Genomic DNA, 115044 nt, shown 5'->3' with positions numbered 1-115044 from the left:
GATACTCTTTGGCTGCCGGAGACTACGTCGTGAGCGTGGATGATGACGGCCAGTGTCCAATCGAGTACCTCTGGGAACTCATTGCGCCTCTCGAACGTGGCCATGATATGGCGATGGCAGATTATGGCGTTAAGCAACAGACCCCATTGAAGCGCTTCGGCAGTGCGATGAACCATCAGATGTCACACCTGCTGCTTGGAAAGCCGAAGAATGTCGTGTTTTCGAATTTCATTGCACGCACCAAGGTGGTCTGCAAGTCGATGGCGACGTATAAGAATGCGTTCCCATATCTGGAAGGCCTTTCTCTAAGGATAACGACGGATATCGTGATGGTTCCCATGGAGGAGCGGCCGCGCCGTGTGGGGCAGTCGAACTTCACTTTTTCCAAATCGCTTGCTCTTTGGGTGAATGGCTTCACGGCGTTTTCTGCGAAGCCCCTTCGGGTCGGCGCCTTACTGGGAGGGGTGCTCTCGCTTCTCGCCGTCGCCATGGGATTGTTTTCGATAGTCTGCAAGCTAATAAATCCAGGCGTTTCCAGCGGCTACCGTTCCCTCACCATCGTGATATTGCTCTGTGCGGGCTTGATAATGCTGCAGCTCGGTTTGCTGGGTGAATATATAGGAAGAATATTTATCTCAGTGAACCAATATCCTCAGTATGTAATAAAAGAAAAATAAATTTCTGATATTTGTCATACTTTGTGGGAGGCAACGATGGAGAAGGTATTCGTCCTACTCTCAACCTACAACGGAGAAAAATTCCTTTCTCGCCAACTCGATAGCATACTAGGGCAGTCGGGGGTGGACGTCCGCTTGATGGTGAGGGATGACGGATCAACGGACAATACCGTCGCCTTGCTCAAACGGTACGCTCGTGAAAACAGCAACATGAGCGTTTTCCTTGGAGAGAATGTGGGGTATATCAAATCTTTTATGTGGCTTGTGAACAATTGCCCTTGCGTCTCGAAGGCATATTACGCATTCTCTGATCAAGATGACTTCTGGCTGCCCGAGAAGCTTCTGTCTGCAGTTGAGATGCTTCAGCAGACCGACTCCTCGTTGCCTGCATGCTACTACTCGGATCTTGACGTCGTCGATGCGGAAGAGAACTTCATCAGGAAGGCGAACGCTTGGGAGGGAAAGATAGACAAGTACATGCTCTCTGTCTTCATTGGGATACGCGGATGCACGATGGTCTACAACGATGCACTACAAAGGTTGTTGGCGCCCATTCAGGTCGGGGAGATTTCAGGGCATGACACCTACGTCGCCCTTGTCGCTTTTTGGCTTGGGACCGTCGTGTATGACAATAGGTCCTACATTCTATACCGCCAGACAGGGTCGAACCTCTCCATTACGTCGACCAATCCGCTTGATCACCTTCTAAAGAATTTTGACTACCTCTCCCGCCGCCTTGGCCCCCGGAGCAACATTCATGAGAAGAACGCGCGCGAGGTTCTGCGCAATTATGAGGCCGTCTACCCTGACAAGCTCGCTGAGCTAAGGGCAGTCGCCCTGTACCGTGAGAGTCTCGGCAAGAGATTTCACCTAATCTTTGACTCAAAGTTCAAATCTTTCTCGCCTATCATTAGGTTATTCAACGATGTTCTCATATTGCTCGGAAAGCTCTGATTTTTTGACGGCACTTCTAAGGGAGATACATAGGGGGTTGTGATGTCCGTTCGGCGCAGAATAATGGTTGTCGGTGCTGGTAGAGGACAAATGGGTCTGTATGCCGCCGCGCATCGGATGGGACTTGTTACCATAGCCGCTGGGCTCGATGGTGATTATCCTGGACTGGCGGTTGCTGACGAAAAATGCTTCGTTAACATAACGCGCCCTGCGGAAGTGGTTGCTGCAGCCAAGAGCCTTAACATCGATGCTGTAGTGACAAGCTGCATGGACACAGGGGTCGAGGCGCTTGGGGCGGTGAATGACGCACTTGGGTTCAGAGGGATTTCGCAGGAGGTGGCTCGCTCCTCATTCGACAAGGTGCTCCAGAAGCGTGCCCTTTTGGATGCCGGGGTCCCTGTGGCTGACTGCGTGATTTCCAAGGGAGAGCCTCGCGATCTTGATGAGGCAGAAGTCAGGCTTGGCTATCCATTGGTGCTCAAGAAGCGTCACTCACAAAGCAGCAACGGCGTCTTTGTTGTGAATGACAGGCTTCAGGCCGAATCCGTCCTCGAGCGAGAGTTCCGTGACGAGGACGAGTTCCTCATAGAGGAATATCTTCAGGGAGACGAGTTTGGCGCCCAGGCATGCGTGGTCGATGGTGACATCCGTTTCGTGATGTTGCATGGGGACCTTCTGTTCCAGTCGCATGCCCCCATTCCTGTTGGACACTTCTGCCCGGTGAACCTAACCGAAGACCGTGCCGAAATCGCCCGAGATGCTGCAATCAAGGCAATACGGGCTAGTGACTTCGATAACTGCGCAGTCAACATGGACTTTAAAATGAGCGGCAATGAGGTCCGCGTCATGGAACTCACGGGCAGGGCCGGTGCCAACGGCCTGCCAGAGCTCGTAGGCATGAACTATGGCATCGACTATTACGAGTCCATCATTAGGGTTGCCCTTGGACTTCCCGTCACGTTCTCCGACTCGGATGCCCCAAACGCCACGCTTGCAAAGATGATTCTCCCCGACAGGGACGGTACGTTGAGCGCCGTCAGCCTCAAGCCAATCGACCCGCAGGTCTTTGAGGTCCAGGCATTTCGCAGCGCCGGCTCACACGTCAACAGATACGAGAGCGCCAATGACTGCATAGGACAGGTGTCTGTCATGGGAGAGAGCGTCGAGTTTTGCGAGGCGCTCGCCGATCGACAGGCAGCGTCCTCATTCCTCATACAGTAAGTTTCTGCAGTCATCTTTTGCCAGAAGCTATAGGAGAGTCGTATGCAGAGGGATTCGGACGCCAGCTTATATAGTGGTAAGAAACTGGCAATTATAGGAGCTTCCTATCTTCAGCTCCCGCTCATCAGGCGTGCTAGGGAACTTGGCTTAGAGACGCATGTCTTTGCTTGGCAAGTGGGGGACGTGGGCGAGTCTGAGGCGGACTTCTTTTATCCGATCAGCATTACGGAATACGAGAAAATTGAAGCGGTCTGTCGAGCAATTGGGATAGATGGCATTTGTAGCATTGCGTCAGACCTTGCCGCCATCACCGTTAACTACGTTGCGGGTTGCCTGGGGCTCATTGGCAATACCTGGTCTGACACGAAAAAGATGACCAACAAGTTTGCCATGCGGCGTGCTTTTGCCGCCGGGGGCGACCCGTCTCCCAAGAGCTATCTGGTAGATGAGGGCGCGGATATTGATTCGTTTGACCTCGCTCTGCCCGCTATCGTCAAGCCGACCGATCGTTCAGGGAGCAGGGGCGTTACATACATAAGCTCGCGCTCGGAGATAGGACCCGCCATCCAAGATGCCCTTTCCCAAAGCTTCGAGCGAAAGGCCGTTCTCGAGGAGTATGTGATTGGCACCGAATACAGCGCGGAATGCATTTGCTTCGCTGGCCGCCGACAGGTGCTGGCAGTGACGAGAAAGTTTACGACAGGGATACCCAATTTTATCGAAACGGCACATCTTGAACCAAGCTGCCTCCTGCCACAGAATGAGGCCCTGCTGCGTAAGACGGTGTTGCACGCCCTTGCGACGCTTGGCATTGACAATGGGGCGGCCCATGCTGAAGTAATTATGGACGCGAACAACTGTCCCCATATCGTGGAGATAGGGGGGCGTATGGGTGGGGATTGTATCGGGAGCCACCTTGTTCAGCTGACCACGGGCATTGACTACGTACGAGCGGTCATAGACGTTTCTTTGGGGATTGACCCGGCGGTCGACTCTACTTGTACGGGTAATGCGGCCGCTGTCCGCTTCTTCTTTGGCGAGGATGATCTTCGTGCCTTTTATGAAGTGCAGAATGACGAGAGGGTCGATATAGTCGAGTTCGAACTTCCAAGTGACAGTCTGTTTTCCAAGGCATCTGTCCATGACAGCTCGGAGCGTGCAGGCTATTTCGTGATGACGGCTGCCAGGCCGGAAGATCTCGAAGCTTACCTGCCTTGCTAGACTTTCGGTTCCCTTTACCCTCTATGATCATGGAATGGAGGAACGTGAGTGATTGACTTTAATGTTCCGCCCTATCTTGGCACGGAACTCTCGTACGTGAGAGAGGCTGCGGAGCTCAATCATAAGATTTGTGGAGACGGCCCATTTACGAAACTCTGCAACGAGTGGATTGAGGAACGTTTTAGGGCACAGAAGGCCCTGCTGACGACGAGTGGAACGAGCGCTCTCGAGATGGCAGCAATCCTGTGCGACTTGCATGCTGGAGACGAGGTAATCCTGCCTAGCTTCACCTTCTCGTCTACCGCCACTGCCTTTCAGATGGTTGGGGCACATCTAGTCTTTGTTGACATACGACCCGACACGATGAACATTGACGAGAAGCTCATCGAGGATGCGATTACTGACAGGACTCGCGCTATCGTTGTGGTGCATTATGCGGGTGTGTCCTGTGATATGGACGAGATACTGCGCATTGCTCACAAGCATGGCTTGCTCGTTGTCGAAGATGCCGCACAGGGCGTCATGAGCAGCTACAAAGGAAGGGCATTGGGCACGATTGGCGACTTCGGGTGCTTTTCGTTCCACGAAACGAAGAACTATTCGATGGGGGAGGGCGGTGCCCTTCTCATCAAAGATGCCAAGTATAACGATTTGGCTGAAATAATTAGAGAAAAGGGAACCAACAGACAGCGCTTCTTTAGGGGTCAGGTCGACAAATATACGTGGGTTGACCGAGGGAGCAGCTACCTTTCTAGCGACATGAACGCGGCATACCTCTGGGCTCAGCTCGAGCGTGCAGACGACATCAACGAGAATCGCCTGGCGACCTGGAATCACTACTGGAACGGCCTATCCGGACTGGCAGATGAGGGGATAATTGAGCTTGCTAGCATCCCCCAGGATTGTGTGCATAACGCGCATATGTTCTATATCAAGTGTGCAGACCTATCGGAGAGGAGCAGGTTTCTCGAGACCGCGCGAGAGCGTTCTATAGGCTGCGTCTTTCATTACATACCACTTCATTCCTCACCCGCAGGCCGTCGCTTCGGGGAGTTCCGTGGGCTTGATCGATATACGACTGCGGAAAGCGAGCGTCTCGTGAGACTCCCCATGTACTACTCGCTCAGCGAATCGGATTGCCAGAGCGTGATTGACTTCGTGAACGAATTCTATGGATGCTAGACCGAGGGAGGACCGCCAGGGGACGAGTCGATCGACGTACCTTTGGAATACCGCAAGCAGCATGCTCATGGCCTTTCAGTCCGTCATCATGCTGGTGGTGGTCACCCATGTTTGCGATGTCAGCACGGCTGGTGTGTTGACCCTTGCATATGCCCATGCCAACCTCTTTCTCAACTTGGGCAAGTATGGCGTAAGGAACTACCAGGTCTCGGACGTGGAGAGGCGTCACAGCTTTATCGCATACGCGAAGCTGAGGGTGCTGACGAGCACCCTGATGTTGGTCTTCGGCTCGGCGTTTCTACTTTCTCCTTTTGGCGATATGGGATACTCTGCTTCGAAGTCGGCAACCATCTTTGTGATGCTCCTGTTCAAGTGCATTGATGCGTTGGAGGATGCCGTCCATGGAAACTACCAGCAAAACGGGCACCTTGATGTTGGCGCCAAGGTTCTCTGTTTCCGGTTGTCTACCACGATCGCCATTTTTGCGCTGCTCGTCTGCCTGACACGTGATCTCCTCCTGAGCCTCAGCATCGCGACGGCGTACACCGCGCTGTACTTTCTTGCCGAGACGGCTTGGGTGTGGAGACGGTATGGGCTTCCATCATTCGATGCGGGTGGCAGCTCGAAAGCCCTGCCTCTCCTCAAAGCCTGCTTTCCCCTTTTTCTCTCGCTCTTTCTTCTGTTTTATATAGGAAATATTCCAAAATATACCATCGACACTCTTATGGACGACGCAGCGCAGGCGATCTATGGCTTCATTGCCATGCCCGTCTTTGTGGTCGGCCTGTTGTCTAACTTCATTTTCAATCCAATTGTCGCATCCCTTGCCCTCCAATGGTCCAAGGGTAAAGTGGACGCGTTCTCAAAAAGATTTTTGTGGCAGTCCATAGTCATCCTTCTTATCACAGTCGGCTGCATCGTGGGTGCATGGACGATAGGCGCCCCCGTTCTCGGGGCTCTGTATAATACAAATCTGTATCCGTACAGGATTGATTTGATTGTGCTCCTTATGGGCGGTGGTCTGCTCGCTCTGGCAACACTCTTCACTACGGGCATCACCATCATGCGAAACCAAAGGATGTTGACCTTCGGATATCTCCTGGTCTCCCTTATCGCTCGCATTCTCTGCCCGGTGATGGTAAGGGCTGAAGGAATCGATGGCGCGTCATGGTCATACCTTTGGGTTATGCTGTGTCTGACACTCTGGTGTCTCGGCGGCTTTCTGATGGGTCTCCGCTCGAATAAGGGAAGCACAAGCGACTGACCGCCTGAAATGCATCAGGGAGGAATGTGGTGCCCCTGCGCGGATTGCGAGAAGGCATATGAGAGACCTGTGCGTGTCAGTTGCAGCGCATAAACGCTATTGGATGCCCAAGGATGAGGCCTATCTTCCCGTTTGGGCCGGCAGTGCCCTCAAGGCTCCAGCCGATTTGCCCCAGGGGTGGCGTCGGGATGATGAGGGGGAGGGAATAAGCGAAAAGAACAGAGGCTACTGCGAACTGACAGTAATGTACTGGATGTGGAAGAACGTGACCGCGAAGCATCTCGGGCTTGTTCATTATCGCAGGCATTTTTCTCGTTCCCCCTTGGGAGGGAAGACTTCGCGGATTGCCTCTAGCGACGATTTTCTATATAGGCTCGAACGCCATCCCGTCATCCTCCCGAAGGAACGAAACTATCTCATCGAGACGAGTTACAGCCAGTACGTGCACGCACATCACTCGGTGGACCTAGACTGCACGAGGGAAATCATCAAGGGCAAGTATCCGGCCATGCTAAGTTCCTATGACGAGTGCATGTCTCTGACGCACGGCCATCGCTTCAACATGCTCGTCATGCGAAATGACTTGTTCGACGAGTATTGCTCATGGCTGTTTGGCATTCTTTCAGAACTCGAGGACGAGCTCGACACCTCTGGATACAGCACAAACGATCAGAGAGTATTCGGGTTTGTCGCGGAGAGGTTATTGGATCCCTGGATTCTTGCGCATGGCGTGGATTATTCCGAGATGGGTGTCATCAACATGGAGAGTCAGCATTGGATAAAGAAGGGAACGAGCTTTCTCAAGCGAAAAGTGGCGAGTGGGACTATCCGTGACTAAAGTCATAACATACGGTACCTTTGACTTGCTGCATCATGGCCACGTGAGGTTATTGGAACGTGCCCGCTCTCTGGGTGACTACCTTGTGGTTGCCGTTACGACGGATGACTTTGATGTCGCACGGGGAAAGATCAATGTCCAGCAGTCACTGGCTGAACGCATGGAGTCCGTGCGTGAGACGGGCCTGGCCGACGAGATAATCGTCGAGGAATATGAGGGCCAGAAGATTGATGACATCCAGCGGCTGTGCATTGATGTGTTCGCCGTCGGTTCAGATTGGGTTGGGCAGTTTGACTACCTGAAGGAGTACTGCGATGTGGTCTACCTGGACCGCACGGAAGGGATTTCGAGCACTCAGATACGCTCCGAAAAAAAGAGGATGCGCTTGGGCCTCGTGGGCGACGTTTCCTTTCTTACCAAGTACCTGTCCGAAAGTGAGTATGTGAACGGACTCGACGTGAGTGGAATCTGCGCTCGTCATCCCGAACGCCTTCAGGGCCCACTTCGTGATTTAGGGGTTGTCACTGGCTCTCTTGACGAGTTGCTTGCCTCTGTCGATGCGATTTACATCGCCTCTACTCCTTCGGAGCACTTTGAGCAGATAAAACAAGCCCTGGAGCGTGGTATCCATGTGCTTTGCGAATCGCCCATCGCCCTTGACCTAAACGATTTCGAAGAGCTTGAGGCGATTGCGCATAAGGCGGACGTTCGTCTTGTCGAGGCGATTCGTCCCGCCTACAGCACTGCATTCAAGAGGCTGTGTCTTCTTGTGAAGAGTGGAGTGATAGGTAAGGTGACGTCGGTCGATGCCACGTGCACGAGCCTGATCGAGGGAATAGGGTCATCTCCTGAGATTCCTGCTGGCGTCTGGGGCAGCATGGGAGAGTGGGGCCCGATTGCCATGCTGCCGGTTTTTCAGATGCTCGGAACGGATTTCTCTGATTTGCACATGGTCTCCCGTCGTTTCGAAACGAGTAGGAAGCTCGACGCCTTTACCAAGGCTGATTTTGTGTTTCCTGATGCGGTCGCGTCAATTATCGTGGGGAAGGGCGTGAAGTCGGAGGGAGACCTCGTTGTTTCGGGAACGCGCGGGTATGCCTATGTCCCTGCTCCTTGGTGGAGAACAGACTACTTTGAGCTCAGATTCGAGAACCCTGCGAACAACAGACGTTATTTCTACCAGCTTGACGGTGCTGGAATTCGTAATCAGCTTGCGTCGTTTGTGCGAATGGCCGAGAGTGGTACGAGGACACGCTATATCGATCCAGAGACCTCGCGTGCCATCGTGAGAGTCATGTCTGACTTCGTTGACGGGAGGAACGTGACGCAAATCGCCTAGCGTTGCACCTACATCTATGAATCAAACTCAGATGGACATGGTCGCTACTGGTGACCTTCGTCGCATGCAGCTCGAGGAACTCGACATCCTCAAAGAGTTCGTCGCCCTTTGCAAGAAGCACGACCTCAGGTACTTTTTGTTGGGAGGGACGCTTCTCGGGGCTGTTCGACACCATGGCTTCATCCCTTGGGATGACGACGTTGACATTGCGATGCCGCGGGGGGATTACGAGCGCTTCATCACGCTTCCAGATGATGAGTTCCGTGAACCTTTTGCACTATGCACCTTTGAAGACGACGACACATACCGGTACCCATGGGCTCGCATGGTCAGCCATAACATGCGAGAGATAAATCGCATGGCGAACATACCGCGCATCGAGTACGCATGGATTGATCTCATTCCCCTTGATGGCATTCCTGATTCCGCAGCCTTACGAACGCTGCATAAAATACGTCTGAGCTTCTGGTGGAATCTCAACCAGATAGTCCAGTTCGACGAGCTGGTGGACCAACGTCGCAGACGAAGTCCTCTGGGGGCACTATCTGTCAAGCTTGCCTCTTGTTTCAAGTGGCTTGGACGCATCATTCCCTATAAGAGCTGCCTGAGGTCGCTTAACAGGGTGCTCATGTCCTGCCCTTATGATTCAGATACCCATGATGTCCTGAATTTCCTTGCGGCCTTTGGGTTTGACGAGATCTTTCCCCGTAGTTCTTTCGCGACGGGTACCACCTATTCGTTCGAAGGCGAGCGACTCGTCGGACCATGCGATTACAAGACGGTGTGTAAGACGATTTACGGTCCAAAGTACATGGAGTTTCCTCCTGAGAGCGATAGGAACAAGCACAGTGCGGAAATTATCAATGACTAGCGCGGACGTTACCGTGATGCCACGGCAGCGTCCCTTGACCATCGACGAGATTCATTCGGTGGGGCGCACGCTTCTCGCGGAGTTCGATTCCCTGTGTCGCAGCCATGACCTTCGCTATGACATCGTGGGAGGGACCTTGCTTGGTGCGGTAAGACATCACGGCTTCATACCTTGGGACGATGACGTAGACGTCTCGATGCCTCGTCCGGACTATGAGCGCCTACTCGTCCTGTGTCTGGAGGGAAAAGCCAGTCTTCCTGCCAAACGTAGTGTGGTCTCTTTGAGGGACGAGACCTTTCCGCGGCACTATGCCAGGTACGTTAGCCACGCCGTCTTAAGAGATGCGCGCTATGCGTCCGATGACGACTGCCCCTACTTCGGCCTGGACATCTTTCCGCATGATGGGGTGCCAGCCGATGACATCGCCTTTTATCATCAGGTTAAGCACATCGAGCGTTTGCGACGGATTCTTCTGCTGAGCACGTCACGCAAAGGAATGAGCAACCGTGGCAAGAAGGTCGCCCTGGCAAAGGACATGGTCCGTCCTTTTCTCAAGCTCTACGGCAGCTATCGCATCGCGAAGAGGCTTGATGCGGTCTGTTCCCAGCTGCCCTTCGAAACTGCCGAATTCGTCGGTGGGATTACTGGTATGTACGGCTTGAAGGAGCGTTGGGCCAAAGCGGACATGCTTCCTCAAACGAGCTTCGAGTTCGAGGGCCTTGAGCTTCTCGGATACAGGAATTACGATAAATATCTATCAAATATCTATGGCGACTACATGCAGCTCCCGCCTGAAGAGGAGCGACTTCCGCACCCCGATGATTTCTATTGGGACAGATCCGTGTGTGACTAACCCACAAAGGTATAGTGTTCCTCAAGGTGGCCATGTGGGAGTGTCCCTTAATTAAGTGGCTCACATCTGCCTTTTGCGCTCTTGTGGCGATGTTGCCGCCTCCTTGTGCAGTGGCTGTCCAACGTCTCGTCGCTCTGAAGGGAACCATATGAACATTGCGGTGATATTCGCAGGTGGCGTTGGCAGTCGCATGCGCTCGAAAGAGCTCCCCAAACAGTTCCTGGTCATACACGGCAAGCCAATCATCGTTCGTACGGCGGAACTGTTCCAGGCCCATGCGAAAATCGATGCAATCGTGATTTCGTGTGTCTCGGAGTGGATTGCGTACTGCAAAGAACTCATGGTCGAACATGGCCTCTCGAAGGTTGAGAGGGTCGTGCACGGAGGTTCCACGGGCCAAGAGTCCATCTATAATGCGCTCTGTGCTGCCGAGGAGCTTGCTGCAGGTGAAAGAAGCATTGCGCTCGTGCATGATGGCGTTAGACCCCTTATCTGTGAGAAGACAATCGATGACAGCATCTCATCGGTGCGCTCCTTCGGCTCTGCCATTACTTGCGTATCAGCCAAGGAGACAGTCGTGGAGATTGATGGGGATGGGGCCGTCAGGGACATCCCTGCACGCAGTAGCATCCGTCTTGCAAGGGCACCCCAGAGCTTCTGGCTTGATGAGATTCTGCGTGCGCATCGTAGGGCGATTGCAGAGGGTCGGCAGGATTTTGTCGACTCAGCGTCCATGATGCGGGAGTATGGCCATTCCCTGCATCTGATTGATGGGCCTGAGGAGAACATCAAGATCACGACCCCTGGTGACTTCTTTGCCATGAGGGCAATACTTGATGCGCGCGAGAACGAGCAGATCTATGTCAGCTAGGCATTGTTCGAATTCGGACCGGAGGAAGCCGATGGTGCCTGTCGTTTGGTCCCGTGTGCTCGACGAGGATTTTTCCCGCATTCCCAGGGACGAGTTCGAGCCGTTCCATGGGAAGACCGTCCTCGTAACGGGCGCTACAGGACTCGTCGGCTCGCTTATAGTGAAGGGCTTCGTCTATGCCCGCGAGACATATGGGATAGACACAAGGGTCATGGCCGTCGTGCGCGATGGGTCGAAGGCGCGGAGGACCTTCGTGCCCCACTGTGGCCAGCTTGATCTGGTGGTCTGCGATCTTATGCACGACGTGCCCAAGATAGACGGGGAAGTTGACTATATCGTCCATTGTGCCGCGATCACACAGTCGAAGCTCATGGTAGAACGTCCCGTCGATGTCATCGACCTGTCCGTCTGTGGGACTAGGTCGGTCCTAGGAATGGCTGTCCAAAAGCGTGCACGCATGGCATACCTCTCATCGATGGAGGTGTACGGGACGATTCCGGGGAAAGACAGGGTGGGAGAAGACCAGCTCGGCTTCATCGATCTGGGGTCAGTGCGCTCCTGTTACCCGGAAAGTAAGAGACTGTGCGAGAACCTCTGCGTCGCTTTTGCGGTGCAGCACGGCCTCGACGTGTCAATCCTCAGGCTGGCTCAAACCTTTGGCGCCGGTGTAGGCCGCACGGAAAGTCGAGCCGTCGTCCAGTTCGCTCGCAAGGCGGCAGCGGGAGACGATATCGTTCTCAAGACGAGGGGTCTTTCGGAGGGAAACTACGTCTATGCTTCCGATGCGGTGAGGGCCATCCTTCTAGTACTCCTGAAGGGTGAGGCCCGAGAGGCATACAACGTCTCCAACGAGTCAACCCACATGACTATCCGTGAGCTTGCGCACTTTGCCACTAGGGTCTTTCCCACAAGGGGGAGTCGGGTTGTCATAGATGTCGACGAGCAAAATTCCAGTGGTTATGCGGCGGACGTCAGGCTGTTCCTCGATTCTTCTAAGCTTCGACGTCTTGGCTGGGAGCCGCAGGTCGACCTTGGCGAGGCCATGCTTCGTACCATCGCGTATCTGGAAGAGCAGGACGAACCCCGGGAGGACTAGAACCTTGACCCCGTCTGCCCCTGACATGGCCGTCGGCGTGCGCGTGAGCGTAATCGTGCCGGTATACAACTCGGATGAGTTCGTACGCCATACCGTAGAAACACTGCTGCAGCAGGACTTCGAGGACTTTGAGGTTCTGCTGATGGACGATGGATCGTCCGACAGCAGTGGATCGATTTGTGACGACATGGCAGCTCACGATAAAAGGGTACGCGTTTTCCATCTCGAAAACGGTGGCATGTGCCGGGCCAGGAACCTGGGAATCGAATACGCAAGGGGAGAGTACGTCTCCTTCTGCGACAACGACGACGAGTGCCTTCCGGGCTTTCTGTCTGCCAACTTTAATCTGGCATACAGGTATGGTGTCGACTGCGTCCGCTTCGGTCGCAGGCACGACCTCATCATGGGCGGGCGGGTGTGCCGGACGGACGTGCTGTGCCCCTCCAAGGAGGAGGTGCTGTGGGGTGATGACGTCGTCGAGCACTACGATACGGTCATGACAGCAGGCTCGGGAGTCTGGACTGGCATGTACCGACGGTCGACCATCCTTGAGAATGGCATCAAGTTCGATGAGAGGCTGAGGAGCGGCTACGAAGACCACATCTTCAACGCACGGTTTATGGAAGTGGCCAACGGCGTAGCCCTTAACCCCTCTGTTCTCTACGTCTGGTCTCAGCGCGCGTCGCACAGTGCGTCAATGAAAATTCGGGATGACTACTTCCTTGGCCTTCGCTTGGCGGCCTTGGCAGAAACGAGGTTGCTTGACAGAAATGGATTCTCTGGCAGGAGGCCAGACATATACGCGAAGTGCATGTGCTTCTATCTGCATAACGGTCTCAGCATCTCGAGCAAAAGTGGGGCGAGTGTCAGCCTGGAGGCGAATCGTCCCTTTTACGAGTCCTTACGTCAGACGTTTTGCGAAAGTGGCGTCCACCGTTTGGACGAAAAGTGCCTAAGGCCGCGTGACCGCCTGGCCTATCACCTGTTGTGGTCCGGACGCTACCGCGTCCTCCATCTTGCCTGCATGGTTGTATATGGAGCTAAATATCGTCTAAGGCATCCTCACGTCTAAGTGCTCCGCGCATATGCCGACGGAGTTGCAAGATATACGTACCTAGGCTTCCGGTAAGCCAGAGCGTTACGATGACGGCGAGCACCACGATTACCAGCACGCTCGTGTTCAGCATTCTGCTGAACACGTACTCCTCACGCTCGAGATCGAATAGGTTGCTCCCTACGTACAAGAAGGGCACGACGACTGCGGGGATGGTGTGCCTTCGGGCGTACTCGTACATCGCCTCGAAGATACCTCCTGCTGCAGTGCCCAGGACGATGATGCCCGCTATGCCGAAGTCGGCGAAGTATCTGAAGAACATCGTGTAGATATTGCTGTCATGGTTGCCTATGCGGACGAAGTCGGATGCGTAGGGCTGAAGGCTATGGATGATTCCGAACTTGTAGGCAAAGACGTACAGGTTGTAAAAGCTGCGCATGCCTGGGTATGGGGATGCCGCAATGCCTCTGTCGAGAGCGAGCTGAAACGAGGGAAGCCCCCCGCTCACATAGAACGATATGTAGCTGTCGAGCGAGCTTGATGCCATTCTCCCCACAAGCGCGGACGAGAAGTAGAACAACGGGATGCCAAGCAAGACAGCGATGCCACCGATGGTGATCATCTTCTTGGTAATCAGTCTCGCACTGCGTCCGTCTCGGAGTTGCAGGAGGAAGAAAGCCAGGGCACTTGCGAAGGCGTAGTTCGCAATGGGGCCTCGGCTGCCCATGAGAATGGTGTATCCGCACGTTGCCAGAAGGCAGGACAGGGGAGGAACGATTCCTTTCCAGCCACGAGCATCTGCGATGCTCCGTACTGAGAAGAAGACGGAGCAGTATGCGATGACAGTTACGAGCTTATCGGCCTGCCGAGATACCAGGCTGAACCCTTCTCCCATGCGGATATTAGAGGTTGAGAACGAGCTGCTGGTGACTTGTCGAGCCCACTTCGCAAGGTCGACGTAGCTCTCGAAGCGCTTGCCTGCCCCAGCTGCCATCTCGGTCATGTCGTGGATGCGGATGGCTGCGGCGGCGATGACCACGACGAAGAGGACGAGGTACTTCCATGAGGCCACCTCAAAAGAGTGGGTGTGGTGGCTGTCTAGACTACCTGGCCTGGCATAGTGTCGACCTCGGGGGTTTCTGGTTTGCCAAAACGCTCGCACGAGAAGTGCCCCTAGAGCGAAGCACGTGCAGCCAAGCAACAGAAAGGAGAAACCGTCCACCTTGAGAGGCACTTCGTTCCAGGTACGCATTCCCAGGATGGAGAGCGCGGCGGCGAGACAGAAGACAAGGGTGTTGAGGGGTGCGGGTGACAGGAGCTCGAAGTCCGATTTCGTCAAGCAGAGCCAGAACTCGATGAGCAAGACGATTGCAAGAAGCAGGTTGAATAGCATCACGTTGTCCCCATGGTAGTCGTTGGCGCATGTGGCCTTGCGCATACCGTATCATTGTGGGCTTTCGTTCGGGACCCATGTGCGCAGTGAGACCGACCGCGCTGGCACCCTATGTTCTGAGGGCTTTGTAGGTTGATTGGACGCGGTTCCCGTTGGCGACGAGGAATGCCACATAGAACAACAGGTACGCTGTGGTTGCTACGAGGGGAGGCAGGAGAATCGTCATGGTGACGAAGGCTCCCGTCAATACAAGCTCCCATATTCCGATGCTGGTGGGTGGGACGCCGATGGCACGGTTGAGGTAGCTCTCTGAGTAGAGGCTCCTGATTATGATTGCCAAGACGACGGAACCGATGACCATGTAGATCGAGTGGAAGACGTTGGTTCCTAGGAAGGTGCCGAGGGCGCTGAGCAACGCAATGCACGCATTGATTCTGAATAGCACCGCCTCCTCGCGGCGCACCTTAAAGAACGTGGTGCATGTAATGTTCATCTTGCTGTCAAAGACGCAGAGGGGCATCAGATAGATGAAGAAAACGAAACTATGCGCGTACTGGGGCAGCCACAGTCCGAGGAGCCAGGTCATCGGTTGGTACAGCAAGTAGACCGCAGGGAAGGCGAGTCCCATCGCATCGCGGGCCACGGTGTAGAAGTGCTTGGCGGACTGGGCGCTGCTCTGCCTGAGGGCAGGGAAGAGCACCATGCTTGCCTGTGAGACGAACGCTAGGAAGAAGTTGACCATGGAGAGAGCGAGCGAGAGCTCTCCGAATGTCTTGATGCCCCACGTCGCATCGATGGCGAAGCGCGCGATGCCGAGAACCAGCTGGCTGGCGATGTTTGCAAGCATGAGCTTGATGCCCACGCGGATGCTCTGGATACCCTCCCGGGCGGCTTGGCTCGGTGCTAGGATGCCAGATTTTGTAAAGTCCCGTAGTAGGTACAGGCAGAAGCCAAGCTGCACGACACTTGAAAAGATGTAGGAGATGACGTATGGCTCGAACGCATGGATCCGCCCCGTTAGGAGTAATAGGAGTGGGACGAGAAAAGACAGGCGCTCGACAATGGACGAGTAGGAGGAGAGCCTGGTCTCGTTCATTGCCTGCAGTAGGAAGGTCAAGTATGTCGCCGCGTTCTGTATGACGAGGAAGATGCCCGTGCAGACAATAACGAACTCCCGCTCGGGGCCAAAGCCTCCAAGGACGGCTATCGCGACGATGACGATGGCCATGACCAGTTGGAACGATAGAGCGAAGACGAACTGTGAGTTGACCGACCGTCTGTCAATCTGGTCGCGTGACTGCCCTCCCTTGATGAGGTAGACACCGTCATTGAGCCCTAGGTGAAAGAAGCCGACATAGCCTATGTAGAAGATGAAGAGCTGCCAATAGCCGTACTGTTCGGTGCCGAGGAGCTTCGGGACAATCAGCGATTGGACGATGCTCAGCAGCATGCTCACCCCCTGGGCGAGGAAGGCTACCGAAACATTCTTGATAAGGGTTCTTTTGTCCATGGGAGAAGTATAGGGAAGGCGCGATGCGTCTGTCTCTTGGTACCGGCGGGCGCATGGAAAGAAAGGATATTAGGCGAGATAGGTGCAGGTTCTTTTGATACGTCATGGAAAGATGAGTCAGTATTCTGCGCGTTGAATGCGCCAATTTTCTCGCGTGTTGATAAAACGAACGGAATGACCATGCCTCCTAAAACTATCCAGAAAGGAGTCTGTGGTCTTTTCCGAGATGCGCTCAAAAGGGCGTACATGTCATGAGAGTTGATTTTCGCATCGTCACATCGAGGGCCTACTTGGGTAGTGCAGACTGAGGTGTGTTTAGCGGTATGCTTCGTCTGAAGATACGTGACTAACGAGGAGATTTTACTTGGGTGAGTCCAGGCCATGGCTAAGGGCAGTCTCGGGAATGAAGTCCATGGCGCTTCTTCTCATTTTGGTTTGGCATTGTGGAGTGTTGAAAGCGCCCGATTTGGGTGCTAGGTGCTGCGAGATATTTTTCGTTTCCTCTGGCTTCCTTGAGGCGTACCGACATGGCTTCTCTTGGGAGTTCACATTGGAGGAGTGCTTTCTCTCCGTGCGTAAGAAGTTGCGCGTCATTTATCCGATGTATCTCGCATCCCTCCTGTCGGCTGTCGCCCTGTCTTTCCTGACTGGAAAAATCACCCTCGAGTTGAGGTTCGTGGGAACAATGCTGCCTTACCTCTTGTTGATGCAATCTTGGTTTCCCAAGATTGCATTGCTTCCGGAATACAATGGTGCAAGCTGGTTCCTATCTGCGCTGTTGCTTTGCTATGCAGCGACCCCATTCGTTGCATACGTCGTGAAAAGAGTGATGGGTGCGACCGCTCTCGGCTCAAAGGTCTTAAAGATGTCTTTGCTCATGGCGACGATCTTCTTGGTGCGGACGGTTGCCGAATTACTTGCCGTGACATTTCCAGATATCTATTCCTACAGCGTCCACAGCAATCCTCTCGTCCGTCTCTTGGAATTTTCGCTTGCCTATTGCGTTGGCATCGTCTTTACGGATTTTTTGTCCACGAGAGGTATCAGTCCTTGGAAGAAGGCGACTCTCGAGTTGTCGATAGTTGCCGTCTATGTAACCGCTGTCTGGTACGGTAATGCGCTGCTTCCGCGCTCTGCTTTTGTTTTCCTTGCATGCCCACTGGTGGTGGTCTTTGCTAGGGGAGAAGGGCCTATCTCTCGCTTTTTGTCCCTGGCGCCTCTCCAGAGCTTTTACGCAATTGAGATGTCCTTCTATCTTTTTCATCAAACCGCCTGTCGCATTGCGGCGATTGATGTTTTCAAGACTCTCTATAGTGGCATTCGCGGCGGCAGAATAATTCACGTGACAATTGCGTTGGCTCTGGCTTTGTTGTTTGTCATGGCCTGGAGACTGTTGTCTACGGCTTTCAACTCTCGTTTCCACCGCTTGAACGTCGGGTAGCCGGCCCTCTCCTTGGTGTAAGGTTTCGGACGTGGCCGCGGCGGGGGAGGGCCCTCCTCGCGACCGGTGCCTCGTCTGGTTGCCCTTTGACCCAAAGGAGCTCACATGACCCAGATTGCCACGCGTTGCGTCCAGGCTGGCTATGCGCCCGGGAACGGGGAGCCGCGCCAGATTCCCATCGTGCAGTCCACGACCTTCAAGTACGACACTTCCGAGCGCATGGGGCAGCTCTTCGACCTCGAGGCGGAGGGCTACTTCTACACCCGCCTGCAGAACCCCACGAACGACGCCGTCGCCGCGAAGATTTGCGCCCTCGAGGGCGGCAGCGCGGCCATGCTCACCAGTTCGGGCCAGGCGGCCAACTTCTTTTCCGTGTTCAACATCGCACAGTCAGGCGACCACGTCGTCGCCTGCTCCACCATCTATGGCGGGAGCTACAACCTTCTCGCCCACACCATGGCAAAGATGGGGCTCGAGACCACCTTCGTCTCTCCCACCTGCTCGGACGAGGAGCTCGAGGCGGCCTTCCGCCCCAACACCAAGGCCGTCTTCGGCGAGACCATCGCAAACCCCGCCCTCGCGGTCCTGGACATCGAGCGCTTCGCCGCCGCCGCGCACGCCCACGGCGTGCCACTGATCGTCGACAACACCTTCCCCACGCCTGTCAACTGCCGGCCCATCGAGTGGGGCGCCGACATCGTGACCCACTCCACCACCAAGTACATGGACGGCCACGGTTGTGGCGTGGGCGGTGCCATCGTGGACTCTGGCAACTTCGACTGGATGGCCAACGCCGAGCGCTTCCCCGGCCTCACCACGCCCGACGAGTCCTACCATGGCATCGTCTATGCCGAGCGCTTTGGCCGGGCAGGCGCCTTCATCACCAAGGCGACCTCCCAGCTCATGCGCGACTTCGGCTCCATACAGTCGCCCCAGAACGCCTTCTACCTCAACCTGGGGCTCGAGAGCCTGCACGTCCGCATGCCGCAGCACTGCGCCAACGGCCAGGCGGTGGCGGAGTTCCTGCAGTCCAACCCCAAGGTCGCCTCGGTGCGCTACCCCGGGCTCCACGATGACGAGTTCCACTCCCTCGCTCAGAAGTACCTGCCCAACGGCAGCTGCGGCGTGGTGAGCTTCGAGGTGGCGGGGGGCCGCGCAGAGGCGGAGAGGTTCATGGCGGCGCTGCGCCTCTTTGCCATCGAGACGCACGTGGCGGACGCGCGCAGCTGCTGCCTGCACCCCGCCAGCTCCACCCATCGCCAGATGAGCGACGAGGAGCTCGTGGCGGCGGGCATATCCCCCAGCATGGTCAGGCTCTCCTGTGGTCTGGAGGCGGGGGAGGACCTGGTGGACGACCTGGACCAGGCGCTCGCGTCCGTCTAGGGCCAGCGCGAGGGAGGGAGCATGGAGAGGGACGCCTTGGTGAGGGTCGCCGCGACGGGCGGCTACGGCACGGTCTACTCCGTCGAGGAGGGCGTGTGCGAGGTCGCCTTGATCGACCCCCAGGCCGAGGAGGACTTCCTGTCCGTCCCGCAGGCCATGGTCGAGCCGCTCGAGCGGGCGTATCCGGAGTCCATGGGCGAGCTTGTGGGACGGCTCGCCCTCCTTCACCTGCGCGTGAGCTGCAGTGAGGCTGCGGGAGGCGGCTTCGAGGCCTTCGTCGGCCGAACCGAGGACGACGCGCTCGAGCTCTGGTGGGCCGAGGGCAACCATCGCGCGAGGCGGGTGTCCCACCTGGAGGGGGGGCAGGCCAGCGCCCTGGCGTCAGCGCTCAGAGGGCTGGACCTGGAGCCCTGGGAGCACGGCGGGGGCGCGCCGGCACGCCCGGGCGGATGGCACTGGTCCCTGGAGTGCGCCGGCGCGGGCATGGGGGCGAGCGGCTTTGGCCACGACGGCGCTCCCGAGGGGCTGCGCGACGTGGTCGAGGCCCTTGCGGGAATGGGACTTCCCCTTATCTGGGACGACGAGGGCCCGCACCTTGCCTGAGGCTGAGCCGTCCGCCGGGCAAAAGCGAGGACCCGTCTCGGGCGAATCGGCCCCAAAGCCAAGGACCTACTACGTCTACGTGCTGGAATGCGAGGATGGCTCGCTCTACTCCGGCATCACCACGGACGTGGTGCGGCGCCTGCGCGAGCACCTTTCCCAGAGGCCTCCCGGGGCCCGCTACACGCAGCGGCATCGGCCCGTCGGACTGCGGGGGCTCTGGGCCTGCGAGGGCCGCTCGCCGGCCTGCAGGTTGGAGTGGCGCCTGCACCATGCGAGCCGCTCCCAGAAGCTGGAGCTGCTTGCTGCCCCGGAGCTTGCGGGAGGGGGTGGGAGCCCGTTGGCGAGGAGGAACGGCTTGTCCTGTGGGAGGAGGCTGTGGTCCCGACAGGCGCCTAGCCCCGCGGCCTAGTTGGCCGTGCCTGCCTTGGGCTGTGCCTCGTGGATGGTGACCGTGCTGCCCACGGCTACGACGCTGTCCGTGGAGGGCTCGACGGCGGCGACGGTGCCGTTGACGAAGTCGTCGGTGAGGATCGCCTCGCCCCTGGCCACCTCGAGGCCCATACCGCGAAGGAGCACGGTGGCCTTTGCCACGGTCATGCCCCTGAGGTCCGGGATCGAGACGCTGCTCTGCTCGTTGTCGTCTGCGAAGTCGCTGGTGTCGCCCGCGTCGGGGTTGGGGCCGTCCGACACGACGAGGTCCACCTTGGTGCCCATGACCTCCATGGCCCCTGCCTCGGGCCCCTGGCTGATCACCTTTCCCGCGGCGACGGTGTCCGAGTAGGCGAAGGTGACGTCGTCCTTCACGAAGAACTTGGTCTGCGCGAGCGCCGTGACGGCGTCGTCCAGCGAGAGCCCGACCAGGTCGGGAACGGCCTGTGTCACCTCGGGGGACTTGCCCACCTTGAGCGTCACGTCCCCGCCGCTGGGAAGCGCGCTGCCGGCCGTGGGTTCCGTTGCCAGCACGCGGCCCGCGTCCTCCGAGCTCTGGGTGACCTGCTCGCTCACCTCGACGTCGTAGCCCTGCGACTCGAGCTCCGCCTGGGCAGACGCGGCATCAAGGCCCACGATGTTGGGTACCTCGGGGTCGGAAAAGAGCCCGAAGCAGCTGGTGAGGATGAGGCTGGACCCCAGGATGGCGACCAGGACCGCGATGATGCCGGCGACGAGCAGGTGGGGGAACCCTCGGCCTCCCGGCAGCGTCCCCGTGCCCTTGTCGACGGACCAGCCCTGCTCGATCTTGGGGGCTCTCACGTCCGCGGCCTTCACTGCTCCGGTCGCGTCTGGCCCCAGGGCGTTGCCGTCGTCGACGGCGTCGTCGCCGTCCTCTTTGGGGGTGGGCGCGGCCTCGATGGTGGGGAGCTGCTCGTCCAGCGCCTGGGAGGGCGCCGCGTCCCCTGGCGCCACGGCGGAGGTGGCGCCAGGCTCCAGGCCCTCGTCCTCGGAGGGTGTGCCGACGCCATCGGGCGACGCCGCACTCGCGGGCTCCAGCGCCGCATCGACGTGCTCGACGCGCGCGTGCTCGGCTGCCGAGTGCTCGGGGAGCACGACCTCTTCTTGCCCGTTGGACCAGGGGCAGCTCGTCGCCATATGGCGCGGGACGTTGCCCTCGCCCGTCGGGCTGGGCTCGTCCTCGACCCTTGGCATGCGGTCGCTGTCGTCGGTCACGCTGGTTCCTCTCGCCTTCCTGCAGTGCCGTGGGACAGGTTGTCCCAAAAAGCGTTGGACTATCTTACGCCAGTGACCTGTGACTTGTCACTTTTCGCTGCCGTGGAAGGTGGTTATGGGGGGCTTGGGGGCAATTCAGCTTGTGAATAAGGTCGTCTTGGGACATTGCCGCGCCGGGCAACTCGAGCATCAGCGCGAGGGCCAGGACGAGCCCGTCCTCCAGGCTCCCGGGGTCCACCCACTCGTCCCTGGTGTGGAGGAGGCCGCCATGCACCGTCCCCACCGTGAGGGCGGGGATCCCTAGGCTGAGGGGGATGTTGGCGTCCGTGGAGGCGGGGGAGAGGTCGGGCTCCTTCCCCGTGACGGAGCGGATCGCCTCGCAGGCGAGTCTTGTGACGCGCTCCTGCGCCTCGGGGCGGATGCCTGCGTTCCCGGGCCTCATGCCTATGCGCTCGAGCGAGGTGCGGACGCCCCTCTCGCCCGCGTTGGCGACGACCTCTTGCAGCCGGGTGCGCATCGCCGCGAGGTTTGCCGCGGACTCGCTGCGGTATTCGAAGAGGCAGCTCGCCTGGGACGCGATGGCGTTGACCGTGCTCCCGCCCTCGATGCGTCCCACGTTGATGGTGGTCCGGGTGCCCGTGGTCGGGTCCTGCGGCAGCGTGCTGGCATAGAGCTCGCCGACGACGCGGCAGAGGTGCGTGATGGCGTTGGGGCGGCCGAAGTCGTGGTAGGAGTGCCCGCCTTGGGTCCTGACCTCGATCCTCCAGCGCTCGGAGCCCACGGCCACGCCTATGCATTGGGGCAGGTACAGGTCGAGCGAGACGAACGCTCGCACGGTAGTGCCGCAGGCCTCCAGCCAGCGGAAGACGGCCTTGGTCCCGTCGAGGTTGCCCAAGCCCTCCTCGCAGCTGTTGGCCACGACGAGGAGGTCTGCCCGTGCGGTGGCCGCAGCGAGCTCTTGTGGGTGTTCCAACAGGCAGCTCGTCGCCATGAGCAGCGCCACGAGGTTCGCCGTGTCGTCGCCTATGCCCGGCGCGAGCAGCCGCCCTCCCTCCTCGCGCACCTCGAAGGGCTCGACGTCGTCGAAGACGACGTCGGTGTGGGCACAGAAGAGGACGAGGTCACGGCAGGGGGACGGCGTTCCGGGGTTGGCCTGGGGCCTGGACGGCGCGGCGTGGTCGCTCTCGCCCGAGGGACGTCTGAGGAGGCAGAGGACGTTCTTCTGCCCGTCCACCCAGACCTCGTTTGCGCCCTGCCGTCTGAGCCACTCCGCCACGAAGGCCGCCCGGCGCTCCTCGTGGCGGGTCGGGGCGGGGATGCCGGCGAGCGTGCGGAGCAGCTCGAGCTCCTGGTCGTGGTGGTCCCGCGCGTAGGCCCGGAGCCTTTGCAGCAGTGCTTCGTCCATCCTGGCCTCCCTGGTCCGTGGCTGGTTCCATGATGTCACAGGGGGGATCGCGGGCGCGCGAGGCGTGGGGGGTAGGTGCGTGGGGCGCGGGGGCAGGCGCGCGGGGTTCGGTTGCGCGAGTCAATGGGCGTTTTGGAGTGCGTCGTGGGGTTCTTGGCGCGCAGACGAGGAATGGCCTGCGCACGAAATCGCACTGACCTGGCCTTTTGTCGGCACGGCGCGCAGACCGGGAGTGACCTGCGCACGATTTTGGAGCGTTTCTCTCCTTCTCTCCTATTGTACGTTGACAAGACCTCAAAGTGATATCACTATGACCTCAGCCTCTCCGTGCGGGGAGGGACACGAGGGCAGCGCCTCCATGGGGGAGGTCGGCCCCTCGCGCAGAAGGGAACGAGACATGAGCGTAGAGAAGAAGGCCCACGCGGCGTCCGGTTGGGCGATGCTCCTGGTGGTCGTCGTCCTGTACCTGGCGAGCGTCTACATGGTCGTGCGAGGCATCATGAACGTCAGCCTCTACGACGACCTGGGGCTCGTCGCCCCTGTGGCCGCCTGGGTGGCCATTCCGCTGGGCTTCGTCATGCTGGCGGTGGCAATAATCCTGAGCTGCGGCTTCTTCACCCTGCAGCCGGGACAGGCACGCATCTGCGTCCTCTTTGGCAAGTACGTGGGCACGGTGCGTGACGAGGGGCTGCGTTGGGCCAACCCCTTCTACTCCCGCAACCTGGGCAGCTCCAACGCCTCGCCCTCGGTGGACATCGCAGCCTCCATCACGGGCATCTCGAGCGCCAGCGCGGGCTCTCCGTCCCACGTGCACGGTGCCAAGATCTCCACTCGCGCGCGCACGCTCAACGGTGACCGCCTCAAGGTCAACGACAAGATGGGCAACCCCATAGAGATTGCGACCGTGGTGGTGTGGCGCGTGGCCGACACGGCGAAGGCTGTCTTCGACGTGGATGACTACGAGAGCTTCGTCTGCATGCAGACCGAGACCGCGCTGCGCCACGTTGCCAGCATCTATGCCTATGACCACATGGAGGACGAGGACGAGAGCGCGAGCTCCATCACCCTGCGCTCCAACATCGAGGAGGTCTCGGAGAGCCTCAAGGCGGAGCTCGAGCGCAAGCTGGCCGTCGCGGGCGTCGCCGTGGACGACGCGCGCCTGACGCACCTGGCCTACGCGCCCGAGATCGCCCAGGCGATGCTCCGCCGCCAGCAGGCCGACGCCGTCATCGCCGCACGCAAGAAGATCGTCGAGGGTGCCGTGAGCATGGTGGACATGGCGCTCGCGCAGCTCTCGGACGGCGGGATCGTGGAGTTCGACGACGACCGCAAGGCCGTCATGGCATCCAACCTCATGGTGGTGCTCTGCGGCGAGTCCGAGGCGCAGCCCGTGCTCAACACCGGCAGCCTGTACCAGTAGGGCGGTGTGTCGCGTTGGCGAGGAAGCAGTACCCCCTGCGCATCGACCCCGAGCTCTGGTCCGCCGTCCAGAGGTGGGCGGCGGACGAGATGCGCAGCTCTAACGCGCAGGTCGAGTGGATCGTGCGGGACGCGCTGCGCCGGGCGGGGAGGCTGCCCGGGAGGGGCGGAGGGGACGTGGCTCCCCCTTCCGGGGGAGAGGAACAGCTCCCTAGGTCGCGGGACTAGGCGGCGAAGCTTGGCGTCGTCGTGCAGAACTCGCCCGAGATGGCACCAATCTGTCAACTCGGGCGAGTTCTGCACGACGGACGTCCGTGCCGCCCCTACGTGATTCCGCCCCCCGCTCGCGGTCCGAGGCGCTAGCCGCCGCCATAGAGGGCGCGCTCCATCAGGGCGAAAAGGGTCTGGCAGTCCGAGCGCCGCCTGAGGGCGTCGAACATCGCGTCGAGGGTAAGCCTGCAGATGCGTTCGGGCTCCAGCTGGCCCCGGAGTACCTCTCGCCTGACGGAGGGGTCCGACTCCAGGACGTGCGCCAGGCCCTCCAGCATGTGCGAGAGGAGGGCGTCCATGCGCTCCCGTCCCGCCTCGCGCCCCCCGGGGCCCAGGGCGTGGAGCTGGGCGAGCCAGTTGGAGCCCAGGGGAGAGAGGCGCTCGTCCAGGCCCGCAAAGAGCCGGCGGCAGTAGTCGAGGTAGGGCTCCTGGCTTCGGGCCTGGCAGAAGTCCGCGAAGAAGGCGTCCCTGAAGAGCGCCTCCGCCGTGGCCGCGACCAGCTCGTCGCGCGAGGGGTAGTAGTTGTAGACCGAACCGACGGAGATCTGGCAGTCACGCGCCACACCGCGGATGCTGATCGCGTCGAGGCCGTGGTTCCGCGCCAGGCCGCAGGCCGCGTCGAGTATCTGCTCCTGGCTCGTGCGTCTCCTGGGCATCCTTGCCTCCTGGTCCTGTCGGGGTGTCTATGCCTGGCGTCGCGTGCCGTCGGCGTCCTCGTGCGTTGTGGGTTCCTGACGCAGGCGCAGCACGAGGGCGATCGCGGCGACGATGGCGACGGAGGCGACGCCGGCCCTCGTGCCCGTCATGCCCAGTGCGGGGATGCCCATGAGCAGCCCCACAAGGTAGGGGACGAGCCACGCGAGCCAGATGGCGACGGAGTAGCGGCTGAAGCCCTGGCGGGCCCGCTCGCTCCCGCGCCAGACGACGAGGCTGGCCCAGACGGCATGGGCGAGCATGAGCGCGATGGCGACGGCGCCCGTCACGGCATGGACGCCCAGGCCCGAGATGCCGTTGGTGCGGGCGTAGCTGCCCATGAGGGCGGTTCCCGTGCTGTCGCAGGCAAGTTCCGCCCAGAAGAGCGCGAGCTGCGCCTTGCCCAGGTAGTGGTGCCTGCGCTCCCCAAAGACGCCTGCCGTGTAGAGGACGAGCGCCGCCGTGATGGCGACGGACGCGAATGCGATGGTGCTGCCCATGTCTGCTCCCCGAGCCGTGGGCGCGGTTCCCCAAGGGCCGCGCGCCGCCGTGTGTGAACACCGCTCACTATAGGCAGCCGGTGGTGAACCGAGCCGTGCGTTGTTCACTGTGGAGAGGGGATGGTCCACGCCGCTGCCGGTGCCTCACATGGCCCGGCCCACGGCCCGTGCCCAGCCCGCGAGCAGCCGCTCTGCCTCGGGACGCCCCATCCGGGGCTCGAAGCAGTCATCGTCGCCGCGCAGGCCGCGCAGCTCGTCCGTGCCCGACCAGAAGCCGCTCGTGAGGCCGGCGAGGTAGGCGGCCCCCAGCGAGGTGGTCTCTATGTTCTGGGGCCTCCTCACGCGCATGCCCAGGACGTCCGCCTGGAACTGCGCCAGGAAGTCGTTCCTGGAGGCACCGCCGTCCACGTTGAGCGCGCAGAGGACGCGTCCGGCGTCCGCCTCCATGGCCCTCACCAGGTCGGTCGTCTGGTAGGCCAGGGCCTCGAGGGCGGCACGGGCGATGTGGGCGGGCGTCGTCCCGCGGGTGAGGCCGCAGATGAGGCCGCGCACCTCGGGTCTCCAGTAGGGGGCGCCAAGCCCCGTGAAGGCGGGCACGATGTAGACCCCGCCGTTGTCCGGGACGCTGCGGGCCAGGTACTCGGTCTCCTCCGCGCTGCGGATGAGCCCCAGCTCGTCCCTGAGCCACTGGATGAGCGCCCCTGCGACGAAGACGCTGCCCTCGAGCGCGTACTGCGTGCGCTCGGTGCCGGGGGCTGCCGCGGCGATGGTCGTGACCAGGTTGTTCTTGGACCGAGCCGCGACGTCGCCGGTGTTCATGAGCAGGAAGCAGCCAGTGCCGTAGGTGTTCTTCGCCTCTCCCGCCTCGAAGCAGCACTGGCCGAAGAGGGCGCTCTGCTGGTCTCCCGCCACGCCGCAGATGGGGATGCCCGCGGGCACGCCGGGGTAGCTCGTCTCGCCGAAGAGGCTGGCCGAGCGCCTGACCTCGGGGAGCATGCAGGCGGGGACGTCGAAGAGGGCGAGCAGCCCCTCGTCCCAGCGGCCCTCGTGGATGTCGTAGAGCAGGGTGCGGCTGGCGTTGGTCTCGTCCGTGGCGTGCACCATGCCGCCGGTGAGCACCCACACGAGCCAGCTGTCTATCGTGCCGAAGAGGAGCTCGCCCGCCTCGGCGCGCTCGCGGGCGCCGGGCACGTTGTCGAGCAGCCAGCGTAGCTTGCTGGCGGAGAAGTAGGCGTCGGGCAGGAGGCCCGTCTTGCCCTGCACCATCCGGCGGACCTCGTCCGTGCCGCAGAGCTCCTGCACCATGTCCGCCGTGCGGCGGCACTGCCACACGATGGCATTGGCTATGGGCTCTCCGGTGCTGGGGTCCCAGACCATGGTGGTCTCGCGCTGGTTGTCTATGCCGATGGCCGCCACGTTGCGCTCGCTCAGCCCGTGGCGGCTCACCAGCTCGGTGAGCGATCCCAGCTGCGAGAGGAGTATCTCTTGCGGGTTGTGCTCGACCCAGCCGGGCTGGGGATATATCTGCTGGTAGCTGCGCTGCACGCAGTCGACCATGCGACCCTCGCGGTCGACGAGCACGGCGCGCGACGAGGTGGTGCCCTGGTCCAGGGCTATGACGTAGTCCTTGCTCATCTCTCTTCTCCCAAGTGTTCGTCGAACCAGCGGGTAACGTCGTCGAAGACGAGCTGGCGCGCGTCTTCCTTCAAGATCTCGTGGCGCATGTTGGCATAGAGGTGGTACGCGACGTCGGTCGAGCCGGCGTCGCGGGCGAGGTCTGCGGACCGGATGACCCCGCGGCCGAAGTCGCCCACCGGGTCCTCCGCCCCCGCGATGAAGAGGAGCGGCAGGTCGTTGGGGACGCGCCGCGCGCACTCGGGCGAGCAGGCCTCGCGCGTGAGCTCGGTGAGGGTGGCGTAGCCCCCGGCCGAGAAGAGGAAGCCGCAGGACTTGTCTGCGATGTACTCGTCGACGTTGCGCTGGTTGTGCGAGAGCCAGTCGAACTCGGTGCGCGCGTGGGGCACTGCCTTGGCGTATGCGCCGTCGGCCATGGAGTGGAGGAGCTCGCTCTTGTGGGCGTCGCCGCGCAGGCAGGCGATGAGGCGTGCCAGGGCGTGACCGGCGGCGGACGTGGCGGGGGGCACGAAGCCCGTGCCGCAGATGACGGCGCTGGCAAGGCCGTCCGCATGCTCGGAGACGTAGGCCCGCGCGACGAAGCTGCCCATGGAGTGGCCGAAGACGAAGTGGGGGAGTCCCTCTCCCAAGATGGGCGAGACGAGCCGCCTCAGGCGATGGACGTCCTCGACGAGGATGTCGCGGCCGCCGCGCGAGGGCAGGACGCCCCACTTGGTTGCGGGAGCACTGAGGCCGTGGCCGATTTGGTCGTGCCCGCAGACGGCGTAGCCCCGCCGCACGAGGTGGCCGGCGAACTCGTCGTAGCGCCCGACGTGCTCCGCCATGCCGTGGATCAGCTGGACTACGGCGCGGGGCTCCTCTCCCACGCCCCTCCAGACGTAGCCGTGGATGCGGGAGACCTCGTCCGCGGAGTCGAACCCGACCTCTTGGCGCTCGACGCGCAGTGACGGCGACGCCTCTTGCTCCATGGGTCCCTCCCTTCCGTCACAGACGTCCTGTGCGTCAGATTGTATGCAGGTCAGAAGGGGGTCTGCGGGGCGCTTCCGCGAGAAGCTCCTACGCTTCGATGGGCGCGGGATGATTGGATAATATATGCGTTCAGGGGCGTTTTTGCGCCGTTCGCGGGAGGGGGCCGGGTGGGTGCGGCCGGGGCGGACCGCCATCGTGCGGGGGCGCGTGGCCGAGGCTGGCGTGCGGCGGCGAGCGCGCGGCTGGGTTGTCGCGTAGGGGCGAGCGCGAGGACGGGGCCTGCGCTACAGGCCGAGCGCGCTTGCGTCGAGGGCTCCGTCGAGCTCGGGCGCGGCGTCTGTTGCCACCACGACGTTGTTGTCGGGCAGGTCGGCCTCGTCGGCGCCGCAGGGCAGGACGAGTACCGTCTTGAAGCGCTCACCGAAGAGGGGAAGGAGTCCCGCCAGGGGAGCCGAGTCCGGCCCTTTGAGTGCGCTCACGACGTTGATGAGGTAGAGACCGTGCGGCAGGAGGCGCGCGCGGACGAGGTCGAGGGCCTCGGGCGCGGAGAGGCTTGCGAGGGGTTCTTCCGCCTGGAAGCAGTCGTTGAGTATCGCGTCGTAGCGCTGGTCCGTCGTGCGGAGGAAGTCCAGGGCGTCGGCCTGGTGCAGCCGCAGGCGACCCTTCGCCTGGGCATGGTAGCGCTCCTCGAGGCGGTCGAGGAAGAAGTGGCGCCATGCGAGCTCGAGCATGAGGGGGTCGACCTCGACGACGTCGACCGTCGCCTCGGGATGGTGGGCGATGGCGTACTTGGGGTAGGCGCAGGCACCTCCGCCCAGCATGAGGACGTTGCCGGTGGCATGGGCGGCCACGAGTACGTCGTCGTAGAGGCGATGGTAGGGGAAGGCCAGCTCGCACCAGCCGTCGTCCAGGTAGGTGGCGCTCTGCCAGCTGCCGTCGACCTCGAGGATCCGCACGGGCAGGCCGTCCACGTCATGCGTGTCCAGGACGCGGACGGGACCAAACATGCCGTGGGGGTAGCGTGCCACGACGCGCATGGGCGCGACGCGTCCGAGCAGGCCGTCTATGAGGTGGGACAGTGACATGCGGCTCCCTTCGGGGCCATTCTGATACGTCGGGGGCATGGGGTGTCGTTGTGGCGGGGTGTCGCGACGGTTGTCGTGGCGGGCGGCGGCGGGGCCATACGGCGGCTGCCACCCGGCTGAGCTCGTCGAGAAAACGCTCGTAGAGCTTGATTGGCTCATCGAAAAAGTGAGCGCCGTAGACGAGTGGGCTCTCTGTACGGAGGGAACCGAAGCCGAGGTTTGGTCTTCGACCGAGGGTGGTTCCTATACTTGGATGCACTCGTTCAACCAGCGCATCGGCATGCACGGAAACAAGTTTTTTCGACGGGCCCAGCCCCTATGTCGAGACGCCTCACCTTTGTCAGGAGCCAATTGGGGAGTCTGGCGCGCATGGAGCGCAGTGCATGAGAATCGTATGTCTCGACCAAGAGGCGGAGACCGTCGCTTTTGATTCGCTGGGACTGCAGGATGAGGCGAAGGTCGCGCGAGAGTTCTATGTGACTTCCAATAAGGCACCTTTTCTCTCCGAGGGTGAGTATTGGACTGCCGAAAGCATTCACAGATTACTGATCGCCTCGATAGAGACTGGCAACCCCATCAGACGGGAGTGACCATGGAAGCCCTGAGACTTGACGTTTATGGCGATGCGGTTCCTGATCTTGTTGAAATATCGAAGGCTGTATAAAACCATTTATAGGGTGGTACTTCTGTTAAAATTTGTAAGAGTACTACCCTAAAACGCCTTTGGAGACATGTATGGAGCCTATCTATCGGCGCGAGCTTTACCTCTCGAGGATCCGTCCCTTCGTGAAGCACGCTGACCTTATCAAGGTAATCACGGGGGTGCGTCGCTGCGGGAAGTCCACCGTCATGCGGATGGTGGCCGACGAGCTGGCGGAGCAGGGCGTGCCGGAGCGCAACCTCGTGTTCCTCGACCTCGACTCGCGCGGCTACCGCAAGGTGAGGACTGCGGACGCGCTCGACGAGCTCATCGAGCGCGTCTCGGCCCCGGAGGGCATGACCTACCTCTTCATTGACGAGGTGCAGAACGTTGAGGGCTTCGAGGAGGTGCTCAACGCTTGGCGTGGGGAGGGGACACACTCCATCTTCATCACAGGCTCGAACTCCTACCTGCTTTCCGGCGAGCTCGCCACCAAGCTCACCGGTCGCTACTTGGAGTTCGAGGTCTTTACGCTCACTTTTGCTGAGTACGAGGGGATGAAACGCCTCTACGGGAAGGAGATAAGCCCCAATGTCGCCGAGGAGTTCGACCACTTCATCCTCGAGGGCGGCTTTCCCCGCGCGGTCGACCTCGCCACGTTGGCGGAGAAGCGGACCTACGTCGAAGGTGTCGTGCGTGAGATCTTCGAGAAGGACGTCAAACGCCGTGTTCAGGTGCGTAATGTGTCGGTCTTCGAGCGCGTCCGAGACTACATGATCAACAACTTTGGGTCGACGACGAGCATCAGGAACATCGCTGCATACTTCCGTGATGTCGAGGGGGTACCCATCAAGGAGGAGACGGTGCACCGCTACGTCACCGTTCTTGAAGAGGCCAAGATTCTCTACCGCTGTCCGCGCTTCGACATGAAGTCGAGGCGCTCTCTTGCCCGCGAGCAGAAGTACTACCTTGCCGATCTCGGGTTCTACTTTGCCCTCAACACCGACAATCGCATCAACTACGGTCCCGTGCTCGAGAACGTGGTGTACGAGTACGCCCGCGCGCAAGGCTACTCCGCAAGTGTCGGTAGGATTGGGAAGCTCGAGTGCGACTTCATCCTGCGCGATGGTGCGCAGGACTATTCGTACGTGCAGGTCTCCTATACCATCGCCGAGCGCTCCACCGAGGACCGCGAATACGCATCACTCGAGAAGGCCCGCGACGGCTATCCCAAATACCTCCTCACCTGCGATCATCTGCTGCAGAAGCGTAGTGGCGTCATCCACGAGAACCTCATCCGCTTTGTGTCGGAGGAAAGGCGGTTCGGATTCGGGCGGTGACAAATCCAACTGCGGACCATCCCACCCCGGCACCCCGTCAGGGGTCGTGTGATGTGCCACATCCAAAGCACTATAATGCTTGTCGAAAAAAGGGGAGCTGGCGCACGCCGGCTGAGACTGGGGCCATGGCGCCCCTGACCCTAGGGCGGCCGCCGACGGCTGCCGCCCGTACCTGATCTGGGTAATGCCAGCGTAGGGACCAAGGCACACGCTTTGCGCGGGTCCCGGTCTAGGCGGGCCGCCGCGAGGCACCCGCAGAGGGGAGTGCCTATGAACTGTTCCGTTGCCCTCCAGTACCTGCCCATGAACGCGGGCTCCGACGACGAGGTCTGCCGCATCGTGGACGAGGTCATCGCCGCAATCGACGCCTCGGGCCTCGACTATTACGTCGGGCCCTTCGAGACCGCGATAGAAGGCGACTTCGACGCCTGCATGGAGCTCGTGAAGCGTTGCATCGAGGCAGGTGCCAAGGCCGGCTGCGCCGAGAGCGCCAGCTATGTGAAGATCTCGTACCGTCCTGGCGGCGACGTCATGTCCACCGAGCACAAAATCGGCAAGTACCACCAGACAGACTCCGAGTTCGCCCCCAAGGCAGAGGGCGCGGTGGCCTAGGTGACCACGCCCTCGCGCACGCGCAAGGTCCTGGTCCCGCTCCTCGCCGTCGCGGCGCTCCTTGCCCTGTGGCAGCTCGTCGTGGCGGTGGGGCTCGTTCCCAACTTCCTGCTGCCCACGCCCGTCCAGGTGGTTGCCGCCCTTGCGGGCGACCTGCCACTCCTTGCCGCGCATGCCGCGACGACCCTGGTCGAGGCCGCCCTGGGACTCGCCATCGGCTGCGCCGTGGGCTTCGCCTTCGCCGTGCTCATGGACCGCTTCGATATCGTCTACCTGGCCTTCGAGCCCCTCGTCACCCTGTCGCAGACCATCCCGACCGTCGCCGTGGCGCCGCTTCTGGTGCTGTGGTTCGGCTACGGCCTGGCACCCAAGGTGGTTCTCATCGTGCTCACCACCTTCTTCCCGGTGACGGTCTCGCTCGTGGGGGGCTTCCGCTCGGTCGACCCTGACCTCATAGACCTCATGCGCACCATGAACGCCACCCGCTGGCAGGTCTTCTGGGAGGTCAAGCTCCCCGCTGCGGCCGAGCAGTTCTTCAGCGGCCTGCGCATCAGCGCCACCTACGCCATCGTGGGCGCGGTGATTGCCGAGTGGCTGGGCGGCTTCTCTGGCCTGGGCGTCTACATGACCCGCGTGCGCAAGTCCTTCTCGTACGACCGCATGTTCGCCGTGATCGTGCTGATCTCGGCGCTCTCGCTGGCGCTCATGGCCGGCGTCGACCTTCTGCAACGCATCTGCATGCCCTGGAAGAGGGCAGAGAGGAAATAGAGATGAACAGCTTCGTCACCACTGCCAACCTCAGTCGCCGTAGCCTCATCGCCGCATCGACCGCCGCCGCGAGCTCGCTTGTGCTCGCCGGCTGCGGCGCCGGCACCGCCGCGCCCGCCGCCGACACCAAGGAGAAGACGAAGGTCACCTTCTGTCTGGACTACACGCCCAACACGAACCACACGGGCATCTACGTGGCGCAGCACGAGGGCTACTTCGACGAGGAGGGCCTGGAGGTCAGCATCGTCCAACCCGCCGAGGACACGGCCGAGACCATGATCGGCTCGGGCCAGGCCCAGCTCGGCGTGAGCTACCAGGACTACATCGCCAACGTGCTCAGCAACTCGCCCGACCTCCCCGTCACGGCGGTCGCTGCCATCCTGCAGCACAACACCTCCGGCATCATGAGCCGCAAGGAGGATGCGATAACCTCCGCCAAGGGCATGGAGGACCACGTCTACGCCACCTGGGACATGCCCATCGAGCAGGCGACCATCAAGGACGTGGTCGAGGCCGACGGCGGAGACTACTCGAAGGTGAGGATGGTCCCCTACGCCGTGGACGACGAGATCGCGGGCCTGCGCGCCAACATGTTCGACACCGTGTGGGTCTACGAGGGCTGGGCGGTGCAGAACGCCGCCGTCCAGGGCTACGACGTCAACTACTTCAGCTTCATCGACATGGACGAGGTGTTCGACTTCTATACGCCGGTGATCGCGGCCAACCCCGAGTTCGCGTCGAAGAACCCCGACGTGGTGAAGGCCTTCCTGCGCGCGGTCCGACGCGGCTACGAGTACGCCGTGAAGGACCCCGACTCCGCGGCGGACCTGCTCTGTGCCGAGGTGCCCGAGCTCGACGCGGCCCTGGTGAGGCAGAGCCAGTCCTACCTCAAGAATCAGTACGTGGCCGACGCCGCGAGCTGGGGTGTCATCGACAAGGCCCGCTGGGCGCGCTACTTCCAGTGGCTCAACGACAACGGTCTGGTCGCCAACAAGATCGACGTGGACGCTGGCTGGACCGCAGACTACCTGGAGGCATAGGAGGTGCCGGGGGAGCGGGCGACGGACGCGGAGTCTGCGGACGTGGCGACGGCGGCCGTGGCGATGGCGGTCACCGAGGCGACGGCGCCCACGTCCCGCTCGCGACCGGGCGGGGGAGAGGGGCTCGCCCTCGAGGCGCGGGGGCTGACCCTCTCCTGGGACGGGGGCGCGCACGTCGTGGCGGAGGACGTGAGCCTCGCGCTGCGGCCTGGCGAGGTGGCCTGCCTGGTGGGCAAGTCCGGCTGCGGCAAGACCACCATCTTGCATGCGCTCTCGGGCCTCGCCCGCCCGCTCGCGGGGAAGGTGCTCCTGCACGGCGAGGACGTGACCGGCGTCCCCGGGCGTGTGAGCTACATGCTGCAGAAGGACCTCCTCCTGCCCAATCGCAGGATCCTGGACAACGTCTGCCTGCCCCTGACCATCGCGGGCACGCCCCGCGCCGAGGCGCGCGAGAGGGCGCTGCCGCTCTTCGAACGCTTCGGCCTCGCCGGCACGGAGGGCCTTTGGCCCTCGGAGCTCTCGGGCGGGATGCGGCAGCGCGCCGCCTTCCTGAGGACCTACCTCATGGGAAACGACGTCGCCCTCCTGGACGAGCCCTTCTCCGCCCTGGACGCCCTCACGAGGGTCGACCTGCGCAGCTGGTACTGCGACATGGCTACGGAGCTGGGAATCGCCTCGCTGGTGATCACCCACGACGTGGACGAGGCCGTGACCATGGCAAGCAGGGTGTACGTGCTTCGCGGCGACCCGAGGTCCGGCGTGCCCAGCCGCGTCGTGGCGGAGCTGGCCGTGCCGCGACCGGCGTCGGGCACGAGCGCGGCGGAGTTCGCGCTCACGCGGGACTTCCTCGACTGCAAGAGGGAGCTCCTCTCGCTTATCTAGGCCGCGGGCTACGATGTGGGTCGCCAGTAGAGGGAAGGGCGGTTTGGCGCGCATTCCATCCGTGGGGTGCGCGCCGTTTTCTTGTGAGCTGGGCAAACGTCGGGCTGAGCGCAGGCAGTCTGTGGTTTGCGCGCGTACGTCCCACAAACTTATTGACTGCTCAACATACAAGCCTAGAATGTTGACCAATCAACAAATGGGGCCGCCGTAAGCGGATCGCTACGAGCTGGTCACCACCAACGGGGCCGCATCGGCCGGCCTGGGAGAAGGGGGGAAGCGTGGACTCGCGTTTCGAGGACTTCGTCGGGCTGGTCTCTGCGGTGGGCAAGGAGGTCAACCGCATCAAGGCGCAGGAGATGCGGCGCTTCGGGCTCAAGGGCACCGACGTGATGTGCCTCTACTACCTGGAGCGGGAGCCCGCGGGCTACACCGCCTCCGAGCTCGCGCGGCTGATCGGCAACGACCGGGCCGCGGTCTCGCGCACGGTGGCGGCGCTCGAGCGCGGCGGTTTCGTGGGGATCGACGTGCCCGAGGGGGGCACGCGCTACAAGTCCCCCATCCGTCTGACCGAGAGGGGCCTTCGCACCATGCGCGAGGTCAACCAGATCATCGAGGACGTCGTGGCCCGAGCGGCCCATGGCGTCGACGAGCCCGACCGCGCGGCGATGTACCGCGCCCTCGGCTCCATAAGGGACAACCTGTCCAAGATCGGCGAGAGGTAGAGACATGGCAGTGCGCATCATCACCGACTCCGCGTCGGACATAGACGACATCGACGATCCCCGGCTGAGGGTGGTGCCCCTCTCCATCAGCTTCGGGGACCAGACCTTCAAGGATGGCGTGGACCTGGACCACGCCCGCTTCTACGAGCTTCTCGTCGAGCGAGAGGAGCTTCCCACTACGGGTCAGGTCACGCCCTTCGAGTGGCAGCAGGCCTTCGAGGCGGCGCTCGAGGGGCCGGAGGACGAGCTGGTATGCGTCACCATCTCGAGCAAGCTGAGCGGCACGAACCAGAGCGCCGTCGTGGCGGCGGAGGGCTTCGGTGGTCGCGTGCACGTGGTCGACTCCCTCAACGCCTGCCTGGGCCAGCGCATCCTGGTCGAGCTCGCGCTGAGGCTCGCGGCCGAGGGGAGGGACGCCGACCAGATCGCCTCGGAGCTCATGCGCAAGAGGGGCGACGTCAGGCTCGTGGCCCTGCTCGACACCCTCGAGTACCTGCGCCGCGGCGGGCGCATCGACGCCGTGAGCGCGGGCATCGGGACCATGCTGCAGGTGAAGCCCGTCGTTGCCATCCGCGATGGCGCCGTGGTCACGCTGGGCAAGGCGCGTGGGTCGAAGAACGGCCGCAACCTCCTCAGCGAGGAGGTGGAGCGCTCCGGCGGCATCGACATCGGCCTACCCCTCGCCATCGGCTACTCGGGCCCCTCCGACCACCTGCTCAGGAAGTACGTGGAGGACTCGCGCTGGCTCTGGGAGGGGAGGCTCGACGAGATCCCCGTGCACACCGTGGGGAGCACCGTGGGCACCCACGTGGGTCCCGGGGGCATCGCCCTGGCGTACTTCTCGCAGGCTTAGATTCTCGCGGGCTGGCCTTGTCGGCCGGCCCGCGTGCCATTGGTGGCCGGCATGCATGCTATTGGTCACCCCTTGCATACCGTTTGGCGATATCTGCCTGCTTGGCACCACATCTTGCGCCGCTTGGGTGCCATGGTAGGCGGAGTGGGCCAGCCGGCCCCGAGCAAACATCAGCCCAAACCATTTATGGAGGGACGACATGGCACACATCACCCGTAGGAACTTCCTCGCCGGCTCTGCGGCTCTTGCAGTGACGGCCGGTCTCGCCGGCTGTGGCGGCGGGTCCAACGGCGCCGCCACCGACGCCGCCAAGGACTCCGGCAAGGACCTGAGCCGCATCGCCTCGCAGGAGATGATCGACGCGGCAAAGAAGGAAGGCACCCTCGTGGTGTACGGCTCCTGCGAGGAGGCCCACGTCGCGGCCTGCTGCCAGCACTTCCAGGACCTCTTTGGCATCGAGACCCAGTACCAGCGCCTCTCCACCGGCGAGGTCGAGTCCAAGGTCGAGGAGGAGAAGGGCAACCCCTCCGCCGACGTCTGGTTCGGCGGCACCACCGACCCCTACAACGTCGCCGTCACCAAGGGCATTCTCGAGCCCTACCAGGCCAACAACGCCAGCCACCTCATCAGTGACGTCTACCGCGACCCCGACGGCAACTGGTACGGCATCTACAAGGGCATCCTGGGCTTCTTCTTCAACAAGGACGAGCTCGAGCGCAAGTCCCTCGAGGCTCCCACCGACTGGCCCGACCTCCTGAGCGACAAGTACAAGGACCTCATCTGGATGTCCAACTACAACACGGCCGGCACCGCCAAGCTGATCCTCAACACCGTCATCCAGAAGTACGGCCACGACGAGGGCATCAAGTACCTGGTAGACCTCGACAAGAACGTCCAGGTCTACACCAAGTCCGGCTCTGGCCCCTCCAAGAACGTCGGCACCGGCGAGTGCACCATCGGCCTGGGCTTCCTGCACGACGCCGTCTTCCAGATGGTCGACAACGGCTATGGCAACATCGGCATGTCCATCCCCTCGTCCGGCGCGTCCTACGAGGTCGGCGCCACGGCCATCTTCAAGGGCTGCAAGCACCCCAACGCCGCCAAGCTCTGGATCGAGTACGCCCTCTCGCCCGAGTGCGTCGAGCGCGCACAGGAGGTCGGCGCCTACCAGTTCCTGGTCATCGACGACGCCAAGCAGCCCGAGGTCGTCAGCCAGTTCGGCCTCGACCCCGACAACGTCATGAACTACGACTTCGCGGACGCCAAGGCCAACACCGAGCAGTACGTCGACGACATCATGAAGGCGCTCGCAAGCTCCGGCGCCGACACCGGCGACACCAAGCGCTTCCAGACCGAGTAGCGGAGAAGCCCCAACCGCGCCCTGACGCGGCAGCGAGCCGGGTGGGTGGAGATTCCATCCGCCCGGCTCTTCTGCATCGGGGTGCGCGCCGTATTGGCCCACGACCTAGGGAGGGGAGCAATGGCGAAGAATCAGAGCGCCCAGCTTGACCGCAAGAAGCTGATGGCCGACCCGATCATGGTCACCACCATTGCCGTGCTCATAGCGTTCCTGACGCTGTTCATTCTGTATCCGCTGGCCATCCTGATGGTGGACAGCATCGTGGGGGAGAATGGCCCCACGCTCGACGTCTTCAAGCGCGTGCTCTCGATGCCGTCCTTCGACACGGCCATCACCAACACGCTGAGGGTGGGCTTCCTCGTCGGCATCCTGGCGGCCCTCATCGGCCTTCTCTTTGCCTACGTCGAGGAGTACGTGCAGCTCAAGACCAAGTTCGTGAGCGGCCTGTTCAAGGTCGTCTCGATGCTGCCCGTCGTCTCGCCGCCGTTCGTGCTCTCGCTCTCGGTCATCATGCTCTTCGGCAAGGCGGGCATCATCACCCGCTATCTGCTGGGCATCTATGACAACAACGTGTACGGCTTCTGGGGCATCGCCCTGGTGCAGACCCTGACCTTCTTCCCGGTCTGCTACATGATGTTCCGCGGCCTGCTCAAGAACATCGACCCGTCGCTCGAGGAGGCCGCCCGCGACATGGGCGCCTCCCGCTGGAAGGTCTTCACCTCCGTCACGCTGCCCCTGATCCTCCCGGGCCTGGGCAACGCCTTCCTGGTGACCTTCATCGAGTCCATCGCCGACTTTGCCAACCCCATGCTCATCGGCGGCTCCTACGATACGCTGGCGACCTCGATCTACCTGCAGATCACCGGTGCCTACGACAAGCAGGGCGCCGCGGCGATGGCGGTTGTCCTCCTCTTCATCACCCTGGCCATGTTCGTGGTCCAGAAGTACGTGCTCGAGGCCAAGTCCACGGCCACCCTCACGGGCAAGGCGAGCCGCGCGCGCATGCTCATCACCGACAACTCCGTGCGCCTGCCCCTCTCGGCCCTCTGTGGCGCCATCGCGATCTTCGTCATCATGATGTACGTCTGTGTGCCCTTCGGCGCCCTCTTCAAGACCTGGGGCTACGATTTCAGCCTGACTACCAAGTGGTTCCAGCAGGTCTTTACCATGCACCACGGCTTCCAGGCCTTCCGCGACTCCTTCCTGCTGTCGCTGATCGCGAGCCCGATCACCGCGCTCCTCTCCATGATCATCTCGTACCTGGTGGTCAAGAGGAACTTCCGCACCAAGGGCTTCATCGAGGCCGTGTCCATGCTGGCCATGGCCGTCCCGGGCACCGTCCTGGGCGTCGGCTACATCCGCGGCTTCTCGGGCGGCATCTTCCACACCGGCCTCATGCAGGGGCTCTATGGAACGGGCGCCATCCTGATCATCGTCTTCATCGTGCGCTCGCTGCCCACCGGCACGCGCTCGGGCATCTCGGCCCTGAGGCAGATCGACAAGTCGATCGAGGAGTCCGCCTACGACATGGGCGCCAACTCGCTGCAGGTCTTCATGACCGTCACGCTGCCCCTGATCAAGGACTCGTTCCTCTCGGGCCTCGTGACCGCCTTCGTGCGCTCGATCACTGCCATCTCGGCCATCATCCTGCTCGTGACGCCGCAGTTCCTGCTCATCACGGTGCAGATCAACGAGTACGCCGAGAAGGGCGCCTACGGCGTCGCCTGCGCGTTCGCCACGATCCTCATTGCCATCACCTACGGTGCCGTGCTCCTGATGAACGTCGCCATCAAGCACTTCGGCACCAGCGCCAAGATCAAGACCACCGAGGAGGACTAAGCCATGGCCAAGGAGAAGAAGGGCGTGCGCCTGGAGCACATCTCCAAGATCTACCAGGATCCCAAGACCGGCAAGGACTTCTATGCCGTCCATGACGCCAACATCAACATCGAGCCCGGCGAGTTCGTGACGCTGCTGGGACCCTCCGGCTGCGGCAAGACCACCATCCTGCGCATGATCGCCGGATTCGAGAGCCCCAACGAGGGAGAGATCTACCTGGGAGAGGAAGCCATCAACGAGCTCACGCCCAACAAGCGCGACACGGCCATGGTCTTCCAGAGCTACGCGCTGCTCCCGCACTACAACATCTTCGACAACGTGGCCTACGGCCTCAAGCTGCGCAAGATGGACAAGGACACCATCCGCGAGAAGGTCACCAACATCCTGGGGCTCGTGGGCCTCGAGGGCATGGAAGACCGCATGACCAACCAGCTCTCGGGCGGCCAGCAGCAGCGCGTCGCCCTGGCCCGCGCGCTGGTCATCGAGCCGGGCGTGCTGCTCTTCGACGAGCCGCTCTCGAACCTCGACGCCAAGCTCCGCGTGGACATGCGCACCGAGATCCGCCGCATCCAGCAGGAGGCGGGCATCACGGCCGTCTACGTCACGCACGACCAGTCCGAGGCCATGGCCCTCTCGGACAAGATCATCGTCATGAAGAAGGGCGTCGTCGACCAGATCGGCGACCCGCACACCGTGTACTACCGCCCGGTGGACGAGTTCGTGGCCGACTTCATCGGCGAGTCCAACTTCCTGCGCGGCAAGCTGGCGTCCATCGACGGCGAGTCCGGCCAGGTCATGGTCGAGGGCCGTGCCATCGAGGTCGCCGAGCGCAACGGCAAGGCCGTGGGTGACGACGTGACGCTGGTGCTGAGGCCGGAGTCCGCCCACGTGGCCGACGAGGGCGCGCTGCCCTGCGAGGTCGTGCTCTCGCGCTTCATGGGGCACTACCAGAACTACCACGTGCGCTGCGGCGAGCACCTGGTCAAGATCACCGAGTTCAACCCCAAGAACAAGAGGATCTACGAGGTGGGCGAGAAGGCCTTCCTCGACTTCCACGCGAGTGACGTCCACGTGCTGTAAGGTTTACTGGTCGCGTAGACAGGCGACTCGGGCGGGTGGCTCGGGTCGCGGGGAGGTTTGGGTTCCGCGCAGGTCATTTCTGGCTTGCGCGGGATTTTTCGTTTGAGCAGGTCACGAGAATCTTGCGCGCAGTCCACGGGCAGTTTGCGCGCGGCGGGGGTGATGCGGCGCGCAGTCCACGGGCAGTTTGCGCGCCTTTGGTCGTTTTCGCAGGTCATTTGAGAGACGCGCGCAAATTGTGCGCCGTTTGCGCAGCTCATCTGCGAAACGCGTGCTAACTACGTGTTAGCTGCGCGCGGAGACCTGGAATACCAGAGCTGCAGCTCCTTGAGGACCCTGGCACGAGCCGCTTGGAGCGTCGGGTCCTCCAGCATTGCGCGGGCCCACCCGTCTCGCCTCCCCGTCCCTCGTTCGGCGCAGGAGACGAGCTGGCATAGGAGGAGCTCAAGGCCGGCGGGCCCCCTCAGGTCCTCGGCGGTCACGGGGAGGATGGCGAGGCCCTGGCTCGTGAGGTCCCGGTCCCGGCGACGGTCGTCGACGTACCTCTCGCGTATCTGGGCCCGCAGCCGTTGGACCACGTGCTGACGTTCGGCGCTGCCTGGGTCGCATGCCGCAGCCATCGCGGCGGACTCGAGGGACGCGAGCGCGAGGTGGTCGTGGCCGTCGTAGTTGAGGCCCACGCCCGTGCCCTCGAGCAGGATGTCCGGGACGCGTGAGGGCCTGGTCATAGGCGCGCCAGCCTGGAAGACGCGAACGTTGAGCGTGAGCGGTGCCAGGGGAAACCCGCCCTCTTGTGCGGGCGGCAGGAGGAGCGCGGCCAGCATCGCCTCGCGGGGAGACCAGGCGTTGGGGGCGACGAGCGCCGCCACTCTCCTGGCGCGCTCTCTGCCGCGGAGCCCCCTTGCGTGCGAGAGGAACCAGAGCATCCTGCCCTGGCTCGTCAGGGGTGGCAGGCCGTAACGGGCGGGGTCGTGCGCCGGGCCGAGCGGGTCGCAGGCGAAGCTGCCGCAGAGCTCCATTCCCAGGGCGAGGAGCTGCGCGTCCGTCAGGGTCTCTGCCATCTGCGCGAAGGCGAGCTCGGGCGACGAGATGGCAATGCCGGGAGCGAGCCGGAGGAACGAGTCGGGCGGCAGCGTCGCTCCGCTTAGGTGGCCCCTCAATAGGGGAGAATGGCTTCTCTCCCCCGCAGACCTGACAAGGTGTTCCAAGGGTGTCGCTTCCGTGGCAAGTTCGGAGGCGACGTTGCCCAGGGGCTCCAGGAACGCCTCGAGAAGTTCTGCTTTGTCGTGTCGTCCAAGGCGTATCCGCGTGGTCGGGCAATCCATGCGCCGGGCGTCCTTTGTGCATAGTTCTCCCCGCCGTTGCGCCCTGAGAAGCGCCAGTGCCGTGGTATGCGAGAACGTAATCTCCATGCATCAACGCTAGCCCGCTCCGGGACAGTTTTTGGCGAGAAGATAAATCCAGCTTGCACGCAGCTGGCACATAGCTAACGGGCAGCTGCTCGTAACCCTGCTCTGAGCTGGTCATTTACGACTACGCGAGGGGCGGCGTCAGGTGTGGGGATAGGAGTTCTCGCGCGCAAACTGCCGCCAACTTGCGCGTGGTTTTGCGTTTTGCTTGGTGAGCAAGAACTCGTGTGCAAACCGCGCCTGCGCTGCGCGTGAAGACGTTCGACTCGCGCGCAAACTGCCGCCAACTTGCGCGGCTAATCGCAGCGCCGCAGGTCAGAAGAATGTCCCGCGCACGCCAGGAATGGTTTGCGCGGGAAGCATAAGGCACCGAGAATCGCCCTCGGTCGACGCCCCTGGGGGAGCGTACTACCCCCAGGACCCTAGCGGTGATAGAAGGTGCCTCGCTCGAACTTGGGCTCGCAGCAGACGTTGATGCCCAGCTTGCGGTAGACGCGCTCGTCGGTGGAGCTGATGATCACCGAGAAGTACGCCGTGCAGCCGTGCAGCTGGTTGCTGGCCTCGATCACGCGCTTGGCCTCGGGGTTCGACGCGCTGCTTATGGAGAGGGCGATCAGGGTCTCGTCCGAGTGCAGGCGCGGGTTCTTGCTCTTGAGGTGCGTGGTCTTGAGCCGGCTGATGGGCGCGAGCGCCTCGTCCGAGACCACCCAGTGGTCCTTCTCCACCCCGGCCACGCGCTTGAGGGCGTTGAGCAGGAGCGACGAGGCGGCGCCCAGGAGCTCGGAGGTCTTGCCCGTCACCACGCTGCCGTCGGGCAGCACCATGGCGCCGGCGGGCTTGCCGGTGACCTCCTCCTTGAGCAGCGCGGCGGCGTGGGCGGGGTTGAGGTTCTTGTCCACGCCCACCTCCTTCATGAGGAGGCCGATCTTCCTCAGCTCGGACTCGCCGATGCCGGTGCGGGCGATCTTCTCCGCGCACCAGTAGTGGCGCCGGACGATCTCGTGCAGGGCGGCCTTGCGGCAGGCGTCGTCGTCGCTGATGCAGTAGCCCACCATGTTGACGCCCATGTCGGTGGGGGACTGGTAGGGGCTGTGGCCCGCGATCTTCTCCATCATGGCGCGGAGCACGGGGAAGGTCTCGACGTCGCGGTTGTAGTTGACCGTGACCTCTCCGTGGGCCTCAAGGTGGTAGGGGTCGATGATGTTGTTGTCGTCGAGGTCGGCGGTCGCGGCCTCGTAGGCGACGTTCACGGGATGCTTGAGGGGCAGGTTCCAGACGGGGAAGGTCTCGAACTTGGCGTAGCCGGCCTCGATGCCGCGCACATGCTCGTTGTAGAGCTGCGAGAGGCAGACGGCCAGCTTGCCCGAGCCGGGGCCCGGTGCCGTGACGACGACGAGCGGCTTGGTGGTCTTGACGTACTCGTTTTTGCCGAAGCCCTCGTCGGACACGATGAGGTCGATGTTGGAGGGGTAGTCGGCGATGGGATAGTGGCGGTAGACCTCGATGCCCATCTGCTCGAGGCGCGCCTGGTAGGCCTCGGCCTTGGGCTGGCCCGAGAAGCGGGTGATCACCACGCCGCCGATGGAGAGCCCCATGCCGCGGAAGACGTCCATCAGGCGCAGGACGTCCTCGTCGTAGGTGATGCCCAGGTCTCCACGGCGCTTGCCCTGCTCGATGTCGATGGCGCTGACGGCGAAGACGACCTCGGCGTCGTCCGCGAGCTGGCGGAGCATGCGCGCCTTGGAGTCGGGCTCGAATCCGGGCAGGACGCGGCTTGCGTGGTAGTCGTCGAAGAGCTTGCCGCCAAACTCGAGGTAGAGCTTGCCGCCAAACTGGTCGATACGCTCGCGGATCCGCGCCGCCTGCATCTCGATGTACTTGTCGTTGTCAAAGCCTGCGTGCATCCTGGGTCGCTCCGTTCCTCCTGGTACCCCTCTGGGGCAGTGGCCGACAAGATGGTACGCCAGCATCCGTCGTGCTGTCCCGCCAAGCCCATCAGGCGAGAAATTACACGCAACGATGCTGGGGCGGCCCCTGCCCGCTGCCCTACACTGGGGGACGTGGCCCGTGGCACATGCCCGGCCGCACGCATACGGCGAAAGGGGAAGCACCATGGCACGCATCTTCATCTCTCCGTCCAAGTACGTCCAGGGGCCCGGCGAGCTGTCCCGCCTGGGCGGCTACGTCTCGGCCTTTGGCAAGAAGGCGCTCGTCGTCATCTCTGCCGGTGGCATCAGGCGCTTCGGCGACCTCGTCTCGAAGAGCTTCGCCGACGCCGGCGTCGAGCTCGCGTATGACAGCTTCAACGGCGAGTGCTCCCAGGACGAGATCGACCGCCTGGTCGCCGCGTACCGCGAGACTCAGGCCGACGTCGTGGTGGGCGTGGGCGGAGGCAAGATCTTCGACACCGCCAAGGCCGTGGCCTCGGGGGTAGACGCGCCCGTGGTCATCGTCCCCACCATCGCCGCGACCGACGCCCCCTGCTCGGCGCTCTCGGTCATCTACACCCCCGAGGGGCAGTTCAAGGAGTACCAGTTCTTCAAGGCCAACCCCAACCTGGTGCTCATGGACACCGACGTCATCTCGAAGAGCCCCGTGCGCCTCACGGTGAGCGGCATGGGCGACGCGCTCGCGACCTTCTTCGAGGCCCGCGCCTGCAGGCGCTCCGACGCCACCACCTGCGCCGGCGACAAGGTGACCGCCGCCGCCATGGCGCTCGCCAAGCTCTGCTACGACACCCTGATGACGGATGGCATGAAGGCCAAGCTCGCCCTCGAGGCAGGCGCCTGCACCCAGAGCGTGGAGAACGTGATCGAGGCCAACACCCTGCTCTCGGGCCTGGGCTTCGAGTCCGCTGGCCTGGCGGGTGCGCACGCCATCCACAACGGCCTCACCGCGATGCCCGAGACCCACTCCTGCTACCACGGCGAGAAGGTGGCCTTCGGCACCCTGACCCAGCTCGTGCTCGAGGACGCCGACGAGCTCTACGACGTGCTCGACTTCTGCGTCGAGGTCGGCCTGCCCGTGACCTTCGCGCAGCTGGGCGTGGAGGACGCGAGCTGGGAGCGCGTGCTCGAGGTGGCGAAGCTCGCCTGCGCGGAGAACGACACCCTCCACAACATGCCCTTCGAGGTCACGCCCCAGAAGGTCGCGAACGCCATGCTCGCGGCCGACGCCTACGGTAGGGCGGCCCTGGAGGACTAGCCACGGCCAGGCGAGAGTGGCCGAGGGCCTCGGCTGCCGCCGGCACCTTGGGCGCGGGCGGCGGCCGACCCGTGACGCGGGCCCGTGGCGCACGCTATGACTGTCGGTCGCCACACCTGCGCCCCGCCCCGCCCGCCGGGCGTCGTGGCGTCCGGACGAGCCCCTGCCTCGCGCTCCGCTCGCCGCGCATGCCGCAGGCAGCCCCTCTCGCTTTGTCTCATAATCAGGGTCCAGAGAAGCAATTCGAAAGAGAAACCAGCGCATGACCCCAGCACCAGGCTCCGACCAGCCGCAGATCAGCTACCGCCCCTTCCGCGAGGACGACTTCGACGACGTGACCGACATCTGCTCGCGCATCTGGTGCTCGAGCGTCGAGGGCGTCTATGACCGCATAGTGTTCGGCCGCGTGATGACGCTCGGCGCCCTCCAGCGCTCCCAGCACGCGCACGTCGCCGTGCGCGGCCAGCGCGTCGTGGGGGCCTGCTTCGGCGGCCTCTCACGGGGCGGCCTGGCCCAGGTCGACCCCGACTGGGGCCAGCGCTTCGCCGACGTCATGGTCAAGGCCCGCAAGCGCGCCAAGCTCGGCGGCATCGAGGTCGAGGACAAGCTCTTCGGCCGCCTGCGTCGCTACACCATGGCGGACGTCTTCATCTCGCGCGAGTACGCGAGCTCCGACGCCGAGGTCAACCTCCTCGTCGTGCGCCCTGACGCCCAGGGCAGGGGCATAGGGAGCCGCCTTCTGGGCGACATGGTGGCACGCTTCGACGAGGGTGGGCAGCGTGGCTGCTTCCTGGTGATGGGCGACGACTGTGACGTCGACTTCATGGAGTCGCGCGGCTTCTCGCTCGTCCAGGAGCGCAGGCGGGCCGCAGACGGTGGCGAGGAATCCGTCTACCTCTACGGCCTGCGCCTGGGGTCGTAGCCCCACCTCGCCTGGGGCCATAGCCCCAGGCGGGCCGTTTGGCGCCGACGGCCGCCGCCAGGCCCGTCCCATCCCCGCAATCGGGTATCGTCGGACCTGTCTGAGCGGCAGCCACCTCCCGCGCGAAAGGAAACGCAATGGGACTCATCGACACCATCAAGCGAAGCCTCTTCTCCTCCGGGGGCGAGGCGGGCGCGCCCAAGCCCGCCGTCTTCCACGTGGACGACGACATGGTCTATGCCCCGGTCACGGGCGCCGTCGTGAGCCTGGGCGAGGTCCACGACGAGGCGATCTCGTCGGGCTTCTTCGGCGAGGGCTGCGGCATCCTGCCCTCCGTGGGCATCGTCTACGCTCCGGTCACCGGCCGCATCAGCGTGACGGCCGTCACCAACCACGTCATCGGCATGACCCTGCCCGGCGGCGTCGAGGTCCTCATCCACGTGGGCATCGACACGGTGAGGATGGAGGGCAAGGGCTTCACGCGCTTCGTCGAGGCCAACGACGAGGTGGCTGCGGGCACCCCGCTGATCGTCTTCGACCGCGACAGGATTGCCGCCGCGGGGTACGAGGACGTCGTCACGGTCGCCATCACCAACAGCGACAGCCTGAGGTCGGTCAAGAACGTGTCGAGCAGCGGCACGCTCATCGGGGGCCGTCCCCTCGTGAAGGTCGGAGACCCCCTGCTCCAGGTGGAGCGCTAGGGGCGAGGCAGTCCGCCCCTCTCGCCACGAAAGGGGAGAGGGGCCACCTTGCTTGTCGATGCCTGCCTGGGCTTCGGCTGGGCTATCCTAGGTGCCCGCGGCCGACCCCGGCCGCCCGCGAACGACAAGCAGGGAGAGACCATGCTCAGAGTGACCCACGCCATACTGCACGCCTTCGAGTTCGAGACCGGGAGCAGCTACCTCTCGGAGCGCGAGCTGGACCTCTCGCAGCGCCCGGTGAGGTCCTACGTGCAGCGGCGGCTCAGGAGCGTGTCGTCGAGCCCCGACAACCGGCATGGCAGCTTCAGCGAGCAGAGCGCCTTCGCGCAGACCCTCGACGAGTACCGACGGGGGCAGGTGGGCTTCGTCGAGATATCCGACCAGCTGGGACGGTACCTCTGGGAGGAGCTGAGGCGCTGCGAGGAGCTCGAGGAGTGTGACCTCCTGGTGGCCGACTTCAGCGAGACGCAGGATATGGGCTCCAAGGCGGCGGAGAAGACCCAGGTGGCGCAGGCGTTCGAGGACGCGGCCACCAGCCTGGACGAGGACGAGGCGCCGGACCTGAGCCGGCGCTGCTTCGCCGCGGTGCTCCTTCCCCGCAAGCAGGCCTTCGTGCACGACCTGGGCAACGACGCGTCCGGCATGGCCGCCAACGAGATACTGCGCCAGGACTCCACCCTGCCCAACCCCACCGCCAAGGTGGACTCCTACCTCCTGGTGGACCTCCAGGACCTGAGCATCGACTTCAGGGACAAGCCGCGCACCCAGGGTAGCCAGGAGCGCCTGATCATTCCCGACGGCCTCCTGCAGTGCAGCGCCGAGGCCTCGAGCCGCGAGGCGATGGAGGCCGTCGAGCGCATCGTGGAGGACGTGGCGGAGGAGTGCGGCATTAGCCCCGTCGAGGCCGTGGCCCAGGCCAAGGCCTACGTGGCGAGCAGCGCCGAGCGCGAGGAGGCGTTCTCTCCCGAGGAGGTGGGCCGCGAGGTCTTCGAGGGCAGGCCCGACGTCCAGGAGCGCTACGAGCAGGCGGCCCGCGAGGAGCGCCTGCCCGAGGAGGTCAGCGTGCGCTGCGGCGTGGCCAACCGCATGGCGAAGAGCCACAAGATACGCACCGACACGGGAATCGAGATCAGCTTCCCCTCCGAGTACGCCTCGAACGACGACTACATCGAGTTCTCGCGCGACGCCGAGGGGCGCGTGTCCATCCTCATCAAGAACGTGGGGAGCATCCAGAACAAGTAGGGAGGCGGCACCCGCACCCGCCTCGGCCCTCGTCCGGGACGAGGCGAGGGGCACCGCGCCCTCGGAGGCTCCCGGCCTCCCGCGCCGGCCCTAGCGCCGCACGAAGACGAGCGTCCCCTCGTCGCAGAGAGCCCCGTCGAGCCGGTAGCCGCGCTCGCGGAAGCCGCGCAGGCCATCCACGTCCTCGACGCCGCGCTCCGCGGCCCAGCGCACGAGGCTGCCACGCGCCGCCTTGGCCTCGGTCGCCTGCTGGACCAGCTTACCGTCCCGCCCGCGCGGCACGAGGAAGGAACAGGTCAGCTGCCTGGGGCCTCTTGGCCGGAGCCAGGGGAGCACGGCACGGGCGTACTCCTGCGACGCGAGGTTGACCACCACGTCCGCTCCCGGGCCTTCCGCGAGCGCGTCTGCGATGCGCGAGCCCCAGAAGCCATAGAGGTCGTCCGCGCCGTCGACGGCGAGCCGCGCCTGCATCTCGAGCCGGTGGGGGCAGATGCCGTCGAAGGGCCTGAGCAGCCCGTACAGCCCCGACACGATGCGCAGGTGGCGGGCCAGCCACTCCAGCTCGCGCGCCTCCATGACCTGCGGGGACAGGTGCTGGTACTGGATTCCCACGTAGGACATGACAGCGGGGGAGAGGGACGTCGTGGGGGCCAGCAGGTCCTCCGGGAGGGTGCGGAGCTGCTCCCAACAGGAGGCGGCGAGCCCCTCCGAGCAGCGCCATACCTCGCGCGCGCCCTCGGGCCCGAGGGCGCGCAGGGCGTGTGCGAGCTCGTGGGCGTCGTCCAAGAAGCGCGGTGTCGCGTCGGCGGGGGGCTCGCCCTCCTGGCGGACCATCCTCTTGGCGGGCGAGACGATCATGAGCATGGGAACGTGGCCTTCCTGCGTGCTGGCATCGGGGAGTGCCCTGACCGGGCAAACTCAGCTGACATTCTAGGCAAGGACGAGGGAGTGGCGGCCCGGTGATGGGACAATGGCGGCGTCGCGAGCCACACGCAAGATACGGTTTGGAGGAGACATGCCACCCCTGCCTGCCCTCGCTGGCCTCGCGCTCGTCCTCGTCGTGGCCTCGGTCGTCGACCTCAGGGAGCGCAGGATCCCCAACGGGTGCGTCGTCGCCGTCCTTGTGCTGGGGATGGCGCGCGTCGTCTGGGCGCACGACCCCTCCCGCGGGCCGGTCGCGCTCGCGCTCGAGCTCGCGGGCGCCCTCGTGCCGGGCCTTGCCGTGGGCGCCTTTCTCCTCGCCTTCTCCCTCGCGACCGCGCGGTTGCTGCATGCGCCCGGCATGGGCGGGGGAGACCTGAAGCTCCTCGCCGCCCTCTCCTGCCACCTGGGGCTCGAGGGGGGCCTCGTCCTGGTCGCCCTCTCCTGCTTCCTGGCCCTGCCTCCCGCGCTCGTCTCGCACCTCGTGCGCGCGGGTCGCGGTGGACCTGGCAGCTCCCTCCTCCGGCAGGACTTCGCCTGGGCGCCGGTCATCTCCGTGGCCGCCCTCCTGCTGGTCGCCCTTCGCTAGGGGGCGCCAAAAGGGGCTGCCTGACACGGCAGGGGCCCGCGACGCTCGCCCCATTGCCTCTGCGAGGCACCCAGATGATCCGCGCTCATGCGCCCATTAGGAAGCGTCATGCCCTCCTCGCGCGCTCCTGCCGTTCGCGCCGCCAGAGCATCCGCCCGCATTTCGGGCGGGGTCGGCCCCGGACCCCACTTACTAACTTTTCCTATGTGAGAAGGCTATGTGAGAAGGCGCACCCCGTCGGGGGATGCGAACCGATTCCGACGCGGGCACGCCCCGCGCAAGAGGGGGAGGGACGCATGTCTGACAAGGCTGGGCAGCCCGTCGCCTCCGGTGGCATGAAGAAGGAGCTCACGCTCTTCAACTTCTTCACCATCGGCTTCGGAGCGATCATCGGCACGGGCTGGGTTCTGCTGGTGGGCGACTGGATGGTCCTGGGCGGAGGCCCCGTGCCCGCCATGATCGCCTTCGCCCTGGGCGCCGTCTTCCTCGTTCCCATAGGCATGTGCTTCGGCGAGCTCACCGCCGCCATCCCCATCTCGGGCGGGATCATCGAGTACGTCGACCGCACCTTCGGGCGCAAGCTCGGCTTCCTCACCGGCTGGATGCTGCTCCTGGGCAACGCCCCGCTCTGTCCCTGGGAGGCCATCGCCATCTCGACCTTGCTCACCGACCGCTTCGCCGAGTTTCCCACCCTCGCATGGCTGCGCTCCGTGCGCCTCTACACCATCCTCGGCGCCGACGTCTACCTCTGGCCCACGGTCATCGCCCTGTGCTTCGCCGTCCTGGTGATCTACCTCAACTTCAAGGGTGCCGGCGCCGCGGCCAAGCTCTCGTCCTTCCTCACCAAGGCGCTCCTCGCCGGCATGGTCCTCGCCATGGCCATCTCCATCGCCACGGGATCCCCCTCCAACGCGCTGCCCGTCTTCTCCCAGGTGAGCGAGGCGGCGGGCGGTAGGTCGACCGGTGCCACGAGCCTTCTGGGCGGCGTGGTCGCGGTCCTGGTCATGACCCCCTTCTTCTATGCCGGCTTCGACACCATCCCGCAGCAGGCCGAGGAGGCCTCCGCCAACCTCGACTGGAAGAAGTTCGGCCTGGTCCCGGCCATCGCCCTTTTGGCCTCCGGGGTCTTCTACCTGGTCTGCATCTACTCCTTCGGCTCCATCATCGACTGGCATGAGTTCGTGCGCGCCTCCGTGCCCGCCCTGGCAGTGCTCGAGCGCATCAACCTCTTCTTCTATGTCGCGATGCTGGTCATCGCGACCCTAGGCCCCCTGGGTCCCATGAACTCCTTCTTCGGCGCCTCGACCCGCCTCATGCTCGCCATGGGACGCAAGGAGATGCTCCCCGCGTCCTTCGCCCAGATCGACCCTGCGTCCGGCGCTCCCAAGAAGGCCAACGTCGTGCTGGCCGTCCTGACGCTCGTCGGGCCCTTCCTGGGCCGCAACATGCTCGTCCCCCTCACCAACGTGGCCTCCCTGGGCTTCATCTTCGCCTGCACCATGGCCGGCTTCGCCTGCCTGCGCCTGCGCAGGACCGAGCCCGAGCTCAAGCGTCCCTACAAGGTGAACGGCGGCAGGTTTGGCATCTGCTGCGCCATAGTGGCCGGGCTCCTGATCATCGCCCTCATGGTGGTCCCCGCGAGCCCCGCCGCCCTCAACGGCGTGGAGTGGGCCATCACCATCGCCTGGGTGGTCCTAGGCTTCGCCCTGCTCCTGGCCTTCGGCAGAAGGGGAGAGGGGCGTGCGTCCGCGGGCGTGGCCCAAGGGCGCCAGTAAGGCAACCATCGCCCGGGATTCGCCGCGCGCATGCCGGGCGGTCTCACGCAAGGCAGGAAGTCAAGCTAGGAAAGTGGAGGCAGGATCATGGGCAAGTACGCATTCGTGGGCGGCAAGCTCGTAGACGGAACCGGCGCGGCCGCAGTCGGGGACAGCCTCGTCCTGGTGGACGGCAAGACCATCGCCTATGCCGGCACGGCGACCGAGGTGCCCGAGGGATACAAGGTCATCGACGCGGCCGGTCACACCCTCATGCCGGGCATCGTGGACACGCACATCCACTTCTCGGGCAACCTGACCGACAACGACAACGACTGGGTCATCGAGACCGTGGCGCAGAAGCAGGCCTGCGCCGTCAAGCAGGCCTACGACGCCGTGACCCACGGCCTCACCACCTGCTGCGAGATCGGTCGCAACGGCATAGCCATCCGCGACCTGGTCAACATGGGCGTCATGAAGGGGCCGCGCATCTTCGCCACCGGCCTGGGCTTCTGCCGCACCGCGGGCCACGGCGATTCCCACCACCTGCCCTTCGAGATGTCCAAGAACGGGCACCCCTGGGGCGATCAGGTGGACGGTCCCTGGGAGCTGCGTCACGCCATCCGCATGCGCCTGCGCGAGAACCCCGACGCCATCAAGATCTGGGCGACCGGCGGCGGCATCTGGCGCTGGGACTCCGGCCGTGCCCAGCTCATGAGCACGGAAGAGATCAAGGCCGTCTGCGACGAGGCCGCGATGGTGGGCATCCCCGTCTGGTCGCACTCCTACAACAGCATCTCGGCCGCGTACGACTCCGTCCGCTTCGGCTGCGAGCAGCTGATCCATGGCTTCGAACTGGATGACGTGACCATGAGCCTCATGGCCGAGCAGGGCACCTTCTTCACGCCCACCGTGGGCTTCCTGCCCAGCTGGTACGGCACCTACCCGCCCGAGTGGACGCCCGAGCTGGACAAGTTCCCCGGCAAGGACAACGCCGAGAAGGGCATCGCGCGCACCTGGGCCAACCTCAAGCGCGCCTACGAGCTGGGCGTCACCCTCACCGTGGGCTCCGACTCCTTCAGCTTCAGCACGCCCTACGGCTACACCACCATCGACGAGATGTACGCCTGGGTCGACCACTGCGAGATTCCGGCCATGGACACCATCACGGCCGCCACGCTCAACGGCGCCAAGATGGTCCACAAGGAGGACGAGTTCGGTTCCATCGAGAAGGGCAAGCTCGCCGACCTCCTCATGGTCAGGGGTGACGTCCTGGCCGACATCCACGACCTCACGCCCGACAACATGGACGTGATCATGAAGGAGGGCGACATCATCATCAAGGACGCCCTGTAGCCCTGCCACCGACCCCCCGAGGCGCCCCGCTCCCACTCCCTGGGCGGGGCGCCCACCCCCCGCCCTCTCTCGGCCCGTCCTGCGCTGCGGGCCGCGGGGGTCCCTTGCCCGGGAGGCGGTCCCAGCCCGTGCCGGGACCGCCTCCCCCGCCCTCGTCCCCGTCCGGTGGATGGGGGCTTCTCTTCGCCGCGTCCGCGTCCTAGACTCGGGGCGTTCTGGGGAGGGGACATGAGCGCCAACATCAACAAGTACCGCGCCTTCCTCGAGGCGGCGCGCAGGGGGAGCTTCACCAAGGCGGCGGGCGCCCTCGGCTACTCGCAGTCGGGCGTGAGCCACATGATCTCTGACCTCGAGCGGCTCTGGGGCGTGAGGCTCTTCGGGCGTGGTGGCGGCCCCGTGGTGCTCACGCGCAGGGGAGAGGAGCTCCTCCCCCTGGTCGAGGAGCTCTGCCGCAGCTACGACCGCCTCCAGCTGAAGCTCGACGAGGCGGACGAGGACCTGCCCTCCGTGAGGGTCGCCGCGACCTCGAGCATCGCCGCCTACCGGCTGCCCCGCCCGCTCGGGCTCTTCGTGGCCGAGAACCCGCGAATCCGGGTGGACCTCCTTTTGGGAACCTACGCCGAGGTCGAGCGGCTCATCCTGGAGGACGAGGTCGACCTGGGTTTCCTTCCCAACGTGGCGGGAAGGGAGGACCTGCTGGCACGGCCCTTCGACAGGGACGAGATCGTGGCCGTGCTCCCCGAACGCCACCGTCTTGCGTCGCGGGCGCGCGTGGACATCGAGGAGCTAGCGGACGAGGAGTTCGTGGCGGACGCCGAGACGGCGCCCCTGCTCCAGGCCGACCTGCGCCACCTCAGGGTGCGCTTCGAGACGGCGGACGTCACGGCCATCATCTCTATGGTCGAGAGCGGGCTGGGCGTGTCGCTCCTGCCCTCGCTCGCGCTCGAGCGCTGCCCCTTCGACGTGATCGTGCGGCACCTCGACAATCCCGCCTTCCGCACGACCTACGTCGCCTGCAGGCGTGACGCGCCGCTCTCTCCCCCTGCCGCCGCGCTCTTTGCCCTGCTCGACTCGAGTGCCTGTTAGGAGGCCTGCCGCGCCTAGGCCAGCACGATGCCCATCAGCCAGCCCCAGCGCGGGGTGACGGTGCCTCCGTAGTAGCTGATCCATTCGCTGAGGCTGCCCGTGCGCACGTAGCCCACGTTGTCCATGATGGTGCCATTGCCCACGTAGATGCCGATGTGGCCGTAGATGCGTCCCGCGCTCGTGTGCGGGTGGCTCGACACGGCGACTATCATGCCGGGCTTGAGTTGGCCCAGGTTGGAGCTCGTGCACCAGGCGTTGTACATGTCGTTGGCGTTGCCGCCGGCATAGGCGTAGCCGGCGTTGCTGAAGACCTGGCTGACCCACATGGCGCAGAGGCCGGCACCCGGCGAGGGGGTCGACTGGCAGGCGGCGAGGACGCGGGCCTGCGAGCCGGTGGTCGCGCCGTCCGCCCCCAGGCTCCCGGAGACGTTGGACGAGGCGCCCCCGCCCGCGGAGGACGAGGCCGCAGCGGCAGCCGCCTTGCGGGCCGCCTCGGCGGCGGCCTCCTGGCGTGCCTTCTCCTCGGCCATCTCCTGGATCTCGGCGTCGCGCTTGGCGATGAGGTCCTTCACGTCCTGGTCGAGCCCCGCGAGGACGCCCTGGACCTCCTCCTGCTTGGACTGCATCTGCGCGAGCTGCTGCCTCTGGGTCTCGTTCAGGGCCTCGAGCTCGGCCCTCTGGCCCTCGAGCTCGGCCTTCTGCTGGTCGAGGGCTGCCTTGGCGTCCTTGACCTCCTGGATCATGCGCTCGTCGGCCTCGGTGATCTTGCCCATGTAGTAGAGGTTCGAGGTGAGCTCGCCGAAGGAGGCGGAGTTCATGATGATGCTCAGGAAGTCGGTGTTGCCCGACTTGTAGGCGCTGTTGATTCTCTCGCCCAGGCGCTCCTTCTTCTTGTCTAGGTCGGCCTGGGTCTTGTCGATCTGCTCCTGGGTCTTGTCGATCTGGTCGTTGACGCCCTCGATCTGGTCGAGGGTCTTGGACTGCTCGCGCGAGAGTGCCTCGTACTCGGAGGCGATCTGGTCGAGCTGCGCCTGCACCTGGTCGTACCTCTCCTGCGCGGCGCTGAGGTCCTGCTTGGTCTGCTCGAGGTCGCTCGCCGTGTCGGCGAAGGCGCTCGTCACGTTGAGGAGGCCGGCCACGGTGGCGCTCGCTCCCGCGCCGAGGAGGAGCTTGAGGGCGCTCCGGCGCGTCATGTCGTTGAGTCCCACGTTGTCCCCTTGTTCGTTTGGGCTGCGTTTGGCAGATCGGCGTGTGCTGACATGAAAGGATACTACCCAGACGCAGGCGAGCGCCCTCATCTGCGTAAGCTCCACATGCCTTGGGGCGGGGGCGGCTCCCGTGTCCTCGCGCCCTGGGGGCAGGGGGACGCGGAGACTGGGCTAACATGGAAGGCACCATATCGGCAGAGGGAGGCAAGGCATGGGGAACGCGTTGGACATCGACCGCAAGACGACGGCACTGCTCGTGATCGACGTGCTCGAGGCGGTGGGCGAGGACGCGGTGTACGCGCCCTCGCCGGAGGAGGGGGCCATGGTCGCCAACTGCGCGCGCGTGGTGGACGCGGCGCGCGCGGCGGGGCTCCCCGTCGTGTTCTGCGACGACGAGCACCTCGAGGGCGTGGACCGCGAGCTCGAGCTCTGGGGGCCGCACGGCATCAAGGGGAGGACGGCGCCCGCGGCGGCGCTCGGGGCGGGCTCGGGGGAGCGTGACTTCATGGTGCCCAAGCGCCGCTACAGCGGCTTCTTCCAGACCGACCTCGACCTGCTCCTAAGGGAGCTTGGGGTGAGGACGGTCGTGGCCGTGGGCTGCGACACCAACGTCTGCGTGCTCCACACCCTCGCGGACGCCTACTTCAGGGGCTACGACAGCGTGCTGGTCGAGGATGCCACGAGGACCTTCCTCTGCGGCAGCCAGGAGGGCGCCGTCGAGCACTGCCGGAAGTGCTTCGGCTCCGTGGTCGCGAGCACCGACGAGTTGGTGGCGGCGCTGGCCTAGCGGGTCCGCGTCGCTCTCGTTGCCGTCCGGCTATACGCCAGGCGAGAGGTGACGCCGCCGTACCGTGAGTCCGCCCGGAGCGGCGGCGTCACTCGCCGTGGCGCTAGGCCAGGAGCAGTGCCGCGAGGAGGGCGGCCTGTCCCAGGGAGTTGGTCGCCTGCTCGACCTAGTTGGAGCGGGCGTCCAGCTGGTCGCGGTGCCGCGCGAAGCGGACCATGGCCAGCATGCAGGCGAGCTAGAGGGCGAGGAGCGGGCAGGAGGGGAGGCTCAGGAGCCTGCCTGCGACCAGGGCGAGCACGGCCGTCTTGGTCGCGATCCCCGCCGCCATGAGGGCGAAGCCCAGGGGCATGAGGTAGCGGAGCTGTCGGCTGAGGAGGGGATGGTCGCCCCTGCCCAGGGCGAGGAGGAGCTTCCAGCACACCTTGCCGAGGCCCGCCGCGAAGGCCAGGACGGCTCCTGCCACGAAGGCCGGGCTCCCCAGCCTGCCGCCCAGGACGAGGGTGGAGAGGCAGAAGAGCGCCACCGGCACGCCGTCGAAGAGGGCGAGCCCCAAGGTGAAGCCCTCGGGCGGAATGGGGCCCTGACCCTCGGCGTCCCCGGACCGTTCCCTCGTGTTCGTCGCCCCCGCATGCATGTCAGCCCACGCCCCTCTCGCCTCGCGGCCCGTGTCCTCTAGCGGTCGCTCCGGGCGAAGCCGTTCCTCATGTCGAGGGAGGCTTGGAGGAGGACCTTGGAGAGGAGCTCGCCGGTCTTGTCGCGGAGCATCCTCGCGATGCGCCCGTTGGCCTCCTCCAGCTCGTCGCAGGCATCCTCGCGGCTCGAGCCCTGCGCGAGGAGAGACGCGTCCGTGCGGGCCAGCTCCTCGTGGCCGCGCGCCGCCACCGCCTCCTGGTAGCTCTCGACGGCCGCCGCCGTCGCGTTGAAGTGGGCGTCCGCCAGTGCCGCCACCAGGCGGTTCGACCAGTAGAAGCTCTGGGTCGTGACCTCGTCGGTGGTGTTGGAGAGGTACTCGGGCATGGAGCGCACGTTCGCGTAGAGCGGCACGAGCGCGTTGAAGGCGTTGCAGCCGAAGGCCGTCCACTGGACGGCGCGGCAGCCCTCGGGCGCGTAGGGCCTGAGCTGCAGTGCCGCAAGCTCGCCGTTGCGGTTGATGCCGACGGGGCGGTACCTGCCGCGCTGGACGTCGTCGCCGCGTCCGTAGGGGTCGAAGGGCGTCCCCTGGTAGTGGAGCGAGAGCGCGTCCTTCACGTCCTCGACGGTGAGCCTGCGCTCGGGCACGCGACTCCAGGGGAGGGAGTCCGACTCGGGGGAGAGGTCGCCCGAGCCGTCGTCCCAGTTGCCGGTGTGGGGGTTGAGCAGGCGCTGCATGGACCAGGCCCGCGGCGTGTTGTAGACGTGGTCGGCGTCGGAGTGGCTGCCGAAGGCCTCGCGGGGGTTGAATGCGTCGCCGGGCTCCAGGCTCAGGTCGAGGTGGTTCTTGGCCATGAACTCGCGCAGGTCGGCCGAGCAGAGGTGCTCCCTCTGCGCCCCGAAGGCGTCGGAGAGGTCGAAGGAGTCGATGCCCAGCTGGTTGGGCATGGTCACGTAGCAGTCGTCAGGGACGCGGCGGGCGATCCAGTGGTGGCCGCCCACGGTCTCGAGCCACCAGACCTCGTCCAGGTCCGAGAAGGCGACGCCGTTGGGCTCGTAGGTGCCAAACTCCTCGAGCAGGGAGCCCAGGCGCAGCACGCCCTCGCGGGCGGTCCTCACGTAGGGCAGGACGATGGTGACCATGTCCTCCTCGCCGATACCCCCGGGGACCTCGGGCACGTAGCCCTCCTCGCCGGGCGTGCCCTTGGCGGGGACGAGCTCCACGTAGGGGTCCGCGCCCAGCACGCGGGGATTGGTGGTGAGGGTCTCGGTCGCGCTCATGGCGACGTCGGACTCGTTGACGCCGGCCTCCGCCCAGATGCCGTCCCTGTTGACGGCGTCGGGCACGGAGCTGTAGCGCTGGGGGTCGTCGGGGAGCTCGATCTGGACGTGGCTCACGACCGAGCGGTAGTGGCGGGGCTGGTCCTGGGGGAGGACGACCTCCATGCGCTTGGGAGTGAAGACGCCAGAGGGGGAGTCCTCGTTGCGCGCGATGATGGTGGAGCCGTCGTAGCTGGCCTTCTTGCCGACCAGTAGGGTGGTGCAGGGCATGGGTACCTCCGCTTCTCGTCTCGTGTGCCCTCTCATGATAGGTCCGTGGGAAGTCGTCGCGCGGCAGGGAGCCGCATCGGGTCCGCCGGGGCTTCTGCTAGTCTGTCTTGGCGAATCCCGTGGAGAGAGGGCCCCATGAAGACGCTTCGCGACATCCTGCGACTCCTGTGCGCCAACTGGCGCACCTTGGCCCTCTTCGAGCTCTTGTTCAGGGCCGGCACGGCGCTGGGGCTGGCGCCGCTCCTCCGCCTGCTGCTCGACGCCGCCATGGCCGCCCAGGGCTATGCGTACCTGACCTGGGAGAACGTGGGATCCTTCCTGCTGCGTCCGCTCAGCGTGGCCCTGGTCGTCGTCGTGGGGGCGCTGCTCATGCTCCTCTCGGTGTTCGAGCTCGCAGGTGTCCTCGTCACCCTCGAGCGTGGGAGCAGGGGAGAGGCGATGGGCCTCCGGGAGCTGCTGCCCCTGGCCGCGCGGCATTCCCTGCGGGCCCTCGCCCCGCGCAACCTCGGCCTCGCCGCCTACGTCCTGGTGCTCGTCCCCCTCGTGAACCTGGGGGTCTCGACCGGCGTGGTGCGCTCGCTCGCCGTGCCTGAGTTCGTGGAGGAGTTCATCTACCAGAGCGGCGCGCTCACGGTCGCCCACGCGCTCGCGCTCGTCCTCGTCGTGGTCCTGCTCGTGCGCTGGTCCTACGCGCTCAACGCCTTCGTGTGGGAGGGGCTCGACTTTCGCCAGAGCCTCGCCCGCTCGGTCGAGCTGGGCCGGCGTCGGCGCCTGCGCGACCTCCTCTGGCTCGTGGGCATCCAGGCGCTGGCCGCGCTTGTCGCCGGTCTCGTGCTGCTCGCAGGTGGTGGCGCGGCGGGCGTCCTGGCACAGGCGCTCTCCGAGCGGCCCGTCGCCGCGGCCGTCGCCTCGTCCCTCGTGCTGGCGCCTCTCGCCTTCTTCGCGGTGGTGTGCCTGGCGCTCTCTCCCGCCCTGGGATACGCGAGCGTGAGCGCGCTCTACCTGGCGCGAGAGGGGCGCCATGCCGTGGCGCGGACGCAACGTGCGTGGGACAGGGAAAGGGTCGCCCTGGTGGCGGGGCTGGCAGGCCTGGGCGTCTGTGCGTGCGCGGCCCTGCTCCTCGCCTTCGGACCGGCGCTGCTCGAGCCCTTCGGCCAGGGGGGAGCCGCCGTGCAGCTGACCGCCCACCGCGGTGCGTGCCTGGAGGCCCCCGAGAACACCATGGCCGCCTTCCGCCAGGCCCAGGAGCAAGGCGCGGACTGGGTCGAGCTCGACCTGCAGCAGAGCGCGGACGGGGGCATCTTCGTGAGCCATGACGCGCGGCTCAAGCGCGTCTCGGGCGTGGACAAGGCCGCCTGGGAGCTCACGCTGGAAGAGGTTCGCGCGCTCGACGCGGGCTCGCACTTCTCGCCCGAGTTCGCCGAGGAGCGCTACCCCACCCTGGGGGAGGTCCTCGCCTGGGCCAAGGAGACCGGCATGAGGCTGAACATCGAGCTCAAGCCCACAGGCCACGAGCGCGACCTCGAGGGTGAGGTCGCGCGCCAGGTGAGGGAGGCGGGCATGGGCTCCCAGTGCGTCTTCACCTCGATGAGCTACGACTGCCTGCTGCGCCTGCGCGAGGCGGCGCCCGAGGTCAGGCGCGCCTACGTGATGACCCTGGCGTACGGCGACCTCTGCCAGCTGGACGCGGCGGACCTGTTCTCGGTGGAGGAGACGAGCTGCACGGCGCAGCTCGTGGGCTACCTGCACGCGCAGGGTCGCGAGGTCCTGGCCTGGACGGTCAACGACGAGCCCAACGTGCTGCGCGTCGTGGAGAATGGCGTGGACGGCGTGATAACCGACGACGTGCCGCGAGTTCGGGAGGCGCTCCAGGACCGAGACGGGCGGACACCGGTGGGAATCGCCCTGGACTGGCTGGCGGGACTCCTGGCCTAGTCGTGCGGGCCGCCTCGGCCGGGCGTGAGGCAGGCGTATGTGTCGCGTGCGAGAACGCCGTCGTGCCGCCCGCGCATGTGACGTCGGGCATGCCATAATTCCCAGAGCCCGAGGCGCCAGCCTGCGGGCCCACGGCCGAGCCCGAGCCGCCCGGCCATGGTTGCGAGACTAACGTCCGGAGGTCCCCCAGCATGCCCATGAACTTCAAGCGTCGCCTTCCCATACCCAGGGAGATCCGCGACGAGATGCCCCTCAGCGCCGAGGAGGTCGCGCGCAAGCGGGCCTTCGATGCCGAGGTCGCCGACGTCATCTGCGGCAGGAGTCCGCGGCGCCTCCTCATCATGGGCCCCTGCTCGGCTGATCGCGAGGACTCCGTGCTCGAGTACATGGGCCGCCTCTCTCGCCTTGCCGAGGAGGTCAGGGACAAGGTCCTGGTGATACCCCGGGTCTACACCAACAAGCCGCGCACCAGGGGCACGGGCTACAAGGGGCTGCTGCACAACCCCGACCCCGAAGGGGGCTCCGACCTCCTTGGGGGCATCCGCGCCATCCGCCGCATGCACCTGCGCGTGGTGCGCGAGTGCGGCATGTTCACTGCCGACGAGATGTTGTACCCGGACAACTACCAGTACCTCGTGGACCTGCTGAGCTACGTCGCGGTGGGGGCCCGCTCGGTCGAGAACCAGGAGCACCGGCTGGTCGCGGGTGGCATCGCCGCTCCCGTGGGCATGAAGAACCCCACGGGCGGCTCCACAGACGTGATGCTCAACTCCATCTATGCCGCCCAGGCACCGCAGACCTTCATCTACCGCAACTGGGAGGTCCAGACCACGGGCAACCCCCTGGCGCACGCGCTGCTTCGCGGCTACCAGGGCCTCGACGGCATCAATTATCCCAACTACCACTACGAGTACCTCGAGCGGCTGGCCCAGAAGTACCAGGGCGAGAGGTACCAGAACCCTGCCGTGGTCATCGACTGCAACCACGACAACTCGGGCAAGCGGCCCCTCGAGCAGGCGCGCATCGTGGACGAGGTGCTGGACAGCGTGAGCCGGAGCGCCGACGTCGCGGGGCTCTTCCGGGGCTTCATGGTGGAGTCCTACCTGGTGGACGGCAGCCAGCCTGTGGGCGGGGGAGTGTTCGGCCAGTCCATCACGGACGCCTGCCTGGGGTGGGACGCGAGCGAGCGCCTGGTGCGCGACATGGCGGAGCGCCTCTAGGGGCGGACGTCCGGGGGAGAGGGACGAGCGCCCCCGCGGCCCGAGGACCGCGGGGGCGCCGTTGTGCGCTGGGGGCGTTGAGCCTCGCTCGTAGCTAGCCTACGATGCGATAGCCCACCGTGCCGACGCCGTCGAAGCCCAGGGCGTGGGCGACGGCGGGCTGGAGGTCGATCTCTCGCCCGGCGACGAAGGGGCCGCGGTCGTTGACCACGGCGGTGACGGTGTTGCCGCCGTAGCTGATCTCCACCACGGTGCCCAGGGGCACGCTCTTCATGGCGACGCCCATGGAGGTGGGGGTCACGACGTCACCGGAGGCCGTGGCGCTGTACATGAGCCCGTCGCCCTCGCCGTAGGTGGAGGCTCCCACGTAGTTGTAGCTGGGCTTGGCGGGCTGGGCTGGCGTCGCCTCCCGCTGGGGCTTCTCGGCCTTGGCGGTGGGGGTCGTCTCGTCCTGGCCCTGCCCGCCCTTGGGGGCGGAGGCATCGGCCGCGTCGGCACCCTGCTTGGCCGTGGCAGCCTCGATGGCCTGGTTGGTCGACTGGTCCGGCGTGCCTGCGGCGAGCTGCTGCTCGTAGGCCGCCTGCTGGGCGGCAGCGTTGGCGGTGGCGGCCTGGATGGCGGCCTGCTTCGCCGCCTCCGCCTGCTCGTAGGCGCCCTGGGCCTCGCTCGCCTGGACCTCTGCCGCCGCCTTGGCGGATTCCAGCGCCTGGCTGGTCCGGTCCAGGTCCTGCTCCATCTGGGTGAGCTGGACCATCTCGTTGAGCTTGCTGGTGGTGATGGCGGTCAGGTACTGCGCCTGGGAGAGGAACTGGTTGAAGTCCTCGGCCGAGAGCAGCATCGAGACCAGGTTGGCCTGGTCCTGCTGGAGCCTGTAATGCGCCCTGATGGCCGACGCGGCACGCTCGCGCTGGGCGGGGAGCTCGGCCTCGAGCTCTGCCTTGTGGGCAGCGTTGTCCTCGATCTGCCCCTGGATCTGGCTGACCTTCTCCGTCGCGGCCTGGTAGCTGTCGGCTGCCTGGATGGCGGCCTGCTCGAGGGACTCGAGGCTCTGGTCGGCCAGTGCGACGTGGGGGCTCGCGAGGCAGAGGAGACCGGCGACGGCGGCGGCTCCGGCCACGCGCGCGACCCTGCTGCTGATGGGCTTTAGGTCAAACATGGTCCTCCTCGGGCGAGGGCGGCGCGCTGGGGCCGGGTTGGCCGCAGCTTGGAAGCTTGCCCGACCCTCGTTGGCGAATGGGCATCTTTGACATGATATGACCCCACGGGACCCCTGGCAGAAAAAACATGAATCTGTACTTGAGGGTTTGCGGCCGTGGGCGTGTTGCCGCCTGGCGCGCGCGTGCCGCCTCCCATGATGACGAGGCCCCCTCCTGGAGCAGCCTTCCCATGATGACGAGGCCCCCTCCTGGAGCAGCCTTCCCATGATGACGAGGCCCCCTCCTGGAGCAGCCTTCCCATGATGACGAAGCGCTCCCCCTGGAGCCGCCTTCCCAGAGTTATCTGTGGATTCCGCATACAATTCCGAAATGACGTACCACATCTACCTGCGGAAACGCAAACAGCTGAAAGAATAAATCAAAGTTCTAAGCGAAAAACAGCATACAACTAAATCGTGCGCGATAGGTCTAGATGCGTGGGAGAAGGGCGATGGGCCTGGCCGGCGGAAGAAGCACGGTGGATTTGCTGCGCGAGAGAAGCGCGATGGGCCGGCCGCGTGCGGGAAGCGCCCCTAGTCGACCATCGAAATCCGCGTGATGCGGGGTTGGTCCGCTGCGGCGACGCTGCCGTTGGAGTCCTGGACGGGCGTCTTCTGGGCGATGGCGTCCACCACGTCCATGCCGTCCGTCACCTTGCCAAAGGCGGCGTACTGGCCGTCGAGCGAGCCCGCGTCCTCGTGCACGATGAAGAACTGGGAGCTGGCGGAGTCGTAGTCGCTGCTGCGCGCCATGCTGATGACGCCCCGCTTGTGCATGATGGGGTTCACCACCCCGTTGGCGCTGAACTCCCCCTTGATGCGGCGGTCGGAGCCGCCGGTGCCGTCTCCCTTAGGGTCTCCGCCCTGGATCATGAAGCCGCTGATCACGCGGTGGAAGGTCAGCCCGTCATAGAAGCCCGAGCCCGCAAGGTCCGCGAAGTTGCTCACGGTGACGGGGGCGGCGTTGGCGTTGAGCTCGAGTTCGATGCTGCCGAAGCCCTCGACCTCGATCTTTGCGTGGTGGGTGCCACTTCCGTAGCCGTTGTCCAGCGGCTCCGTGAGGACGCTGGATCCGCTGGCGGCCCCGTCGCCGGGGGAGCCAGCGCCGGAGTCCCCTGCGCCACTCTCGCCTGACCCCGTGGCCGCACCCGAGGCCCCGCCGCAGGCAGAGAGCGCGAGTATCCCGCCCATGCCCAGGGCAAGCGAGAGGAGCGTGCGGCGGCTCATGGGAAGGAGCTCCCCACCCTGGTTGGAAATCCGGTCCTGGCTCCGCATGTCTCTCTCCCTTGGCTCGTGTCGTGGCGACCATGGTAGCGCGAGCGGGACGAAAGCGCCAAACGGTGGGGAGCGCGCCAAACGGCGGGGAGGCTCGCAGGCGATGCTGCCGCACCAAACGACGACGGGCCCGCACGAATCTCTCCGCACGGGCCCGCGAGGCGCGCCTCGTCCCTGCCGCGACGTCGAGACGGCGCGGCGCCAGCCTGCCTACTCGAGCTCAAAGGCCCCGGTGTAGAGCTGGTAGTAGGTGCCCTTCTGGGCGATCAGCTCGTCGTGGGTGCCGCGCTCGATGATGTGGCCGTGGTCCAGGACGATGATCACGTCCGAGTTGCGCACGGTCGAGAGTCGGTGGGCGATGACGAAGGTGGTGCGGCCGTACATCAGGGCGTCCATGCCCTTCTGGACGATCTGCTCGGTGCGCGTGTCGATGGAGGAGGTGGCCTCGTCCAGGATCATGACGGGCGGGTCGGCCACGGCGGCTCGGGCGATGGAGAGGAGCTGCCGCTGCCCCTGCGAGAGCGAGGCGGCGTTGTCGGTGAGCATGGTGTCGTAGCCCTGGGGCAGGCGCTCGATGAAGCTGTGCGCGCCCGCGAGCTTGGCGGCGCCGATGCACTCCTCGTCGGTGGCGTCGAGCCTGCCGTAGCGGATGTTGTCCATGACGGTGCCGGTGAAGAGGTTCACGTCCTGCAGGACGATGCCCAGGGAGCGGCGCAGGTCGCCCTTGCGGATCTTGTTGATGTTGATGCCGTCGTAGCGGATCTTGCCGTCGGCGATGTCGTAGAAGCGGTTGATCAGGTTGGTGATCGTGGTCTTGCCCGCGCCCGTGGCGCCGACGAAGGCGACCTTCTGGCCGGGCTTGGCGAAGAGGGTCACGTCGTGCAGGACGGTGTGGTCGGGCGTGTAGCCGAAGTCGACGTGGGAGAGGCGCACGTCGCCCGCCAGGGGCACGTACTCCACGCTGCCGTCCCCGTGGGGGTGCTTCCAGGCCCAGGTCTCGCTGCGCCGGTCGCACTCGACGAGCTCTCCGGAGGCGTCACGCTCGGTGTTGACCAGGGTCACGTAGCCCTCGTCCACCTCGGCCTCGCGGTCGAGCAGGCCGAAGATGCGCTCCGCGCCGGCAAGTCCCATGACCACGAAGTTGATCTGCTGCGACACCTGGCCGATGGAGCCGGCGAAGCGCTTGGTCAGGTTGAGGAAGGGCACCACGATGTCGATGGTGAGCGCCAGTCCCGAGATAGAGGGGTTGGGCACGTTGAGCGCCAGGAATACGCCGCCCATGAGGGCGACCGCGACGTAGGCGAGGTTGCCGAGGTTCATGAGGATGGGCATCATCGTGTTGCCGTAGATGTTGGCGCTCTTGGAAGCCTCGAAGAGCTCGTCGTTGACGACGTCGAAGTCCCGTACCATCTGGCGCTCGTGGGTGAAGACCTTGACGACCTTCTCGCCCGTCATCGCCTCCTCGGCAAAGCCCTCCGCCTTGGCGAGGGAGCGCTGCTGGGCCAGGAAGAAGTGGGCGCTCCTGCCGCCCAGCACCTTCACGGACTGCGCCATGACGGCGACCATGACCAGCACGACCACGGTCATGGGCAGGGAGTACCACAGCATGATGGCGAGCACCGACGCCATGGCCATGAGGGTCGAGAGGATGTTGGGCAGCGCCTGGCTGATGAGCTGCCTGAGCACGTCGACGTCGTTGGTGTAGTGGCTCATGATGTCGCCGTGCTGCGTGCTGTCGAAGTAGCGGATGGGCAGGTCCTCCATGTGGTCGAACATGGTGTTGCGGACCTTCATGAGGGTGCCCTGGGTCACGACGGCGGCGAGCTGCGCCTGCGCGGTGACGAAGGCGAGCCCGGTGAGGTAGAGCACGACGAGCGACGCCACGATCTGCAGGATCGGGCCGGACGCGCCCGCCCAGTCGCCGCTCTGCCAGTACTCGGTCACGACCTGCAGCGCCTGCTGCAGGAAGATGGAGGGGAGGGACGCGATGACCGCTGCCGCGACGATGCACACGACCATGGCGACGGTCTGCACGGGATAGAAGCCAAAGACGAGCCTCAGCGTGCGTCCCAGCACCTTCATGGGGTTGGCGGGACCGTGCCCGCGGCCGCCCTCGGGCTGCGTGGCCTCGTCCGCCTTGGACGTTGCTTCTCCGGCCGCGCCTGCCTTTGCCTGTAGGTCCTTGGTGTCCTTGCTACTCATGGGACTTCGCCCCCCTTCCCTCAGCCGAGCCGTCCGAGGCGAGGGCGCCCATCTTCTGGTCGTGCGACTGCTTGTTCTGGCTGGTGTAGGTCTCGCGGTAGATGGCGTTGGTGCGCAGCAGCTCCTCGTGGGTGCCGACGGCCGAGATGCGGCCCCTGTCCAGGACCACGATGCGGTCGGCGTCTTCCACGGAGGAGGTTCGCTGGGCGATGATGATCTTGGTGGTGGAGGGGATAAAGCTCTTGAACCCGGCGCGGATGAGCTTGTCGGTCTTGGTGTCGACGGCGCTGGTGGAGTCGTCCAGGATCAGGACCTTGGGCCTCTTGAGCAGTGCGCGGGCGATGCAGAGGCGCTGCTTCTGGCCACCCGAGACGTTGGTGCCGCCCTGCTCGATGTAGGTGTCGTACTTGTCGGGCATGAGCTGGATGAACTCGTCTGCCTGCGCGAGCCTGCACGCCTCGACGAGCTCCTCGTCGGTGGCGTCGGCGTTGCCCCAGCGCAAGTTGTCCTTGATGGTGCCCGAGAAGAGCACGTTGCGCTGCAGCACCACGGCGACCTGGTCGCGCAGGGTGTCAAGGTCGTACTCGCGCACGTCGTGGCCACCCACGCGCACGCTGCCGTTGGTGACGTCGTAGAGGCGGCTGATGAGCTGGATCAGCGTGGACTTGGACGAGCCCGTGCCGCCGATGACGCCGATCACCTCCCCGCTCTTGATGTGGAGGTCGATGTCGGAGAGGGCCATGCGCTCGGCCTTCCGGGAGTACTCGAAGTCCACGTGGTCGAAGTCGACGGAGCCGTCGGGCACCTCGGTGAGGCCGCCCTCGGGGCTGGTGAGGTCGCTCTTCTCGAGCAGGACCTCGCAGATGCGCCGCGCGCTCTCCTCGGACATGGTGATCATCACGAAGACCATCGAGAACATTATGAGGCTCATGAGCATCGAGAAGCCGTAGGTGATGAGGGCCGAGAGCTGCCCCACGTTCATGAGGGCGCCCTGGCTCTGGATGATGGCGCGCGAGCCGAAGAAGATGACCACGGTGTAGATGACGTCGATGGCCAGGGTCATGATGGGGGCATTGAAGGCCAGCAGGCGTTCGACGTGCACGAAGTCGTGGTAGAGGTTGCCGGAGGCCTGCTCGAACTTCTGCTTCTCGAACTCCTCGCGGACGAAGGACTTGACCACGCGGATGCCCGAGACGTTCTCCTCGACGGAGTCGTTGAGGCGGTCGTACTCACGGAAGATGCGCCTGAACATGGGCATGACCTTGGCTGCGATCCCAAAGAGGAAGAAGCCGAGGACGATGGCCACGACGACGTAGATGACGGCCATGCTGCCGCCCGTGACGAAGGCCATCACGATGGCGAAGGTCAGCATCAGCGGGCTGCGGATAGCCGTGCGGATGAGCATCATGTAGGCCTGCTGCACGTTGGTCGTGTCGGTGGTGAGGCGCGTCACGAGCGAGCTCGTGGAGAAGCGGTCGATGTTCGAGAACGCGAAGTCCTGGATGCTCTGGAACATGTCGTGGCGGAGGTTGCGCGCGAAGCCGGTCGCCGCGACGGAGCAGGTGTAGCCCGCACCCGCGCCGAAGGCGAGGGACGCCAGGGCGAGCCCCACCAGGATGAGCGCGTAGCGGACGATGACGTCCATGCCCGCGCCGAGGTTGAGCTGGTCGATGAGCTGGGCGGTCATGAAGGGGATGATGCACTCGATGACCACCTCGCCCACGACGAGTATGGGCGTCCACACAGAGGTGGACTTGAACTCCCTGACGCTGCCGCCCAGGGTAGAGAGGATCTGGCCGTAGCTCAGGCCCGGCATCGCCTTCTCCTCGTTACTCATTTCCTGCCTCCCTCTCCTTCTGCTCGATGAGCTTCCAGTGCTCCATGAGCCGGTCGAGGTCGTCCGCGAGCTCGAGGCGCCGCGCCTGGTCGAGCGGCTCGAAGGCCTCGCGCTCGAAGTCGATCTTCTTGCGCGCGACCTCGCAGGCGAGCTCGCGGCCCGCCTCGGTGAGGGCTATGTCGAGCTGGCGCTTGTCCTGCTCCGAGCGGGTGCGGACGACCAGTCCCTCTCCCTCGAGCTTCGCGAGCACCTCCGAGAGGGCGGCGGAGCTTATGCCCACGCTCTCCTGCAGCTCGCGCTGGGTGAGCTGGCCCCCGCAGTGCAGCAGGCGCACGAGGACGAACTGCTTGCCGCCCCGCCCTCCCGCGTGCACGTGCAGGAAGTGGCCGAAGTAGCCGAGGCGGCGCAGGATGCGTCGCTCGACGGACTTCGATGCCTCCTCCAGCTCCCTGTTCATCTCGTCTTCCGTGGTCACCAGATTCCTTCCTCGCGTTGTTTGACCTGAGGGATGGTAGGTACCTAGCAAATCGATGTCAAGGTACCTAGGAATCATTTGAGAGGTACCTTGCAATCTTCACATTGCAGCCTCGGCGCCACGGCGTCGTCTTCGTGGCGCCGGCGTCGTGGCACCCGTCCGCTCCCGCCATTGACCTCCCCCTGCGTTCTCTATGCCATTCTCTGAAATCGATCGTGTAAAACCCCAGTTGGGAGAGATCAAGGTTCAGGAATTTGCATAGAGAAGGAGCCGAGGTTCAGAAAGTGGCATAGAGAACGGGCTGAGGTTCAGGAAGTGGCATAGAGAACGGCGGCTCTGCGCACACGTCGTGCCCGATGGCGTCCAACACGCGCGAATCCCATCCGAAAGCGTCAAACGCGTCTGGGGCGCTCGCAACGTCCCAGGTCGCTGGAACCGCTCAGACGCGTTGGACGCTGCGGGGAAATTGCGACCAATCGACGCCCTGCTCGGCCTCGGCAATCGTCACCAGGAGCTCGCGCAGGACAGCCTCGGGGGCGACCTTGGGAAGGGTGTGGTCGGCGTCCGCGACGAAGGCCAGACGCGAGCCGGGTATCGAGCGCGCGATGAGGCGGGTCTCGTCCGCGGGAATCTGGTCGAGCTCACCTGCCATCACGCAGCAGGGGCAGGAGATCCGTCCCAGGCTCTCTGCCTCGATGTGCGGCTCGACCAGCATGAGCCGGAGGAGTTCCGCCATCTGGGCCGCCTGCCTGCGGCTGGGGGCGGGCGTTCCGTCCTCGTAGAGGGCGGACTCGTCACCCGCCGTCGCCCAGGCCTCCCACTCGCCCGCGGCCGCCGCCAGCTCGTCGTTGCCGGGGATTCCCTCGGGAGAGAGGTTGGCGCCCACCGACATGAGGGACGCGATGCGCTCCGCGTGGTCGCGCGCGAGCAGCAGCCCCTCGATCGCGCCGTCCGAGAAGCCCAGCACGTGGACGCGCGCGAGTCCGGCGGTATCGAGGACGGCGAGCGCGTCGTCCGCCATGAGCTCGTAGGTGAGCCGCGCCGTCCCGCGCGTGCTCGTGCCCTGGGCGCGCGAGTCGACGGCGACCACGGGGCGTCCGCAGGCCACGAGGGCGTCGACGAGGACGCCGAAGATGCCGTGCTCCTCTCCGTTGCCATGGAGCATGAGGACCGGCAAGACACCCGGCGTGGCGGAATTCGCGGTGACGGCGGCGTCGGCGGCCGGCGCGTAGCAGAAGGCGGATATCCGCGCGCCGTCGAGGGTCTTGACCTGCAGACGTCTATCCAGAGGCGCCGTGGGGCGCGCGTAGGGGCGGGGGACGTGACGTTCGGGCAGGGCGGGTGCGTCGTTGCTCATGGAAGCTCCTCCTGGCTGCGTGGCTGCCCAGATTCTAGGTGAGAGGAGCGCAACCGCCGCCTTCCGCAAGGTGACGGTCGCGCTCCGAAGCGCCCCGTGCAGGGGGTGACGGCTTTCGGTGGCCTTCCGCTCGGCGTGGCCTACCTGCCCTGGCTCTCGTGCCTCTCGAAGAAGTCGAAGCGGGGAGGCAGCGGCACGAGCTCGTGCTCGGAGGGCCTCTCGCCCAGTGCCTCGGCGAGCTGGGCCGGCGTCAGGAAGGCGTTCTCCCAGCTGAAGAAGTCCGCCGCGGCGAAGCCCAGGCGCTTGCAGATGCGCTCGCAGCCGAAGGGCGCCGCGGGGTGCATGAGCAGGGTCGTCGTGCGCAGCGCCGCGAAGGCGTTGGCGAGCGCGTGCTCGTAGGCGGCGTCGTCACCCTTGGCGGCCTTGGACTCGTCACCCCAGCGCTTGTTGGCCGTGCGGGCGAACTCCTCGGCCACGCCCAGCGCCCCGTGGGCATCGAAGCCGTGGGCGCAGCGCTCGAAGGTCAGCGTCGCCTCGCGACAGGCGGCCACGACCTCGGCGTCCGCCTCGACGGAGGGCAGCCTACCGCCGCAGACGTTCTGCGCGCCGTAGAGGCAGCTGCGCGCCAGGCGGTTGAAGATGTTGGCGAGGAAGGCGCTCTCCTTGAGGGCGGGGTCCACCACGCGCGGGTCGTCCTTGACCAGGACGTCTTCGCCGGTCCTCTTGTCCTTGTGGCTCACGCTGGTGTCATAGGGCTTGGGAGAGAAGCTCACGGCCTTCTGGTCCAGGCCCAGGCTCAGCCAGTGGCACCTCAGCTGCTCGGGGGTGTAGTTGTCGAGCAGCTCGGCGGCCATGGGCGGCTTGACCTTGCCCGAGCTGGAGGCCTTCTTGTTCATGAACAGGATGTGGTAGTTGGCCACGGGCGTGTCCTGGAAGAGCCCCCAGTCGAGCGCCTTCCAGAGCGCCGGCTGTGCCACGCAGTAGAAGTAGATGTTGTCCTGGCCGATGAACTGGTAGACGCGGGCGTCGTCGTCGCACCACCAGTCGCGCCAGTCGCGGCTGGAGTAGCGGCCCTCGTCGCTCGTGGCCAGGGCGGCCTGGGTGAAGCTGATGGGGGCCCAGAGGCTCTCGGGCCAGCACCAGACGGTGAGGCCGCCCACGCCCTCGAGCTCCGGCGCGGGCACGCCCCACTCGATGTTGCCGGTGATGCGGAAGGGCAGCAGGCACTTGCCCGTGCGGAAGCGCACGCCGGCGGCCTCCAGGATGCCGCGCGCCTCGTCGCGGTCCTGCCAGCGCGAGAACTCGACGGAGAAGGACTGCTGGCCCTTCTCGGCCTCGCGCAGGGTGTGGTCGGGGAGCTGGTCGCGCACGGCGTCGAAGGCGGCGCGGAACTTGTCCTGCACGTAGATCACGGGGGCCACGAGCGACTCGCGCACGGTCTTGGTGACGATGGGCCTGACCTGCTCGTCGAGGTCCCACTCGTCCATGAGGGCCTTGAGCTCGCCCTCGAAGGCGGGCAGGTCGAAGTACCAGTTGTCGACGGGGCGCAGCTCGGGCGTGGTGCCGGTGAGCTGGGACACGGGGCTGATGAGCTCCTCGGGGTCGAACTGGTGGCCCAGGTCGCACTCGTCGGCGTAGGCCTTCTCGCTCTTGCAGCCACGGACGGGGCAGCGGCCCTGGACCTGGCGGCCGTTGAGGAACTGCCCGGCCTCCACGTCATAGAACTGGCGGGTGCTCATCTTGTGCAGGTAGCCGCGGTCGTGCAGGCGGCGGATCAGCTCGGCGGTGAGGCGCTCGTGGAACTCGCGGGCGGGCTCGAGGCCAGAGCCGGCAAAGAGGTCGAGGCTGATGCCGTAGGCGTCGAGCGCGGACTTCTGCGCGTCGTGGTTCTCTCCCACGTAGTCCACGATCGTCCCCTGGTAGCCCTCGGCCACGCGCTTGCGGTAGCCCTCCATGATGGGGGAGCCATAGCAGTCGGTGCCCGAGACGAAGAGCACGTTCTGGGCGCCGATGCGGTCGCGCAGGAAGCGGGCGAAGAAGTCCGCGGGCACGAAGACGCCGCCGATGTGGCCGAAGTGCAGGTTCTTGTTGCCGTAGGGCATGCCGCCGGTGATGACCGCGCGACGGGGGAAGGTGGGACGGGCGGCCTCGAGGGCCTCGCGCTCTGCTGCCATGTGGGAGTTCCTTTTCTTGTGGCTGCTGTGTAACCCCTGCAGTATCCCACAACGCGCCGGGGCGGCGGCGCGGTCGCGGGTGGGCACCGGGGTGCCAGGGCGTACCGGGGTGCCAGGGCGTACCGGGGTGCCAGGGCGCATCGGGGTGCCAGGGCGCATCGGTCGTCGGAGCACGCGTCCATGCGCGCCGCTGGCGTCGAGCACGCCGTTGCGCACACCCACCGGCAACGAGCACGCTTTTGCGCACGTCGCCTGCTGCGTTTGCCCAGTTGCTGGAGGACGGCATTGTGCGTTCGAGCGTGAAGGATTTTTGGCGCGTGCGTAGCCGCGTGCACGACGGCGACAGACGTGCGTAGCCGCGTGCACGACGGCGACAGACGTGCGTAGCCGCGTGCACGACGGCACGGAAGGGGCGGCTTCTCTCGCCTGCATATAGAATCAAGGCGAGAATGGCACGTCAGGGGATGGTGACAACAGGGACGGCGCAAGGCGAGAGGGGGCTCCGTCCGCATCAGGGAGGTGACGACATGCGTAGGCACGGACGCGGGCGGATGGTCGTCACCGCGGCGGCCGTGGCAACTCTCGCCTGCGCCCTGTTCCTTGCCTGGCAGCTCAACTATGTCCCGCACCCCAGCCACTCCAGCGAGGAGCTGGGCATCGAGCGCTACCAAAGCCCCCGCGACACGGACGCGGACGGCGTGGACGACCAGACCGACATCCTCGAGTCCGCGCGCGCATACGTGGCGACGCGGCCGCGCTACCAGAGCCGCTACTACGCGGGAGGTTGGCCGGACGACGGCTGTGGCGTCTGCACCGACGTGGTTGCGCGGGCGCTCCTCGGGGCGGGCATCGACCTGCGCGCTCTCGTGGCGGCGGACGTCGGCGCGCATCCCGAGGCATACGGCATCGCCGCGTCCGACCCCGACATCGACTTCCGCCGCACGCAGGTGCTCACCCTCTACTTCGAGCGGAACGCGCAGGTCCTCACGACGGACCTCTCCGACGTGGCCGTCTGGCAGGGTGGGGACATCGTGATGTGGGAGGGGCATGTGGGCGTGGTCTCTGACCGGCGGCGCTCGGACGGCATGCCCTTCGTCATTCACCACTGGGGTCCCCTGCAACTTCGCTACGAGGAGGACCGGCTGGACGACTGGGGGCGCATCGTCGGCCACTACCGCTTGGGATAGCCACTGCCGCTTGGGATAGCCGCTGCCGCTTGGGATAGACTGGAGGAGCGGCCGCAGGGCCGACCCCGCGACGACCGAGAGGACGGCCATGTCCAAGCTGCGCGCGAACTTCCACACCCACACCACCTTCTGCGACGGCAGCGCCTCGGCCGAGCAGGTGGTCGAGGCGGCCCTGGGCAAGGGCTTCGAGCAACTGGGGTTCTCGGGCCACATGGACCCAGAGATCCACATGGACTGGCCCGCCTACACGGCCGAGGTCAGGCGTCTGCAGCGGAAGTACGCAGGGCGCATCGACATCCTGATGGGCGTCGAGTTGGACAACCTCTACGATCCCGCCTGCTGCCCGGGCGCCGAGTACGTCATCGGCTCCACCCACTTCCTGGATGTGCAGACGCCCTTCCCCATGAGCGTGGACAGCAGCGAGGAGCAGCTGCGCGAGCTCTGCGAGGGCTGTTTCGACGGGGACTGGCTCGCGCTTTGCCGTGCCTACTACGAGCTCGAGGCGCAGGTGCACGACCGCACCAACTGCGACTTCGTGGGACACTTCGACCTGGTGACGCGCTTCAACGACTCCATGCGCTATGTGGACGAGACGAGCCCCGCCTACCTCGGCCCCGCGCTCGAGGCCATGGAGTGCCTGGTGGGGCAGGGCGTCCCCTTCGAGATCAACTGCGGTGCCGTCAACCGCGGGCGCAAGGCGGAGCTCTATCCGAGACACGAGCTTCTGAGGGCCCTGCACGACTTCGGCGGGAAGATTTTGATCAGCGCGGACGCCCACCAGCCCGAGCTCCTGGACGGCGGCTTCGACGTGGCGGTGGCCTCGGCGATCGACTGCGGCTTCACGCACGTGAACGTCCTGGCGCACGATGCCATGGGCGGCGTGGAGTGGCGCCAGCTCGCCCTCGACACGCTGGCGGGGTAGGGGGGCGATGGCAACGGACGGCAGAGGCGTACCGCTCCTCCTGCACGCGTGCTGTGGGCCCTGCTCGCTGGAGCCGCTGCGGCTCCTGCGCGAGGATGGCTTCGAGCCCACGATCTGCTGGTCCAACCCCAACATCCAGCCGGTGGCGGAGCACGACCGCAGGCTGAGGACGCTTCTCGACTGGGCGCGTGACGTCGCCCACGTGGAAGTCGTCGTCGCTGGTGACGACCGAGGGGCATGGGAGAGGGGCGTCGCTCCCGCGGGCTTCGACCGCGAGCGCCGCTGCAGGTCCTGCTATGCCCTGCGCCTGGCGGAGTCCTGTCGTGTCGCCCGAGAGCGCGGCTTCGAGTACGTCTCGACCACGCTGGCGGTCTCTCCCTACCAGCTCTTCGACGCCTGCGAGGACGTGCTGCTCGGCCTTGCCCGGGCCAACGGGCTCACGGCCGTCTGGCGAGACTTCCGCCCGCACTACGCCGAGGCGACGATCGAGTCCCGTGAGCTGGGGATGTACCGCCAGAACTACTGTGGCTGCCGCTTCTCCTCGGCCGAGGCTGCCATGGAGCGGCAGCGCGCCCGCGACGCCCGGAAGGCCGCCCGCGCTGCCCGGCGCGAGGGCAGGCTGGTGGTCGCGCCCCCGGAGTACTTCCCGGGCTAGGCCGGGGACATTCTCGCCTGGGGCTTTGCCTTTGCGCGACGCGTGGGGGCTTGGCGCCTGCCGCGGGAGACGCGAACCCGCCGCGGGAGACGCGAGCCCGCCGCGGGAGGCGCGAGCCCGCCACGGGAGGCGAGAAGTGGGTTGCTGCGATGCTGCGGGACTTGCGAAGTGGGTGGTTTTCGGGGTGGCCTGCCATGCGGAACCACCCACATCGAGCCGCTCGCGCGAGAGGCGAGAAGTGTGTGGCCACGGTGTCATGGGAACAGCGAAGTGGGTAGCCATGCGCTGCGGGAGTGCCGAAGTGGGCGGAACTCCGGTTCGCATGTAGGCGAGAACCACCCACATCGGCCACCGCGCGCGGCAAGCAGGATGTGAGTAACGCGCTATGTGCGAAATGGGCGCCCGCACCTCCGCAGCCCGCGCCTCCGCAGTCCGCGCTGCAGCGCAGTCGCCGCAGCCCGCGCCGCAGCAGCCCCGGCACGCCGCTCCCTCCGACACACAACGCACGCGCCGGCACCCTATAATCTCCCCGCCACGACCCACACGGCTCGCCGGCCCTCCGCCGGCGCCGTCGCCAACAGCAAGGAACCAGCATGCCCATGCGCACCGACGACTTCGACTACCCCCTTCCCGACGAGCTCATCGCCCAGGCCCCCGCGGAGCCCCGCGACTCCTGCCGCCTCCTCGTCCTCGACCGCGAGGACGGTTCCGTCGGGCACCGCCGCTTCACCGACGTCCTCGACTACCTCGAGCCCGGCGACCTCCTCGTCGCCAACAAGACCCGCGTCTTGCCCGCGCGCCTCATGGGCCACAAGCGCGGCACCGGCGGCGTGGCCGAGACCCTCCTGCTCAGACGCCGCGAGGACCTGGACCCGCTGGGTGGCGTCTGGGAGTGCCTGGTCAAGCCGGGCAAGCGCCTGAAGCAGGGGGCCGTGGTCGAGTATCGCGAGGGCGGCATCCACGCGCCCCAGGACTGGCCGGTCGTGCTCACGGGCGAGGTCATCGACTACCTGGACGAGAACCGCGGCGGGCGCCTCCTGCGCTTCGTCCCCGCCGCGGGCCTCACCCTTGATGCCGCCATCCACAAGGCGGGCCACGTGCCCCTGCCGCCCTACATCACGGAGTACGAGGGCGACCCCGAGAAGTACCAGACCGTCTACGCCATGCGGGAGGAGCACTCGGCCGCGGCGCCCACGGCGGGGCTGCACTTCACCCCCGAGCTCATGGGGCTCCTCCGCGACAAGGGTGTCAACTGGGCAAACGTCGAGCTCGAGGTGGGCATCGACACCTTCCGACTGGTGGAGGAGGACGACCCCACCCAGCACGTCATGCACACCGAGCGCTATCACGTGGGCCAGGACGTCGTCGACGCGGTGCACGCGGCCAAGGCGGCGGGGCATCGCGTGGTGGCCGTGGGCACGACCTCGGTCCGCTCGCTCGAGAGTGCCTTCGACGCCGGCGCCCCTGCGGCGGCTCCCGCGATGGTGGCCCGCCGCTTCGAGGCCGCGGCCGACTCTGCCGCGGCCCTGGGCAGGGGAGACCTGGTGGAGAGGTGCGACGCCACCACCGACCTCTACCTCATGCCAGGCTCGACCTTCCACGTGGTCGACGCCATGATCACCAACTTCCACGTGCCCCGCTCGACGCTCATGATGCTGGTCTCGGCCTTCGCCACCCGCGAGCAGATCATGTCTGTCTACCAGGCCGCCATGGACGAACGCTACCGCTTCCTGAGCTTTGGCGACGCGATGCTGATCCTCTAGCGGGCAAGCGTGGGGTAAGGGGGATGACGGGCGAGAGGGAACGCCCCCTTGGTCGCGGGTTTGGCTGCAGCGCGAAAGGCGGTCGCGGCGCGCAATCCACGCACGACCTGCGCGCAAAACCTCGTCCACCTGTCCAAACACAGAACGCCCGCGCAAACCAGGAATGGCCTGCGCGGGCGTTCAGCTTTTGGTGTCTCCACCCTCGGGCGAGAACCGCCTCCTACCGCCCCTAGCGGGCCTCCTGCCGTCCCTAGCGGGGGAGCAGCACGGCCAGCAGCACGACGAGCACGACGAGCGTTGCGAGCACCACGCCCAGGAAGAGCAGGCGCTTGGCGCGGGTGGTCTCGCGCAGGTGGCGCTCCGTGCTGGCGAGACGGGCCACCTCCGCCTCCTGGCGCTCCAGCTCGCCCTTCGCCTCGGCCACGTCGGCGCGCAGCTGGGCCGTGAGCTCCGGCGTGGCGTGGATCTGGTTGGCGTCGTCGAGGACGGCCTGCTCCGCCTCGCGCTCCTCGCGGAGCTTGGCGGCGCGCCCCTCTCCCTCGTCGAGCTCCGCCTTCGCGGCGGACATCTGCTCCTCGAGCCCCTTCTCAGCGGCGAGGGCCTCGTTGCTCATGCCCTCGAACTCCTCGCGCCGCGCGTCCGCCTCCTTGCGGGCGTCCTCGTTCTGGCGCTCCACGGTCTCGAGCGACTGCTTCTGGGTCCAGAGGTGGGTCTGGGCGTTGTCCACGAGCTGCTGGCACTCGGCGGTGACGCGGGTGACCTCGTCGCGGGCGGCGCCCAGGTGGGCCTGCTCGGCCACGACCTCGCCCTGCAGCTTGCCCAGGGCGGCGGGGGCGGCGTTGCCGTCCTTCTGCAGGGCACTGAACTCCGCCTCGATCTTCTGGAGGCGGTCCTTGGCGCTGTCAACCGCCCGGTTGGCGGCCGCGATGCGCTGCTCGCGCTTCTTCACGGCGTCGGCCATCTGCGCGTCGGCGTTCTTGACGGCGCGCCTGATGTCAGAGAGCGAGCGCGCGGTGTCGTCGGAACGTCCCTTGGTCGACTCCATGAGCTCTCGGTAGGGTCTGAGGCGCTCCTCGTTGTCCCGCCTGAGCTCGTCGAGCTGCTGCTGGAGCTGGTCGCGTCGGGCCGAGGCGGCCTGGCAGGCGTCCGCGAGCTCGGCGAGCTGGCGGTCGAGCTGGGCCAGCGCGTCGCCCTGGCGCTGGACGATGCCCTGGTAGTCGGCCTCGACCTCGTCGCGGTGGCCCAGGCGGGCGCCGTCCTCCTCGATCTGCTCCCTGAGCGCCTTGGCGCGCTCGCGGCCGGCGGAGTGCACGCGCGACGCGGCGCGAACGTTGCGAATCGCCTCGAGCCCCTCGCGCAGCGACCTGCCGGCCTCGCGCGCGGTGCTTGCCGCGACCGAGAGGCCGGCGCCATTCTCGCCCTCGCCCTCCTGGGCGTCCTCGGGGGAGATGGTCTCGATGGGCTCCTGGGTGCCGGGTGCCTCCCGCATCCCTCGGGCCTCATAGTGCTCAGTGTTGGGCTCGTCAGCCATGGCGAGCTCCTTTCCGGTCAGGGGACGGGTGTCCCCGGCAGCTCCTCATATCCCCTCATTCTGCCCCATGGTCCTGCGCTGGCAACGCGCGCCCGGCCATCTGCCCACAATCAGCGCTTTGCGGCGAACTTCCCCGAGGCGGGACTCGGGGGGCGCACGGGCGTCGGCCGGCACGCCAGGGGAGGATTTCCGCGCGGAGGGGTCCCAACGCCATGCCAAATTCAGACCCATGGCTTATCCATGAGCCTGAATGTTTTGCTAGTATGAGTCCGTAAGCAGGTCCCGCCGGGGCAACCCTGCATGATGTCAAAGGAGAGCACAATGGTTTCCAAGCAAGTGACGATCGTCAGCGCGACTGGCCTTCACGCGCGTCCGGCCTCCCAGTTCGTTCAGGTTGCCAAGCAGTACCAGAGCGCCGTCACCATCAAGGACGTCGACAAGGGCACCGCTCCCGTCAACGCCAAGTCCATCATGATGATTCTGGCCGCTGGTCTGGGCACCGGCACCAAGGTCGAGATCAGCTGCGACGGCCCCGACGAGCAGGACGCCCTGGGCGGCCTCCTCGGCATCAAGGACGGCGACGAGACCCTCTTCGGCGAGTAGACTCGCTCCCAGGGAATCGGACCCAAGCGAGCCCGGCATCCAGCCGGGCTCTTTTTTGTGAGGGCACCGGGGTCGTTGCCGTGGCGCAGGCGGGTGGATCGCACGGGCGTGCCGTGGCTCAGGACGCGCCTGCGCTGGCCGCCGCCGTCCGCGGAGCAGGCCACGGCCAGGGCCCACGAGGAGCAAGGCGAGAGGAACGCAGATGAGCGAGGCCGCAGTGCCCAAGGACAAGTGGTTCAGCTACAACGTCGTGGCCGAGGACCCCCAGACGCACGCCCGGGCAGGCGTGCTGCACACCCCACACGGGGACGTCCCCACGCCCATCTTCATGCCCGTGGGCACCAAGGCCACGGTGAAGGGGCTCCTCCCCCAGAACCTCGAGCAGCTGGGCACCAAGATCCTCCTCGCCAACACCTACCACCTCTCGCAGCGCCCGGGCACCGGGCTCGTGGCCGAGATGGGCGGCCTGCACGAGTTCATGCAGTGGCACGGCCCCATCCTCACCGACTCGGGCGGCTTCCAGGTCTTCAGCCACGGCTCCAACGTGAGGCTGAGCGACGAGGGCGTGACCTTCCGCACCGTCGACTACGACGGCTCCTACGTGCACTGGACGCCCGAGTCCAACATGCGCATGGCCGAGGAGCTGGGTGCCGACATCGTGATGCAGCTCGACCAGTGCCCGGGCTACCCCGCGACGCGCCGCTTCGTCGAGCGGGCCGTCGACCTCTCGAGCATGTGGGCCGAGCGCTGCTGGAAGGCGCACCGGTGCGAGGACCAGGCGCTCTTCGGCATCGTCCAGGGCGGCATGCACATGGACCTGCGCCTGCGCTCGCTCGAGAGGCTCGAGTCCATGGGGGACTTCCCGGGCTACGGCATCGGCGGCTACTCGGTGGGCGAGAGCCACGAGCTCATGTTCGAGACCCTGGCGCCCCTCGCCAGTGAGCACATGCCCAAGGGCAAGCCCCGCTACCTCATGGGCGTGGGCAACCCCACCACGCTGGTCCACGGCGTCGAGTGCGGCATCGACATGTTCGACTGCGTGCTGCCCACCCGCACCGCGCGCAGCGGGACGGCCTTCTCCAGCGAGGGGCGCCTCAACTTCAGGAACGCCCGCTTCGCCCGCGACCACGGCCCCATCGACCCGGCCTGCGGCTGTCCCGTCTGCACGGGCGGCTACTCCCGCGCCTACATCCGCCACCTGGTCAAGCAGGACGAGATGCTGGGCTCCATCCTGCTCTCCATGCACAACGTCCACTACCTGCTGGACCTCATGCGACGCGCCCGCGAGGCCATCATTAGGGGAGAGTACGCCTCCTTCGTGTCCCGCTGGGACGAGCTCCCCGCCGCCAGGGACTGGTAGGGGAGGGGCTCGGACGGGCGCGCCTCGACGTTCGTCGGCGCTTCGTCAGGCGAGAGCTGCCGACCAGCTCCCCTCCCCGGCCCTCCCGGGGTCCCGTCCCACGTCATCGCCCATGTCGGGCTAGAATGACGGGGTTGACTTTTTGAGAGGGGCGCCCTGCGCCCCGGAACGGGAGTGCCGATGTCGGAAGAGAAGAGCCCGGAGCGCGCCAGCGGCGTGGACCGGTGGAAGGCCACGGAGGCCGCGGGCGGGAAGCCCCGCCGCGACCGCCGCCGCAAGGGAAGGGGCACCGGTCCGCACGCGTCCGCTCATGCCCGCCGCTACCTGGGGACCCTCGTCGCCCTCGCGGTCCTGCTCGTCGCCTGCGCCGTGGGCTTCACGCCCCTGGGCGAGCGCATCACGCAGGGCCTCGACATCCGCGGGGGCGTGTCCGTGATCATGGCGGCCTCGAAGCCCGACGGCTCCGCCCCCACCGCCGACGAGATGGCCACCGCCACGAGCATCGTCCAGAGCCGCGTCAACTCCCTCGGCGCCTCCGAGACCTCCGTCCAGCAGCAGGGCACCAACTCCATCCTGATCCAGATCCCGGGCGCCACCGACGCCCAGGCGGCCATCCAGACCATCGGGCAGACGGGCAAGCTCGAGTTCGTCCGCATGGACGAGATAGGCGACGCCGACGCCCTGGCCAAGCTCAACGCGGGCTCGGAGGGCGTGCGGCTCGAAGAGGGGAGCTACACTGCCTTCCTCGACGGCTCGCACATCTCGAGCACCGCCGTGGCGCAGAGCTCCTCCTCGGCGACCGGCGACTACGTGGTCAACCTGAGCCTCGACCCCGAGGGCTCGGCCGCCTTCGCCGATGTCACCCGCGAGCTCGCGCCGCACAAGGGCCGCATCGCCATCGTGCTCGACGGCGTCGTGAACTCCGCCCCCGCCGTCCAGTCCGAGATCACGGGCGGCCAGGTCTCGATCTCGGGCAACTTCACCCTCGAGCAGGCGAAGTCGCTCAAGACCGTGCTCGACTCCGGCTCGCTGCCCGTCACGCTGACCTACTCCGAGAGCCGCGTGGTGGGCCCCACCCTGGGCCAGGACTCCCTCTCGAAGGGCGTCGTGGCCATCGCCGTGGGCGTGGCCGCGGTGGTCGTCTACCTCTTCCTCTTCTACCGCGGCCTGGGCATCCTCACCATGGGCTCGCTCGCCGTCTTCGCCCTGCTCTACCTGGGGCTCCTCGCACTGCTCTCGCACTTCGGCGCCTTCGCGCTCACGCTTCCCGGCCTTGCCGGCATGGTGCTCACCACGGGCTCGGCCGCGGACTCCTCGATACTGGTGCTCGAGCGCTTCAGGGAGGAGGTCCGCATGGGCCGCAGCATCAAGAACGCCGCCGTCTCGGGCGCGCGGCACGGCATCCTGACCTCGCTCGACGCCGACGCCGTCACCCTGGTCACGGCCCTCGCCCTCTTCCTCGTGGCCGTGGGCCCCGTCAAGGGCTTCGGCCTCACCCTGGCCTTGGGCATCGCCTGCGACGTCGTGACCATGCTCTGCTTCAAGGCGCCGGCGCTCAGGCTCCTCGCCCTCGGCCCCATCCAGCGCCATCCCGGCTTCTGGGGCATAGCCCAGGACCTCGAGGAGGCAGCCTCCGGCCAGGGGGACGCGGAGCGCCAGAGGGGGGGTGTGGCCCGTGCGTAGCCACTTCGAGCGCGAGATTCCCTTCATCCAGCACCGCCGCCAGCTCCTGGGCCTCTCCTGCGCCCTGGTCGTCCTCGCCGTGCTGGGCATCGCCCTGCGCGGCCTCGTCTTCGGCATCGAGTTCCGCGGGGGCACCGAGGTCGACTTCACCGGCACCGGCGAGCTCACGATAGAGCAGATGAGGGACGCCCTCACCGCCGCGGGCGAGGCGGACCCCACCGTCCAGACCACCGTGAGCGACGGCAGCGCGGGCTTCCTGGTGCGTTCGGACACCGTTGACCCAAGCGTCGCCAACCAGCATGCCGCCGAGGCGGCCAAGGCTCTGGGGCTCACCGACCAGAACTACACCGTCACCACCATCGGGCCCGACTGGGGCGCCGACGTGACGCGCACCTCCGCCCTGGCCTTCGGCCTGGCCATCCTGGCCATCATCGCCTTCGTGTCGATCCGCTACGAGTTCAAGATGTCCATCACGGCCGTCGTCGCGCTGGTCCACGACCTGCTCATCATCGTGGGCGTCTACGCCTGGACCCAGATCGCGATCACACCCAACGTCGTCGCGGCGCTCCTCACGATCATGGGCTACTCGCTCTATGACACGGTGGTCGAGTTCAACCGCATAAACGAGAACGCCAAGGGCCCGCGCGACCCACGCCACCGCACCTACTACCAGATCTGCAACTTCTCGATCAACGAGGTCATCGTCCGCACCATCAACACCACGATCACCTCGCTCGTGCCCGTCGTGGCCATGCTCGCCCTGGGCGGCGCGACCCTCAAGGACTTCGCCTTCGCCATGCTGGTGGGCGAGCTTTTGGGGACCTACTCCAGCTTCGCCGTCGCCTCGCCGCTCCTGGCCATCTGGAAGACGCGCGAGCCCAAGTGGAGGAAGCTCGAGGAGAGGTACGGAGAGGCCGCCGCCCAGGCGGCCCCGAAGGAAGCCGAGTAGCGTGGCCGGGCTCATGGGCAGCCGGCGCTGGGAGCTCTGCGCCCCGAACCCCGCCCTCGAGCGCGAGCTCTCGTCGCAGCTGGGGCTTGTGCCCCTGGTGGCGCGCGTCATGGCCGCGCGCGGCGTCGCCTCCGTCGACGAGGCGCGGGCGTTCCTCACTCCCTCCCTCGCGCGCGACTGGTGCGACCCCCTGCTCGTCCCCGGCATGTCCGACGCCGCGGGTCGCATCGAGAGGGCCGTCCGCACGGGCCAGACCGTCGCGATATTCGGCGACTTCGACGTGGACGGCATGTCCGCCACGGCTCTCCTCACCCTGGGCCTGCGCGAGCTTGGGGCGGAGGTGCACCCCTACATACCCCATCGCTTCGGCGAGGGCTACGGGCTCAGCCGCGAGGCCCTGGGCCGCGTGATCGAGGGCTGCGACCCCGACCTCGTGGTCACGGTGGACAACGGCATCGCCGCCCGCGAGGAGGTCGCCTGGCTCGTGGGACAGGGCGTCGACGTCGTGGTGACGGACCACCACGAGCCCGCCGAGCTTGTGCCCGAGGGCGTGCCCGTGACCGACCCCAAGCTCGCCGACGACTGCCCGAGCCGCGAGCTTGCGGGGGCCGGCGTCGCGCTCAAGCTCCTCCAGGAGCTGGGCCGGCGGCTGGGCGCCCCCGACATCTGGCGTTCCTACACCGAGGTCGCGACCCTGGGCACGGTGTCAGACATGATGCTCCTCTCGGGAGAGAACCGCGCCCTCGTGGCCGACGGGATCTCCCGCATGCGCGAGGCGGCCCGCCCGGGCATCGTCGCCCTGGCGGCCACCGCCCGCGTGGACGTGACGACGATCACCTCCGACCAGCTGCCCTTCTCTCTTGTGCCCCGCCTCAACGCGGCGGGACGCATGGGCACCACCGACGTGGCCTTCGAGCTCCTGCTCACCGACGACCTGGAGCGCGCCCAGCAGCTCGCCGCCCGCCTCGAGCAGGTCAACTCCGAGCGGCGCGAGATAGAGGCGCAGCTCACTGAGGAGGCCATGGCCAAGGTCGACTCCTCCTTCGACGGGGGCCGCGTGGTCGTGGTCTCGGGCGAGGGCTGGCACGAGGGCGTGAAGGGCATCGTGGCGAGCCGCATGACCAACCGCTACCACGTCCCCGCCATCGTCTTCTCCATCTCGGACGGCATCGCGCGCGGCTCTGGCCGCTCGGTGGGCTCCGTGGACCTCTTCCGCGCCGTGGAGCAGTGCTCCGACCTCCTCGTCCGCTTCGGCGGGCATGCCGGTGCCGTGGGCGTCACCTGCGACGTCGCCAACCTGGACGCCTTCAGGGTGCGCCTGGGGGAGGTCATGGCGGAGCTCCCCGACTCCCAGTTCGAGGACAGGGGGGAGGTCTGCGCCCTGGTGGACCTGGCCGAGATGACCGTTCCCAACATCGAGGCGCTCGAGACGCTGCAGCCCTTCGGCCAGGGCAACAAGAAGCCGCTCTTGGGCGTGCGCGGCGTGAGCATGCGCAACCGCGCCCGCGTGGGCTCCGACGGCAGCCACCTGCGCTTCGTGGCCACCGACGGCATGTCCTCGGTTCCCGCGATCATGTTCCGCGCGCCCGACATCGAGCGCGCGAACGACTGCGACGCCGCGGTCGACCTGGTCTTCGAGCCCGTGGCAGAGACCTGGCAGGGCCGCACGAAGCCCAAGCTCATGGTGAAGGACATCCTCTATCGCGACGAGCCCGAGCCTGCCCGTGAGGGGGAGGCCGGCGTGGCCGAGGAGCTCTTCTCGCATGCGTCCGAGATACTCTCGCGCGACGAGTTCGCGGGCATCGCCGAGGCGCAGGGCTTCGTGACCAAGCTCATGGGCGTGAGCTTTGCCGGGCGCCAGGAGCTTGTGCGCGGCCTCTCCGCAGGCGACGACCTCCGGCTCGGGCGCGAGCCCCAGAACCCCGACGACCCCAACGCGATCGCGGTGCTCGACGGCTCGGGCAGGCGCCTCGGCTACCTGCGCCGCCAGATAGCGGCCGCCCTCGCGCCCCACGTGGACGCGGGACGACGCTACGAGGCGCGCGTGCTCGACGTCACCGGGGGAGACGAGCTCCGACCCACGCTGGGCGTCAACCTGCGCCTCGAGCGCGTGGCCGGAACCGAGCCGACGGGAGGGGACGCGGCCTGCGCCCCCTCGTCCGTGCGCGCCGAGCTCGCCTCGCTGGGCGCGGGCGAGCTGAGGGCGCGCCTGGTGCGCTCCCTCATCGGCGACCACGAGCTCCTTCCGGCCCAGGTCGCGGCTCTCGACCGGCTCGCCGCCGGCCGTTCCACGCTCTGCGTCATGGCGACGGGCCGCGGCAAGTCCCTCGTCTTCCACGTGCACGCCGCGATCTCGGCGCTCCGCGCCGGGAAGGCGAGCGTCTTCGTGTACCCGCTGCGCGCGCTGGTGAGCGACCAGTCCTTCCACCTCGCCGCCGCCTTCGCCAAGCTCGGCATGAGCGTGCGCGTCCTCACGGGCGAGAGCTCCCGCGGCGAGCGTGACGACGTCTTCTGCGGCCTGGCATCCGGCGCGGTGGACGTCCTCCTCACCACGCCCGAGTTTCTGGCCATCCACGCGGACCGCTTCGCCTCCTCCGGGCGCGTCGGCTTCGTGGTGGTGGACGAGGCCCACCATGCGGGCGAGACGGGTGGGCGCAGCGCCTACGCCCAGCTCCCACGGGTGTTGGAGCGGCTCGGGAACCCCGTCGCGCTGGCCGTGACCGCCACGGCCCAGGCGGGGGTCGCGCGCGAGCTCTGCCGGCTCCTCTCCATCGACGAGCGCGACGTCGTGGTGGATGCGAGCGTCCGCGACAACCTGCGTGTGCGCGACTGCCGCGAGCTCCGCGACCGTGACAGCGCCCTGGTCTCGGTCGTCGCGACGGGCATGAAGACCGTGGTCTACGTCAACTCGCGCGAGCAGTCCGTCTCGCTCGCGCGGATGCTGCGTAAGGCCGTCCCCGAGCTCGCGCGGCGCATCGCCTTCTACAACGCCGGCCTCACCCGCGCCGACCGCGGCAGGGTCGAGGACGCCTTCCGTGCGGGCGAGCTCAAGTGCATCGTGTCCACGAGCGCCTTCGGCGAGGGCGTCAACCTGCCCGACATCCGCAACGTGATGCTCTACCACATGCCCTTCGGCTCCATCGAGTTCAACCAGATGAGCGGCCGGGCGGGCAGGGACGGCCAGGACGCCTGCGTCTGGCTGCTCTTCGGCGGCAGGGACGCGCGCATCAACGAGAGGATCCTCGCCGCCTCGGCCCCGGAGCGCTCGGAGCTCGTGACGCTCTACCGGGTGCTCCGCGAGCTCGCGGACGGGCAGGCGGCGGCCACGGGCCTGAGGCTCACCAACGCCGACCTCGCCCAGGAGGCGCTCCTGCGCCATCCCGCCTCGCAGTTGGACGAGCGCGCCGTGTCGTGCGGCATCTCGGTCTTCCGAGAGCTGGGCTTCCTCTCCACGGACGGCTACGGCTCCGCCCGCCGAATTACCATGGCCCAGAGCCCCTCGCACGTCCAGCTCGACCGCTCCATTCGCTATCTTGAGGGGCTACGCCTTCGCGACGAGTTCCAGGCGTTTCGCGACTGGGCGCTCTCGAGCAGCCCGCAGGAGCTTCTCGATCGCATCAACAGGCCCATCACGCCCGGCTTCGGCGACGTGGTGGACGGCTAGGAGGTCCTGATGGCCAACGCAGACTCGGCTCCCGCCCGACGAAGGGAGACCCCGCAGGCCGACAACTGGCGGGTCCTGTGCAACACCTGCTCCGACTACCTCGACGGCGGCGAGCTCGCCCGCGTCAAGGAGGCCTATTCCTTCGCGGCCGAGTTTCACGCCGACCAGCGCAGGCGCTCGGGCGAGCCCTACATCAACCATCCCGTCGAGGTGGCACTGATCCTGGCCAAGGACCTCAGGATGGACGGCGACTCCATCTGCGCCGCCCTCTTGCACGACACGGTCGAGGACACCCCCGCGACCCTGGCGGACATCTCGGTGCGCTTCGGCGAGACCGTGGCAGAGCTCGTCGACGGCGTCACCAAGCTCACCTCGATCCAGGTCGCCTCCATGGACGAGAAGCAGGCCCTCAACCTGCGCAAGATGTTCCTCGCCATGTCCAAGGACATCCGCGTGGTCATCATCAAGCTGGCCGACCGCCTGCACAACATGCGCACCCTGGCGGCCCTCAAGCCCGACCGCCGCGCCTTCAAGGCCCGCGAGACCATGGACGTCTACGCGCCCCTCGCGGACCGCCTGGGCATCTCATCGGTGAAGTGGGAGCTCGAGGACCTGGCCTTCTTCTACCTCGAGCCCACCGAGTACGAGCGCGTGGCGCGCATGGTGCAGGACTCCCGCGCCCAGCGCGAGCAGGACACCGCCGAGGCCATCCGCATCCTGGACGGCGAGCTCGCGCGGGTGGGGCTCGCGGGCTACCAGATCACCGGCCGCCCCAAGCACCTCTGGTCCATCTACCAGAAGATGACGCGCAAGGGCAAGGAGTTCAGCGACATCTACGACCTCATCGCCCTGCGCGTCCTCACGCCCTCCGTGGGGGACTGCTACAGCGTGCTGGGCGCCGTCCACTCGCTCTGGCACCCGCTGCCCGGTCGCTTCAAGGACTACGTGGCCATGCCCAAGCCCAACGGCTACCGCTCGCTGCACACCACGGTCATCGGCTCTGACGCGCGCCCCATCGAGATACAGATCCGCACCTACGAGATGCACGACCAGGCGGAGTACGGCATCGCCGCCCACTGGCTCTACAAGAAGTCGGGCGGGTCGCGCGGCCAGATGTCCCAGGGCGAGCGCGAGATAGACAACCAGATCAACTGGATCCGCCGCAGCCTGGACTGGGCCGTGGACGACGACATGGGCGACGCCCACGAGTTCCTCAACAACCTGCGCGTCGACCTCTTCGAGGACGAGATATTCGTCTTCACCCCCAAGGGCGAGGTCATGAGCCTGAGGCGCGATTCCACCCCCCTCGACTTTGCCTACACCGTCCACACCGAGGTGGGCAACCACTGCGTGGGGGCCAAGGTCAACGGCTCGGTCGTTCCTCTCACCTACCGCCTCCAGAGCGGCGACAGGGTCGAGATCCTGACCAACAAGAACTCCAAGCCCAGCCGCGACTGGCTGCACCTGGTGGCGACGCCCTCCGCCAAGGCCAAGATCAGGAAGTACTTCACGACCCTCTCCAAGACCGACGACGCGGAGCAGGGGAGAAGCGACCTCGCCCACGAGCTGCGCAAGCGCGGGTACGGCATCTCGACCCAGCGGGTGCAGAGGGCCATCGACAAGGTGGTGCCCCAGCTCGACCTCGTGCGCAGCGACGACCTCTTCGCCGCCGTGGGCACGGGCAAGCTGAGCCCACGCCAGATCGCGAACCGCATCGAGGAGGCGCTGGGCGAGGCCTCCACCAAGACGGTGGAGGCGGAGCGCCAGGCGGCGCGCCGCGACGAGCGTGAGCGCGCGATGGCGGAGGACAGGCCGCTGGTCAACGCCGCGGCGCGCGCCGCCTCGGACAAGAGGCGGCGCAGCAACTGCGGCGTCGTGGCAAAGGGCGACCCGGACCTCCTGGTGCACCTGGCCCACTGCTGCAGCCCCGTCGCCGGCGACGAGATCGTGGGCTTCGTGACCCGTGGGCGCGGCGTGTCGGTGCACCGCGCGAACTGCCCCAACGTGAAGAGCCTCATGTCGCATCCCGAGCGCATGATCGAGGTGGAGTGGGACGCCACCGGTGCCACCGAGTTCCAGGTCGAGATCGTGGTCGAGGCGACGGACAGGATGGGCCTGCTCAAGGACGTCACCATCGCCCTGGGGGATGGTGGTGGCAACATCCTGAGTGCCGCCACCCAGACCTCGAGCTCCGGCGCCGCCCGGCTGCGCTTCCTGATCGCCATCTCCGACGCGAGCCGGCTGGGGCCGCTGCTCGCCGCCGTCAACCGCGTGCCCAGCGTGTATGATGCCCGTCGCATCATGCCGGGCGAGGGCGCCAACCAGATGAAGAGGAGGGTCTAGCATGATCCAGGGCAGGGACGAGGACGAGGGCTGCTGCTGCGGCGGTCACGAGCATGACGCCAGCGAGGACTGCGGCTGCGGCAGCCACGAGGGCGGCTGCTGCGGCGACCATGGAGGCGGCTGCTGCGGGGGAGGCTGCGGCCACAACGCCAGCGACGACCAGATCCGCATGTTCATCGTGGGGCCCATCGAGACCGACTGCTACGCCTACGTCTCGGAGGGGGAGTGCCTGGTGGTCGACCCGGGCAACTCCGGCGCCGCCATCGCCCGTCACCTCGAGGACGTCCGCGTGACGACCATCGTGGCCACGCACGGGCATGGGGACCACGTGGGCGGCGCAAAGGCGCTGAGGGACGCCACGGGCGCCCGCTTCCTCATGCACGAGGCGGACGTCGAGCTCGCCGGCCGCGCGGGCGAGGCGAGCGAGCTGGGCCGCTCCTACGACGACGATGCCCCCGAGCCCGACCAGACCATCGCCGACGGCGACGTGATCGAGCTGGGCACGGCGAGCTTCCGCGTCATCGGGGCCCCCGGCCACACGCCGGGCGGCATCGTGCTCCTGGGCCAGGGGACGGCCGATGGCGTCGCCTTCGTGGGCGACACCCTCTTCAAGGGCTCCTGCGGACGCACCGACCTCGCCGGCGGCGACCACGACGCCCTCATGGCCACTCTCGCGCGCCTGCGGGAGGAGATACCCGCCCGCACCACGCTCTTCTGCGGCCATGGCGACTCCACCACCATGATGGAGGAGCTGGAGGGCAACCCCTGGCTGCAGCCGGGCGCGGCCTCGGATGGCATGCACTAGGCGCGGCGTGGCGCGGGAGCGGCTGGGGCGCGATCGAGGCGTAGCGCGCGGCTCGAGGTGCGATTGGGACGCTGCGCGCGGCCTGGGGGCGATCGAGGCGTAGCGCGCGGTTCGAGACGTACATTCCAGGCGTGAAATGCGCGCCTCTCCGCAAAACCGCAGGTCAGCGGAGAGGGGTGTACATTTGAAAAATAGAATGCGCACTCAGCGCCGCACCTTCGGCCACGGTCATGTCTCTGGCGTGGGCGATGGCCGATTCGTAGCCGCCGCTCTCTGATATAGTGGTCCTGCGACTTTGCCCGAGTGGCGGAATTGGCAGACGCGGCGGACTCAAAATCCGCTTCTGGCAACAGAGTGTGGGTTCGAGTCCCACCTCGGGCACCATGCGAATGCGCAGGCGGCCGTCCCTCGGGGCGGCCCCTTTCGTTACGCGTTCGTGTCGCCGTGCCGTCGCGCGTGGCGCGGTGGCCCTCTCCTCTGGTACATTCGCCCAACAAAAATTCGCGACGAGAGAGAGGGGCACCCATGGCCGAGGCAGAGGCGGAGAAGACCCAGGGACGTTTCAGGATACCGCGCCTTCCCGGGGACATCATGATCTATCCCATGCTCCTGGGGCTGCTCCTGCACTCCTTCGTCCCGGGCCTGCTCGAGATCGGCGGCTTCACCACGGCCGTGGTGCACGGCGGCAACGCCCTCGTCTTCGTGATCCTCTTCGGCATCGGCGTGGGCATCAACTTCAGGTCCACCCCAAAGGCCGTGAAGACCGGCATCATGATCATCATCCCCAAGCTCGTGCTCTCCATCGCGCTTGGGCTCTGCGTCGCCTTCTTCATGGGCGACGACCTGCTGGGGCTGAGCTCGCTGGCCATCATCGGCGGCGTGAGCTTCTGCAACATCGCGCTCTACACCGGCATCATGGCCGAGTACGGCGACGAGGCGGAGCGCGGCGCGGCGGGCATCCTCTGCTTCACCGCCGGCCCCACCATCACCATGATCGCCCTGGGCGCCGCCGGCATCGCGGACATATCGGTGGGACAGCTCGTGGGTTCGCTGCTGCCCATCGTCCTGGGCATCGTCCTGGGCAACCTCTTCCCCTTCGTGAAGCAGCTCATGGCGCCGGGCGTCAACCCCTGCATAGCCGTCCTGGGATTCGCCCTGGGCTGCGGCATGAGCCTCGAGAGCCTGGTCGCAGGCGGCATCTCGGGCATCGTGCTGGCTGTGATCTGCCTTGCCATCGGCTTTGCGACGGCTGGCTTCGACCGCCTCACGGGAGGCACGGGCAAGGCTGGCATGGCCTGCTCCACCATCGCGGGCACGGCCATGACCACCCCTCCCGCGGTCGCGGCCTCCGATGCCTCCTACGCGGCGCTGGTGCCCGTGGCCACCGCCCAGATCGCGGCCGCGGTCATCATCACCGCCCTCGTGGCGCCCCTGCTCACCGGTTGGCTGGACGAGCGCATCGCCGCGCGCGAGGGGCGCTAGGGGGCGTCCCGGGCCCGTTCGTCCGCTTGTGCAAAAGGCATGTGCGGGCGAACGGGCTTGCCAACTCGTCGCCGAGCGGCTAACATCGACAAAGTGCTTATCGCAAAGAGGGACGCACGTGGTCCCCACCTGCACGGCGCCAAGGGCAGCCGTCCGGTCAGACAAATAGCCGACCCATTGCGAGTGGGTCCTCTGTCTCCTGGATGCTGCCATAGTTCTGGGAGTTTTTTCATGCGGCGCGAGCCGCACGAGCGAAGGAAGGTGTAAGAGATAGCGAAGAACGAGGGTCCTCGGATCAACGGCGAGATCACGGCGCGTACCTGCCGCCTGATCGGCGTTGACGGTTCACAGCTCGGCCTGTTCGGAGTCCGCGACGCGCAGCGCATCGCCGACGAGCAGAATCTCGACCTGGTGGAGATCGCTCCCAACGCGGAGCCTCCCGTCTGCAAGGTCATGGACTACCGCAAGTTCAAGTACGAGCAGGACCGCAAGGCCAAGGCCGCCCGCAAGAACCAGGCCAAGGTCGAGGTCAAGGAGATGAAGTTCCGTCCCAAGATCGACGTGGGCGACTTCACCACCAAGAAGAACCATGTGATGCGCTTCCTGAAGAAGGGCGCACGCGTCAAGATCACGATCATGTTCCGCGGTCGCGAGATGGCCCACCCCGAGCAGGGGAGGATGGTGCTCGACCGTCTAGCTGACGAGCTCAGGCCCTACGCCACGGTCGAGTCGGCCCCCAAGATGGAGGGTCGCAACATGCACATGCTGGTCGCCCCGATCAAGGGCGCCTTCGATGAGAAGGCAGTCGAGGACGACGCAGAGACGGAGAAGGAGAACTAGCATGCCCAAGATGAAGACGCACAAGGGTTCGGCAAAGCGCTTCCGCCGCACCGGCACCGGCAAGATCATGCGCGCCAAGGCCTTCAAGAGCCACATCCTGACCAAGAAGTCCCAGAAGCGCATCCGCGGCTTCCGCAAGGAGGCCGAGCTCACCGCCGGTGACGTCAAGGTCGTCTCCCAGCGCATGGGTTCCAAGAACTAAGCGGGCACGTCGCCCATTCGATGGCATTCTTTAGGAGTTGATTAGATATGGCACGTGTCAAGCGCGCAGTCGCTGGTCGCAAGAAGCGCCAGACCCTCGTCGAGCGTTCCAAGGGCTACTACGGAGTCCGCTCCCGCACCTTCCGCGGCATGAAGGAGCAGGTCCAGCACTCGGGCCAGTACGCCTATCGTGACCGCCGCAACAAGAAGCGCGACATCCGCGGCCTGTGGATCCAGCGCATCAACGCCGCCGCCCGCATGAACGACCTCTCCTACAGCAAGTTCATGCACGGCCTGAAGCTCGCCGGCGTCGAGCTGGACCGCAAGATCCTCGCCCAGGTCGCCTACGAGGACGAGGCCGCCTTCGCCGACCTGGCCAACGTGGCCAAGAAGGCCCTCGCCGACGCCGAGTAGCTCGCGTCGCGCATCTCGCAGCCGTCGAGGCCCGCTCCCTTCCCGGGGGGCGGGCCTCTTTGCGCCGTGTGGGTCGAGGCAGTGCCGGCGTGGTTCGAGCCCCACGTGGATGCGGTGACAATCGAGGCGGCAAGGTCCTCTCGCCTGTCCCCGGCGCGTGGGCGGCGGAGGCTAGCGCAGGCCGTGGTGGCGCTGGGACTCCTGCTCCCTGAAGCGCTCCTCCTCGTCCGGGAACTCCGGGTCCTGCGGGCAGACGAGCTCGTCGTCGCCGGTCTTCGGGTTGGTGTGGTGCAGCAGGACGGGACGGAAGAGGTGGAGCTTGCGCGCGACGGCGCCGGAGGCCAGGAGGAGGGCGAAGAAGATCGCGATGCGCGGCACGACCGAGACCTGGGTCATGACCAGCGTGCCCAGGCAGAGCAGGGCTGTCCAGGCATAGATGATCAGCACGGCCTGGCGCTGGTCGAAGCCCTCGGCGATGAGGCGGTGGTGGATGTGGCCGCGGTCGGCGTGTCCGATGCTCACGTGCGCGCGGCTGCGCCTCACGATGGCCGAGAGCGTGTCGATGATGGGGATGCCCGCGATGACCAGGGGCACGATGATGGTGGTGAGGCCCGCGATGCGCGCGACGGAGAGCAGCGAGACCACGCCCATGGAGAAGCCCAGGAGGAGCGAGCCGGAGTCTCCCAGGAAGACCGAGGCGGGGTGGAAGTTGTAGCGCAGGAAGGCCAGGCAGGCTCCGGCCGTCGCGATCGCGAGGGTGGCGGCGTCGGCCCGCCCCGCCATCACGGCGAGGACGAACATGGTGAAGCCGGCGATGCAGGTGAGGCCCGAGGCCAGCCCGTCCAGGCCGTCGATCAGGTTGAAGATGTTCACGTAGGCGACCAGGTAGGCCACGGTGACGGGGTAGCTGAGCCAGCCCATGCAGAGGGGACCCTCGGTGAAGGGGTTCACGATGACGCCGATGACCAGCCCGCCGCCCACGGCGACGGAGGCGGCGAGGACCTGTCCCAGGAGCTTGTGGAGGGGCTTGAGCTGGAAGACGTCGTCGATGGCACCCACCAGGAAGATGCAGACGAAGCCCCCCACGAGCGACCAGTACCGGATGTTCTTGAGGTGGGGCGAGGGGGCGAGCACCATGGGCCAGCGCAGGTAGGTCGTGCCCAGGTACTGCACGACGAAGGCGGCGGTGATGCCCAGGAAGACGGCGATGCCGCCCATGCGGGGGATGGGCTCGCGGTTGATGCGGCGTGCGTTGGGGTAGTCGACGGCCCCCAGCTTCCAGGCGACCTTGCGCGCGAGGGGCGTCATGAGGAGCGTCGTGAGCCCGGCGGCGAGGAAGACGCACAGGTAGGGAAGCCACGGCTGGTGCATGCTCGCCTCCCGTTGCGTCGCCTCTTCTCACACTGACCGGACAATCATAGCGAAAAGCGGGGGCTGGCGGGAAACGTGCAGCTATCGCGTGGGCAGATGGGCGAGTGGGGGAGAGCCGCCTCGCCTGGGCTGGCGCGGAGGCTGCCACCGGCGTCACTCGTGCCGGGGCGTGCGGTTTGGCTCGTGCTGTTGTGCGCGAAGCCGTGCTGTTGCGCGCAGACGCCAGCTCCTCTCACTCTTTGCCATAATGCGCGTCAAGTCAAGACTGGTAATCGCGGGGGGCTCATATATATTTGAGCTGTCGTCCCCCTGCGGTCACAACTGGGTGAACCGACACGCGTTTTGAGGGAGCCCGCATATCGTCCCCATTACAGGGATCCTCCGTTGTTGAGGAAGCTGGAACAGGCGACGAGGGCACCCACCTTAGAAAGGTGGGTTCATTTCGCAGCCGCAGGGGGCGACATTGCCCCGACTCGGGCTTGACAGGGGTCCGGGGAATGGCGATACTCTCCCTTGCACGTTTTTTGGGGATGTAGCTCAGCTGGGAGAGCGCTGCCTTCGCAAGGCAGAGGCCGAGGGTTCGAATCCCTTCATCTCCACCATAGGCGTCGTCGCCCGGGCCGTCGTGGCCCGGGCTTTTTTGTGGCGCGCCGAGGCACGCCGGCGACTGGTGGCGTCGCGCACGCTCCGGCGCACGTTCCGCTGCGTCCCGCACGCTCCGGCGCACGTCCTGCGGCATCCCGCACGCCGTTGCGCACAACAAATCCAGTAAGCACGCGCGAACGCACGGTCACCTTCACGTTTGCCCAGTTGATGTACCGCTCCAATGTGCGTTCACGCGTGGAAGACTCCTGTGATGTGCGCGATTGCGTGTTCGACGAACGGTCCGCCAGAAAGTTCGGCGAACGGTCCGCCAGAAATTGAGCTGACATTTTTGGATGTCAGCCACGACTTTGGCCTCCGCTCCGATATGGTCGGGCCCAGGTAGGACGGCGAGGACGGGAGGGGACTTGGACGCAGGTGGCTCAAGGCGGGAGCACATCGGCTGCATGCTGGGCGAGGGAGAGGCGCGCGGGGCATGCGTCGCGCCATCCAGCCATGCCGACGGGATGGCGATGGGACGCATGGTCGGCTCGGGGGAGCTCGTCCGCCTGGCGCGCGGGCACTTTGCCCGCCGGGGCTACTGGGAGGCGCTCGACGTGCCCTCTCGCCACCTGCATCTCGCAAGGTCACTGTCGAGGGCACATCCGGACTGGACGTTCTGCGGTCCCACGGCCGCCGTGGCGCATGGCCTTCCCGTCTCGTTCGGGCAGCTGGCCCGCATACACGTCGCGCATGGGCCGGGCGGACGGCACGGCACGAGGCTCGTGGCGTTTCACCAGCTTGCCCGCGAGGGCGGGTTGGAACGAGCACATGCCTCCGGCATCCCCGTCACGACCTTCGAGCGCAGCGTGGTCGACTGCCTCCTCATGATGGGCTTCTCCGACGGGCTCGTTGTGGCGGACGCCGCGCTCGCCCGGACGGGCAGGGACGCGCGATGGCTCGAGGGCCTCGTGCGGGACCTTGGCAGGCGGCGGCCTGGGGTGAGACGGGCGCTGGCGACGGCGGCCCATGCCGACCGGCGTGCGGAGAGCGGCGGGGAGTCGATCGCCCGTGCGACGATGATCGAGCTCGGTTTTGCGGCCCCCGAGCTCCAGGCGGAGTTCGTCGACCCCCTGTCGGGCCGGGTGAGCAGGGTGGACTTTCTCTGGCGCCTTCCCGATGGGACCCTCGTGGCGGGCGAGCTCGACGGGCGCCAGAAGTACGTCGACCCGACGATGACGCGGGGGAGGGCGACGGTCGACCTGCTCGCCGACGAGCGCCTCAGGGAGTCCCGTCTCACCCGCGTGGCCCGGGTCGTGCGCTTCTCGTTCGCGGACGTCTGCGACCGAGGGCGCTTCGCACGGCTGCTCGACTCCTTTGGTGTGCCGCGGGCGTAACGTCGTCTGCGCGGCCGGGCGTCTGCGCGGCGGTCGGCTGCCTCCTCCACGCCGTTTCGCACACGTCAGGCATCCTCCACGCTCCAACGCACAACTGGACGTCGCACCAACTGGGCAAACGCGGCGGCGGATGTGCGCAACAGCGTGCTCGCTGAAATCGCTGTGCGCAACGACGTGCAGAATCAACGACGTGCTCGATGAAATGGCCGTGCGTTCATGCGTGCTCGCTGAAATCGCCGTGCGCAACGACGTGCAGAATCAACGACGTGCTCGATGAAATCGCTGTGCGCAGCGACGTGCGGAATGATGTTGGTCGTGCGTTCGCGCGTGGCAGGCGAGAGTGGCGTGCGTTCTCGGCCGCCCGGCGAGGCTCACAAGCGCGCGGATGGGCGCGTGACGGCTCCGTGGCGTCCGTCCGGCAGTGATAGAGTCTCTGGCGTCGCCGCGCCGTCGTCGCCCCCGTGCCGCAACCGGCAACGGCCCCGTCCAACAGGAGCGCCGCCAGGAAGGACGTCCATGGAACTCTCGTCCGAAGCATATGCGAGCTGCGAGCTCTGCCCCCGTCGCTGCCACGCCTCCCGCGCGGCAGGCAGGCCGGGCTTCTGCGGCGCCAGTTCCACCCTGCGCGTCGCCCGTTCGGCGCTCCACTTTTGGGAGGAGCCCCCCATATCAGGCGAGGCGGGCTCCGGCGCCATCTTCTTCACCGGCTGCCCCCTCCGCTGCGTCTTCTGCCAGAACCACCAGATATCCCAGGAGGGCTTCGGCCTCGAGGTCACGACGCCACGCCTCGCCCAGATGATGCTCGAGCTCCAGGCGCAGGGCGCGCTCAACGTCAACCTCGTGACCCCCCTGCACTTCGCGCCGCAGGTCAGGGAGGCGGTGGGTCTGGCCCGCGCGGCCGGCATGGCGCTGCCCGTCGTGTGCAACACCAGCGGCTACGAGCTCGCCTCCGTCGTCGAGGGCATGTCGGACGTCGTGGACGTGTGGCTTACCGACTTCAAGTACGCCTCGTCCGAGCTCGCGCGCTCGCTCTCGGGCGCGCCGGACTACCCCGAGGTCGCCCTGTCGGCGCTCGAGGCGATGCTTCGCTCCCTCCGTGCGCACGGCGGGCGGGCGGAGGGCCCCGACGGTCGCATGCTCCGTGGCATCGTGGTGCGCCACCTGGTCATGCCCGGGCACGTCGACGACTCGCTCGCCGTGCTCGACCGCGTGTGGCAGGCCTGTGGAAACGAGGTCGACCTCAGCGTGATGAACCAGTACACGCCCAACGAGTGCTGCCGCAGCATGGGGGGCGACCTGGCCCGCTCGCTTGGCGACGACGAGTACGAGGCGGTCCTCGACCATGCCGACGAGCTGGGCTTCGAGTGCCTGTGGTGGCAGCAGGGCGGTACGGTCTCAGAGAGCTTCGTCCCTGGCTTCGACGCGACGGGGGTCCGTGGTCCCGAGCTCGGCTAGGGGAGAGGCGCGCGGCCGCCCTCGAGCAGGCCACGACTGGCTGTTCTCGCGCCGCTGCGGCCCCGCTTCGCGGATAATGTCACGCGACGGCGGGCGCGGCCCGGGCCGTCTCGCACGGGACGAGGGAGAAGAGATGCCAGAGCAGAACGGGGACCTCTCTGCCGAGGAGCGCGCCGAGCTCGAGGAGCTTCGGGCGGAGCGCGACCGCAGGCAGGCGGAGGAGCAGGCCAAGAGGGAGCGCGAGGAGCTGGAGCGGCTCAAGGCCCAGCGCGAGCGAGCCGAACGCGAGGCGGCGAAGGACGAGCATGCCCGTGAGCTGCGCGAGCGCAACGCCCGCGCCATGGAGCCCGGTGACGACCTGAGCATGCCCAAGGCGCAGAGGTACGTGCTCATGGGCCTGGCCTGCCTGGTGCTGGCCATCGTCCTGTCCATGCTGCTGGGCGGGGCCAGGTAGGGCATCCGGCTGGGGGTCGGGCGAGGTCGAGGCGCGCGATCGCCGGCGCGACCCCAGCCGCGCCACTCGTGCTACGCTGGGACGAACACAGGAGCAGCGGCCCCGCAGCGGGGCCGCGTCGCGTGCGAGCAGAGGGGATTCCACCCATGGCCCTGACCGACTGCACCAAGCCCACCGACGTCTCGCTGAACACCGACCTCTACGAGCTGACCATGGCCCAGGGGTTCTGGGAGTCCGGCCTCATGGACGCGGAGGGCTGCTTCAACGTCTTCTTCCGCGAGAACCCCTTCGACGGCGGCTTCGCCGTGGCCTGCGGCATGGGGCAGATCGCGGACCTCGTGCGCAACTTCCGCTTCGACGAGGACGCGGTTTCGTACCTCGCCGGCGTCCAGGCGCCCGGCGGCGGCCCCATGTTCAAGCGGGGCTTCCTCGACTACCTGCGCGACTTCCGCATGCGCGTCTCGGTTTGGGCTGTCCCCGAGGGCGACCTGGTCTTCCCCCGCGAGCCCATGGTCCGCGTCCAGGGCCCCATCATCGACTGCCAGCTGCTCGAGACCGCCCTTCTCAACCTGGTCAACTTCCAGACCCTCGTGGCCACCAAGGCCGCGCGCGTGGTGCACGCGGCGGAGGGCCATCCGGTCTCTGACTTCGGCCTGCGCCGCGCGCAGGGTCCCGACGGCGGGCTGGCCGTGGCTCGCGCCTCCTACATCGGCGGCGCCGGCTCGACCTCCAACGTGCTGGCGGGCAAGGTCTACGGCATCCCCGTCTTCGGCACGCACGCCCACTCCTGGGTCATGGCCTTCCCCAACGAGCTCGACGCCTTCCGTGCCTTCGCCAAGTCGAGCCCCAAGAACTGCGTGCTCCTCCTCGACACCTATGACGTCCACCAGGGCATAAGAAACGCCATCGTCGTCGCGAAGGAGATGGAGGCGGCGGGCGAGAGGCTCGCGGCCGTGCGCATCGACTCCGGCGACCTGGCCAAGCTCAGCAAGGAGGCCCGCGGAGCCTTCGACGCCGAGGGGCTGGACTACGTGAGGATCTCGGTCTCCAACGACCTCGACGAGTACACCATCCAGTCGCTCTTCGCCCAGGGAGCCCCCATCGACTCCTTCGGCGTGGGCACCAAGCTCGCCACCTGCGACCCGCAGCCCTCGCTCGGCGGCGTCTACAAGCTGTCCGCCACGCGCCCGACCGCGGGCGACCCCTGGGAGCCGGTCATCAAGCTGTCCGAGATGGCCTACAAGCGCACCATCCCCGGCGTGCAGTCCGTCCGCCGCTTCTTCGACGCCTCGGGCTGCCCCGTGGGCGACATGATCTGCGACGAGTCCGCGCAGGGCGACCCTGGGACGCAGATGGTGGACGTCCTGGACGACCTCGCCTCCTACGACCTCTCGGGCCTCGAGTCGCGCGAGCTCCTGGTGCAGCTCGTGGACGGCGGCGAGCCCCTGCCCGCCAGCGAGGGCATCGAGGAGGCCAAGGCCCGCTGTCGCGAGGCGCTCATGCGCCTGGACCCCGCGGTGAGGCGCTTCCTCAACCCCCAGGGGTACCCGGTGGGCCTGGAGCTCGGCCTGGCGAGGCTCCGCCGCGAGCTGGCCACCCGCGAGCTCATGGACTCGGGGCGCAAGTAGGCCGCGCGCCGCGGTGCCTGCGGGGGACGCGCGTCCCCTCTCGCCCTCCTCTTCCGGGGCCAAAGGCTGAACCTCAGGCTCGTTCGACGTCGGGGCCAAAGGCTGAACCTCAGGCTCGTTCGACGTCGGGGCTAAAGGGCACGTCGTTGACGCTATTTTGTGGAGCGGGGTCCTGCGGGGCCCCGCTCTGCTAGACTCACCAGATAACTGTGTCCGCATATCAGTCGTGGTACAAGGCCGAAGAAGGAGTAGCGCATGCCCGAGTCTATCGAGGAGCTTGTCAAGCAAGCGATCGCAGCCGCCCAGGCGGCTGGCAACCTGCCGGAGTTCGAGGTGGAGGATTGCGGCATGGAGCGACCTGCTGACTCCTCGAACGGCGACTGGACGTCCACCGTCGCCATGCGCTCCGCGCGCCTCGCCCACATGGCCCCCGCGAAGATCGCCCAGGCCATCGTGGACGCCATGCCCCAGGACCCCGCCATCGCCAAGGTCGAGGTCGCAGGCCCTGGCTTCATCAACTTCTACCTCAACGCCGCCACCAACAACGAGGTCTTCGACAGCGTCCGCAAGGCCGGCGGCGACTGGGGCAAGTGCAACGTGGGTGACGGCCTCAAGATGAACTACGAGTTCATCTCGGCCAACCCCACCGGTCCCCTGCACGTGGGCCACGGCCGCTGGGCGGCCCTCGGCGACTCCATGTGCAACGTCTTCGAGCACGCCAACTTTCAGGTCGACCGCGAGTACTACATCAACGACCACGGCTCCCAGATGGACGTCTTCGGCGGCTCGGTCGTCATGCGCTACCTCCAGCTCTGCCAAGTCATGCGCGAGCAGGGCGTGGGCAGCCAGGAGGCCATGGAGGCGCTCCTCGCCGACCGCGAGCGCTACGTCGAGGACGAGGGCGACGAGCATCCCGAGCAGCACCCCTTCATGGACGGCTTCAACGAGGCCCTGGGCGGCAACTCCTACGGCGGCGACTACATCATCGAGATCGCCCGCGAGTTCTTCGACGCCGACGGCGACAAGTGGGTCGACGCCGACGAGCAGGAGCGCGCCGACGAGTTCCGCGAGCGCGCCTACCAGGCCATGCTCGGCAGGATCAAGAGCACCTGCGACGAGGTTCGCTGCCCCTTCGACGTTTGGTTCTCCGAGCGCTCCCTCTATGCCAAGGACGAGAGCGGCACCTCCCAGGTCGACCGCGCCTTCGCCAAGCTCGAGGCCATGGGTCACCTCTACAAGACCGACGACGGGGCCCTGTGGTTCCGCTCGACCACCTTTGGCGACGACAAGGACCGCGTCCTGATCAAGAGCAACGGCGAGTACACCTACTTCGCCTCGGACGTCGCCTACCACTGGAACAAGTTCCAGCGCGACGACTACTCCATCGACCTCTGGGGCGCCGACCACCACGGCTACATCGCCCGCGTCACCAACGTCTGCGACGCCCTGGGCTATCCCGGCCAGTTCGAGGTCGACCTGGGCCAGTTCGTCAACCTGCTGCGCGACGGCGAACCCGTTCGCATGTCCAAGCGCCGCGGCACCATGGTCACCTTCCAGGAGCTCATCGACGAGGTCGGCGTCGACGCCACCCGCTACACCCTGGTCTCCAAGTCCTCCAACCAGACCATCGACTTCGACATCGAGGCCGTGAAGCAGAAGACCAACGCCAACCCCGTCTTCTACGTGCAGTACGCGCACGCCCGCATCTGCTCCATCCTGCGCAAGGCCGCCGGCGTCAGCGAGGACGAGGCCAGGGAGCTGGGCATGGACGAGGTCGCCCGCCGCGCCATCGGCGAGGGCTATGACCTCTCTCTCCTGACCGACCCGACCGAGGCCGCGCTCGCCCGCAAGATCTCCGAGTTCCCGGAGCTCATCGCCAGCTGCGCCCGCGACCGCGCGCCCTTCCGCATCACGCACTTCTGCGAGGAGCTCGCCAGCTGCTACCATGGCTTCTATGCCAACTGCCAGGTGCTTCCCAGCGAGGGGCGTCCGGTGGACGCGGAGCTCTCGCGCGCACGCCTGGTCGCCTGCGACGCCGTCCGCGTGAACCTCGAGGTCGCCCTCGGGCTCATCGGCGTGTCTGCTCCCGACGTGATGTAGGGGCCAAAGTCGACCATGATTTCAGGCTCATAAACATTTTATCGTATATGGACCCCCGTCCCTTGCGTTTGAACTAGACTTGTCAGGGACGTTGGTGCTAGCGGTGCCCCGTCGCGACTCTGTGACGGGGCACCTTTGCAAGGGGGAGGTGCGGGCGCGCTATGGTCCTACGTGAGTACCTGTCGATTCGACGTGCCTACAATCTGGTCCGTCAGGACGTCGAGTCAGCCCGGAGGCTCTCCTTCGCGGAGTTCGCCATCCTCTGCAGGCTCTCTGTCGAGGGACAGAGCCTGAGGACGTCGGACATCGCCGAGTACCAGGGCTCGCTGCGGCCCACCATGACCCACCGCACCAAGCACCTTGCCGCGCTGGGCTTCCTCGCGCGCGAGAAGGGCGGGGTCGACCGCCGCAACGTGATCTGCTCCATCACAGACGAGGGCCGCCAGTACGTGGAGGACCTCTGCGCCGCCTGCCGTGAGGCCATCCCCAACGGGCAGTCGCTCTCGCGCACGTCGGCCGCCCGCGTCTGCCGCTACGTTGACACGATGGGGTCGCTCACCTGCATGGCGGGCGATCTCACGCTGCTGGGCCTCTATTCCGCCAAGGGCGAGCCCGTGAGCATCTCCCGCCTGGTGGAGATACTCGGACTGCTGCAGCCCACCGTGTCGATGTCCGTGGCCGCCCTGGTCGAGGAAGGTCTTGTCAGGCGCGAGGAGGACGAGGAGGGCGAGACCGGGCGCACCTCTCCCGTGGTCCTCACCGACGAGGGTTGGGAGCGTGCCGACGCGCTGAACGGCCAAATCGAGCGCCTCGTCGTGCATCGTCGCCCGCGCGCTTCCAAGTAGGCCACGGGCGCAGGATTCCCACAGGCATGCGATTTGCGGCGACAGCCGGCGGCAGAGGTGCCCCGGCTGTCTTCTTATGGGAAGAGATGACGCCCAGGCAAGCAAAAACCCCGCATTTCATTGATGTTGCCTGACTTGCGCCGCAGTCATGCTATAGTGCAGCTGTCCGGCGAGCGAACGACGTTTGCCGCAGGTGAACAATCCCACTCAAAACCAAGCACAATGCAATCGCATATACGATGTCTGCACGCAGCCGGCTGCCAAGGGGCGGCCGTCCGTGCCCGTGGGCCGCAGGGCGGCCCCAGACGGAAAGGCAGCCTTGATGGCGGAAGAGACCCAAGAACAGACTGGCGAGAGGCGCGAGGAGTCCCAGGTGGAGGAGGCCCCCAAGCCCCGGCGCCGCCGGCGCAGCACGAAGGCGGACGAGGCGTCACCAGAGGCGACGGCCGACGCCTCGAAGGATGGTACGGCCGGGGAGGCGCCAGCCGCTCCCAAGCCCAGGCGCGGCAGGAGGCCTAAGAAGGCCGAGGCTGAGCCCGGCGAGACCGTGGACACAGTCCAGCAGGCCGCGACGGCTGCGGGCCAGCAGGCGTCCCCCTCGCCCGACGCCGCTGCCGCCGAGGCGGCGGAGAAGCCTCGCCGCCGTCCTGGTCGTCCCCGCAAGAAGCGCGAGGACGACCAGGCCACGGACGTAGCCCAGCCCGGAGACGCGACGGCTGCCGGACACGTGCGTCCCGCGGGCGAGCAGACCACGCTCGACGTGGGCGCCATGACCCGCGTCACCCAGGAGGCGACCGTCGCCACGGGGGAGCTCCTGCCCGCGCCCGCCACGACCATCGCCCAGGCTGACGCCGCCCAGGCAGACGCCGGCGCAAGGCAGCACGAGCAGGTCCGCCACGACGCCGGCGACCAGCGCGAGGAGGGCGAGCGCGAGCCCCGCCGCCGCCGTCGCAGCAAGAAGGACCAGGGGGACTTCCAGCAGCCCGGCCAGCGCGACCGCGGCCAGCAGGGATGGAACAGCAACTCCGGGCGCAACGGTCGCAACAACCAGAAGCGCCGCAACCGCCGTCAGGAGCAGTCGGTGGAGCCCAGCCTCTCGCGCGACGACGTGGCCGCGATGAAGGTCGCCGAGCTGCGCTCCAAGGCGGCGGAGCTCGGCGTCGAGTACGTGGGCGTCCGCAAGAAGGACCTCGCCGAGGCGGTCTACCTCGCCGCGGCGCGCCAGGAGGGCTTCCGCTCCGTCGAGGGCGTGCTCGAGATACAGAACGAGGGCTACGGCTTCATCCGCACGGGCAACTACATGTCCGGCGACGATGACGCCTTCGTCTACCAGCAGCTCATCCGCCAGTACGGCCTGCGTCCTGGCGACTACGTGACCGGCTCGGTGGCTCCCGCCCGCAACAACAACAGCAAGTTCCCGCCCCTCCACAGGGTCCAGAGCGTCAACGGGCGCCCTCCCGAGGAGATGCGCAACCGCCCCCGCTTCCGCGACCTCACGCCCATCTATCCCAACCAGCGCCTGGTCATGGAGCATGGCAGGGAGTCCATCACGGGGCGTGCCATCGACCTCGTGGCACCCATCGGCAAGGGCCAGCGCGGGCTCATCGTGTCCCCGCCCAAGGCCGGCAAGACCACGGTCCTCAAGCGCGTGTGCCAGTCCATCGCCGCCAACAACCCCGAGGTGCACCTCTTCTGCCTCCTGGTGGACGAACGCCCCGAGGAGGTCACCGACATGGAGCGCTCCATCAGGGGCACCGTCGTCGCGTCGACCTTCGACATGCCGGCAGACAACCACACTGCCGTGGCCGAGCTCGTGATCGAGCACGCCAAGCGCCTCGTCGAGCTGGGCGAGGACGTCGTGGTGGTCCTCGACTCCATCACCCGCCTGGCACGCGCCTACAACCTGGCGCAGCCTGCCAGCGGCCGCATCCTCTCGGGTGGCGTGGACTCCGCGGCCCTGTACCCGCCCAAGAAGTTCCTGGGCGCCGCCCGCAACATCGAGAACGGCGGCTCGCTGACCATCCTCGCGTCCGCCCTCGTGGACACCGGCTCCAAGATGGACGAGGTCATCTTCGAGGAGTTCAAGGGCACCGGCAACATGGAGCTCAAGCTCGACCGCGACCTGGCCGACAAGCGCATCTTCCCGGCCATCGACCCGGTCTCGTCCGGCACGCGCAACGAGGACCTGCTGATAGACGCGGAGCTCCAGCCCTTCGTGTGGGGCATCAGGCGCGTCCTCGCCAACATGAACAGCACCGAGCGCGCCGCCTCCGCCCTGGTCAAGGGCCTCAAGGCGACCAACGACAACGAGGAGTTCCTCATCCGTTCGGCAAAGAAGGCCCAGCAGGCAGACTACCTGTAGGGGTGGGTGGGGCGGCACCGTTCCGCAAAAATTGAAATCTTGCCGAGCGCCCTCGCAAAGGCGCAGGTCGCAGAAAATGGCTCCGCAGAATTTCTATTTCTGCGGAGCCGTTCTCGTGCCAGCGTGCGTGAGGCGATGAATCAGCGTGTGAAATCTCGTGCCAGCGCGCGAGACGTCGTGCCTCCAGGCGAGAGGCGCTATCCCTCCCGCAGCAGCCACCCCTCGGCTCGCATGACGGCCCGGGCGGGAAGGAGCCTTGCCGTGAGGGCCGCCGCACGCATGTCCCAGGAGGGGATGACAACCTGTCGCCCCGCAATCGCGCCGGCGATCGCGCGCCTCACGACCCTATCCACGTCCTCGAAGCCGATCCGCGTCATGCCGCGCGCCACGCCGGCGTCCCCCGGCTCGTCCAAGAAGCCGGTGCGCATGAACTTGGGGCAGACGGCCGTCACGTGGATGCCCGTCCCCTCCAACTCGTGGTCGAGGGTGCGCGAGAGCTCCAGCACGAAGGACTTAGTGGCCGAGTAGACGCTGAGTCCGGGTTGGGGGATGACTCCCGCGATGGACGAGAGGTTGACGATGCGCGAGCCGGCGACCATGTGGGGCAGGGCGTGGTAGCTGCACTCCAGGGGTGCCAGGCAGTTGAGGAGCAGCATGTCGCGCGCCTCTCCGAGCGGGCGCGCCGCGAAGTCGCCGAACTTCCCGAAGCCCGCGCAGTTGACGAGCCACTGCAGCCTGAGGGCCTCCTCGCCGTCTAAGGCTGCGGCGAGCTCGTCCAGGTCCTCGCGGCGCGTGAGGTCCAGCGCGAGCACGCGGGTGGGCGTGGAGCAGCCGGCGGCGACCTCGTCCAAGACGTCCCTCCTGCGCGCGACGAGCCAGATCTGGTCGAGGGGCCCTCCCGCGCCCGCGTCGAGCTGGCGCACGAACTCGCGACCCACGCCAGAGCTCGCACCCGTCACCACTGCGACGTCATTCATCTCTCGCACCCCCAATATGCGGTCTGAGCTTGAACTACTCACGAATATAGGTATTATCTAGACAGTCTGGGAGCTTTGGGTCCTGGGCGTCCACATCACGACGGTACACGAAGATCAGACGAAGCAAGCCGTTGTTCGAGCCAGCAGCCCCTGGATGCTGGACCAAGCCTGCCTCTCCTGCTCCGCCACGCGTTCCCGTCCATGGGCGCCCGAGCCCGCATGGGAGGTGCATCCGCATGTGTCGAGAGGGACGTTGTCCGGCCATCGTGGCAGGTCTGATGGGAGTGGCGATGGGCTCCGCCCCCAGCCTCGCCCTCGCGGCCAGCGCGCAGTCGGACCTGGCGTTCCTCTCGCCTGAGTCCACCCTGGGCTTCGTCGTGCAGTTTGGCCTCGGCGTCGTGGTGGGGGCGTCCGCCGCCGCGGGGACGAGCGCCGTCATCCTGCATCGCATGCTCGCCAGGCAGGCCGAGGGGGAGGTCGCGCGCAGGGCGCCCGTCCGCGCCACCCAGCCCGAGCCGCGCACGGGCGACGCGAGACCTTCCGAGCAGGCGGCGCCCGTCATCGCCAAGCCCGCGCCCGCTCCCGTCTCGGATCATGTCGCGGCGTCGGACGACGCGGGGGAGGGGGACGACCTCCCGCGCGGAAAGCACTTCCGCAGGGCCGGACAGGGCCAGGGCGTGGCGGCTGCCCATGCCGCCGAGGGGCCCGAAGAGCCCGAGGAGCCCGAGGAGCCCTGCAGGGCCGCCGCCCGCCGCGACGCCGAGCGCTCCGAGGTAGACGAGGAGGCTTGGAACGCCTTCATGTCCGGTCCCGCGCACGTCGCCACCGACTACACGCAGGTCGCGGAGAACTACGTCCGCCGCGCGAGCTTCGCCGAGCGCATGGCCCAGCGCGCCCGCGGCGTCCGCGAGGTGCTCTCCGAGCGTCTGGGAGGGGACCGCTTCGAGGGCCTTCCCGTGATCGAGCGCGCCGACGGCTCCGTGGGAGACGTGGGGACCGGTTGGTGGAACGCGCGCATGGGAGACTCCGTGCGCCTCGTGGGCGTGCAGGACACTGCCAGGCGCGGCGGCACGGACGCCCAGCCCTCCGACGACGACCCGTTGCCCTCCGTGCCCAGCTGGATGGGCCGGGGTGCCTCCCGCAAGGCGGCGCCCCCCACGCCCTCGCGCGCCGCGCGGATCGCGCACAGCGTCGCCGAGGTCGACCAGGGAGCCTACCCCGAGCAGCGCAGCGCCCGCGAGCTCGACGACGACATCTGGGAACAGGCGCTCAAGGCCATGGGCGAGAGGATCGACCAGATCGCGTCCGTGCCCGTGGCGGCCGTGGCACCCCTCCCGAGCTTCGGCGACGCCATCGGCGGCACCGAGACCATCGACGAGCCCGAGGGCCTCGAGAACCCCACGAGCTTCATTCCCTTCAGGGCCCCGGCGGGACATCCCGAGGTCGTAGACACCGAGACCTACGTCGACTACCTCCTCGACCAGGAGTTCTCGCAGAACTCCTCCGAGTCGGCGCGCGCGAGCTCGAGGAACTACCTCAAGGTCATCGAGGGTGGCAGCCAGGAGCTCAGGTCCACGGGCAAGCTCCGCGGCCGCTCCGCGCGCCCCCACGCCCAGGAGAGGGCATCGGCCCACGCGCCTCGCCACCTCGCCCCGGCGCTCGCCGCCAACGAGGCCTAGTCGGTGCCCGATTTCAGGGAGGCCCGTCGCCGCGAGCCCCGGCTCGCGCCCCGCGTGGCCGCCGTCCTCCTCTGGACGGCCTTCATCTGGGGCAACTCGCTCGTGGCGGGGCCCGCGTCCTCGGCCCAGAGCGGGCTCGTGGCAAGCCTCCTGGCGCCCTTCCTCCATACCCTCGGCATCACCGACGCCAACGCGGTGACCTTCATGGTGCGCAAGTGCGCCCACTTCGGCGAGTACGCGGTCCTGGCCCTTCTCGCCCGCCGCGCCCTCGACGCCCTCCCGAGCGCGAGGACGCGGCGCCTGCGGCTCGTCCCGGCGCTGTACCCGCTGGCAGTGGCCGTGGCGGACGAGACGATCCAGCGCTTCGTGCCCGGACGCGCGGGCCAGCCGCGCGACGTCCTCATCGACTTCTGCGGTGCCTGCTTCGCCTTGGCTTGCCTGGCCCTCTGGTGCCGCCGGCATCCGTCCCGAGCCTAGGCGCGCCTGGCGGCCCGTCCCGCCCCGGGCCCGCCCGGCGCGTTACGTGCGCGCGAAGCCCGTGTTACAGAAATAAAAACCTTGAACTTCCCCGAGGGCGATTGCGACCCGTCCGCCTACAGTAGCCTTGTCAGCCAACACGACCATCTTCAAGGGAGGAAGCATGGCAACGAACTTTTCCAGGCGCGACTTCGTCAAGCTCTCTGGCGCGACTGCTGCAGGACTGGGTGGTGCTTCCATCCTTGCGGCCTGTGGCTCCAAGAAGGGCGGCTCGGACGACTCCATCATCAAGGTCGGCCTGATGGGGCCGTACTCCGGCGACGTGGCCCAGTACGGCCTCGCCGTGAGGCAGGGTGCCGAGCTCTACGTCAAGCAGGTCAACGCGGCCGGCGGCATCAACGGCAAGCAGGTCGAGCTCAACACCCAGGACGAGAAGGGCGACGCCACCGAGGCCGTCAACGTGTACAACAAGATGGTCGAGGACGGCGTCGTGGGCATCATCGGTGACGTCACCTCCACGCCCTCCATCGCGGTGGCGCAGGCTTCCGTCACCGACAACATGCCCCTGGTGTCTGCATCCGCCACGGCGGCCGACTTCATCAGCTATGGATCCAATGCCTTCCGCGCCTGCATCACCGACCCCTACCAGGGCAAGCTCATGGCGGACTTCGCTGCCGAGCAGGGATACAAGACGGTCGGCACCATCTACAACTCCGGTGGCGACTACGAGGTCGGCGTGAACAACGCCTTCGTCGAGGAGGCCCAGGCCAAGGGCCTCACCGTCACGGCCCAGCAGGCCTACGCCGCGGGCGACGTCGACTTCAACGCCCAGCTGACCTCCATCATCGCCACCAGCCCCGACGCCATCCTGGCCCCCAACTACTACCAGGACGACGGCAAGATTGTCACCCAGGCCCGCGCCCTCGGCTACAAGGGCGTCTTCCTGGGGGCCGACGGCTGGTCCAACATCGTGGGCGGCAGCGAGGAGTACGCCTCCGCGGCTGACCTCGAGGGCTGCTTCTACGACTGCTCCTTCGTCAGCGAGAACCAGAACGAGAAGGTCCAGCAGTTCATCAAGGCCTACCAGGACGAGTACAAGAGCGCGCCCACCAACTTTTGCGCCCTGGGCTACGACGCCGCCATGGTCCTGCTCAACGGCATCAAGACGGTGGAGGAGGCCGGCAGCGCGAAGGCCGGCAGCGACGAGTACAGCCAGGCCGTCATCGACGCCATCGCCAAGGGCCAGGCCGAGGGCGTGACTGGCACCATCAAGTACAACGGCAGCGGCGACCCGGTCAAGCCGACCCTGGTCATCACCTTCAAGGGCGGTAAGCAGGAGGTCTTCGACACCATCGAGGCTGAGTAGGCACCATCCAAAGAATCGCACGGGGCGCTGGGGGCCTGTCTCCCGGCGCCCCTGCCGTGAGGTCGACGGCCCCTCTCCCCTAGACTGGGGGCCACAACCAGGCGCCCGCCCCGCATGGCCGTGGCGCCCAGGAGCAAGAGAGAGGAAGTGTTTGCCGTGACGTTCTTGACGCAGGTGCTCAATGGCTTGCAGCTGGGCAGCATCTACGCACTCGTCGCCCTGGGCTACACGATGGTGTATGGCATCATCCTGCTGCTCAACTTCGCCCATGGCGACATCATCATGGTGGGTGCGTACATATCCTGGATCGTGATGTCCCAGCTCGGGCTCAGCCCCGTCCTGGCCGTGCTGCTCTCGGTCGTGGGCTGCACGCTCCTGGGCGTGCTCATCGACAAGGTGGCCTACGCGCCCCTGCGCAACGCCCCGCGCCTCTCCATCCTGATCACCGCCATCGGCGTCTCGTACTTCCTCGAGAACGGCGCCCAGCTGGTGTTCGGGGCCGACGCCAAGGTGGTGCCCTCCTTCATCGACTCCAGCACGATCGAGGTCGCCAGCCTGCAGCTCTCGCCCACGGCGCTCCTCACCATCGCGGTGACCGCGGTCTCGACCGCCATCCTCACCTTCCTGGTCCAGCGCACCAAGCTCGGCAAGGCCATGCGTGCCGTGTCCGAGGACATGGGCGCCGCCCGCCTCATGGGCATCAACGTGAACACCACCATCTCGTTCACCTTCGCCATGGGCTCCGCCCTCGCCGGCATAGGCGCGGTCCTCTACTCCATGGCGTACTCGCAGGCCACGCCCACCATGGGCGTCATGCTGGGCACCAAGGCCTTCGTCGCCGCCGTGCTCGGTGGCATCGGCTCCATACCGGGCGCCGTCATCGGAGGCCTGCTCGTCGGCTTCGCCGAGGTCTTCGTCTCGGCCATCGGCCTGTCCGTCTGGAAGGACGCGGTGGTGTTCCTGCTCCTGATCATCGTGCTGATCGTGAAGCCCACGGGCATCCTCGGTCACACCATGAGCGAGAAAGTGTAGGGGGGTCGACCCATGGTCAAGGAAGTTCCCGATTCCAAGCCGGTCATCACTGTGGCCGGTGGGGCGGGGGAGAAGAAGCCCCTCTCCATGCCCGTGCGCTACGCCATAAACGCCCTCCTCGTGCTCGCGTTCCTCGTCGTGGGCGAGCTGCTCATCGACGGCGGTGCCATCAGCCGCTACCAGACCTCGGTGCTGGAGCAGATCGGCATCTACGTCATCATGGCCGTCTCGCTCAACATCGCCACGGGCTACCTGGGCCAGCTGCCGCTGGGCCACGCCGGCTTCATGTCGGTGGGAGGCTACTCCTGCGCCATCTTCATCATGCGCCTGCAGCCCGTCTTCGGCGTGGGCGCGCGCGACTTCGTCACGGGCAGCCCCGCCGCCACGGCCCTCTTCGCCTGCGGCCTGCTCTTCGGCGGCATCGTGGCCGCCGTCTGCGGCGTGATCATCGGCATCCCCGCCCTGCGCCTGAAGGGCGACTACCTCGCCATCATCACCCTCGGCTTCGCCGAGATCATCCGCGTGGTCATGCTCAACATCGACGGCGTCCTGGGCTTCGACCTCACGGGCGGCGCCAAGGGCCTCACGGGCATCCCCAGCTACACGAGCTTCCTCAACACCTTCGTGGTGGTCGCCGTCTCGCTCTTCCTCATCCACACGATGATGAAGTCGCGCCACGGCCGCGCCATCCTCGCCATCCGCGACAACGAGATCGCGGCCGAGGCCTCCGGCGTCCACACCACCTACTACAAGACCCTCGCCTTCGTGGTCTCGGCCTTCTTCGCCGGCATCGCGGGCGGGCTCTACGCCGGCTGCATCGGCGTCATGGCACCCGCGAAGTTCGGCTTCATGAAGTCCATCGAGGTGCTGGTCATGGTCGTCCTCGGCGGCATGGGCTCCATGCTGGGCTCCGTCATCTCGGCGACCGTGCTCACCATCCTGCCCGAAGCCCTGCGCGCCTTCGCCGACTACCGCATGGTGGTCTATGCCGTGGTGCTCATCATCACCATGATCTTCCGTCCCCAGGGGCTCCTGGGAACCTACGACTTCTCGCTGACCTCCTGGATCGACCGCATCCGCGGCGTCAGGCCCAAGGCAGGCTCTGCGAAGGAAGGGGAGGTGCGAGCCGATGCCTAGCACGAACTCCAAGCGCAGGCACTCCGTCCTCGTCCAGATGGAGACGCCCAACCTCATCCCCGAGCGCGACATGGGCAAGATCCCCGTGCTCCAGGCCGAGCACCTGGGCATCGACTTCGGCGGCCTCACCGCCGTGGACGACTTCAACATCGCCATGGGCCGGACCGAGATCTCGGGCATCATCGGCCCCAACGGCGCCGGCAAGACGACCATCTTCAACCTGCTCACCAACGTGTACCAGCCTACCCGCGGCACCGTCCTCATCGACGGCTACGACACGGCGGGCAAGTCCATGGTGCAGGTCAACAAGATGGGCATCGCCCGCACCTTCCAGAACATCCGCCTCTTCAACCAGATGACCGTCGAGGAGAACGTCCTGGTGGGCCTGGGCAACTCCATGTCCACGCACCTGATGGACGACATCTTCCGCCTGCCCAAGCACTGGCGGCAGGAGGCGGAGTTCCACGACCAGGCCATGGAGCTGCTGCGCATCTTCGACATGGAGGGCTTCGCCAAGACCCAGGCGGGCAACCTCCCCTACGGGGCCCAGCGTCGCCTCGAGATCCTGCGCGCCCTGGGCACGCATCCCAAGGTGCTGCTCCTGGACGAGCCCGCGGCCGGCATGAACCCCAACGAGACCGAAGAGCTCATGGAGAACATCCAGCGCATCCGCGACGAGTTCCAGATCGCCATCCTGCTCATCGAGCATGACATGAACCTGGTCATGGGCGTCTGCGAGGTCGTGGGCGTGCTGGACTACGGCAAGATCATCGCGAAGGGCACGCCCGACGAGATCCAGAACGACCCAAGGGTCATCGAGGCGTACCTGGGCAAGCAGGGGGTGAGGTAGGTGTCCAAGATCCTTTCCGTGCGCGACCTGCACGTCTCCTACGGCGCCATCAAGGCGGTGAGGGGCATCTCGTTCGACATCGAGGAGGGCGAGATCGTCACCCTCATCGGCGCCAACGGGGCGGGCAAGTCCTCCACGCTCAACTGCATCGCGGGGCTCTTCAGGCCCGTGGGCGGCGAGGTGGAGTTCAAGGGACAGAGCATCGTGGGCGTGAAGCCCCACAAGATCGTGGAGAGGGGCCTGGCGCTCTGCCCCGAGGGTCGTCGCGTCTTCACGCGCATGAGCGTGGCCGAGAACCTCGACATGGGCGGCTACACCAGGAGCGACGACGAGAACGCCAAGACCCTCGAGGTCGTCTATGAGCACTTCCCGCGCCTGAGGGAGCGCGTGGGGCAGTCTGCGGGCACCATGTCCGGCGGCGAGCAGCAGATGCTCGCCATGGGTCGCGCCCTCATGAGCAGGCCCGACCTCCTCATGCTGGACGAGCCCTCCATGGGCCTCGCCCCCATCCTGGTGGACGAGATCTTCTCCATCATCAAGGAGCTCAACAAGCTGGGCACCACCATCCTCCTGGTGGAGCAGAACGCCTCGATGGCGCTCTCCATCGCCGACCGCGGCTACGTGCTCGAGACGGGCACGATCAGCAAGACCGGCACGGGCGCCGCGCTCTTGCACGACGACGACGTGAAGAGGGCCTATCTGGGGGGTTAGTCGCTCTCGTTTGCACGCGGGTGGATTGCGCGTGGATGTTACGGCGGGGTTCGGGCCGGGTCGCAGCGATGCGGCCCGGCTCGCTTGCGTTGCATGCGCACGTGTACGGGTGCGGTGGGGGCGCGACTACGTCCGACGCGCGAATCCCCGCCGCTACTACGTCCAACGCGTGCGTCGGGGCCGCGACAACGTCGAATGCGCGCGTGCAACCGCCGATAGAGTCGAACGTGCGCGTGTCGGGACCGCGACAACGTCGAACGCGCGCGTGCAACCGCCGATTGCGTCCGACGCGTGTGTGTGGCCATCGACGACGTCCAGTGCGCGTGAAATATCGCCGAAAACGTCCAATGCGTTTCTCTCGTCTCCGCCAACTGGGCAAACATCGAGTCGTCAGACGCGTTGAGCGTTGTCGTCTCATATTCGCGCGCGTCGGGCGTTGTGGTCGCGAGTTCAAGCGCGTCGGGCGTTGTGGTCGCGAGTTCAAGCGCGTTGGGCGTTGTCGCGAAGCGCTCGTACGCATCGGACGCTTTCGTGCCGGTGCGGGACGTGTCGGACGCTGTGGTTGCGAGCCTGTGCGCGCGTTGCACGCGTCGGACGCAGCAGGGACGCGCGCCATTCGCCACGGATTCGCACGGCCGCACCACGGGTGAAGCACCAGGGCAAGGCGAGAGCGACGGGCGGCCTCCGCTGGCAGCCTAGGCCAGCTCCCACTCCACGCCGTGGCTCCGAGCGGGGAGCACGCGGACCCAGAGCCCATTGACGCGGTTCTCCACCATGCCCTCGACGGCGGCGAGCACGCGTCCCGCCGGCTCGTCCCCGTCGCAGATGGCGAGCATCGTCGAGCCCGAGCCGCTGATGGTGAAGGCCGCCGCCCCCGCGGCGAGCGCCGTGCGCCTCAGAGGCTCGTAGTCGGGGATGAGCGCGCTTCGGTAGGGCTCGTGCAGGCGGTCCTGGCAGGCGCTTGAGAGCAGGTCCGCGTCTCCCGTGGCAAGGGCGTGCACGGCGGCGACGCAGTGGCCGATCTGCCACACGGCGACCTCGGTGGGGACGCTCTGGGGCATGACGCGACGGGCGTCGGCGGTGCGCACCTCGTAGGGCGGCGCGATGGCCACGAAGCGCAGGCCCTCGGCCACGTCGAAGCGCAGCGACCTCGTGCTCCGTCCGTCCACGAACGAGCTCACGAGCCCACCCAAGAGCGCGGGGGCCACGTTGTCCGGGTGGCCCTCCAGCTCGCAGGCCACGTCCAGGGCTGCCTGCGGGTCCAGCCCGCCCGTATGGAGCAGCTGTGCGGCCACGACCCCCGCCGCCACGCAGGTCGAGCTCGAGCCCAGCCCGCCCGAGAGCGGGATGGGGGAGTCGATGTGCAGGTGCAGGGGGAGCGGACGCTGGTAGAGCCTGCGGCAGGCCTCGAGGTAGCTGGTCCAGGCGAGGTTGTCCTCGCCACGGAAGCGCTCGGGGCAGCCGTCTATGGCCAGCTCGTCCGCCGGCTCGAAGCAGAACTCGGCCATGAGGTCCAGCGCCAGACCCAGGCAGTCGTAGCCCACGCCCACGTTGGCCGAGGTGGCCGGCACGCGGACGCGCACGCCACGGGGGAGGGTGGCGCTCACGCGAAGACCCTCTGGCAGGCGGTTTCCACGAAGTTGGTCATCTGGCCCTGGTCGCAGACGTCCTCGTGCAGCACCGGGGCATCCCTCAGGGCCGAGAGCTGCGCCGGCGCCACAGTCCCCGTGAGCTCCTGCAGCCGGTCCATGCAGGCGAAGGCGTCAAGCTCTTCCACATCGTGTCCCAGCGCCCCCAGCACCTCGGCCGAGAACTTGTAGGGATTCGCGGTGGAGAGGCACACGCGCACGTTGCCGCCCCTCTCGCCTTGGCCCATGACGTGGCGGGCGACGGCGGTGTGGGGGTCGATGAGCACGCCGTCCGCCTCCCAGGCCGCGCGGATGGCGGCGCGGGTCTGGTCGTCTGTGGCCCAGCCGCAGTCGAAGTCGGAGCGCAGGCGCGCGAGCTCGTCAGGCGTGACCTCGTAGTGCCCCTCGTCACGGAGCTGGGACATGAGGGCGGCGACGCGCTCGGCGTCACCCCCCGTCAGGTAGTAGAGCATGCGCTCGAGGTTGGACGAGACCAGGATGTCCATGGAGGGCGAGATGGTCTTGGCGAAGTCGCGCCGGCGGTCGTAGACGCCGGTGCGGAGGAAGTCGAAGAGGACCCTGTTGCTGTTGGAGGCAACGGTGAGCCTGCCCACGGGAAGCCCCAGGCGCTTGGCGTAGTAGCCCGCCAGGACGTCCCCGAAGTTGCCGGTGGGAACGACGAAGTCGAGCTCGTCCCCCTTGCGGATGGCGCCCCTCGCAAGAAGCTGCGCGTAGGCGCTGAAGTAGTAGGCGACCTGCGGGGCGAGCCGTCCCACGTTGATGGAGTTGGCGCTGGAGAGGACCACGCCCTCCCGCTCGAGGCGCCCCCTCAGGCCCTCGTCCGCGAAGATGCGCTTGACCTGGGTTTGGGCGTCGTCGAAGGTGCCCCTGATGCCGCAGACGGCCACGTTGGCCCCGCGCTGCGTCACCATCTGCAGGCGCTGGGCGTCGGACACCTTGCCCTCGGGGTAGAAGACCGTGACCCCCGTGCCCTCGACGCCGGCGAAGCCCGC

At 66.2% G+C, this 115044-nt stretch carries 96 protein-coding genes, 2 tRNA genes and 1 riboswitch (2 of these 99 running past the window's edge); of the genes, 71 read left to right on the top strand and 27 right to left on the bottom strand.

Annotated elements, in window-relative coordinates:
- The 13 genes from HMPREF1008_RS09155 to HMPREF1008_RS10025 all read left to right on the top strand — a co-directional run.
- Positions 1-677, top strand: partial view of a glycosyltransferase gene (locus HMPREF1008_RS09155; protein WP_009279582.1) — the 3' portion only. Its footprint begins 238 nt before the window's first position; only the last 677 of its 915 coding nucleotides appear in the window; the start codon falls outside the window, past its left edge; its stop codon occupies positions 675-677.
- Positions 678-713: 36 nt separating this feature from the next.
- Positions 714-1631: a glycosyltransferase gene (locus HMPREF1008_RS09150; protein ID WP_009279581.1), complete on the top strand. Its 918-nt coding sequence runs from the start codon at positions 714-716 to the stop codon at positions 1629-1631.
- 117 nt (positions 1632-1748) lie between these two features.
- Complete coding sequence (locus tag HMPREF1008_RS09145) at positions 1749-2852, top strand: acetyl-CoA carboxylase biotin carboxylase subunit family protein (protein WP_232202860.1); 1104 nt, start codon at positions 1749-1751, stop codon at positions 2850-2852.
- A 42-nt stretch (positions 2853-2894) separates the two neighbouring features.
- The gene (locus tag HMPREF1008_RS09140; RefSeq protein WP_009279579.1) at positions 2895-4073 is read left to right on the top strand and encodes an acetyl-CoA carboxylase biotin carboxylase subunit family protein; all 1179 of its coding nucleotides are present in this window, start codon (positions 2895-2897) and stop codon (positions 4071-4073) included.
- A gap of 48 nt (positions 4074-4121) precedes the next feature.
- Entirely contained in the window at positions 4122-5255 is a 1134-nt protein-coding gene (gene rffA / locus HMPREF1008_RS09135) for a dTDP-4-amino-4,6-dideoxygalactose transaminase (protein ID WP_009279578.1), read from the top strand.
- Between the two features lie 67 nt (positions 5256-5322).
- Positions 5323-6519 carry a lipopolysaccharide biosynthesis protein gene (locus HMPREF1008_RS09130; protein ID WP_009279577.1) on the top strand — a complete coding sequence of 399 codons (1197 nt, stop codon included), beginning with the start codon at positions 5323-5325 and terminating at the stop codon, positions 6517-6519.
- A 58-nt stretch (positions 6520-6577) separates the two neighbouring features.
- Positions 6578-7357 (top strand): DUF4422 domain-containing protein, encoded by a 780-nt coding sequence (locus tag HMPREF1008_RS09125; RefSeq protein WP_009279576.1) that lies wholly within the window; start codon positions 6578-6580, stop codon positions 7355-7357.
- The gene (locus HMPREF1008_RS09120; protein ID WP_009279575.1) at positions 7350-8696 is read left to right on the top strand and encodes a Gfo/Idh/MocA family oxidoreductase; all 1347 of its coding nucleotides are present in this window, start codon (positions 7350-7352) and stop codon (positions 8694-8696) included. Before HMPREF1008_RS09125 ends, HMPREF1008_RS09120 begins: the two co-directional genes overlap by 8 nt.
- 64 nt (positions 8697-8760) lie before the next feature.
- Entirely contained in the window at positions 8761-9567 is an 807-nt protein-coding gene (locus tag HMPREF1008_RS09115) for a phosphorylcholine transferase LicD (protein WP_009279574.1), read from the top strand.
- A 34-nt stretch (positions 9568-9601) separates the two neighbouring features.
- Positions 9602-10420, top strand: a complete 819-nt coding sequence (locus tag HMPREF1008_RS09110) for a phosphorylcholine transferase LicD (protein ID WP_232202859.1) — start codon at positions 9602-9604, stop codon at positions 10418-10420.
- A gap of 148 nt (positions 10421-10568) precedes the next feature.
- Positions 10569-11291: a 2-C-methyl-D-erythritol 4-phosphate cytidylyltransferase gene (locus tag HMPREF1008_RS09105; RefSeq protein WP_009279572.1), complete on the top strand. Its 723-nt coding sequence runs from the start codon at positions 10569-10571 to the stop codon at positions 11289-11291.
- Between the two features lie 55 nt (positions 11292-11346).
- A complete protein-coding gene (locus tag HMPREF1008_RS09100) occupies positions 11347-12387 on the top strand; it encodes an NAD(P)-dependent oxidoreductase (RefSeq protein ID WP_232202858.1) in 1041 nt (346 codons plus the stop codon).
- Positions 12388-12412: 25 nt separating this feature from the next.
- Positions 12413-13459, top strand: a complete 1047-nt coding sequence (locus tag HMPREF1008_RS10025) for a glycosyltransferase family A protein (RefSeq protein WP_050796686.1) — start codon at positions 12413-12415, stop codon at positions 13457-13459.
- Here the strand turns inward: HMPREF1008_RS10025 and HMPREF1008_RS09090 are convergent.
- The gene (locus tag HMPREF1008_RS09090) at positions 13428-14834 is read right to left on the bottom strand and encodes an O-antigen polymerase (protein ID WP_232202886.1); all 1407 of its coding nucleotides are present in this window, start codon (positions 14832-14834) and stop codon (positions 13428-13430) included. The two genes, HMPREF1008_RS10025 and HMPREF1008_RS09090, sit on opposite strands and share 32 nt — an antisense overlap.
- Before the next feature lie 109 nt (positions 14835-14943).
- The gene (locus HMPREF1008_RS09085; RefSeq protein WP_050796684.1) at positions 14944-16344 is read right to left on the bottom strand and encodes a lipopolysaccharide biosynthesis protein; all 1401 of its coding nucleotides are present in this window, start codon (positions 16342-16344) and stop codon (positions 14944-14946) included.
- A 403-nt stretch (positions 16345-16747) separates the two neighbouring features.
- On the opposite strand from HMPREF1008_RS09085, the gene HMPREF1008_RS09080 reads away from it, so the two are divergent.
- From HMPREF1008_RS09080 to HMPREF1008_RS10315, 4 genes are all read left to right on the top strand, one after another.
- Positions 16748-17785, top strand: coding sequence for an acyltransferase family protein (locus tag HMPREF1008_RS09080; protein WP_040656787.1), 1038 nt, complete (start codon positions 16748-16750; stop codon positions 17783-17785).
- A 105-nt stretch (positions 17786-17890) separates the two neighbouring features.
- On the top strand, positions 17891-19168 hold the full coding sequence (locus tag HMPREF1008_RS09075; protein WP_009279566.1) for an O-acetylhomoserine aminocarboxypropyltransferase/cysteine synthase family protein: 1278 nt from the start codon (positions 17891-17893) through the stop codon (positions 19166-19168).
- A gap of 21 nt (positions 19169-19189) precedes the next feature.
- Positions 19190-19771 carry a hypothetical protein gene (locus HMPREF1008_RS09070; protein WP_009279565.1) on the top strand — a complete coding sequence of 194 codons (582 nt, stop codon included), beginning with the start codon at positions 19190-19192 and terminating at the stop codon, positions 19769-19771.
- Positions 19764-20180 (top strand): GIY-YIG nuclease family protein, encoded by a 417-nt coding sequence (locus tag HMPREF1008_RS10315; RefSeq protein WP_083823519.1) that lies wholly within the window; start codon positions 19764-19766, stop codon positions 20178-20180. Before HMPREF1008_RS09070 ends, HMPREF1008_RS10315 begins: the two co-directional genes overlap by 8 nt.
- On the opposite strand, the gene HMPREF1008_RS10020 is transcribed toward HMPREF1008_RS10315, so the two are convergent.
- The gene (locus HMPREF1008_RS10020; protein WP_009279564.1) at positions 20177-21436 is read right to left on the bottom strand and encodes a PASTA domain-containing protein; all 1260 of its coding nucleotides are present in this window, start codon (positions 21434-21436) and stop codon (positions 20177-20179) included. The two genes, HMPREF1008_RS10315 and HMPREF1008_RS10020, sit on opposite strands and share 4 nt — an antisense overlap.
- A 64-nt stretch (positions 21437-21500) precedes the next feature.
- Positions 21501-22841 (bottom strand): M20/M25/M40 family metallo-hydrolase, encoded by a 1341-nt coding sequence (locus HMPREF1008_RS09055; RefSeq protein WP_009279563.1) that lies wholly within the window; start codon positions 22839-22841, stop codon positions 21501-21503.
- A 397-nt stretch (positions 22842-23238) separates the two neighbouring features.
- On the opposite strand from HMPREF1008_RS09055, the gene HMPREF1008_RS09050 reads away from it, so the two are divergent.
- The gene (locus HMPREF1008_RS09050; protein WP_009279562.1) at positions 23239-24261 is read left to right on the top strand and encodes an SPFH domain-containing protein; all 1023 of its coding nucleotides are present in this window, start codon (positions 23239-23241) and stop codon (positions 24259-24261) included.
- Between the two features lie 14 nt (positions 24262-24275).
- Complete coding sequence (locus HMPREF1008_RS09045) at positions 24276-24488, top strand: hypothetical protein (protein WP_009279561.1); 213 nt, start codon at positions 24276-24278, stop codon at positions 24486-24488.
- A 131-nt stretch (positions 24489-24619) separates the two neighbouring features.
- Here HMPREF1008_RS09045 and HMPREF1008_RS09040 read toward each other — a convergent pair whose 3' ends face one another.
- From HMPREF1008_RS09040 to HMPREF1008_RS09020, 5 genes are all read right to left on the bottom strand, one after another.
- A complete protein-coding gene (locus HMPREF1008_RS09040) occupies positions 24620-25186 on the bottom strand; it encodes a TetR/AcrR family transcriptional regulator (RefSeq protein WP_009279560.1) in 567 nt (188 codons plus the stop codon).
- A 27-nt stretch (positions 25187-25213) separates the two neighbouring features.
- Positions 25214-25723 carry an HsmA family protein gene (locus HMPREF1008_RS09035; protein ID WP_009279559.1) on the bottom strand — a complete coding sequence of 170 codons (510 nt, stop codon included), beginning with the start codon at positions 25721-25723 and terminating at the stop codon, positions 25214-25216.
- A 144-nt stretch (positions 25724-25867) separates the two neighbouring features.
- Positions 25868-27358, bottom strand: coding sequence for a glycerol kinase GlpK (gene glpK / locus HMPREF1008_RS09030; RefSeq protein WP_009279558.1), 1491 nt, complete (start codon positions 27356-27358; stop codon positions 25868-25870).
- The gene (locus tag HMPREF1008_RS09025) at positions 27355-28326 is read right to left on the bottom strand and encodes an alpha/beta fold hydrolase (protein ID WP_009279557.1); all 972 of its coding nucleotides are present in this window, start codon (positions 28324-28326) and stop codon (positions 27355-27357) included. Before HMPREF1008_RS09025 ends, glpK begins: the two co-directional genes overlap by 4 nt.
- Positions 28327-28611: 285 nt before the next feature.
- Positions 28612-29412, bottom strand: coding sequence for a spermidine synthase (locus HMPREF1008_RS09020; RefSeq protein WP_009279556.1), 801 nt, complete (start codon positions 29410-29412; stop codon positions 28612-28614).
- Between the two features lie 735 nt (positions 29413-30147).
- Here HMPREF1008_RS09020 and HMPREF1008_RS09010 point away from each other — a divergent pair.
- From HMPREF1008_RS09010 to HMPREF1008_RS08965, 10 genes are all read left to right on the top strand, one after another.
- Positions 30148-31392 (top strand): ATP-binding protein, encoded by a 1245-nt coding sequence (locus tag HMPREF1008_RS09010; RefSeq protein ID WP_009279554.1) that lies wholly within the window; start codon positions 30148-30150, stop codon positions 31390-31392.
- Between the two features lie 135 nt (positions 31393-31527).
- Positions 31528-31608: riboswitch (TPP riboswitch) on the top strand.
- A gap of 54 nt (positions 31609-31662) precedes the next feature.
- Positions 31663-32004 (top strand): MTH1187 family thiamine-binding protein, encoded by a 342-nt coding sequence (locus HMPREF1008_RS09005; protein ID WP_009279553.1) that lies wholly within the window; start codon positions 31663-31665, stop codon positions 32002-32004.
- Positions 32005-32772: an ABC transporter permease gene (locus tag HMPREF1008_RS09000; RefSeq protein WP_009279552.1), complete on the top strand. Its 768-nt coding sequence runs from the start codon at positions 32005-32007 to the stop codon at positions 32770-32772.
- Positions 32773-32774: 2 nt separating this feature from the next.
- Entirely contained in the window at positions 32775-33812 is a 1038-nt protein-coding gene (locus tag HMPREF1008_RS08995) for an ABC transporter substrate-binding protein (protein ID WP_009279551.1), read from the top strand.
- Positions 33813-33815: 3 nt separating this feature from the next.
- On the top strand, positions 33816-34694 hold the full coding sequence (locus HMPREF1008_RS08990; RefSeq protein WP_009279550.1) for an ABC transporter ATP-binding protein: 879 nt from the start codon (positions 33816-33818) through the stop codon (positions 34692-34694).
- A 278-nt stretch (positions 34695-34972) separates the two neighbouring features.
- Positions 34973-35416 carry a MarR family winged helix-turn-helix transcriptional regulator gene (locus tag HMPREF1008_RS08985; protein ID WP_009279549.1) on the top strand — a complete coding sequence of 148 codons (444 nt, stop codon included), beginning with the start codon at positions 34973-34975 and terminating at the stop codon, positions 35414-35416.
- Positions 35417-35420: 4 nt separating this feature from the next.
- The gene (locus HMPREF1008_RS08980) at positions 35421-36269 is read left to right on the top strand and encodes a DegV family protein (protein WP_009279548.1); all 849 of its coding nucleotides are present in this window, start codon (positions 35421-35423) and stop codon (positions 36267-36269) included.
- A gap of 199 nt (positions 36270-36468) precedes the next feature.
- Positions 36469-37629, top strand: a complete 1161-nt coding sequence (locus HMPREF1008_RS08975) for an extracellular solute-binding protein (RefSeq protein WP_009279547.1) — start codon at positions 36469-36471, stop codon at positions 37627-37629.
- Positions 37630-37749: 120 nt separating this feature from the next.
- Positions 37750-39468 (top strand): iron ABC transporter permease, encoded by a 1719-nt coding sequence (locus HMPREF1008_RS08970; RefSeq protein WP_009279546.1) that lies wholly within the window; start codon positions 37750-37752, stop codon positions 39466-39468.
- 3 nt (positions 39469-39471) lie between these two features.
- Positions 39472-40548 carry an ABC transporter ATP-binding protein gene (locus tag HMPREF1008_RS08965; protein WP_009279545.1) on the top strand — a complete coding sequence of 359 codons (1077 nt, stop codon included), beginning with the start codon at positions 39472-39474 and terminating at the stop codon, positions 40546-40548.
- 278 nt (positions 40549-40826) lie between these two features.
- On the opposite strand, the gene HMPREF1008_RS08960 is transcribed toward HMPREF1008_RS08965, so the two are convergent.
- Positions 40827-41708: a hypothetical protein gene (locus HMPREF1008_RS08960; protein WP_156797634.1), complete on the bottom strand. Its 882-nt coding sequence runs from the start codon at positions 41706-41708 to the stop codon at positions 40827-40829.
- Between the two features lie 671 nt (positions 41709-42379).
- A complete protein-coding gene (locus tag HMPREF1008_RS08955) occupies positions 42380-43861 on the bottom strand; it encodes a DUF1846 domain-containing protein (RefSeq protein ID WP_009279543.1) in 1482 nt (493 codons plus the stop codon).
- Positions 43862-44069: 208 nt separating this feature from the next.
- On the opposite strand from HMPREF1008_RS08955, the gene HMPREF1008_RS08950 reads away from it, so the two are divergent.
- The 4 genes from HMPREF1008_RS08950 (at position 44070) to HMPREF1008_RS08935 (ending at position 48026) form a co-directional block, all read left to right on the top strand.
- The gene (locus HMPREF1008_RS08950) at positions 44070-45161 is read left to right on the top strand and encodes a glycerol dehydrogenase (protein WP_009279542.1); all 1092 of its coding nucleotides are present in this window, start codon (positions 44070-44072) and stop codon (positions 45159-45161) included.
- A 262-nt stretch (positions 45162-45423) separates the two neighbouring features.
- Complete coding sequence (locus HMPREF1008_RS08945) at positions 45424-46083, top strand: N-acetyltransferase (RefSeq protein WP_009279541.1); 660 nt, start codon at positions 45424-45426, stop codon at positions 46081-46083.
- A 137-nt stretch (positions 46084-46220) separates the two neighbouring features.
- Positions 46221-46784, top strand: coding sequence for a PTS glucose transporter subunit IIA (locus HMPREF1008_RS08940; RefSeq protein ID WP_009279540.1), 564 nt, complete (start codon positions 46221-46223; stop codon positions 46782-46784).
- A gap of 141 nt (positions 46785-46925) precedes the next feature.
- Positions 46926-48026, top strand: coding sequence for a nucleoid-associated protein (locus HMPREF1008_RS08935; RefSeq protein ID WP_009279539.1), 1101 nt, complete (start codon positions 46926-46928; stop codon positions 48024-48026).
- A gap of 90 nt (positions 48027-48116) precedes the next feature.
- Here the strand turns inward: HMPREF1008_RS08935 and HMPREF1008_RS08930 are convergent, their stop codons facing one another.
- Complete coding sequence (locus tag HMPREF1008_RS08930; protein ID WP_009279538.1) at positions 48117-48890, bottom strand: YaaA family protein; 774 nt, start codon at positions 48888-48890, stop codon at positions 48117-48119.
- 151 nt (positions 48891-49041) lie between these two features.
- Between HMPREF1008_RS08930 and HMPREF1008_RS08925 the strand changes: the two genes are divergently transcribed.
- From HMPREF1008_RS08925 to HMPREF1008_RS08910, 4 genes are all read left to right on the top strand, one after another.
- Positions 49042-49536 (top strand): prepilin peptidase, encoded by a 495-nt coding sequence (locus HMPREF1008_RS08925; protein ID WP_009279537.1) that lies wholly within the window; start codon positions 49042-49044, stop codon positions 49534-49536.
- A 296-nt stretch (positions 49537-49832) separates the two neighbouring features.
- Positions 49833-51311 (top strand): APC family permease, encoded by a 1479-nt coding sequence (locus tag HMPREF1008_RS08920; RefSeq protein WP_009279536.1) that lies wholly within the window; start codon positions 49833-49835, stop codon positions 51309-51311.
- Positions 51312-51398: 87 nt separating this feature from the next.
- Positions 51399-52646 carry an amidohydrolase family protein gene (locus tag HMPREF1008_RS08915; RefSeq protein WP_009279535.1) on the top strand — a complete coding sequence of 416 codons (1248 nt, stop codon included), beginning with the start codon at positions 51399-51401 and terminating at the stop codon, positions 52644-52646.
- Positions 52647-52874: 228 nt separating this feature from the next.
- Entirely contained in the window at positions 52875-53732 is an 858-nt protein-coding gene (locus HMPREF1008_RS08910) for a LysR family transcriptional regulator (RefSeq protein WP_009279534.1), read from the top strand.
- A 14-nt stretch (positions 53733-53746) separates the two neighbouring features.
- Here HMPREF1008_RS08910 and HMPREF1008_RS08905 read toward each other — a convergent pair whose 3' ends face one another.
- Positions 53747-54940, bottom strand: a complete 1194-nt coding sequence (locus HMPREF1008_RS08905) for a CHAP domain-containing protein (RefSeq protein ID WP_156797633.1) — start codon at positions 54938-54940, stop codon at positions 53747-53749.
- Positions 54941-55151: 211 nt separating this feature from the next.
- Between HMPREF1008_RS08905 and HMPREF1008_RS08900 the strand changes: the two genes are divergently transcribed.
- Positions 55152-55727, top strand: coding sequence for a cysteine hydrolase family protein (locus HMPREF1008_RS08900; protein ID WP_009279532.1), 576 nt, complete (start codon positions 55152-55154; stop codon positions 55725-55727).
- A 235-nt stretch (positions 55728-55962) separates the two neighbouring features.
- On the opposite strand, the gene HMPREF1008_RS08895 is transcribed toward HMPREF1008_RS08900, so the two are convergent.
- Together HMPREF1008_RS08895 and HMPREF1008_RS08890 are read right to left on the bottom strand one after the other, a co-directional pair.
- Entirely contained in the window at positions 55963-56361 is a 399-nt protein-coding gene (locus HMPREF1008_RS08895) for a hypothetical protein (RefSeq protein ID WP_009279531.1), read from the bottom strand.
- 38 nt (positions 56362-56399) lie between these two features.
- Positions 56400-57908: a C69 family dipeptidase gene (locus HMPREF1008_RS08890; protein WP_009279530.1), complete on the bottom strand. Its 1509-nt coding sequence runs from the start codon at positions 57906-57908 to the stop codon at positions 56400-56402.
- Between the two features lie 135 nt (positions 57909-58043).
- On the opposite strand from HMPREF1008_RS08890, the gene HMPREF1008_RS08885 reads away from it, so the two are divergent.
- Entirely contained in the window at positions 58044-59843 is a 1800-nt protein-coding gene (locus tag HMPREF1008_RS08885; protein ID WP_009279529.1) for a glycerophosphodiester phosphodiesterase family protein, read from the top strand.
- A gap of 191 nt (positions 59844-60034) precedes the next feature.
- The gene (locus tag HMPREF1008_RS08880; RefSeq protein WP_009279528.1) at positions 60035-61063 is read left to right on the top strand and encodes a 3-deoxy-7-phosphoheptulonate synthase; all 1029 of its coding nucleotides are present in this window, start codon (positions 60035-60037) and stop codon (positions 61061-61063) included.
- Positions 61064-61157: 94 nt separating this feature from the next.
- Here the strand turns inward: HMPREF1008_RS08880 and HMPREF1008_RS10015 are convergent, their stop codons facing one another.
- From HMPREF1008_RS10015 to HMPREF1008_RS08845, 7 genes are all read right to left on the bottom strand, one after another.
- Positions 61158-62219 carry a septal ring lytic transglycosylase RlpA family protein gene (locus HMPREF1008_RS10015; protein ID WP_009279527.1) on the bottom strand — a complete coding sequence of 354 codons (1062 nt, stop codon included), beginning with the start codon at positions 62217-62219 and terminating at the stop codon, positions 61158-61160.
- A gap of 573 nt (positions 62220-62792) precedes the next feature.
- A complete protein-coding gene (locus HMPREF1008_RS08870) occupies positions 62793-63533 on the bottom strand; it encodes a peptidylprolyl isomerase (RefSeq protein WP_009279526.1) in 741 nt (246 codons plus the stop codon).
- Between the two features lie 210 nt (positions 63534-63743).
- The gene (locus HMPREF1008_RS08865; RefSeq protein ID WP_009279525.1) at positions 63744-65735 is read right to left on the bottom strand and encodes an ABC transporter ATP-binding protein; all 1992 of its coding nucleotides are present in this window, start codon (positions 65733-65735) and stop codon (positions 63744-63746) included.
- Entirely contained in the window at positions 65728-67572 is a 1845-nt protein-coding gene (locus HMPREF1008_RS08860; RefSeq protein WP_009279524.1) for an ABC transporter ATP-binding protein, read from the bottom strand. The genes HMPREF1008_RS08865 and HMPREF1008_RS08860 overlap by 8 nt, the downstream gene beginning before the upstream one ends.
- A complete protein-coding gene (locus HMPREF1008_RS08855) occupies positions 67565-68047 on the bottom strand; it encodes a MarR family winged helix-turn-helix transcriptional regulator (RefSeq protein WP_009279523.1) in 483 nt (160 codons plus the stop codon). The genes HMPREF1008_RS08860 and HMPREF1008_RS08855 overlap by 8 nt, the downstream gene beginning before the upstream one ends.
- A gap of 439 nt (positions 68048-68486) precedes the next feature.
- Positions 68487-69404, bottom strand: coding sequence for an alpha/beta fold hydrolase (locus HMPREF1008_RS08850; protein WP_009279522.1), 918 nt, complete (start codon positions 69402-69404; stop codon positions 68487-68489).
- Positions 69405-69544: 140 nt separating this feature from the next.
- On the bottom strand, positions 69545-71578 hold the full coding sequence (locus HMPREF1008_RS08845; protein ID WP_009279521.1) for a class I tRNA ligase family protein: 2034 nt from the start codon (positions 71576-71578) through the stop codon (positions 69545-69547).
- Between the two features lie 527 nt (positions 71579-72105).
- Between HMPREF1008_RS08845 and HMPREF1008_RS08840 the strand changes: the two genes are divergently transcribed.
- From HMPREF1008_RS08840 to queA, 4 genes are all read left to right on the top strand, one after another.
- Positions 72106-72765: a DUF1287 domain-containing protein gene (locus tag HMPREF1008_RS08840; RefSeq protein WP_009279520.1), complete on the top strand. Its 660-nt coding sequence runs from the start codon at positions 72106-72108 to the stop codon at positions 72763-72765.
- Between the two features lie 88 nt (positions 72766-72853).
- Entirely contained in the window at positions 72854-73687 is an 834-nt protein-coding gene (locus HMPREF1008_RS08835; RefSeq protein ID WP_009279519.1) for a histidinol-phosphatase, read from the top strand.
- A 7-nt stretch (positions 73688-73694) separates the two neighbouring features.
- Complete coding sequence (locus HMPREF1008_RS08830) at positions 73695-74342, top strand: epoxyqueuosine reductase QueH (RefSeq protein WP_009279518.1); 648 nt, start codon at positions 73695-73697, stop codon at positions 74340-74342.
- 599 nt (positions 74343-74941) lie between these two features.
- A complete protein-coding gene (gene queA, locus HMPREF1008_RS08825) occupies positions 74942-76105 on the top strand; it encodes a tRNA preQ1(34) S-adenosylmethionine ribosyltransferase-isomerase QueA (RefSeq protein ID WP_040657146.1) in 1164 nt (387 codons plus the stop codon).
- 250 nt (positions 76106-76355) lie between these two features.
- Here queA and HMPREF1008_RS08820 read toward each other — a convergent pair whose 3' ends face one another.
- Positions 76356-77636 carry a hypothetical protein gene (locus HMPREF1008_RS08820; RefSeq protein ID WP_009279516.1) on the bottom strand — a complete coding sequence of 427 codons (1281 nt, stop codon included), beginning with the start codon at positions 77634-77636 and terminating at the stop codon, positions 76356-76358.
- A gap of 321 nt (positions 77637-77957) precedes the next feature.
- On the opposite strand from HMPREF1008_RS08820, the gene HMPREF1008_RS08815 reads away from it, so the two are divergent.
- The 12 genes from HMPREF1008_RS08815 to rplT all read left to right on the top strand — a co-directional run bounded on the left by HMPREF1008_RS08815 (position 77958) and on the right by rplT (position 91980).
- The gene (locus HMPREF1008_RS08815) at positions 77958-78239 is read left to right on the top strand and encodes an HPr family phosphocarrier protein (RefSeq protein ID WP_009279515.1); all 282 of its coding nucleotides are present in this window, start codon (positions 77958-77960) and stop codon (positions 78237-78239) included.
- Between the two features lie 202 nt (positions 78240-78441).
- On the top strand, positions 78442-79599 hold the full coding sequence (tgt, locus tag HMPREF1008_RS08810; protein WP_009279514.1) for a tRNA guanosine(34) transglycosylase Tgt: 1158 nt from the start codon (positions 78442-78444) through the stop codon (positions 79597-79599).
- A gap of 180 nt (positions 79600-79779) precedes the next feature.
- The gene (gene secD, locus HMPREF1008_RS08805; RefSeq protein WP_009279513.1) at positions 79780-81282 is read left to right on the top strand and encodes a protein translocase subunit SecD; all 1503 of its coding nucleotides are present in this window, start codon (positions 79780-79782) and stop codon (positions 81280-81282) included.
- Entirely contained in the window at positions 81275-82231 is a 957-nt protein-coding gene (gene secF / locus HMPREF1008_RS08800; RefSeq protein ID WP_009279512.1) for a protein translocase subunit SecF, read from the top strand. The genes secD and secF overlap by 8 nt, the downstream gene beginning before the upstream one ends.
- Position 82232: 1 nt before the next feature.
- Positions 82233-85895 carry a single-stranded-DNA-specific exonuclease RecJ gene (recJ, locus tag HMPREF1008_RS08795; protein WP_232202857.1) on the top strand — a complete coding sequence of 1221 codons (3663 nt, stop codon included), beginning with the start codon at positions 82233-82235 and terminating at the stop codon, positions 85893-85895.
- 9 nt (positions 85896-85904) lie between these two features.
- Positions 85905-88238 carry a bifunctional (p)ppGpp synthetase/guanosine-3',5'-bis(diphosphate) 3'-pyrophosphohydrolase gene (locus HMPREF1008_RS08790; protein WP_009279510.1) on the top strand — a complete coding sequence of 778 codons (2334 nt, stop codon included), beginning with the start codon at positions 85905-85907 and terminating at the stop codon, positions 88236-88238.
- A gap of 1 nt (position 88239) precedes the next feature.
- Entirely contained in the window at positions 88240-89043 is an 804-nt protein-coding gene (locus HMPREF1008_RS08785; RefSeq protein WP_009279509.1) for an MBL fold metallo-hydrolase, read from the top strand.
- Between the two features lie 297 nt (positions 89044-89340).
- Positions 89341-89427 (top strand) — tRNA-Leu (locus tag HMPREF1008_RS08780).
- 141 nt (positions 89428-89568) lie between these two features.
- A complete protein-coding gene (locus HMPREF1008_RS08775; protein WP_009279508.1) occupies positions 89569-90525 on the top strand; it encodes a 2-keto-3-deoxygluconate permease in 957 nt (318 codons plus the stop codon).
- 270 nt (positions 90526-90795) lie between these two features.
- Positions 90796-91365 (top strand): translation initiation factor IF-3, encoded by a 570-nt coding sequence (gene infC / locus HMPREF1008_RS08770; protein ID WP_072499664.1) that lies wholly within the window; start codon positions 90796-90798, stop codon positions 91363-91365.
- A 1-nt stretch (position 91366) separates the two neighbouring features.
- Positions 91367-91567: a 50S ribosomal protein L35 gene (gene rpmI, locus HMPREF1008_RS08765; protein ID WP_009279506.1), complete on the top strand. Its 201-nt coding sequence runs from the start codon at positions 91367-91369 to the stop codon at positions 91565-91567.
- 47 nt (positions 91568-91614) lie between these two features.
- Positions 91615-91980, top strand: coding sequence for a 50S ribosomal protein L20 (gene rplT / locus HMPREF1008_RS08760; RefSeq protein ID WP_009279505.1), 366 nt, complete (start codon positions 91615-91617; stop codon positions 91978-91980).
- 171 nt (positions 91981-92151) lie between these two features.
- Here rplT and HMPREF1008_RS08755 read toward each other — a convergent pair whose 3' ends face one another.
- Entirely contained in the window at positions 92152-93351 is a 1200-nt protein-coding gene (locus HMPREF1008_RS08755; RefSeq protein ID WP_009279504.1) for a glycosyltransferase family 4 protein, read from the bottom strand.
- Between the two features lie 526 nt (positions 93352-93877).
- Here HMPREF1008_RS08755 and HMPREF1008_RS08750 point away from each other — a divergent pair.
- The 8 genes from HMPREF1008_RS08750 to rho all read left to right on the top strand — a co-directional run bounded on the left by HMPREF1008_RS08750 (position 93878) and on the right by rho (position 104174).
- Positions 93878-93953 (top strand) — tRNA-Ala (locus HMPREF1008_RS08750).
- A 408-nt stretch (positions 93954-94361) separates the two neighbouring features.
- Entirely contained in the window at positions 94362-95330 is a 969-nt protein-coding gene (locus HMPREF1008_RS08745) for a hypothetical protein (RefSeq protein WP_009279503.1), read from the top strand.
- A gap of 516 nt (positions 95331-95846) precedes the next feature.
- Positions 95847-96785, top strand: coding sequence for a radical SAM protein (locus HMPREF1008_RS08740; RefSeq protein ID WP_009279502.1), 939 nt, complete (start codon positions 95847-95849; stop codon positions 96783-96785).
- Positions 96786-96918: 133 nt separating this feature from the next.
- The gene (locus tag HMPREF1008_RS08735; protein WP_009279501.1) at positions 96919-97239 is read left to right on the top strand and encodes a hypothetical protein; all 321 of its coding nucleotides are present in this window, start codon (positions 96919-96921) and stop codon (positions 97237-97239) included.
- 146 nt (positions 97240-97385) lie between these two features.
- Positions 97386-98867, top strand: a complete 1482-nt coding sequence (locus tag HMPREF1008_RS08730) for a nicotinate phosphoribosyltransferase (RefSeq protein WP_009279500.1) — start codon at positions 97386-97388, stop codon at positions 98865-98867.
- A gap of 255 nt (positions 98868-99122) precedes the next feature.
- Complete coding sequence (gene argS, locus HMPREF1008_RS08725) at positions 99123-100967, top strand: arginine--tRNA ligase (protein WP_009279499.1); 1845 nt, start codon at positions 99123-99125, stop codon at positions 100965-100967.
- Positions 100968-101128: 161 nt separating this feature from the next.
- A complete protein-coding gene (locus tag HMPREF1008_RS08720) occupies positions 101129-101812 on the top strand; it encodes a MarR family transcriptional regulator (RefSeq protein ID WP_009279498.1) in 684 nt (227 codons plus the stop codon).
- A gap of 322 nt (positions 101813-102134) precedes the next feature.
- On the top strand, positions 102135-104174 hold the full coding sequence (gene rho, locus HMPREF1008_RS10310) for a transcription termination factor Rho (protein ID WP_083823517.1): 2040 nt from the start codon (positions 102135-102137) through the stop codon (positions 104172-104174).
- 197 nt (positions 104175-104371) lie between these two features.
- On the opposite strand, the gene HMPREF1008_RS08710 is transcribed toward rho, so the two are convergent.
- Complete coding sequence (locus tag HMPREF1008_RS08710; protein ID WP_009279496.1) at positions 104372-105151, bottom strand: SDR family oxidoreductase; 780 nt, start codon at positions 105149-105151, stop codon at positions 104372-104374.
- Positions 105152-105417: 266 nt separating this feature from the next.
- On the opposite strand from HMPREF1008_RS08710, the gene HMPREF1008_RS10010 reads away from it, so the two are divergent.
- The 7 genes from HMPREF1008_RS10010 (at position 105418) to HMPREF1008_RS08675 (ending at position 112403) form a co-directional block, all read left to right on the top strand.
- The gene (locus HMPREF1008_RS10010) at positions 105418-106830 is read left to right on the top strand and encodes a hypothetical protein (protein WP_156797631.1); all 1413 of its coding nucleotides are present in this window, start codon (positions 105418-105420) and stop codon (positions 106828-106830) included.
- A 3-nt stretch (positions 106831-106833) separates the two neighbouring features.
- The gene (locus tag HMPREF1008_RS08700; RefSeq protein WP_009279494.1) at positions 106834-107307 is read left to right on the top strand and encodes a VanZ family protein; all 474 of its coding nucleotides are present in this window, start codon (positions 106834-106836) and stop codon (positions 107305-107307) included.
- A 163-nt stretch (positions 107308-107470) separates the two neighbouring features.
- Positions 107471-108673 (top strand): ABC transporter substrate-binding protein, encoded by a 1203-nt coding sequence (locus HMPREF1008_RS08695; RefSeq protein ID WP_009279493.1) that lies wholly within the window; start codon positions 107471-107473, stop codon positions 108671-108673.
- A gap of 114 nt (positions 108674-108787) precedes the next feature.
- Positions 108788-109705 (top strand): branched-chain amino acid ABC transporter permease, encoded by a 918-nt coding sequence (locus HMPREF1008_RS08690; RefSeq protein WP_009279492.1) that lies wholly within the window; start codon positions 108788-108790, stop codon positions 109703-109705.
- 12 nt (positions 109706-109717) lie between these two features.
- On the top strand, positions 109718-110842 hold the full coding sequence (locus HMPREF1008_RS08685) for a branched-chain amino acid ABC transporter permease (protein ID WP_009279491.1): 1125 nt from the start codon (positions 109718-109720) through the stop codon (positions 110840-110842).
- Positions 110835-111692 (top strand): ABC transporter ATP-binding protein, encoded by an 858-nt coding sequence (locus HMPREF1008_RS08680; RefSeq protein WP_009279490.1) that lies wholly within the window; start codon positions 110835-110837, stop codon positions 111690-111692. The genes HMPREF1008_RS08685 and HMPREF1008_RS08680 overlap by 8 nt, the downstream gene beginning before the upstream one ends.
- Positions 111693-112403, top strand: a complete 711-nt coding sequence (locus tag HMPREF1008_RS08675; protein WP_009279489.1) for an ABC transporter ATP-binding protein — start codon at positions 111693-111695, stop codon at positions 112401-112403. It abuts the gene before it with no gap.
- Between the two features lie 695 nt (positions 112404-113098).
- Here the strand turns inward: HMPREF1008_RS08675 and thrB are convergent.
- Positions 113099-114010, bottom strand: a complete 912-nt coding sequence (thrB, locus tag HMPREF1008_RS08670; protein WP_009279487.1) for a homoserine kinase — start codon at positions 114008-114010, stop codon at positions 113099-113101.
- On the bottom strand, positions 114007-115044 hold the 3' portion of the coding sequence (gene thrC, locus HMPREF1008_RS08665; protein ID WP_198003199.1) for a threonine synthase. It continues 441 nt past the right edge of the window; the window shows 1038 of its 1479 coding nt (coding positions 442-1479); its start codon lies beyond the right edge, outside the window — the gene reads right to left on this strand; it ends in the stop codon at positions 114007-114009. Before thrC ends, thrB begins: the two co-directional genes overlap by 4 nt.

Origin of the sequence: Olsenella sp. oral taxon 809 str. F0356 (assembly GCF_000233535.1) — a bacterium.
GTDB classification, from domain to species: Bacteria; Actinomycetota; Coriobacteriia; order Coriobacteriales; family Atopobiaceae; genus Olsenella_I; species Olsenella_I phocaeensis.
Note: the sequence above shows the minus strand (reverse complement) of the source record. Positions and strands in the feature narration are given on the sequence as shown.

Excerpts from the sequence above, each read along its gene's own strand:
- HMPREF1008_RS08785 (WP_009279509.1), top strand. The coding sequence starts at position 88,240 with ATGATCCAGGGCAGGGACGAGGACGAGGGCTGCTGCTGCGGCGGTCAC.
- HMPREF1008_RS08895 (WP_009279531.1), bottom strand. The coding sequence starts at position 56,361 with ATGCATGCGGGGGCGACGAACACGAGGGAACGGTCCGGGGACGCCGAG.
- HMPREF1008_RS08790 (WP_009279510.1), top strand. The coding sequence starts at position 85,905 with ATGGCCAACGCAGACTCGGCTCCCGCCCGACGAAGGGAGACCCCGCAG.
- HMPREF1008_RS08680 (WP_009279490.1), top strand. The coding sequence starts at position 110,835 with ATGCCTAGCACGAACTCCAAGCGCAGGCACTCCGTCCTCGTCCAGATG.
- HMPREF1008_RS09090 (WP_232202886.1), bottom strand. The coding sequence starts at position 14,834 with ATGCTATTCAACCTGCTTCTTGCAATCGTCTTGCTCATCGAGTTCTGG.
- HMPREF1008_RS08835 (WP_009279519.1), top strand. The coding sequence starts at position 72,854 with ATGTCCAAGCTGCGCGCGAACTTCCACACCCACACCACCTTCTGCGAC.
- HMPREF1008_RS08685 (WP_009279491.1), top strand. The coding sequence starts at position 109,718 with ATGGTCAAGGAAGTTCCCGATTCCAAGCCGGTCATCACTGTGGCCGGT.
- HMPREF1008_RS08775 (WP_009279508.1), top strand. The coding sequence starts at position 89,569 with ATGGCCGAGGCAGAGGCGGAGAAGACCCAGGGACGTTTCAGGATACCG.
- HMPREF1008_RS08930 (WP_009279538.1), bottom strand. The coding sequence starts at position 48,890 with ATGCTCATGATCGTCTCGCCCGCCAAGAGGATGGTCCGCCAGGAGGGC.
- HMPREF1008_RS09080 (WP_040656787.1), top strand. The coding sequence starts at position 16,748 with ATGAAGTCCATGGCGCTTCTTCTCATTTTGGTTTGGCATTGTGGAGTG.
- HMPREF1008_RS08915 (WP_009279535.1), top strand. The coding sequence starts at position 51,399 with ATGGGCAAGTACGCATTCGTGGGCGGCAAGCTCGTAGACGGAACCGGC.
- HMPREF1008_RS09150 (WP_009279581.1), top strand. The coding sequence starts at position 714 with ATGGAGAAGGTATTCGTCCTACTCTCAACCTACAACGGAGAAAAATTC.
- HMPREF1008_RS09050 (WP_009279562.1), top strand. The coding sequence starts at position 23,239 with ATGAGCGTAGAGAAGAAGGCCCACGCGGCGTCCGGTTGGGCGATGCTC.
- HMPREF1008_RS08965 (WP_009279545.1), top strand. The coding sequence starts at position 39,472 with ATGGCCAAGGAGAAGAAGGGCGTGCGCCTGGAGCACATCTCCAAGATC.
- glpK (WP_009279558.1), bottom strand. The coding sequence starts at position 27,358 with ATGAGCAAGGACTACGTCATAGCCCTGGACCAGGGCACCACCTCGTCG.
- HMPREF1008_RS08970 (WP_009279546.1), top strand. The coding sequence starts at position 37,750 with ATGGCGAAGAATCAGAGCGCCCAGCTTGACCGCAAGAAGCTGATGGCC.
- HMPREF1008_RS08935 (WP_009279539.1), top strand. The coding sequence starts at position 46,926 with ATGCTCAGAGTGACCCACGCCATACTGCACGCCTTCGAGTTCGAGACC.
- HMPREF1008_RS08695 (WP_009279493.1), top strand. The coding sequence starts at position 107,471 with ATGGCAACGAACTTTTCCAGGCGCGACTTCGTCAAGCTCTCTGGCGCG.
- secD (WP_009279513.1), top strand. The coding sequence starts at position 79,780 with ATGTCGGAAGAGAAGAGCCCGGAGCGCGCCAGCGGCGTGGACCGGTGG.
- HMPREF1008_RS10025 (WP_050796686.1), top strand. The coding sequence starts at position 12,413 with ATGGCCGTCGGCGTGCGCGTGAGCGTAATCGTGCCGGTATACAACTCG.
- HMPREF1008_RS09105 (WP_009279572.1), top strand. The coding sequence starts at position 10,569 with ATGAACATTGCGGTGATATTCGCAGGTGGCGTTGGCAGTCGCATGCGC.
- HMPREF1008_RS08865 (WP_009279525.1), bottom strand. The coding sequence starts at position 65,735 with ATGAGTAGCAAGGACACCAAGGACCTACAGGCAAAGGCAGGCGCGGCC.
- HMPREF1008_RS08955 (WP_009279543.1), bottom strand. The coding sequence starts at position 43,861 with ATGCACGCAGGCTTTGACAACGACAAGTACATCGAGATGCAGGCGGCG.
- HMPREF1008_RS09020 (WP_009279556.1), bottom strand. The coding sequence starts at position 29,412 with ATGTCACTGTCCCACCTCATAGACGGCCTGCTCGGACGCGTCGCGCCC.
- HMPREF1008_RS08945 (WP_009279541.1), top strand. The coding sequence starts at position 45,424 with ATGACCCCAGCACCAGGCTCCGACCAGCCGCAGATCAGCTACCGCCCC.
- HMPREF1008_RS09010 (WP_009279554.1), top strand. The coding sequence starts at position 30,148 with ATGGAGCCTATCTATCGGCGCGAGCTTTACCTCTCGAGGATCCGTCCC.
- HMPREF1008_RS09040 (WP_009279560.1), bottom strand. The coding sequence starts at position 25,186 with ATGCCCAGGAGACGCACGAGCCAGGAGCAGATACTCGACGCGGCCTGC.
- HMPREF1008_RS08755 (WP_009279504.1), bottom strand. The coding sequence starts at position 93,351 with ATGCACCAGCCGTGGCTTCCCTACCTGTGCGTCTTCCTCGCCGCCGGG.
- rplT (WP_009279505.1), top strand. The coding sequence starts at position 91,615 with ATGGCACGTGTCAAGCGCGCAGTCGCTGGTCGCAAGAAGCGCCAGACC.
- HMPREF1008_RS08730 (WP_009279500.1), top strand. The coding sequence starts at position 97,386 with ATGGCCCTGACCGACTGCACCAAGCCCACCGACGTCTCGCTGAACACC.
- HMPREF1008_RS08900 (WP_009279532.1), top strand. The coding sequence starts at position 55,152 with ATGGGGAACGCGTTGGACATCGACCGCAAGACGACGGCACTGCTCGTG.
- HMPREF1008_RS09130 (WP_009279577.1), top strand. The coding sequence starts at position 5,323 with ATGGCCTTTCAGTCCGTCATCATGCTGGTGGTGGTCACCCATGTTTGC.
- HMPREF1008_RS08940 (WP_009279540.1), top strand. The coding sequence starts at position 46,221 with ATGGGACTCATCGACACCATCAAGCGAAGCCTCTTCTCCTCCGGGGGC.
- HMPREF1008_RS08735 (WP_009279501.1), top strand. The coding sequence starts at position 96,919 with ATGCCAGAGCAGAACGGGGACCTCTCTGCCGAGGAGCGCGCCGAGCTC.
- HMPREF1008_RS08850 (WP_009279522.1), bottom strand. The coding sequence starts at position 69,404 with ATGAGCAACGACGCACCCGCCCTGCCCGAACGTCACGTCCCCCGCCCC.
- HMPREF1008_RS08910 (WP_009279534.1), top strand. The coding sequence starts at position 52,875 with ATGAGCGCCAACATCAACAAGTACCGCGCCTTCCTCGAGGCGGCGCGC.
- HMPREF1008_RS09115 (WP_009279574.1), top strand. The coding sequence starts at position 8,761 with ATGCAGCTCGAGGAACTCGACATCCTCAAAGAGTTCGTCGCCCTTTGC.
- HMPREF1008_RS08720 (WP_009279498.1), top strand. The coding sequence starts at position 101,129 with ATGGTCCTACGTGAGTACCTGTCGATTCGACGTGCCTACAATCTGGTC.
- rho (WP_083823517.1), top strand. The coding sequence starts at position 102,135 with ATGGCGGAAGAGACCCAAGAACAGACTGGCGAGAGGCGCGAGGAGTCC.
- queA (WP_040657146.1), top strand. The coding sequence starts at position 74,942 with ATGCGCACCGACGACTTCGACTACCCCCTTCCCGACGAGCTCATCGCC.
- HMPREF1008_RS08840 (WP_009279520.1), top strand. The coding sequence starts at position 72,106 with ATGCGTAGGCACGGACGCGGGCGGATGGTCGTCACCGCGGCGGCCGTG.
- HMPREF1008_RS08995 (WP_009279551.1), top strand. The coding sequence starts at position 32,775 with ATGAACAGCTTCGTCACCACTGCCAACCTCAGTCGCCGTAGCCTCATC.
- HMPREF1008_RS08880 (WP_009279528.1), top strand. The coding sequence starts at position 60,035 with ATGCCCATGAACTTCAAGCGTCGCCTTCCCATACCCAGGGAGATCCGC.
- HMPREF1008_RS08925 (WP_009279537.1), top strand. The coding sequence starts at position 49,042 with ATGCCACCCCTGCCTGCCCTCGCTGGCCTCGCGCTCGTCCTCGTCGTG.
- HMPREF1008_RS09125 (WP_009279576.1), top strand. The coding sequence starts at position 6,578 with ATGAGAGACCTGTGCGTGTCAGTTGCAGCGCATAAACGCTATTGGATG.
- HMPREF1008_RS09070 (WP_009279565.1), top strand. The coding sequence starts at position 19,190 with ATGGAGAGGGACGCCTTGGTGAGGGTCGCCGCGACGGGCGGCTACGGC.
- rpmI (WP_009279506.1), top strand. The coding sequence starts at position 91,367 with ATGCCCAAGATGAAGACGCACAAGGGTTCGGCAAAGCGCTTCCGCCGC.
- HMPREF1008_RS10015 (WP_009279527.1), bottom strand. The coding sequence starts at position 62,219 with ATGTTTGACCTAAAGCCCATCAGCAGCAGGGTCGCGCGCGTGGCCGGA.
- HMPREF1008_RS09145 (WP_232202860.1), top strand. The coding sequence starts at position 1,749 with ATGGGACTTGTTACCATAGCCGCTGGGCTCGATGGTGATTATCCTGGA.
- tgt (WP_009279514.1), top strand. The coding sequence starts at position 78,442 with ATGAGCGAGGCCGCAGTGCCCAAGGACAAGTGGTTCAGCTACAACGTC.
- HMPREF1008_RS08885 (WP_009279529.1), top strand. The coding sequence starts at position 58,044 with ATGAAGACGCTTCGCGACATCCTGCGACTCCTGTGCGCCAACTGGCGC.
- HMPREF1008_RS08845 (WP_009279521.1), bottom strand. The coding sequence starts at position 71,578 with ATGGCAGCAGAGCGCGAGGCCCTCGAGGCCGCCCGTCCCACCTTCCCC.
- HMPREF1008_RS08710 (WP_009279496.1), bottom strand. The coding sequence starts at position 105,151 with ATGAATGACGTCGCAGTGGTGACGGGTGCGAGCTCTGGCGTGGGTCGC.
- HMPREF1008_RS09055 (WP_009279563.1), bottom strand. The coding sequence starts at position 22,841 with ATGGACGAAGCACTGCTGCAAAGGCTCCGGGCCTACGCGCGGGACCAC.
- HMPREF1008_RS09075 (WP_009279566.1), top strand. The coding sequence starts at position 17,891 with ATGACCCAGATTGCCACGCGTTGCGTCCAGGCTGGCTATGCGCCCGGG.
- HMPREF1008_RS09005 (WP_009279553.1), top strand. The coding sequence starts at position 31,663 with ATGAACTGTTCCGTTGCCCTCCAGTACCTGCCCATGAACGCGGGCTCC.
- HMPREF1008_RS08690 (WP_009279492.1), top strand. The coding sequence starts at position 108,788 with ATGGCCGTGGCGCCCAGGAGCAAGAGAGAGGAAGTGTTTGCCGTGACG.
- HMPREF1008_RS08815 (WP_009279515.1), top strand. The coding sequence starts at position 77,958 with ATGGTTTCCAAGCAAGTGACGATCGTCAGCGCGACTGGCCTTCACGCG.
- HMPREF1008_RS08980 (WP_009279548.1), top strand. The coding sequence starts at position 35,421 with ATGGCAGTGCGCATCATCACCGACTCCGCGTCGGACATAGACGACATC.
- HMPREF1008_RS08870 (WP_009279526.1), bottom strand. The coding sequence starts at position 63,533 with ATGCGGAGCCAGGACCGGATTTCCAACCAGGGTGGGGAGCTCCTTCCC.
- HMPREF1008_RS09140 (WP_009279579.1), top strand. The coding sequence starts at position 2,895 with ATGCAGAGGGATTCGGACGCCAGCTTATATAGTGGTAAGAAACTGGCA.
- HMPREF1008_RS08920 (WP_009279536.1), top strand. The coding sequence starts at position 49,833 with ATGTCTGACAAGGCTGGGCAGCCCGTCGCCTCCGGTGGCATGAAGAAG.
- HMPREF1008_RS08860 (WP_009279524.1), bottom strand. The coding sequence starts at position 67,572 with ATGAGTAACGAGGAGAAGGCGATGCCGGGCCTGAGCTACGGCCAGATC.
- HMPREF1008_RS08950 (WP_009279542.1), top strand. The coding sequence starts at position 44,070 with ATGGCACGCATCTTCATCTCTCCGTCCAAGTACGTCCAGGGGCCCGGC.
- HMPREF1008_RS08740 (WP_009279502.1), top strand. The coding sequence starts at position 95,847 with ATGGAACTCTCGTCCGAAGCATATGCGAGCTGCGAGCTCTGCCCCCGT.
- HMPREF1008_RS08890 (WP_009279530.1), bottom strand. The coding sequence starts at position 57,908 with ATGCCCTGCACCACCCTACTGGTCGGCAAGAAGGCCAGCTACGACGGC.
- HMPREF1008_RS08830 (WP_009279518.1), top strand. The coding sequence starts at position 73,695 with ATGGCAACGGACGGCAGAGGCGTACCGCTCCTCCTGCACGCGTGCTGT.
- HMPREF1008_RS09035 (WP_009279559.1), bottom strand. The coding sequence starts at position 25,723 with ATGGGCAGCACCATCGCATTCGCGTCCGTCGCCATCACGGCGGCGCTC.
- HMPREF1008_RS09085 (WP_050796684.1), bottom strand. The coding sequence starts at position 16,344 with ATGGACAAAAGAACCCTTATCAAGAATGTTTCGGTAGCCTTCCTCGCC.
- argS (WP_009279499.1), top strand. The coding sequence starts at position 99,123 with ATGCCCGAGTCTATCGAGGAGCTTGTCAAGCAAGCGATCGCAGCCGCC.
- HMPREF1008_RS08975 (WP_009279547.1), top strand. The coding sequence starts at position 36,469 with ATGGCACACATCACCCGTAGGAACTTCCTCGCCGGCTCTGCGGCTCTT.
- HMPREF1008_RS08820 (WP_009279516.1), bottom strand. The coding sequence starts at position 77,636 with ATGGCTGACGAGCCCAACACTGAGCACTATGAGGCCCGAGGGATGCGG.
- HMPREF1008_RS09025 (WP_009279557.1), bottom strand. The coding sequence starts at position 28,326 with ATGGAGCAAGAGGCGTCGCCGTCACTGCGCGTCGAGCGCCAAGAGGTC.